General features: G+C 51.5%; 96 protein-coding genes, 4 pseudogenes and 1 other annotated feature (2 of these 101 only partly in view). Of the genes and pseudogenes, 61 read left to right on the top strand and 39 right to left on the bottom strand.

The genetic code is table 11. The features are described from left to right. Window positions 1–1447 carry the 3' portion of a galactose/methyl galactoside ABC transporter ATP-binding protein MglA gene (mglA, locus tag ACTJJ1_RS01395; protein WP_202290356.1) on the top strand. Its footprint begins 62 nt before the window's first position, so 1447 of the gene's 1509 nt are visible here — the last part of the coding sequence; its start codon lies off the left edge, out of view; it ends in the stop codon at window positions 1445–1447. An 11-nt stretch (window positions 1448–1458) separates the two neighbouring features. Further along, the gene (gene mglC, locus ACTJJ1_RS01400) at window positions 1459–2469 is read left to right on the top strand and encodes a galactose/methyl galactoside ABC transporter permease MglC (protein ID WP_006324395.1); all 1011 of its coding nucleotides are present in this window, start codon (window positions 1459–1461) and stop codon (window positions 2467–2469) included. Between the two features lie 61 nt (window positions 2470–2530). Here mglC and sanA read toward each other — a convergent pair whose 3' ends face one another. From sanA to metG, 8 genes are all read right to left on the bottom strand, one after another. Beyond that, complete coding sequence (gene sanA / locus ACTJJ1_RS01405; protein WP_004942356.1) at window positions 2531–3274, bottom strand: outer membrane permeability protein SanA; 744 nt, start codon at window positions 3272–3274, stop codon at window positions 2531–2533. A gap of 169 nt (window positions 3275–3443) precedes the next feature. Further along, entirely contained in the window at window positions 3444–5141 is a 1698-nt protein-coding gene (locus ACTJJ1_RS01410; RefSeq protein WP_004942358.1) for an NAD-dependent malic enzyme, read from the bottom strand. Window positions 5142–5362: 221 nt separating this feature from the next. Continuing rightward, on the bottom strand, window positions 5363–6247 hold the full coding sequence (gene cdd / locus ACTJJ1_RS01415) for a cytidine deaminase (RefSeq protein ID WP_004942361.1): 885 nt from the start codon (window positions 6245–6247) through the stop codon (window positions 5363–5365). Window positions 6248–6384: 137 nt separating this feature from the next. Beyond that, a complete protein-coding gene (locus ACTJJ1_RS01420; RefSeq protein ID WP_440832090.1) occupies window positions 6385–7080 on the bottom strand; it encodes a CidB/LrgB family autolysis modulator in 696 nt (231 codons plus the stop codon). Beyond that, a complete protein-coding gene (locus ACTJJ1_RS01425) occupies window positions 7077–7484 on the bottom strand; it encodes a CidA/LrgA family protein (RefSeq protein ID WP_006324397.1) in 408 nt (135 codons plus the stop codon). The genes ACTJJ1_RS01420 and ACTJJ1_RS01425 overlap by 4 nt, the downstream gene beginning before the upstream one ends. A 138-nt stretch (window positions 7485–7622) precedes the next feature. Further along, window positions 7623–8849 carry an MFS transporter gene (locus ACTJJ1_RS01430; protein WP_064798744.1) on the bottom strand — a complete coding sequence of 409 codons (1227 nt, stop codon included), beginning with the start codon at window positions 8847–8849 and terminating at the stop codon, window positions 7623–7625. Between the two features lie 181 nt (window positions 8850–9030). Next, window positions 9031–10107, bottom strand: a complete 1077-nt coding sequence (locus ACTJJ1_RS01435; RefSeq protein ID WP_004942369.1) for a sugar ABC transporter substrate-binding protein — start codon at window positions 10105–10107, stop codon at window positions 9031–9033. 204 nt (window positions 10108–10311) lie between these two features. After that, window positions 10312–12339, bottom strand: coding sequence for a methionine--tRNA ligase (gene metG / locus ACTJJ1_RS01440; RefSeq protein ID WP_440832093.1), 2028 nt, complete (start codon window positions 12337–12339; stop codon window positions 10312–10314). 160 nt (window positions 12340–12499) lie between these two features. Here metG and apbC point away from each other — a divergent pair, with 160 nt between their 5' ends. Further along, the gene (apbC, locus tag ACTJJ1_RS01445; RefSeq protein ID WP_004942372.1) at window positions 12500–13612 is read left to right on the top strand and encodes an iron-sulfur cluster carrier protein ApbC; all 1113 of its coding nucleotides are present in this window, start codon (window positions 12500–12502) and stop codon (window positions 13610–13612) included. Between the two features lie 49 nt (window positions 13613–13661). On the opposite strand, the gene ACTJJ1_RS01450 is transcribed toward apbC, so the two are convergent. Beyond that, window positions 13662–14291, bottom strand: a complete 630-nt coding sequence (locus ACTJJ1_RS01450; protein ID WP_440832095.1) for a phosphatase PAP2 family protein — start codon at window positions 14289–14291, stop codon at window positions 13662–13664. A gap of 243 nt (window positions 14292–14534) precedes the next feature. On the opposite strand from ACTJJ1_RS01450, the gene udk reads away from it, so the two are divergent. From udk to dcuC, 4 genes are all read left to right on the top strand, one after another. Further along, window positions 14535–15176 carry a uridine kinase gene (gene udk, locus ACTJJ1_RS01455; protein ID WP_004942376.1) on the top strand — a complete coding sequence of 214 codons (642 nt, stop codon included), beginning with the start codon at window positions 14535–14537 and terminating at the stop codon, window positions 15174–15176. 126 nt (window positions 15177–15302) lie between these two features. Continuing rightward, window positions 15303–15884: a dCTP deaminase gene (dcd, locus tag ACTJJ1_RS01460; protein WP_004942378.1), complete on the top strand. Its 582-nt coding sequence runs from the start codon at window positions 15303–15305 to the stop codon at window positions 15882–15884. 44 nt (window positions 15885–15928) lie between these two features. Then, window positions 15929–17761, top strand: coding sequence for an outer membrane assembly protein AsmA (gene asmA, locus ACTJJ1_RS01465; RefSeq protein ID WP_325986994.1), 1833 nt, complete (start codon window positions 15929–15931; stop codon window positions 17759–17761). 192 nt (window positions 17762–17953) lie between these two features. Continuing rightward, the gene (gene dcuC / locus ACTJJ1_RS01470) at window positions 17954–19312 is read left to right on the top strand and encodes an anaerobic C4-dicarboxylate transporter DcuC (protein WP_440832098.1); all 1359 of its coding nucleotides are present in this window, start codon (window positions 17954–17956) and stop codon (window positions 19310–19312) included. Between the two features lie 28 nt (window positions 19313–19340). On the opposite strand, the gene ACTJJ1_RS01475 is transcribed toward dcuC, so the two are convergent. After that, window positions 19341–20927: a TerC family protein gene (locus tag ACTJJ1_RS01475; RefSeq protein WP_004942383.1), complete on the bottom strand. Its 1587-nt coding sequence runs from the start codon at window positions 20925–20927 to the stop codon at window positions 19341–19343. 666 nt (window positions 20928–21593) lie between these two features. Between ACTJJ1_RS01475 and galU the strand changes: the two genes are divergently transcribed. From galU to ACTJJ1_RS01565, 18 genes are all read left to right on the top strand, one after another. Beyond that, on the top strand, window positions 21594–22493 hold the full coding sequence (galU, locus tag ACTJJ1_RS01480) for a UTP--glucose-1-phosphate uridylyltransferase GalU (protein WP_041416843.1): 900 nt from the start codon (window positions 21594–21596) through the stop codon (window positions 22491–22493). A 40-nt stretch (window positions 22494–22533) separates the two neighbouring features. Further along, window positions 22534–23427: a UTP--glucose-1-phosphate uridylyltransferase gene (locus tag ACTJJ1_RS01485; RefSeq protein WP_004942386.1), complete on the top strand. Its 894-nt coding sequence runs from the start codon at window positions 22534–22536 to the stop codon at window positions 23425–23427. Between the two features lie 446 nt (window positions 23428–23873). Beyond that, on the top strand, window positions 23874–25010 hold the full coding sequence (locus ACTJJ1_RS01490; RefSeq protein WP_004942388.1) for a polysaccharide export protein: 1137 nt from the start codon (window positions 23874–23876) through the stop codon (window positions 25008–25010). An 11-nt stretch (window positions 25011–25021) separates the two neighbouring features. After that, window positions 25022–25456 carry an arsenate reductase/protein-tyrosine-phosphatase family protein gene (locus tag ACTJJ1_RS01495; RefSeq protein ID WP_004942391.1) on the top strand — a complete coding sequence of 145 codons (435 nt, stop codon included), beginning with the start codon at window positions 25022–25024 and terminating at the stop codon, window positions 25454–25456. A gap of 12 nt (window positions 25457–25468) precedes the next feature. Next, window positions 25469–27616: a tyrosine-protein kinase Wzc gene (wzc, locus tag ACTJJ1_RS01500; RefSeq protein ID WP_004942392.1), complete on the top strand. Its 2148-nt coding sequence runs from the start codon at window positions 25469–25471 to the stop codon at window positions 27614–27616. 87 nt (window positions 27617–27703) lie between these two features. Beyond that, window positions 27704–28393 carry an acylneuraminate cytidylyltransferase family protein gene (locus ACTJJ1_RS01505; RefSeq protein ID WP_004942394.1) on the top strand — a complete coding sequence of 230 codons (690 nt, stop codon included), beginning with the start codon at window positions 27704–27706 and terminating at the stop codon, window positions 28391–28393. Window positions 28394–28396: 3 nt separating this feature from the next. Continuing rightward, the gene (locus ACTJJ1_RS01510; RefSeq protein ID WP_440832102.1) at window positions 28397–30637 is read left to right on the top strand and encodes an N-acetylneuraminate synthase family protein; all 2241 of its coding nucleotides are present in this window, start codon (window positions 28397–28399) and stop codon (window positions 30635–30637) included. Then, window positions 30638–31876, top strand: coding sequence for a lipopolysaccharide biosynthesis protein (locus ACTJJ1_RS01515; protein ID WP_440832104.1), 1239 nt, complete (start codon window positions 30638–30640; stop codon window positions 31874–31876). Beyond that, window positions 31873–32379 carry an acyltransferase gene (locus ACTJJ1_RS01520; protein ID WP_041416845.1) on the top strand — a complete coding sequence of 169 codons (507 nt, stop codon included), beginning with the start codon at window positions 31873–31875 and terminating at the stop codon, window positions 32377–32379. The genes ACTJJ1_RS01515 and ACTJJ1_RS01520 overlap by 4 nt, the downstream gene beginning before the upstream one ends. A 47-nt stretch (window positions 32380–32426) precedes the next feature. Continuing rightward, complete coding sequence (locus ACTJJ1_RS01525) at window positions 32427–33443, top strand: polysialyltransferase family glycosyltransferase (protein ID WP_004942397.1); 1017 nt, start codon at window positions 32427–32429, stop codon at window positions 33441–33443. A 30-nt stretch (window positions 33444–33473) separates the two neighbouring features. Continuing rightward, window positions 33474–34610, top strand: a complete 1137-nt coding sequence (locus ACTJJ1_RS01530) for a glycosyltransferase family 4 protein (protein WP_004942398.1) — start codon at window positions 33474–33476, stop codon at window positions 34608–34610. 2 nt (window positions 34611–34612) lie between these two features. Continuing rightward, window positions 34613–35947, top strand: a complete 1335-nt coding sequence (locus ACTJJ1_RS01535) for a hypothetical protein (RefSeq protein WP_004942399.1) — start codon at window positions 34613–34615, stop codon at window positions 35945–35947. 26 nt (window positions 35948–35973) lie between these two features. Then, a complete protein-coding gene (locus ACTJJ1_RS01540; RefSeq protein WP_004942400.1) occupies window positions 35974–37023 on the top strand; it encodes a glycosyltransferase family 4 protein in 1050 nt (349 codons plus the stop codon). A 126-nt stretch (window positions 37024–37149) separates the two neighbouring features. Continuing rightward, window positions 37150–38307, top strand: coding sequence for a glycosyltransferase family 4 protein (locus ACTJJ1_RS01545; protein WP_020453758.1), 1158 nt, complete (start codon window positions 37150–37152; stop codon window positions 38305–38307). Window positions 38308–38324: 17 nt separating this feature from the next. Continuing rightward, entirely contained in the window at window positions 38325–39740 is a 1416-nt protein-coding gene (locus ACTJJ1_RS01550; protein ID WP_004942403.1) for a mannose-1-phosphate guanylyltransferase/mannose-6-phosphate isomerase, read from the top strand. Window positions 39741–39803: 63 nt separating this feature from the next. After that, window positions 39804–41183: a phosphomannomutase CpsG gene (gene cpsG / locus ACTJJ1_RS01555; protein ID WP_004942405.1), complete on the top strand. Its 1380-nt coding sequence runs from the start codon at window positions 39804–39806 to the stop codon at window positions 41181–41183. 59 nt (window positions 41184–41242) lie between these two features. Then, complete coding sequence (wbaP, locus tag ACTJJ1_RS01560; protein WP_041417329.1) at window positions 41243–42676, top strand: undecaprenyl-phosphate galactose phosphotransferase WbaP; 1434 nt, start codon at window positions 41243–41245, stop codon at window positions 42674–42676. Window positions 42677–42904: 228 nt separating this feature from the next. Beyond that, the gene (locus ACTJJ1_RS01565; protein WP_004942410.1) at window positions 42905–44230 is read left to right on the top strand and encodes a cellulase family glycosylhydrolase; all 1326 of its coding nucleotides are present in this window, start codon (window positions 42905–42907) and stop codon (window positions 44228–44230) included. Window positions 44231–44514: 284 nt separating this feature from the next. Here the strand turns inward: ACTJJ1_RS01565 and ACTJJ1_RS01570 are convergent, their stop codons facing one another. Next, entirely contained in the window at window positions 44515–47475 is a 2961-nt protein-coding gene (locus ACTJJ1_RS01570) for a DUF4214 domain-containing protein (RefSeq protein ID WP_440832109.1), read from the bottom strand. Between the two features lie 660 nt (window positions 47476–48135). On the opposite strand from ACTJJ1_RS01570, the gene ACTJJ1_RS01575 reads away from it, so the two are divergent. From ACTJJ1_RS01575 to gndA, 11 genes are all read left to right on the top strand, one after another. Then, window positions 48136–49902: a type I secretion system permease/ATPase gene (locus ACTJJ1_RS01575; RefSeq protein ID WP_004942413.1), complete on the top strand. Its 1767-nt coding sequence runs from the start codon at window positions 48136–48138 to the stop codon at window positions 49900–49902. Window positions 49903–49958: 56 nt separating this feature from the next. Further along, window positions 49959–51290: an HlyD family type I secretion periplasmic adaptor subunit gene (locus ACTJJ1_RS01580; RefSeq protein WP_004942416.1), complete on the top strand. Its 1332-nt coding sequence runs from the start codon at window positions 49959–49961 to the stop codon at window positions 51288–51290. Window positions 51291–51292: 2 nt separating this feature from the next. Then, entirely contained in the window at window positions 51293–52669 is a 1377-nt protein-coding gene (locus ACTJJ1_RS01585; protein WP_004942419.1) for a TolC family outer membrane protein, read from the top strand. 246 nt (window positions 52670–52915) lie between these two features. Further along, window positions 52916–53932 carry a UDP-glucose 4-epimerase GalE gene (gene galE, locus ACTJJ1_RS01590; RefSeq protein ID WP_004942421.1) on the top strand — a complete coding sequence of 339 codons (1017 nt, stop codon included), beginning with the start codon at window positions 52916–52918 and terminating at the stop codon, window positions 53930–53932. Window positions 53933–54329: 397 nt separating this feature from the next. Then, complete coding sequence (gene rfbC, locus ACTJJ1_RS01595) at window positions 54330–54863, top strand: dTDP-4-dehydrorhamnose 3,5-epimerase (RefSeq protein WP_440832112.1); 534 nt, start codon at window positions 54330–54332, stop codon at window positions 54861–54863. Beyond that, the gene (gene rfbD, locus ACTJJ1_RS01600; RefSeq protein WP_004942425.1) at window positions 54863–55729 is read left to right on the top strand and encodes a dTDP-4-dehydrorhamnose reductase; all 867 of its coding nucleotides are present in this window, start codon (window positions 54863–54865) and stop codon (window positions 55727–55729) included. The genes rfbC and rfbD overlap by 1 nt, the downstream gene beginning before the upstream one ends. A 171-nt stretch (window positions 55730–55900) precedes the next feature. Continuing rightward, window positions 55901–56743 carry a glycosyltransferase family 2 protein gene (locus ACTJJ1_RS01605; RefSeq protein ID WP_440832114.1) on the top strand — a complete coding sequence of 281 codons (843 nt, stop codon included), beginning with the start codon at window positions 55901–55903 and terminating at the stop codon, window positions 56741–56743. Window positions 56744–56867: 124 nt separating this feature from the next. Beyond that, window positions 56868–57701, top strand: a complete 834-nt coding sequence (locus tag ACTJJ1_RS01610) for an ABC transporter permease (RefSeq protein WP_062791480.1) — start codon at window positions 56868–56870, stop codon at window positions 57699–57701. Further along, window positions 57691–59016, top strand: a complete 1326-nt coding sequence (locus ACTJJ1_RS01615) for an ABC transporter ATP-binding protein (protein ID WP_440832117.1) — start codon at window positions 57691–57693, stop codon at window positions 59014–59016. The genes ACTJJ1_RS01610 and ACTJJ1_RS01615 overlap by 11 nt, the downstream gene beginning before the upstream one ends. Further along, window positions 59016–62648 carry a GT99 family glycosyltransferase N-terminal domain-containing protein gene (locus ACTJJ1_RS01620; RefSeq protein WP_440832119.1) on the top strand — a complete coding sequence of 1211 codons (3633 nt, stop codon included), beginning with the start codon at window positions 59016–59018 and terminating at the stop codon, window positions 62646–62648. Before ACTJJ1_RS01615 ends, ACTJJ1_RS01620 begins: the two co-directional genes overlap by 1 nt. 301 nt (window positions 62649–62949) lie before the next feature. Then, the gene (gndA, locus tag ACTJJ1_RS01625; protein ID WP_004942437.1) at window positions 62950–64356 is read left to right on the top strand and encodes an NADP-dependent phosphogluconate dehydrogenase; all 1407 of its coding nucleotides are present in this window, start codon (window positions 62950–62952) and stop codon (window positions 64354–64356) included. Between the two features lie 114 nt (window positions 64357–64470). Here the strand turns inward: gndA and hisIE are convergent, their stop codons facing one another. From hisIE to hisL, 9 genes are all read right to left on the bottom strand, one after another. Further along, the gene (gene hisIE / locus ACTJJ1_RS01630; RefSeq protein ID WP_004942439.1) at window positions 64471–65085 is read right to left on the bottom strand and encodes a bifunctional phosphoribosyl-AMP cyclohydrolase/phosphoribosyl-ATP diphosphatase HisIE; all 615 of its coding nucleotides are present in this window, start codon (window positions 65083–65085) and stop codon (window positions 64471–64473) included. Further along, on the bottom strand, window positions 65079–65855 hold the full coding sequence (gene hisF / locus ACTJJ1_RS01635; protein WP_004942441.1) for an imidazole glycerol phosphate synthase subunit HisF: 777 nt from the start codon (window positions 65853–65855) through the stop codon (window positions 65079–65081). The genes hisIE and hisF overlap by 7 nt, the downstream gene beginning before the upstream one ends. Further along, window positions 65837–66574 carry a 1-(5-phosphoribosyl)-5-[(5-phosphoribosylamino)methylideneamino]imidazole-4-carboxamide isomerase gene (hisA, locus tag ACTJJ1_RS01640; protein ID WP_004942443.1) on the bottom strand — a complete coding sequence of 246 codons (738 nt, stop codon included), beginning with the start codon at window positions 66572–66574 and terminating at the stop codon, window positions 65837–65839. The genes hisF and hisA overlap by 19 nt, the downstream gene beginning before the upstream one ends. A 5-nt stretch (window positions 66575–66579) precedes the next feature. Further along, window positions 66580–67170 carry an imidazole glycerol phosphate synthase subunit HisH gene (gene hisH, locus ACTJJ1_RS01645; RefSeq protein ID WP_006324441.1) on the bottom strand — a complete coding sequence of 197 codons (591 nt, stop codon included), beginning with the start codon at window positions 67168–67170 and terminating at the stop codon, window positions 66580–66582. Further along, on the bottom strand, window positions 67170–68237 hold the full coding sequence (hisB, locus tag ACTJJ1_RS01650; RefSeq protein WP_004942447.1) for a bifunctional histidinol-phosphatase/imidazoleglycerol-phosphate dehydratase HisB: 1068 nt from the start codon (window positions 68235–68237) through the stop codon (window positions 67170–67172). The genes hisH and hisB overlap by 1 nt, the downstream gene beginning before the upstream one ends. After that, window positions 68234–69322 (bottom strand): histidinol-phosphate transaminase, encoded by a 1089-nt coding sequence (gene hisC / locus ACTJJ1_RS01655; protein WP_006324443.1) that lies wholly within the window; start codon window positions 69320–69322, stop codon window positions 68234–68236. The genes hisB and hisC overlap by 4 nt, the downstream gene beginning before the upstream one ends. Continuing rightward, window positions 69319–70626: a histidinol dehydrogenase gene (gene hisD, locus ACTJJ1_RS01660; RefSeq protein WP_004942451.1), complete on the bottom strand. Its 1308-nt coding sequence runs from the start codon at window positions 70624–70626 to the stop codon at window positions 69319–69321. Before hisD ends, hisC begins: the two co-directional genes overlap by 4 nt. Window positions 70627–70630: 4 nt before the next feature. Continuing rightward, complete coding sequence (hisG, locus tag ACTJJ1_RS01665; protein ID WP_004942454.1) at window positions 70631–71530, bottom strand: ATP phosphoribosyltransferase; 900 nt, start codon at window positions 71528–71530, stop codon at window positions 70631–70633. A gap of 70 nt (window positions 71531–71600) precedes the next feature. Continuing rightward, window positions 71601–71727: a sequence feature (His leader region), on the bottom strand. Further along, window positions 71703–71750, bottom strand: a complete 48-nt coding sequence (gene hisL, locus ACTJJ1_RS01670; protein WP_110605893.1) for a his operon leader peptide — start codon at window positions 71748–71750, stop codon at window positions 71703–71705. (Overlaps the previous feature by 25 nt.) 229 nt (window positions 71751–71979) lie before the next feature. On the opposite strand from hisL, the gene ACTJJ1_RS01675 reads away from it, so the two are divergent. Further along, window positions 71980–72804 (top strand): SDR family oxidoreductase, encoded by an 825-nt coding sequence (locus tag ACTJJ1_RS01675; protein ID WP_004942456.1) that lies wholly within the window; start codon window positions 71980–71982, stop codon window positions 72802–72804. Here the strand turns inward: ACTJJ1_RS01675 and ACTJJ1_RS01680 are convergent. Further along, window positions 72797–73738 (bottom strand): LysR family transcriptional regulator, encoded by a 942-nt coding sequence (locus tag ACTJJ1_RS01680; protein ID WP_440832123.1) that lies wholly within the window; start codon window positions 73736–73738, stop codon window positions 72797–72799. The two genes, ACTJJ1_RS01675 and ACTJJ1_RS01680, sit on opposite strands and share 8 nt — an antisense overlap. A 248-nt stretch (window positions 73739–73986) precedes the next feature. On the opposite strand from ACTJJ1_RS01680, the gene speB reads away from it, so the two are divergent. Both speB and ACTJJ1_RS01690 read left to right on the top strand, forming a co-directional pair. Beyond that, the gene (speB, locus tag ACTJJ1_RS01685; RefSeq protein WP_004942460.1) at window positions 73987–74919 is read left to right on the top strand and encodes an agmatinase; all 933 of its coding nucleotides are present in this window, start codon (window positions 73987–73989) and stop codon (window positions 74917–74919) included. Window positions 74920–74990: 71 nt separating this feature from the next. After that, complete coding sequence (locus tag ACTJJ1_RS01690) at window positions 74991–76373, top strand: sodium:solute symporter (protein ID WP_202291847.1); 1383 nt, start codon at window positions 74991–74993, stop codon at window positions 76371–76373. A 22-nt stretch (window positions 76374–76395) separates the two neighbouring features. On the opposite strand, the gene ACTJJ1_RS01695 is transcribed toward ACTJJ1_RS01690, so the two are convergent. Both ACTJJ1_RS01695 and ACTJJ1_RS01700 read right to left on the bottom strand, forming a co-directional pair. Then, on the bottom strand, window positions 76396–77376 hold the full coding sequence (locus ACTJJ1_RS01695; protein WP_004942465.1) for a magnesium and cobalt transport protein CorA: 981 nt from the start codon (window positions 77374–77376) through the stop codon (window positions 76396–76398). 13 nt (window positions 77377–77389) lie between these two features. Beyond that, on the bottom strand, window positions 77390–77809 hold the full coding sequence (locus tag ACTJJ1_RS01700) for a GNAT family N-acetyltransferase (protein WP_004942481.1): 420 nt from the start codon (window positions 77807–77809) through the stop codon (window positions 77390–77392). Between the two features lie 131 nt (window positions 77810–77940). On the opposite strand from ACTJJ1_RS01700, the gene ACTJJ1_RS01705 reads away from it, so the two are divergent. Further along, entirely contained in the window at window positions 77941–79050 is a 1110-nt protein-coding gene (locus ACTJJ1_RS01705; protein WP_020438773.1) for a PQQ-dependent sugar dehydrogenase, read from the top strand. A 23-nt stretch (window positions 79051–79073) separates the two neighbouring features. Here ACTJJ1_RS01705 and ACTJJ1_RS01710 read toward each other — a convergent pair whose 3' ends face one another. Next, window positions 79074–79694, bottom strand: a complete 621-nt coding sequence (locus ACTJJ1_RS01710; protein WP_004942485.1) for a glutathione S-transferase family protein — start codon at window positions 79692–79694, stop codon at window positions 79074–79076. 101 nt (window positions 79695–79795) lie between these two features. After that, the gene (locus ACTJJ1_RS01715) at window positions 79796–80452 is read right to left on the bottom strand and encodes an HAD family hydrolase (protein ID WP_004942490.1); all 657 of its coding nucleotides are present in this window, start codon (window positions 80450–80452) and stop codon (window positions 79796–79798) included. A gap of 295 nt (window positions 80453–80747) precedes the next feature. Here ACTJJ1_RS01715 and ACTJJ1_RS01720 point away from each other — a divergent pair, with 295 nt between their 5' ends. Further along, window positions 80748–81770, top strand: coding sequence for an isopenicillin N synthase family dioxygenase (locus tag ACTJJ1_RS01720; RefSeq protein WP_004942491.1), 1023 nt, complete (start codon window positions 80748–80750; stop codon window positions 81768–81770). 64 nt (window positions 81771–81834) lie between these two features. Here ACTJJ1_RS01720 and ACTJJ1_RS01725 read toward each other — a convergent pair whose 3' ends face one another. Together ACTJJ1_RS01725 and ACTJJ1_RS01730 are read right to left on the bottom strand one after the other, a co-directional pair. Beyond that, entirely contained in the window at window positions 81835–82980 is a 1146-nt protein-coding gene (locus ACTJJ1_RS01725; protein ID WP_004942492.1) for a trans-sulfuration enzyme family protein, read from the bottom strand. Window positions 82981–82993: 13 nt separating this feature from the next. Beyond that, on the bottom strand, window positions 82994–84361 hold the full coding sequence (locus tag ACTJJ1_RS01730) for a pyridoxal-phosphate dependent enzyme (RefSeq protein WP_062792965.1): 1368 nt from the start codon (window positions 84359–84361) through the stop codon (window positions 82994–82996). 465 nt (window positions 84362–84826) lie between these two features. On the opposite strand from ACTJJ1_RS01730, the gene ACTJJ1_RS01735 reads away from it, so the two are divergent. Further along, entirely contained in the window at window positions 84827–86032 is a 1206-nt protein-coding gene (locus ACTJJ1_RS01735) for a serine hydrolase (RefSeq protein ID WP_004942494.1), read from the top strand. Window positions 86033–86085: 53 nt separating this feature from the next. On the opposite strand, the gene ACTJJ1_RS01740 is transcribed toward ACTJJ1_RS01735, so the two are convergent. The 4 genes from ACTJJ1_RS01740 to deoC form a co-directional block, all read right to left on the bottom strand. Next, window positions 86086–87453: an L-serine ammonia-lyase gene (locus tag ACTJJ1_RS01740; protein ID WP_122289514.1), complete on the bottom strand. Its 1368-nt coding sequence runs from the start codon at window positions 87451–87453 to the stop codon at window positions 86086–86088. A gap of 92 nt (window positions 87454–87545) precedes the next feature. Continuing rightward, entirely contained in the window at window positions 87546–88841 is a 1296-nt protein-coding gene (locus ACTJJ1_RS01745; protein ID WP_004942496.1) for an HAAAP family serine/threonine permease, read from the bottom strand. 969 nt (window positions 88842–89810) lie between these two features. Beyond that, window positions 89811–90575, bottom strand: a complete 765-nt coding sequence (gene deoR / locus ACTJJ1_RS01750) for a DNA-binding transcriptional repressor DeoR (RefSeq protein WP_004942497.1) — start codon at window positions 90573–90575, stop codon at window positions 89811–89813. 146 nt (window positions 90576–90721) lie between these two features. Continuing rightward, on the bottom strand, window positions 90722–91402 hold the full coding sequence (gene deoC / locus ACTJJ1_RS01755) for a deoxyribose-phosphate aldolase (protein WP_004942500.1): 681 nt from the start codon (window positions 91400–91402) through the stop codon (window positions 90722–90724). Between the two features lie 226 nt (window positions 91403–91628). Between deoC and ACTJJ1_RS01760 the strand changes: the two genes are divergently transcribed. Continuing rightward, window positions 91629–92462 carry a hypothetical protein gene (locus ACTJJ1_RS01760; protein WP_440833582.1) on the top strand — a complete coding sequence of 278 codons (834 nt, stop codon included), beginning with the start codon at window positions 91629–91631 and terminating at the stop codon, window positions 92460–92462. Between the two features lie 36 nt (window positions 92463–92498). On the opposite strand, the gene ybjG is transcribed toward ACTJJ1_RS01760, so the two are convergent. Together ybjG and ACTJJ1_RS01770 are read right to left on the bottom strand one after the other, a co-directional pair. Next, window positions 92499–93104 (bottom strand): undecaprenyl-diphosphate phosphatase, encoded by a 606-nt coding sequence (gene ybjG / locus ACTJJ1_RS01765; RefSeq protein WP_004942504.1) that lies wholly within the window; start codon window positions 93102–93104, stop codon window positions 92499–92501. Window positions 93105–93109: 5 nt separating this feature from the next. Further along, the gene (locus tag ACTJJ1_RS01770; protein WP_440832130.1) at window positions 93110–93844 is read right to left on the bottom strand and encodes a phosphatase PAP2 family protein; all 735 of its coding nucleotides are present in this window, start codon (window positions 93842–93844) and stop codon (window positions 93110–93112) included. 152 nt (window positions 93845–93996) lie between these two features. On the opposite strand from ACTJJ1_RS01770, the gene ACTJJ1_RS01775 reads away from it, so the two are divergent. From ACTJJ1_RS01775 to ACTJJ1_RS01795, 5 genes and pseudogenes are all read left to right on the top strand, one after another. Then, window positions 93997–94845, top strand: a complete 849-nt coding sequence (locus ACTJJ1_RS01775; protein ID WP_004942507.1) for a 5'-methylthioadenosine/S-adenosylhomocysteine nucleosidase — start codon at window positions 93997–93999, stop codon at window positions 94843–94845. Window positions 94846–94985: 140 nt separating this feature from the next. Beyond that, a complete protein-coding gene (eco, locus tag ACTJJ1_RS01780) occupies window positions 94986–95498 on the top strand; it encodes a serine protease inhibitor ecotin (RefSeq protein ID WP_004942509.1) in 513 nt (170 codons plus the stop codon). 199 nt (window positions 95499–95697) lie between these two features. Further along, the gene (locus tag ACTJJ1_RS01785) at window positions 95698–96666 is read left to right on the top strand and encodes a threonine ammonia-lyase (protein WP_440832133.1); all 969 of its coding nucleotides are present in this window, start codon (window positions 95698–95700) and stop codon (window positions 96664–96666) included. Window positions 96667–96700: 34 nt separating this feature from the next. Then, window positions 96701–98696 (top strand): annotated as a pseudogene (locus tag ACTJJ1_RS01790) (replication endonuclease); the annotation flags it as partial. 279 nt (window positions 98697–98975) lie between these two features. After that, the gene (locus ACTJJ1_RS01795; RefSeq protein WP_440832135.1) at window positions 98976–99200 is read left to right on the top strand and encodes a hypothetical protein; all 225 of its coding nucleotides are present in this window, start codon (window positions 98976–98978) and stop codon (window positions 99198–99200) included. Between the two features lie 146 nt (window positions 99201–99346). On the opposite strand, the gene dsr1 is transcribed toward ACTJJ1_RS01795, so the two are convergent. After that, window positions 99347–103183 (bottom strand): anti-phage defense-associated sirtuin Dsr1, encoded by a 3837-nt coding sequence (gene dsr1 / locus ACTJJ1_RS01800; protein ID WP_440832137.1) that lies wholly within the window; start codon window positions 103181–103183, stop codon window positions 99347–99349. A 551-nt stretch (window positions 103184–103734) separates the two neighbouring features. On the opposite strand from dsr1, the gene ACTJJ1_RS01805 reads away from it, so the two are divergent. Then, a complete protein-coding gene (locus tag ACTJJ1_RS01805) occupies window positions 103735–105114 on the top strand; it encodes a hypothetical protein (protein WP_440832138.1) in 1380 nt (459 codons plus the stop codon). Window positions 105115–105149: 35 nt separating this feature from the next. On the opposite strand, the gene ACTJJ1_RS01810 is transcribed toward ACTJJ1_RS01805, so the two are convergent. Continuing rightward, window positions 105150–106166, bottom strand: coding sequence for a phage portal protein (locus ACTJJ1_RS01810; RefSeq protein WP_440832140.1), 1017 nt, complete (start codon window positions 106164–106166; stop codon window positions 105150–105152). Window positions 106167–106289: 123 nt separating this feature from the next. Between ACTJJ1_RS01810 and ACTJJ1_RS01815 the strand changes: the two are divergent. The 4 genes and pseudogenes from ACTJJ1_RS01815 to ACTJJ1_RS01830 form a co-directional block, all read left to right on the top strand. Further along, window positions 106290–106403: pseudogene (locus ACTJJ1_RS01815) on the top strand (phage tail protein); the annotation flags it as partial. Next, window positions 106390–106846 (top strand): annotated as a pseudogene (locus tag ACTJJ1_RS01820) (phage virion morphogenesis protein). The pseudogenes ACTJJ1_RS01815 and ACTJJ1_RS01820, both read left to right, overlap by 14 nt. 34 nt (window positions 106847–106880) lie before the next feature. Then, entirely contained in the window at window positions 106881–108203 is a 1323-nt protein-coding gene (locus ACTJJ1_RS01825) for a DUF4062 domain-containing protein (RefSeq protein WP_440832142.1), read from the top strand. Between the two features lie 88 nt (window positions 108204–108291). Further along, window positions 108292–108881 (top strand): annotated as a pseudogene (locus ACTJJ1_RS01830) (phage baseplate assembly protein V). Window positions 108882–109216: 335 nt separating this feature from the next. Here the strand turns inward: ACTJJ1_RS01830 and ACTJJ1_RS01835 are convergent. From ACTJJ1_RS01835 to ACTJJ1_RS01845, 3 genes are all read right to left on the bottom strand, one after another. Next, entirely contained in the window at window positions 109217–110251 is a 1035-nt protein-coding gene (locus ACTJJ1_RS01835) for a phage integrase (RefSeq protein ID WP_440832144.1), read from the bottom strand. Window positions 110252–110355: 104 nt separating this feature from the next. Continuing rightward, window positions 110356–111678, bottom strand: coding sequence for a KAP family P-loop NTPase fold protein (locus tag ACTJJ1_RS01840; protein ID WP_440832146.1), 1323 nt, complete (start codon window positions 111676–111678; stop codon window positions 110356–110358). 49 nt (window positions 111679–111727) lie between these two features. Then, the gene (locus ACTJJ1_RS01845; protein ID WP_440832148.1) at window positions 111728–112300 is read right to left on the bottom strand and encodes a phage repressor protein CI; all 573 of its coding nucleotides are present in this window, start codon (window positions 112298–112300) and stop codon (window positions 111728–111730) included. A gap of 141 nt (window positions 112301–112441) precedes the next feature. On the opposite strand from ACTJJ1_RS01845, the gene ACTJJ1_RS01850 reads away from it, so the two are divergent. From ACTJJ1_RS01850 to ACTJJ1_RS01860, 3 genes are read left to right on the top strand one after another with little or no spacing between them, the layout of a single operon-like run. Next, entirely contained in the window at window positions 112442–112672 is a 231-nt protein-coding gene (locus tag ACTJJ1_RS01850; protein WP_440832150.1) for a regulator, read from the top strand. A 29-nt stretch (window positions 112673–112701) separates the two neighbouring features. Further along, window positions 112702–113211 carry a phage regulatory CII family protein gene (locus tag ACTJJ1_RS01855; RefSeq protein ID WP_440832152.1) on the top strand — a complete coding sequence of 170 codons (510 nt, stop codon included), beginning with the start codon at window positions 112702–112704 and terminating at the stop codon, window positions 113209–113211. A 17-nt stretch (window positions 113212–113228) separates the two neighbouring features. Next, a complete protein-coding gene (locus ACTJJ1_RS01860; protein ID WP_006324468.1) occupies window positions 113229–113429 on the top strand; it encodes a hypothetical protein in 201 nt (66 codons plus the stop codon). 28 nt (window positions 113430–113457) lie between these two features. On the opposite strand, the gene ACTJJ1_RS01865 is transcribed toward ACTJJ1_RS01860, so the two are convergent. Continuing rightward, complete coding sequence (locus ACTJJ1_RS01865) at window positions 113458–113646, bottom strand: hypothetical protein (protein WP_006324469.1); 189 nt, start codon at window positions 113644–113646, stop codon at window positions 113458–113460. Window positions 113647–113792: 146 nt separating this feature from the next. Here ACTJJ1_RS01865 and ACTJJ1_RS01870 point away from each other — a divergent pair, with 146 nt between their 5' ends. The 5 genes from ACTJJ1_RS01870 to ACTJJ1_RS01890 all read left to right on the top strand — a co-directional run. Beyond that, complete coding sequence (locus ACTJJ1_RS01870; RefSeq protein ID WP_006324470.1) at window positions 113793–113972, top strand: phage filamentation protein Fil family protein; 180 nt, start codon at window positions 113793–113795, stop codon at window positions 113970–113972. Window positions 113973–113983: 11 nt separating this feature from the next. Then, window positions 113984–114286, top strand: coding sequence for a hypothetical protein (locus tag ACTJJ1_RS01875; RefSeq protein WP_440832155.1), 303 nt, complete (start codon window positions 113984–113986; stop codon window positions 114284–114286). Window positions 114287–114352: 66 nt separating this feature from the next. Continuing rightward, entirely contained in the window at window positions 114353–114589 is a 237-nt protein-coding gene (locus tag ACTJJ1_RS01880) for a DUF2732 family protein (protein WP_006324472.1), read from the top strand. Further along, a complete protein-coding gene (locus ACTJJ1_RS01885; protein WP_440832157.1) occupies window positions 114589–114813 on the top strand; it encodes a TraR/DksA family transcriptional regulator in 225 nt (74 codons plus the stop codon). The genes ACTJJ1_RS01880 and ACTJJ1_RS01885 overlap by 1 nt, the downstream gene beginning before the upstream one ends. A gap of 105 nt (window positions 114814–114918) precedes the next feature. After that, window positions 114919–115343, top strand: partial view of a replication endonuclease gene (locus ACTJJ1_RS01890; RefSeq protein ID WP_440832159.1) — the 5' portion only. Its footprint extends 1786 nt past the window's final position; only the first 425 of its 2211 coding nucleotides appear in the window; the start codon lies at window positions 114919–114921; the stop codon falls past the right edge of the window.

Consider the following 115343-nt stretch of genomic DNA (forward strand, 5'->3'; position numbering starts at 1 on the left):
CGTCAAGGCATTGGATAATGTTAACCTGCGCGTTCGTCCGCACTCCATTCATGCGTTAATGGGAGAGAACGGCGCCGGGAAATCGACATTATTAAAATGCCTGTTTGGCATTTATAAAAAAGATGCCGGCAGTATTGTTTTTCAGGGCCGGGAAATTGATTTCAAAAGCTCAAAAGAGGCGCTGGAACACGGCGTTTCAATGGTGCATCAGGAGTTAAACCTGGTCCTGCAGCGCACCGTGATGGACAACATGTGGCTGGGGCGTTATCCGACCAAAGGCATGTTTGTCGATCAGGAAAAGATGTTGAAGGACACCCAGGCGATATTCGACGAGCTGGATATCGATATCAACCCACGGGATAAAGTGGGCACGCTATCGGTATCGCAAATGCAGATGATCGAAATCGCCAAGGCGTTTTCCTATGACGCCAAGATTGTCATTATGGATGAGCCGACCTCGTCGCTGACGGAAAAAGAGGTGAACCATTTGTTCACCATTATTCGCAAGCTGAAAGAGCGCGGCTGCGGCATTGTTTATATCTCGCACAAAATGGAAGAGATCTTCCAACTGTGCGATGAAATCACCATCCTGCGCGACGGCCAGTGGATCGCCACTCAGCCGCTGGAAGGGCTGGATATGGACAAGATCATCTCGATGATGGTGGGCCGTTCGCTCAGTCAGCGTTTCCCCGACAGACAGAATACGCCGGGAGAGGTGATTCTGGAGGTGAAGAACCTGACGTCATTGCGCCAGCCTTCCATTCGCGATGTTTCCTTCGATCTGCACCAAGGTGAAATTCTTGGCATTGCCGGGTTGGTGGGTGCCAAGCGCACGGACATTGTGGAAACCCTGTTCGGTATCCGTGAAAAAGTGGCAGGCACCATCAAGCTGCACGGCAAGGCCATCAACAATCACAGCGCCAATGAAGCGATTAACCACGGTTTTGCACTGGTAACGGAAGAGCGACGCTCTACCGGGATTTACGCCTATCTGGACGTGGGCTTTAACTCGCTGATATCCAATATCCGCAGTTATAAAAATAAAATCGGTCTGCTGGACAACGCCCGGATGAAAAGCGACACCCAATGGGTGATCGACGCCATGCGGGTCAAAACGCCGGGCCACCACACCCATATCGGTTCGCTGTCCGGCGGTAACCAGCAGAAGGTGATTATCGGCCGTTGGCTGCTAACCCAACCGGAAATATTAATGCTGGATGAACCGACGCGCGGCATTGACGTCGGCGCCAAATTCGAAATTTATCAGCTGATGACCGAATTGGCGAAGAAGGGCAAGGGGATCATTATTGTCTCGTCCGAAATGCCGGAGCTTTTGGGAATTACCGACAGAATACTGGTGATGAGTAATGGTCAGGTTGCGGGCATCGTCAACACCAAACAGACCTCGCAAAATGAAATTTTACGTCTCGCATCCCTGCACCTTTAAGGATCAGAATTATGAACGCGCTGAATAAAAAAACTTTGTTCACCTATTTTAAAGAAGGTGGCATTTACGTGGTATTGCTGGTGCTGCTGGCAATTATTATTATCCAGGACCCGACTTTCCTCAGTTTAATGAACCTGAGCAACATCCTGACCCAGTCATCGGTGCGTATCATTATTGCACTGGGCGTGGCCGGGCTGATCGTGACTCAGGGCACAGACCTGTCCGCCGGGCGCCAGGTTGGGCTGGCGGCGGTGGTGGCGGCAACGCTGCTGCAGTCGATGGACAACGTCAATAAAGTGTTTCCGCATATGGAAACCTGGTCTATTCCGCTGGTGATCCTGCTGGTGTGCGCCGTGGGTGCGGTGATCGGCCTGGTGAACGGTCTGATCATCGCCTACTTGAATGTGACGCCGTTTATTACCACCCTGGGTACCATGATCATCGTCTACGGCATCAACTCGCTGTATTACGATTCTGTCGGCGCTTCGCCGGTGGCGGGGTTCGATCCGAAGTTCTCCAGCTTTGCCCAGGGATTCCTGCGCTTTGGCGACTTTAAGCTGTCGTACATTACCTTCTACGCCATTATCGCGATTATTTTTGTCTGGATCCTGTGGAATAAAACCCGCTTCGGCAAAAATATCTTCGCCATCGGCGGTAACCCGGAAGCGGCAAAGGTTTCCGGCGTGAATGTGCCGTTGAACCTGATCATGATCTATGCGCTGTCCGGCGTGTTCTATGCCTTCGGCGGCCTGTTGGAAGCCGGCCGTATCGGCAGCGCTACCAACAACCTCGGCTTTATGTATGAGCTGGATGCCATCGCCGCCTGCGTGGTGGGCGGCGTGTCCTTTGCCGGTGGGGTGGGGACGGTGTTGGGCGTAGTGACCGGGGTGATCATCTTTACCGTCATCAACTACGGGCTGACCTACATTGGCGTTAACCCTTATTGGCAGTACATCATCAAGGGCGGCATCATTATCTTCGCCGTGGCGCTGGACTCGCTGAAATACGCCAAGAAGAAATAAGCGTTCCGCAGCAATAAAAACGGTCGGCAAATGCCGACCGTTTTTATTTTCACCGTTGCAGCTAAGGCTGTTTGGCCTTTTGCTTTTCTTCTTTCAGCTTGTGTTCCAGTTCCACCAGTTGCTCTGGCGACACCGCCGGATAACCCTGGGCGTCTTCCGGCACCGCGTGCATGGAGGAGATGGGGATCAGCGGGCCGAGGAAGCGCGGTTCGCGTTTGAGTATGTACAGATCGGTCAGCGCGCCAAGGCGGGCGAAGATCTCGCGAGCGCGCACCGTCATCATGTCTTTCGGCGACGGCACTGCGTAGCATTGAGCCTGGATCCCCATATGCAGGGCAATAAACAGCGCGCGCTCGCAGTGGAAGCGCTGGGTGATAATGATGAAGTCATTGGTGTCGAACACCTTGCGGGTGCGCACTATGGAGTCCAGGGTGCGGAACCCGGCGTAATCCAGCACGATATCGCTGGGCGCCACGCCTGCGGCGATCAGATCGCGGCGCATGGTCATGGGCTCGTTATAGCTTTGCTGGGCATTGTCTCCGCTCAGCAGCAGGTATTTCACCTTGCCGCTGTTATAGGCGTTAATCGCGCCCTGAATACGGTAACGGTAATACTGGTTGATGACGCCGGTACGGTAATATTTGGCGGTGCCTAGCACCACGCCAACCTGGCGATGGGGCAGACCCTGGAGTTCGTCGTAGACGTAAGGTGCGGTTTTCCAACTGATCCAGCGATCGAGCGCGAGCGCCGAGAGCATCAACACCGCAATGATGATGAACAGGCTGATTATCAGGCGTTTCCACATGTTATTGCCTTACGCGCACAGGGGCCAAAAAAGATGGCTCAAGGCTACTTTACCTGACTGGCTGACGCAAGCTGTCCGCCGCCTGAAGCACGTATTGCGCCGCATTTTTAGGCGGTTTTGACAATAAAAAAGGTCCGGCGTGCCGGACCTTGCGCTTCACCTGCGTAAATCAGAACGAGGTGCGTTTGTAGCTGCGGTACTGCGGTCGCCAGAAGTTGTGTTCAATGGCTTTCGACAGCGCTTCTTCAGAGGTGACCACCGCCATTCCCTGCAGCTGCGCCGCTTTACCCACTTCCATCGCGATGCACTTGGAGACGCCCTGAATATCGTCGATATTCGGCAACAGTGCGCCATGTCCGTCGGTCGCCAGCGGCGAACAATCTGCCAGCGCGCGGCTGGCGGCCATCAGCATGGCGTCGGTCACGCGAGTGGCGCCGGAAGCCAACACGCCCAAACCAATCCCCGGGAAGATATAGGAGTTGTTGCATTGGGCGATAGGGAACAGCTGGTCTTTATAGCTCACCGGCGCGAACGGGCTGCCGGTCGCGACCAGCGCGGCACCGTCGGTCCAGTTGATGATGTCTTCCGGGCGGGCTTCCACGCGCGAGGTCGGGTTGGACAGCGGCATGACGATCGGACGCGGACAATGCTTGTGCATTTCACGGATCAGCTCTTCGGTAAACAGGCCCGGCTGGCCGGAAACGCCGATCAAAATGCTCGGTTTGGCGTTACGCACTACGTCCAGCAGCGAGATAGCGTCGCTGGAGGTCTGCCATGAAGCCAGGTTCTCGCTCTTTTGCACCAGTTTGCTCTGGAAATCGAGCAGGTTGGGCAGTTTGTCGGTCAGCAGGCCGAAACGGTCCACCATGAAGACCCGGGCGCGCGCTTCGGCTTCGCTCAACCCTTCAGATTTCATCTGCGCGATAATCTGCTCGGCGATGCCGCAACCGGCTGAACCGGCGCCAAGGAAGGTCACGGTTTGGTCGCGCAACTGGCTGCCGGCGGCGCGGCTGGCGGCGATCAGGCTGCCAAGGGTGACCGCTGCGGTGCCCTGAATATCGTCGTTGAAGCAGCAAATCTCATCGCGATAGCGGTTCAGCAGCGGAGTGGCGTTGTTCTGCGCGAAGTCTTCGAACTGCAGCAGCACATTTGGCCAGCGGCGTTTTACGGCCTGAATGAACTCTTCGACAAAGGCGTGGTATTCATCGCCGGAGATGCGCGGGTGGCGCCAGCCCATGTACAGCGGATCGTTAAGGCGCTGCGGGTTGTTGGTGCCAACGTCCAGCACTACCGGCAGGGTATAGGCCGGGCTGATGCCGCCACAGGCGGTATACAGCGACAGCTTGCCGATAGGAATGCCCATGCCGCCGATGCCCTGATCGCCCAGGCCGAGAATACGCTCACCGTCGGTGACCACGATCACTTTGACGTTTTGCTTGGTGGCGTTTTGCAGCATGTCGTCGATGCGATCGCGGTTTGGGTAAGAGATAAACAGCCCGCGCGCGCGGCGGTAGATGTCGGAGAAATGCTCACAGGCTTCGCCGACCGTCGGGGTGTAGATGATGGGCATCATCTCGCTCAGATGCGCGTCCAGCAGGCGGTAAAACAGGGTTTCGTTGGTATCCTGGATGTTGCGCAGATAGATATGTTTGTCGTTATCGTTCTTGAAATCCTGATACTGACGATAGGCGCGCTCAACCTGCTCTTCGATGGTTTCCACCGCTTCAGGCAGTAAACCGTGCAGGTTGAAATGGCTGCGTTCATCTTCAGTGAAGGCGCTGCCTTTGTTCAGCAGCGGAAATTCCAGCAGAATCGGGCCGGCGTAAGGGATGTAGAGGGGGCGTTTGCTTTCGTATTCAAGTTCCATTGTTTTGCTCTTCAACGTATCGGATAGCTTTTATGATGCCGATCCTAAAAGATCGGGAAAATATGTACAGCAATTGTTATCGGATCATGAGGTAAATTGGCGTAATTATCGACGATCACGTCCTAATTTAACTAAAGAAAGTGTTTTAAGACGTGAATGCCATTGTAATCGGCTTACGGGGCTGTTAACAGCGGCGCCGGGCGGCACCGCCGTGATCGGGATTAGAAAGTGATGCGGCTGACGTTTTGGCAACCCAGCGCTTCCAGCGTGGCGCGGGTAGCATCCCACTGGGTGAGGATAGCGGTTTGCGGCTCGGCCAGTACCGCACGGCGGATTTTCTGGCAGTCGCTTCCGGAGACGTTCAGCAGAATCAACGCGGCCTGCAGCGGCGGCAGGCTCGGGTTAAAGGCTGCGTTCTCCGCATAGCGCCCGGCATAAATCGTGCCGTCTTCGGCCTCCAGCGCGACACCGCTGTGGGCGTTGCTGTAGGGGGCATGGCTTTGGTTAGCGGCCGCCAGCGCGGCTTTCTCCAGTTCGTCAGACAGCGTCAACTGGTAGCCCTGATCGACCCGGTCCATCAGCAGCGTGGCGATATCAAGGTCTTTCGGGCCGAACGAGTCCGGCAGATAGTCGCCAAGCGTGGCCGGCTCACGGCCGGGCAGGCGAATTTGCAGGCCGCTGCCGCTGTTCAGTTCGTTCATAAACTGGCGGCAGTGGCCGCAAGGCGTGTAGTTAACGGTGATGGAGACCAGGCCAGGCTCACCGCGCAGCCAGGCGTGGGTCACGGCACACTGTTCTGCATGAATGGTTTGTTGCATCGGCGCACCGCTGAATTCCATATTGGCGCCAAAATAGAGGTTGCCGCTCTGGCCGCGGGCAATGGCACCGACGTGGAAATGGGAGATCGGCGTTAACGAGCAGGCCGCCGCCAAAGGCAGCAGGGCAAATGCCAGAGCATCATCATCCAGCCCGCAGCGCTGCTTGATCGCGTCTACCTGCTCCGCTCTGAACATGGCCGGGAAATCAGGCGCATCAAAATAAGGCAGCAGGACGGATTGCAATGTCGCGGACAGTTCGCCGAAAGCGGTGTGAAAACGCGGGTGCATAGAAAATCTCTCTACAGGTTAACGGGATAACATTTTAGGCAGCCTTGAAGCAATAAAGTGTGATTCATATCTCTTTATTGATGAAATCACTGCAATGAAAACGATAAATGCGAGATGTATCGCAAGTTTCCAACCCGTTAACCGAACAGATGCAGCAGCACCGGGAAGACAAAGGGCGCCAGCAGAGAAGTAATAATCCCGCAGATCACCAGCGCCAGAGAGCTGAACGCGCCTTCCTGATAGTCCATTTCCGCACAACGTGCCGTGCCTATGGCATGCGAAGCGGTGCCCATCGCCAGGCCGCGTGCCGAACGGGTGGTGATTTTCAGCATCCTGAACAGCGAATGGCCAAATACCGAACCGAAGATGCCGGCGAAAATAACGCAGACGGCGCTGATTGCGGGGATGCCGCCAAGGGATCCCGCTACCGCCATGGCGATCGGCGTAGTGACGGATTTCGGCATGATTGATGCGGCAATTTCCGGCGTTGCGCCCATCCACAACGCGATGGCGCCGCCGCTGATCATCGCCGTCATGCTGCCGATAAAGCACACTGCGATAATCGACTTCCAGCGAGCGCGGATCTGGTGCAACTGCTCATACAGCGGGAAGGCCAGCGCCACTACTGCCGGTTGCAGCAAATCGTTGAGAATTTTGCTGCCCTGAAAATAGCGTTCATAGGGAACGCCGGTCAGCAGCAGCAGGGGAATGATCACCGCCATGGAAACCAGCAGCGGGTTCAGCAGCGGCATCTTCAGCCGCTGAGTCAGCCAGCGAGCCGCAAAGTAGACCAACAGCGTCAACGGCAATGACCACCAGATTTCATGGATCATTTTTTACCCTCCGCAGGATCGTCACTGCCGATGATTTTACGTTCACGGTGAAAATAATGAGAGGTGCAGGCGACGACGATCAGCACCATCAGGGTGCTGATAACGCAGGAAACCACCAGCGGGCTGAGATGTTCGATGATTTGGTCGTAATAGTTCATCACGCCGACGCCAATCGGCACGAACAGCAGCACCATATAACGGATCAGCAGATGACAGCCGGGCTTGACCCACTTCGCCGGCAAAATTTGGCTGGAGAGCAGGGCAAACAGGATTAGCATGCCGATAATGCTACCGGGAATGGCGATCGGCAGTAGCGCCGCGATGGCATTGCCGGCAAACAAGCAGAGGTAGATGAGGACGATTGCCCTCAGGTATTTCCAGCACAGTGTAAGCACGTTGGCCATCACCTTTTCCCGTTTAACTGATGTATTCATCATACAATTAAACTGTGACCTGCGCCACAAATCACACCATGAATTCTCTCTATGACATCCATGCCCGTTGGGCAGGTTGGCAGTACCGGCGAAAGGTCGCGCGCAGTCTTATTCCACGTAGGTGGCGATAGAGTTCGGTTGCTGTTTCTGCGCCAGCCGGTGGCCGAGGAAAAAGAATAGCAGGCTCAATAACGCGGCGGCAATCAACATCAGGAACATCAATGGCGGTGCGGCGTAGCTGAGGATAAAACCGCAGAGCACCGGGTTGATGGCGCCCCCCAACGCACTGAGGTTTTGCACGCCGTAGTAGCTGCCCTTCAGATGCGCAGGTGCGATAAAGTCGATAAACATATATTCCACCGGGATAACGATAATCTCCCCCAGCGTGAATATCGCCATGGCCACGGCCCACAGCCAGACGGATTGCCCCGCCAGCATGAAACCGATCAGCCCGACAATGAAAAAGAGTGTGCCCAGCGCCAGCCAGCGCAGCATGTTTTCCTGACGCATGCCCCGGCTCAGCAAATACTGCAACGCGATGACGATACAAGCATTGACGATCATCACCATGCCAATGATTTTGTACGCGAATTCGGCGTTCGATACGATAATCAGGTATTGCGACAGATAGCCGGTGAACTGGCCGAAAACGACAGCCCCCAGCGTACTGCCGAGCGTAAAGTAAATCAGCCGACGATCGCTGCGCAGGATGGCCAGCGTCTGACGAAAATCAGGCAATGTGGTCGGCGCAGATTCGGCGGCCGCGGGTTGCCCTGAATGCAACTGCCCACGCAGACGAAAGCTCAGTGTCGCCACCGTCAATAAGGCCAGCCCACCGGAGAGGTAGAACGGCAGCAGCGGATTCAGCCCGGCCACCATAACGCCCAGAGATGACCCCACCGCCCAGCCGACATTTACCAGCGTGTAATTGAGCGAAAAGGCTTTTATACGCTGCGTGACCGGCAGCCAGTCGGCAAAACACGCTTTAATGGTGATGCCCAGCACCGAATAGGCAGTATGCAGGATCGCCAGCACCAGAACGATGCCTCCCGGGCGAGGGATCCACGGGATGGCGAAAAAGCTCAGGGCGAACAGTAAAATGGAAAGCAGGATCAATGTGTTTTTGTTGAACTTGTCCACCAGATAGCCGCCATACAGGCTGGCGAAAATGCCGATCGCCAGGCTGATGCCCAGAATAATGCCGACGCTTTTCGGCAACAGGTGGAAATGCCCGGTGAGGTAAATAGTAATGAACGGCAGCGTGACGCCGCGGCCAATGGTCAACACCAGCGAACTGGCCAGCAGTGCGATGATCAGCGGTGGGAATCCCTTCATGTCGGACCTGTTTATGCATACAGCTATTGAGCGATGTTGATAACATAGCTCATTTTGGCCGACTGGGAAGATGCTGTGTGAAAAAAAGAGGTTACGCCGCCGCTTTTCACGCTGCCGCTGCCCCGAACAATAGGGGCGCCGCATGCAGCGCCCCTCTTTATCTGGGGATCAGCGGAAGAGATTATTTGCCCGATTTAGCCTGCAGCGTGGCGAACCAGGGCTGGATAAAATCGCTGCTGCTGCCCCAGCCCGGGATGATTTTTGCCAGCCCGGCCACGTTGACCGGCCCCGGCTGGCTGGCCAACAACGCCTGCGGAATAGACGCAGCCTTGAACTCATAGGTTGCAGGCGTAGGTTCACCGGCAATTTTGTTCGCCACCAGACGCAGGTTTACCGCACCAATCAGCTTGGTATCCACCGCTACGCTGACTTTCCACGGGCTATTGGCTTCGCGCATCAGTTGCAGATCCTGATTGGAGATATCGATGCTGTACAGTTTGATTTCGGTACGGCCATTTTCTTTCAGAGCCTTGTAGGCGCCTTGGCTAAAGGCATCCCAGGTGCCCCAGATCGCGTCAATCTTGCCTTTCGGATATTTGGCCAGCACCGCGCCAACCTTGTTGGCGGTATCACCCTGCACGTCCGATGACACTGCGCCGATCGATTCCAACTCATGAATGCCCGGATTTTGCTTCAGCAACTGCTGGTAGGCAGCCTGACGGCGCTCCATCGGCGGGAAACCGGCGACCCAAAGCTTGATGATATTGGCTTTCCCATTGAAGTCTTTAATCAGTTGGCCGAACGACTCATTTGCCAGCGAAGCGTCATCCTGTTGCGAAACCGTTACGCCGGGAATGCTGCCGCTGACGTCGGTATCAAATACGGAGACGGCAATGCCCGCCGCCGCAATGCGTTTGACCAAATCGGTGGAATAGGGCGCACGGCCCTGCGAGAGAATAATGCCGTCATATTTTTGGCTGACAGCCTGGTTCACGAAATCTTGAAAACGCGCATCGTCACCGTTGCTGAGGAAGGTATCCACTTTGAAACCCAGCTTACGCCCTTCCTGAATGGCGCCGGCCAGAAACTGAGTGGTGTTGTCGTCGGAACCCAGGTTGCGGATCACTGCAATGCGGATCGGCCCCTGATGCTGGGCGATGGCGGTTGGCACCGGAGCCGGCGTGGACGATTCTGCGGCGAACAGTGGCAAGGCGGCCAGCAGGCCAATGGCCAGTAGCGGTGTTTTTATCGTTTTCATTATTATTGGCTCCAAAAGCAGGTGATGGCTATCCCAGTAAGGCGTTATTTATAGCAGTCCTTACATCTGGACGTCTATATGTAATGCTGAAATATATCGCTTTTGGACGGCATGCAAAATTTGCCTGCGATGGCGTCTTTTGAGGGGGGCACAAATAAAAAAGGGCCAAGCTGTTGCTTGGCCCTTATGGCAGTAAAGCGGAAGTTACTTCACCTGCATTCCTGGCTGAGCACCGCTGTCCGGGCTGAGCAGGAAGATCTCTTTGCCGCCAGGGCCGGCAGCCATCACCATGCCTTCAGAGATGCCGAAACGCATTTTGCGCGGCGCAAGGTTGGCGACCATGATGGTCAGGCGGCCTTCGAGCGCTTTCGGATCCGGGTAGGCGGAACGGATGCCGGAGAAGATCTGACGAGACTCGCCGCCCAGATCCAACTGCAGTTTCAGCAGTTTGTCAGAGCCTTCGACAAAGTCGGCGCTCTTGATCAAGGCGATGCGCATATCAACCTTGGCGAAATCGTCAAAGGTGATGGTTTCCTGAATCGGATCTTCAGCCAGCGGGCCGCTGACCACTTTAGCCGCTGCCATGTCTTCTTTTGAAGCGCTGACCATTTCATTCACCTTGTCCAGGTCGATACGGTTGAACAGGGCTTTGAACGCATTGACCTGATGGCCCAGCAGCGGCTGCTGGATCGCACCCCAGGTCAGTTCGCAGTTGAGGAAGGCTTCGGTACGTTCCGTCAGCGATGGCAGCACCGGCTTGAGGTAGGTCATCAGTACGCGGAACAGGTTGATGCCCATCGAGCAGATGGCTTGCAAATCGGCATCGCGGCCTTCTTGCTTCGCGACGACCCAAGGTGCCTGCTCATCCACATAGCGGTTGGCCAGATCGGCCAGCGCCATGATTTCGCGGATTGCTCGGCCGGACTCACGGCTGGCGTAGGCCTCGGCGATGCTTCCTGCCGCGTCAACGAAGGTTTGGTACAGCGCAGGATCGGCCAGGTTATCGGCCAGTTGGCCGCCAAAACGCTTGCTGATAAAGCCGGCGTTGCGCGACGCCAGGTTAACCACCTTGTTCACGATATCGGCGTTCACGCGTTGCACGAAATCTTCCAGATTCAGGTCGATGTCGTCGATGCGCGAGGACAGCTTGGCGGCGTAGTAGTAACGCAGGCAGTCGGCATCCAGATGTTGCAGGTAGGTGCCGGCCTTGATAAAGGTGCCGCGGGACTTGGACATCTTGGCGCCGTTAACCGTCACATAGCCGTGTACGAACAGGTTGGTCGGTTTGCGGAAGTTACTGCCTTCCAGCATCGCCGGCCAGAACAGGCTGTGGAAATAAACGATGTCTTTGCCGATGAAGTGATACAGCTCGGTGCTGGAGTCTTTGCGCCAGAACTCGTCGAAGTCCAGATCGCCGCGTTTGTCGCACAGGTTCTTGAATGAGCCCATATAGCCGATTGGCGCATCCAGCCAGACGTAGAAGTATTTGCCTGGCGCGTCCGGGATCTCAAAGCCGAAATAGGGCGCGTCGCGGGAAATATCCCACTGTTGCAGACCCGACTCAAACCACTCCTGCATCTTGTTCGCTACCTGCTCTTGCAGCGCGCCGGAACGGGTCCAGGCCTGCAGCATTTCGCTGAACGAAGGCAGATCAAAGAAGAAGTGCTCCGAATCACGCAGGATCGGCGTGGCGCCGGAAACAACGGATTTCGGATCGATAAGCTCGGTCGGGCTGTAGGTCGCGCCGCACACTTCGCAGTTGTCGCCGTATTGGTCCGGCGATTTGCATTTCGGACAGGTGCCTTTCACGAATCTGTCAGGCAGGAACATGCCTTTTTCCGGATCGTACAACTGGGAAATAGTCCGGTTCTTGATAAAGCCGTTCTCTTTCAGACGGCCGTATATCAGGCTCGAGAGTTCACGGTTTTCATCGCTATGGGTGGAGTGATAGTTATCATAGCTGATGCCAAAACCGGCGAAATCCTGTTGGTGCTCCTGGCTCATTTCCGCAATCATTTCTTCCGGCTTGATGCCCAACTGCTGAGCTTTCAGCATGATCGGCGTGCCGTGCGCGTCGTCCGCACAGATGAAATGAACCTCGTGGCCGCGCATTCGTTGGTAACGAACCCAGATATCCGCCTGGATGTGCTCGAGCATGTGGCCGAGATGGATGGAACCATTTGCGTACGGTAGCGCGCACGTCACCAATAATTTTTTCGCGACTTGAGCCATAGTGAGAACTTGCTTTCTGTAATGAATAAAAAGGGTCTTCGATGTTACCCGATCGCGCTCTCTACGGCTAGGGCGGTTTCTTTCTACAGACACACGCCAGCGGACCTGCAGTTCTGATATGCTTAGCGGGAAGCTATCCATTCAAAATCAAGGAGCCGGGATGAGCGCAAAATCCCCCGAGCAGACCAACCCCGAAGTTCTGCGTGCCCTGGTGACCGGTGTACTGGCCGCCTTTGAACACCCGACGTTAAAAAACAACCTGACCGCGTTGAAGGCTATTCACCACTGCACGCTGTTGGATCATGTACTGCATATTGAATTGATCATGCCGTTCGCCTGGCAGAGTGCCTTTGAAACGCTGAAAGACCGAGTGAGTGCAGAACTGCTGCGCGTCACCGGGGCAGAGGCGATCGACTGGAAGTTGAAGCATGACATCGCCACGCTGAAACGCGCCAACGATCAGGCCGGCATCAAGGGCGTGCGCAATATCATCGCCATCAGTTCCGGCAAGGGCGGGGTGGGGAAATCCACTACCGCCGTCAACCTGGCACTGGCGCTGGCTGCCGAAGGCGCGAAGGTCGGCATTCTGGACGCCGACATCTACGGCCCGTCGATCCCCAATATGTTGGGCACCGAGCATGAACGGCCAACCTCGCCGGACGGCCAGCATATGGCGCCGATCCTGGCGCACGGTCTGGCGACCAATTCCATTGGTTACCTGGTGACCGACGACAACGCCATGGTGTGGCGCGGCCCGATGGCCAGCAAGGCGCTGATGCAACTGCTGCAGGACACGCTGTGGCCGGATCTGGATTATCTGGTGCTGGATATGCCGCCGGGCACCGGGGATATCCAACTGACGCTGTCGCAGAACATTCCGGTTACCGGCGCGCTGGTGGTGACCACACCGCAAGATATCGCCCTGCTGGATGCGGCCAAAGGCATTGTGATGTTCGAAAAAGTCCATGTGCCTGTGCTCGGTATTGTGGAAAACATGAGCGTGCATATCTGCAGCAACTGCGGTCATCATGAACCGATTTTCGGCACTGGCGGGGCAGAAAAGTTGGTGAAAAAGTACAACAGCCGCTTGTTGGGGCAACTGCCGTTGCACATCTCGCTGCGCGAAGATTTGGATCGCGGCGCGCCGACGGTAATAAGCCGTCCGGACAGCGAATTTGCGGAACTGTATCGCCAGCTTGCCGGCCGTGTCGCGGCGCAGATGTATTGGCAGGGCGAGGCTATTCCGACGGAAATCTCTTTCCGCGCGCTGTAATCCTCGCAGATTAAAAAGCAAAACCCCGGCGCAGGTCCGGGGTTTTTGTTTATGGCGTGACTCGCAGCCGGTGTAGATCGGCTCGGGTGTAAGGATGGTCGATATGCGCCAAGGCAGTGGCTATGTGTTCCAGCAGACCCTGGGTGGGCGCCGGTTGTCGATGTCCCATCAGAACGATCGGTAAAGCCAGCGCACCGGCGATTTGCCACCAGGAAAGCTGTGGGCGTGCCTTGCTGCTCTGTAACCACAGAAACAGGCTGCTGGCCAGATAGCCTAACGCCAGGCCGCTGATGACTTCCGAAGGCGAATGTACCTGAATGGCTAACCGCGACAAGCCAATCGTCAGAGGCAATACGTAGCCAACGACCAATGCCAGACTGCGCACCGCATGCGAGAAACGACCGCTCAGCGTCCAGAGAAATACCGGCCAGATACTGGCAGCCAGCGCCGAGTGGCCGCTAAACCCTGTAAAATCATAACGTTCTATACCGATACCCCAGCCCATAAAGGCCAGTTTGGATCCGCATACCAAGCCGCCGGCACAGCCGAAGATCAGTGCCCATTGCCAGCCTGCTGTTCGGGTGGCGCGCGGAGCGATTAACGCGACAAAAAGAATCAACGCGCAGGGCAGCAGCAGCATGCTGTCGCCAAAAAATGTCAGAAAATACCAGTCCAGCACGTCAGTCTCCGGTGAAATACATCATCCCATCAGCAGGATAATGAACAAGCTACGGAGTTTACCCTGCGACATCGGATTACCCTAGACGCAATAATCTTAAAACCTTAAGGCCGATTTTGGCGAAATAACCCGAGATAGCGGCCCTGCTGCGACAATATAGGGTGGCGCAATGCCGGCTAACTCCCTATAATTGTCGCGTTTTAGTTCCCTCCCTCACACTTCGAAATCAGGTCTTTAAATTTTATGACTGACAAGCCGCATCAGTGCGTCATTATTGGTATAGCTGGCGCATCTGCCTCCGGAAAAAGCCTTATTGCCAGCACGTTATATCGTGAACTTCGCGATCAGGTTGGCGATGAACATATCGGCGTTATTCCTGAAGACAGTTACTACAAAGACCAGACGCACCTGACCATGGAAGAACGGGTCAAGACTAACTACGATCACCCGAGCGCCATGGATCACAACCTGCTGTTCCAGCATCTGCAAATGCTGAAATCAGGCAAGGCGATAGAGTTGCCGCTGTACAGTTACACCGAACATACGCGCAAGAAAGAGACTATCCACCTCGAGCCGAAAAAGGTGATTATTCTGGAGGGGATCCTGTTGCTGACGGATATCCGCCTGCGCCAGGAAATGAACTTTTCAATCTTTGTCGATACGCCGCTGGATATTTGCCTGATGCGCCGCATGAAGCGTGACGTCAATGAGCGTGGACGTTCTATGGATTCGGTCATGGCGCAATATCAGAAAACCGTTCGTCCGATGTTCCTGCAGTTTATTGAACCTTCCAAGCAATATGCCGACATTATCGTTCCGCGCGGCGGCAAAAACCGCATTGCGATCGACATTCTAAAAGCTAAGATCAGCCAATTCTTTGAATAATGCCGTTCAATGGCCGGGAAACCTGTGTTTCCGGCCGTCGGGCAAGTATTTACGCCGTGGCGTAGACCTTTTGTCCGTTGTGTGGCAATTTTTGTTTTAGTGACACGCCTTGATGGAGATAAAGAAATGAGACTGTGCGACCGTGATATAGAAGCCTGGCTGGATAGTGAAAAACTGGTGATTTCACCGCGTCCGCCGATTGAGCGTATTAACGGGGCTACAGTGGATGTCCGTTTAGGCAATCAGTTTCGCGTGTTTCGCGGCCATACTGCCGCGTTTATCGATCTCAGCGGACCAAAAGACGAAGTCAGCGCGGCGCTGGACCGCGTGATGAGTGACGAGATAGTGCTGCCGGAAGGCGAAGCCTTCTTCCTGCACCCAGGCGAACTGGCGCTGGCGGTCACGCTTGAGTCGGTCACGTTGCCCAGCGATCTTGTGGGCTGGCTTGATGGCCGTTCCTCATTGGCGCGTCTGGGGCTGATGGTTCACGTGACCGCGCACCGTATCGATCCCGGCTGGCAGGGGCGGATTGTTCTGGAGTTCTATAATTCAGGTAAGTTGCCGCTGGCGTTGCGTCCGGGCATGTTGATTGGCGCTCTAAGCTTTGAACCGCTTTCCGGGCCGGCGGCGCGTCCTTACAACAGCCGGCAGGATGCAAAATACCGCGATCAGCAGGGTGCAGTGGCCAGTCGAATCGACAAGGACTAACAGCGCTTGAAGCACTGTCGGTGTGGCGTTGACAAGAGGATGGCATGAGAAGATTACTGACGACTTTGGTGATTTTACTGGTTGTGCTGGTGGCGGGAATGTCCGCGCTGGTGCTGTTGGTTAATCCGAATGATTTTCGCGCCTATATGGTCACGAAGGTCGAACAAAAGAGCGGTTATCATCTGACGCTGGACGGCGACCTGCGCTGGCATATCTGGCCGCAGCTCAGCATTCTGGCCGGGCGCATGACGTTGACCGCACCCGGAGCCAAAGCGCCGGTGGTGAGCGCGGATAACATGCGCCTTGATGTCAAACTCTTGCCGTTGTTGTCGCATCAGCTGTTTGTGAAACAGGTGATGCTGAAAAATGCCGTCATTCGCCTGACACCCGAGAGTGAAGAGCAAAATCAACCGAACGCACCTATCGCACCTGCGGGCGATACCGAAGAGACCCTGGATACCCCGTGGAAATTTGATATCGATAATCTGCGGATTGTGGACAGCCTGCTGATTTGGCAGCGCGCCAATAACGAGCAAATTAACGTTCGCGATATTAACCTCGTCCTGCAGCAAAATGCCAATCGTCATGCGCAAATGGAGCTTTCCAGCCGGGTTAACCGCGACCAGCGCGATCTGACTTTCAGCATGGCGGCAGATATCGATCTGCAGCAATACCCGCGGCGCATCGCGGCCACGGTCACTCAGTTCAATTATCAACTGGAAGGTGCTGACATTCTGGGTGGCGGCATTAAAGGTGATGGCAGCGCCCAGGTGGCGTATCAACAAACACCGCAGCAAATTGCCCTAAGCCAATTGATTCTGAGCGCCAACGACAGTCAGTTCTCTGGCAGTGGCAGCGTGAGATTCGGCGAGGTGCCGGTTTATGCAATGAATCTGACATCGACGGCCCTGAATTTGGATGCGCTTTCCGGCTGGCAATCCAGCTCGGGCACGCAACAAGCCGTGAGTGTGACTGCGGCGCCGGTGATAGCTAACCAAGCGGAAGATCCGCAACAAAATCTGGAAGTGTTGCGAGACTTTACTGCGCAGCTTAATTTGAACGTTGACCAACTGACCTATCGTGGCATGAACATTGCCCATTTGGCGCTGCAAGCGGATAACCAACAGGGCTTGCTGACGGTGCATACGCTCTCCGGCCAATTGGCTGGGGGGGACTTTGCGTTACCGGGTTCGCTGGATGCGCGTGGCGGCAGGCCGGTGATCGCCGTGCAACCGGTGTTGAAGCAGGTTGAGCTGGGTGCCGTTCTTAAGGCGTTCGACATGCCGCAGGTGTTGACCGGCAAATTCAGCATGCAAGGGGATTTAACGGGTGATCGCCTGACTTCGCAGTCGTTTGAACACCGGTGGAAGGGATCCGCCCAGTTAGCGATGCAGGACGCGCAACTGCATGGACTGAATATTCAGCAGTTGATCCAGCAGGCGGTGGCGCGTAACGACAGCAGCGTGCGTGGGCAGGATAATTACCAGCGCTTTACCGAAGTGAAACAGCTTTCGGCGAAAGCCAACCTGAGCGGCGGTACGGTAAACATCAGTGAACTGAGTGCGGACTCCCCGCTGTTGAATCTGAGCGGTGGCGGTACGGTGAATATGCCGGGTAAACAGTGCGATATGGTGCTTAACGTGCGGGTGACTGGCGGCTGGCAAGGGCGCGGCGAACTGATCGAGCAACTGCAAAAAACGCCAATTCCACTGCGGGTTTATGGCCCTTGGCAACAGCTTAACTATCAATTGCAGGTTGATCAGGTATTACGTAAAACGCTGCAAAACCGGGCCAAGGATGCGCTGAACAAATGGGCCGAAAAAAACAAAGATTCGCGTGAAGGTCAGGATCTTAAAAAGCTGCTCGATAAGCTTTAGCCCCTGGTAAGATGCGGGCCGGTCAGCGGCCCGCGCCTTCTTTGATCCCCGCAGAGCATTTGCCGTTCCCAATAATTTCCTCCCGTAACTTTGATAGAAATCATGACAACTTCTGCTGTGTTTGTGCAGAGTATTGGGCAGTTATGCGACTTCTGGGCTTCAGCACGGTTAAAAACAACAAATTGAGGGAATATGATAGAACTTCTTATTGGTGCAGCCGTTGCGGCTGCCGTTGGTCGCTATATTATCAAGGGCTACTCCGCTACCGGGGTGTTGATGGTTGGCGGCCTGCTGTTGCTGGCTATAAGCGCCGGAATGGGGAAAAACCTGCTGCCTGCCGGCGCCGCGTCTACGGGATGGCGCACCACCGACATCATCGAATACGTTAAAATTCTGCTGATGAGTCGCGGTGGCGATCTTGGCATGATGATCATGATGTTGTGCGGATTTGCGGCTTATATGACACACATTGGCGCCAACGATGTGGTGGTAAAGCTGGCTTCCCGTCCGCTGCAGATGATCAATTCCCCGTATCTTTTGATGGTCGCGGCCTATTTCGTCGCCTGCCTGATGTCTCTGGCGGTCTCTTCCGCCACCGGCCTGGGCGTATTGCTGATGGCTACACTGTTCCCATTGATGGTTAACGTCGGCATTAGTCGTGGTGCTGCGGCAGCGATTTGCGCTTCGCCCGCGGCGATTATTCTGGCGCCGACGTCCGGTGACGTGGTGCTGGCCGCCAAGGCGGCGGAAATGCCTTTGGTGGACTTCGCTTTTAAAACCACCTTACCTATTTCGATTGCGGCAATTGTTTGTATGGCGATTGCGCATTTCTTTTGGCAACGCTATCTCGACAAGAAAAATAACGAACAGCACCACATTATGGATGTGAGTGAAATTACCACGCATGCTCCGGGTTTCTACGCGGTTTTGCCGTTCACGCCGATCCTGGGCGTGCTGGTTTTTGACGGTAAATGGGGGCCGGAGTTGCATATCATCACGGTGCTGGTTGGCTGTATGTTGCTGGCGGCGGTGATTGAATTCCTGCGTAGTTTCAGCGCCAAACAGGTGTTTACCGGCCTGGAAGTCGCGTATCGCGGTATGGCGGACGCTTTTGCCAGCGTGGTGATGCTGTTGGTGGCCGCCGGCGTATTCGCTCAGGGGTTGAGCACCCTCGGCTTTATCAGTGGGTTAATCAGTCTGGCGCAGTCTTTCGGTACCGGCGGCATTATCATGATGTTGGTACTGGTGGTGATTACCATGCTGGCGGCAATGACCACCGGCTCGGGGAATGCGCCGTTCTATGCTTTTGTAGAGCTGATCCCCAAATTGGCTGCGCAGATGGGCGTCAATCCGGCCTATCTGGTGATCCCGATGTTGCAGGCTTCAAACCTGGGGCGCACTTTGTCGCCGGTTTCCGGTGTGGTGGTGGCGGTATCCGGCATGGCGAAAATCTCGCCGTTCGACGTGGTGAAACGGACTTCGGTGCCGGTGATTGTCGGGTTGATCGTGGTGATTGTGGCAACCGAACTGCTGGTGCCTCAGCATCTATAAAGGTAGCCGGGCATCGCCCGGCACCGATTTATACCTCGTAGTCTGGCTCCGGTACCGACAGCGGGGTGATCCTCACTTTCAAAATACGGTGGCTACTGACTTCCAGCGGTTCAAACAGGTAGTCACCGATCTGCAATTGCTCACCTTCCTGGGGAATGCGCTGGCTGTGTTCCATCAGCAAGCCGGCTATCGTGTGGTATTCGCGCTTATCCTCCAGCTGCAAAGGCAGATAAAGCACCAGGTCTTCCAGCGGCATATGGCCGTTGGCGGTCCAACTGCCATCTTCGTTTTGCTGAATGTCGTGCCGTGCATCAACGTCCTCGCCCGCTTCCGGCAGGTTGCCGGCGATGGTTTCCATCACGTCTGTCAGGGTAACGACCCCCTCGACCGAACCGAATTCATCGACGACAAAAGCGAAATGCGTCTGCGCCTGTCTGAACTGTTCCAGTGCGCTTAGCAGCGTTAATTGCTCCGGGAAAATCAACGGTTGACGCACCAGCGCACGTAAATCGAGCGGTACCTGAGTCAACTGCTGTTTCAGGACATCAATGGTATGAATGACGCCAAGCGGTTCATCGCTGGCGCTGTTTTCGACCACCACAATGCGCGTATGCTGGTTTTTTTCCAGCAACTGGGTCAGCTTTTCCTGCGGATCATTCAGCTCGAGGTATTCCACGTCATGGCGAGAGGTCATGATGCTGCTTACGGTACGCTGTGCCATGCCCAGCACACGTTCTATCATGTGCCGTTCCTGTTGGTTGAATATCTCCCCGCTTTCGCTCGCGCTGTCGGCCAGCAGGTTGGCAGAGTGGCTGTCCACCTCCGCTTCTTCATGTTTGCCGCTCAGCATACGGAGCACCGCTTCTGCGGTTCGTTCACGCAGTGGCCGTACCTTTGACAGAAAACGGCGACGGTTAAACTGAGACAGCTGGTTTAAGGCTTCAATCATTACGGAGAAGCCTATCGCTGCGTACAGATAGCCCTTGGGAATATGGTAGCCGAACCCTTCCGCAACCAGGCTGAAGCCGATCATCAGCAGGAAACTCAGACACAGAATGACGATAGTCGGATGGGCGTTGACGAATCGCGTCAGCGGCTTGCTGGCCAGCAGCATCAGCCCGATAGCGATACAGACCGCAATCATCATTACTGCCAGATGATCAACCATGCCGACGGCGGTGATCACCGAATCGAGAGAGAAGACGGCGTCCAATACCACGATTTGCGCCACCACGGGCCAGAAGCGGGCGCCTTTGCGCGGCCCTTGCTGCTCATCATCCTTGCCTTCCAGCCGCTCGTTCAGCTCCATGGTGGCCTTGAACAGCAAGAATATACCACCGACCAGCATAATGAGATCGCGGCCGCTGAAGGGGTGCTCCGCGACCACAAACAGCGGTTTGGTCAGCGTCGCCAGCCAGGAAATAGAGGCGAGCAGTACCAGACGCATCAGCAAGGCCAGCAACAGACCCACGACGCGAGCTTTATCTCTTTGTTGTTTTGGTAGTTTTTCCGCCAGAATGGCGATAAAGATAAGGTTGTCTATACCCAGAACGATTTCCAGCACGACCAAAGTGGCCAGGCCGGCCCAAATTGTTGGATCTGCGATCCATTCCATACGCCCAATTTCACCTGTAAGTTCGACGGCTTATGCCGTAAGGGAATGATGGGTGTTGGGCGGGGAAAATTCAACTTTAAAACTGTGCTGGGACGGGGAAGAGTGCGGCATCATGATTTTAAGTATAAAAAATCATCGTTCATCGGAGGGCAGGGCATACGAGACAGAGATAAATCGTCACTTTTCAGCAAAAAGATGCGGCAGCGAATCATGACTCTCCGCGCTTGCCGATAAAAGCAGCGGAAATATATTTTTTTAAATCAATCCGTTATGAGAGCTCTGGGCTGCTACACTTTGCGCTGAACTGCCCCAGCAGTAGTCTTATTCTGAAAAGGATACCCAATGGCCATCTTAGGCTTGTATCGATAAGGTAATAGTATAAGAATCTTAGCCATATAAACATTTACAAGTATCATCGTTTGGTTATAAAGGCGTGTTTTTTTTGTTTTTCTGTGAGCTGACTATCACTTGGCAGAAAGTACGAGCCTTAAATTTACATTAAAGCGTGACTGAAACTCTCAGTCGTCCTATACCGAACGACGACAGTGCATTGGTAGCTGAAAGCCAAGGGCGGTAGCGTGTCTGATTCATTCCGCAGCCTTCCTATAAATGCTCGATAGATTTCTGCCGGTGATATTTTTATCTATTGGATTGTGGATGAATACTATGCAAAAAAGACTGAAGGCGGTGATTCCGGTTGCGGGTTTGGGAACTCGTATGCTGCCGGCAACGAAAGCCATCCCTAAAGAAATGCTGCCAGTGGTCGATAAACCACTGATTCAATTCATCGTGAATGAATGTGTGGCTGCCGGAATCAAAGATATCGTGCTGGTCACTCATTCGTCCAAAAATGCGATTGAAAACCACTTCGATACTTCCTTCGAGCTTGAGGCTGTATTGGAGTCGCGTGTTAAGCGCCAGTTGTTGGAAGAGGTGCAGACCATCTGCCCGGCAGACGTGACGGTGATGCAAGTCCGTCAGGGCCAAGCTAAAGGCCTGGGACACGCGGTACTCTGCGCCAAACCAATGATCGGCGATGAGCCTTTTATCGTGTTATTGCCGGATGTATTGCTGGATGACTCTACCGCCGATCTGCGTAAAGAAAACCTGGCCAAAATGATTCAGCGTTTTGCGGATACCGGCTTCAGTCAAATCATGGTGGAACCAGTACCGGAACAAGACGTGTCGAAATACGGCGTTGTAGATTGCGGCGGTGCTACTCTGGCAGCAGGTGCAAGCACACCAATGACTGCTGTGGTCGAAAAGCCGACAAGAGAAGAAGCCCCTTCCAATCTGGCAGTGGTAGGGCGTTATGTGTTGTCTGCGGATATCTGGCCGTTGCTGGAGAAAACCTTACCGGGTGCCGGTGATGAAATTCAGCTTACTGATGCGATTGCCGCCCTGATGGAGCAGGAAACCGTAGAAGCTTTCCATATGAGCGGCAAATCGCACGACTGCGGCGATAAGTTGGGCTATATGAAAGCGTTCGTACAATATGGCCTGCGTCATGCTTCGGAAGGTGAAGATTTTACCCAATGGCTGAAGCAGACATTGAACAGTAAATAAGTTTTGCGGCTTAAACGCGATCACAAGAAAGAGGATTACCATGACCAAGTTGAAAGCTGTCATTCCTGTTGCCGGCCTGGGTATGCGCATGTTGCCTGCAACCAAGGCTATTCCCAAAGAGATGTTGCCGATCGTTGATAAGCCGTTGATTCAATACATTGTCAATGAGTGCGTTGCTGCCGGGATTAAAGAAATCATTCTGGTGACTCATTCCTCCAAGAATGCGATCGAAAACCATTTTGATACCTCTTTTGAGTTGGAAGCGATGCTTGAGGCACGTGTAAAACGCCAACTGCTGGATGAGGTACAGTCGATTACGCCTAAAGGCGTGACGTTGATGCACATCCGTCAGGGCCAACCAAAGGGCCTGGGCCATGCGGTGCTGTGCGCCAAACCTTTGGTGGGTGACTCACCGTTTGTCGTGCTGTTGCCGGATGTGCTGCTTGACGACGCAAAAGCCGATCTTAAAAAAGATAACCTGCCGCACATGATTGCTCGCTTTGAACAGTCGGGATTGAGCCAGGTGCTGGTGCAGGCGGCTGATGAACATGTGCTGCACGATTACTCGGTCGTTGAATGCGAGACCAACAATCTGAAACCCGGTGAAAGTTCCCGCATGACCTCGATTATAGAAAAACCGGGTCGTGACGTTCAGTTTAAATCCAATTATTCGGCAGTAGGGCGCTATGTTCTGTCCGCCGATATTTGGCCTATTCTGGAAAAAACAGAGCCAGGTGCGTGGGGACGTATTCAACTTACAGATGCCATTGCTGAACTGCTAAAACACAAACCGGTTGAAGCGATGGAGTTGATTGGAGAGTCATTCAACTGCGGAGAAAAAATGGGCTATTTGCGTGCCTTCGTCACCTATGGCCTGCGTCATCCGACCCAGGGTAAAGCTTTCCGCGAATGGGCTGAAAAACTGGCCCTCTAAGGTGTACACATTTCCCGTTCAGTTGCGCAATGCAGGCCGGGCGGGAAATTAACTGTATCAGTTGCGCCTTATGTAATTTCGCTATTTCCTTTTTTATATTAGTATACATTCTATTACAGGCTGCTTTACCGTTTGGTCTTCTCGGTTTTACTTTGCGAATCAGGTTGTAAAATTCCGCAACTGACTGTTTTATAAAGACAATTAACGTTGATGGCTGTAGGGGTAGTCTGTGTGAGCAATACCTGAATACCCTACATCGCTAATAATAATATCTTTGTATTCATCAACCACAGATAAACGTTGTAGATTTATTGCAACAGGTTTCAGCTCCGTTGCATGACGGAATCGTAAACCGAGGCACTTTGGTAAGGTTACAGAGACGCAGCCACGGTCGGCTAGCATTGTAGCTTTGCAGATACATTTACTTTGAAAGTGATGATAATTTGATGGCAAAACGACAATTGAAAATGATATCGCTATTGGTATCTATCAGCGTAATCAGTGGTTGCACTGTGTTTCCTGGAACCCACCTTTCCACAAGCGGTAAAAGTGTTGTAAAGCAAGAGGATGCAGACTTTGATATTGACAAAATGGTCAATATCTATCCGATGACGCCCAAATTGTTGGATAAGTTGCGCCCTGCAAAAGTGGTAGCACAGCCTAATGGTCAGTTGGATGCCTCTTTAAGCACCTATGAATACCGAATTGGCGTGGGCGATGTGCTCAACGTCACCGTTTGGGATCACCCTGAGTTAACCACCCCTGCGGGGCAATACCGCAGTGCCAGCGATACCGGGAACTGGGTGCACTCTGATGGAACCATTTTCTATCCTTATATCGGTAAGGTGAAAGTGGTCGATAAAACGGTGACCCAAATTCGCGATCAGATCGCCGCCCGTTTGGCCCAATACATCGAAAGCCCGCAGGTTGATGTTAATATTGCCGCATTCCGCTCCCAGAAAGCCTACGTGACCGGTGAAGTGGCTAAATCTGGTCAGCAAGCCATTACCAACGTGCCCTTGACAGTGATGGATGCGATCAATGCCGCAGGTGGCCTGACGGAAAATGCTGACTGGCGCAATATCGTCCTGACGCACAACGGCAAAGAGTCGAGTTTGTCGCTGCAGCAACTGATGCAGAACGGGGACCTGACCCAGAACCGCCTGCTTTACCCGGGGGACATTCTCTATGTGCCGCGTAATGACGATCTGAAAGTGTTTGTCATGGGTGAAGTTAAAACGCCGGCAACGCTCAAGATGGATCGCAGTGGCATGACGTTGACAGAAGCTCTGGGGAATACCCAGGGGATCAGTCAGGCGGCGGCAGATGCGACAGGCGTATTCGTTATTCGCCCTCTGCACGGTACGCAGGGTGAAAAACTGGCCAACATTTATCAGCTCAACATGGCAGATGCGACGGCCTTGGTAATGGGGGCGGAGTTCCATCTGCAGCCTTATGACATTGTCTACGTGACCGCAGCGCCGGTCGCCCGATGGAACCGTCTGATCGTTCAATTGGCACCGACCATTGATAGCTTCAACAATCTCACGGAAGGCACATTGCGTATTCGTAATTGGCCGTAGGGGAGTCGGTAATGTTTGATTCTATTCTGGTTGTCTGTGTTGGTAATATCTGCCGTTCCCCAACGGCAGAACGCTTACTAAAGCAACATTTACCAGAGAAAGAGATCGCCTCTGCCGGCATTAGCGCTTTGGTTGGCAATCCAGCCGACAAAAGCGCTATCGCTATCGCGGAAAAACACCATTTGTCGCTAGAGCAGCATGAAGCGAGGCAACTGACGAAAGAAATGTGTCGGGAATATTCGCTGATACTGGTGATGGAAAAGGGCCATATTGATGCAGTCTGTCGGTTGGCGCCGGAAGTCAGAGGGAAGACGATGCTTTTTGCTCATTGGCTGGGGCAAAAAGAAGTGCCCGATCCTTACAGAAAAAGCGCCGAAGCGTTTGAGTTTGTTTACCGCCTTCTTGATGATGCTGCTCAGAAATGGGCAGAGGCATTAAATCGTTAACCAGAGATTACAATGACTGATAATACGAAACCAGGCTTATCAACGGCCAATAATCATGACGAGATCGATCTAAGTCGCTTGTTGGGCACTTTACTTGACCATCGATGGCTCATCATCGGTATTACAGCGTTATTCTCTGTTACCGGTATAATCTATTCGCTTTTTGCCACCCCGGTCTACCAAGCCGACGCAATGGTTCAGGTTGAGCAAAACGTAGGAAATTCACTGGTCAATGATTTATCCCAGATGCTGCCGAGCAGTCAGCCGGGTTCCTCGACGGAAATCGAACTCATCAAATCGCGCATGGTGACAGGTAAAACCGTTGACGATTTGAATCTTGATACTGTTGCTCAGCAAAAATTCTTCCCTGTTTTTGGGCGCGGTTGGGCTCGTTTAACGGGAGTTGAACCCGGACGCATTGCGTTGTCTCGCCTTACCGTACCTTCTAATTCGGATGATACTGCGCTTGAATTGAAAGTCATCGATGATAAGAACTATGTTCTCAGCAAAGATGGCACTGAAATTATCAAAGCAAAGGTCGGCGAGTTAGCAAGTGGCCAAGGCGTCACTTTACTGGTCAGTGAAATCTCGGCACAGCCTGGCACGGTATTTGAAGTGGCCAAACTGCAACGTTTGGTTGCCACCAATAATCTGTTGGATGCTTTGACCGTTGAGGATAAAGGCAAGGATACCGGCGTCCTGGCACTAAGCTTGGTCGGTGATGATCCGGTTCTGGTACGTAAAATTCTCGATAGCATCAGTAAAAACTACCTGTTGCAAAACGTTGAGCGTAAATCAGAAGAAGCGGCCAAAAGCCTGGACTTCCTGAAAGAACAGTTGCCCGAGGTCCGTAGTTCTCTGGACAGTGCTGAGGATAAACTCAATCGCTTCCGCCAGGCCAACGACTCGGTCGATTTGTCTTTGGAAGCCAAATCGGTACTGGATACCATCGTTGGTGTTGAAGCTCAGTTGAACGAATTGACTTTCAAAGAAGCGGAAATCTCCAAGCTTTACACCAAAGAGCACCCTGCCTATCGTGCGCTAATGGAAAAACGCGCAACGTTGCAGCAGGAAAAGGACAAGCTCAACAAACGTGTCAGTGGCATGCCAAAGACTCAGCAGGAAATTCTACGTCTAACCCGCGACGTGCAGGCTGGGCAAGAAATTTATATGCAGTTGCTGAACAAACAGCAAGAGCTGGGGATCACCAAGGCAAGTACAGTAGGTAACGTACGCATTGTTGACCCGGCGGTAACGCAGCCGCGTCCGGTGAAACCGCAAAAAACCATCATCGTACTGATTGTTACCCTGCTGGGCGGCTTGTTCTCTACCGGTTTCGTGTTGTTGAAAACCATGCTTCATCGCGGTATCGAAAGTCCCGAACAGTTGGAGCAGCAGGGTATCAACGTTTATGCCAGCATTCCGTTGTCTGAATGGCAGCAGAAAAGCGACCGTGAAACCATGTTGTCGGGCAAACGCAGTAGCATCAAAAGCTATACGCTGCTTGCGGTCGGTAACCCGGCGGATCTGGCCATCGAAGCTGTCAGAAGCCTGCGGACCAGTCTGCACTTTGCTTCGCTCGAAGCGAAAAATAATGTGCTGATGATCTCTGGTGCCAGCCCAAGCATTGGTAAAACCTTTGTCAGTATCAACCTGGCTGCCGTTATTGCCCAGGCGGGGCAACGCATTTTGGTGGTTGATGCCGATATGCGTAAAGGTTATGCACATTCACTGCTGAACTGTGAATTGGGTATTGGTTTATCCGACGTGCTTTCCGGTCAGGCATCTGCACAGCAGGCGGTCAGAAAGACGTCGATCGAAAATCTGAGCTTTATATCGCGTGGTAAAATCCCACCGAATCCTTCAGAGTTGCTGATGCACAACCGTCTGACAGAGTTCCTGGAGTGGGCGGGTAAAGAATACGATATCGTTCTGGTCGATACCCCGCCAATTTTGGCGGTGACCGACGCTGCAATCGTGGCACGTAATGTAGGTACCACGCTGTTGGTTGCACGTTACGGTGTTAACTCGCTGAAAGAGATCGAGGTGAGTATCCGCCGCTTTGAGCAAAATGGGATGGAAATCAAAGGTATTATTCTTAACGCCGTTGAACATAAATCCGGTAGTGCATACGGCTATTACGCGTACGAATATAAATAACCCCCTTCCTAAAATAGAGGTTCCTTATTATTAAGGAACCTCTTGATCTGTTCAAAAATTTATAGATTCCAATTTCGGAGATATCACATGAGTAATCTTGCAATTATTCCTGCAAGGGGTGGATCGAAAGGGATCCCGAAGAAAAACATTAAAGAAATTGCAGGTAAGCCATTAATTGCCTGGAGTATTGAACAGGCACTGAATTCATCACAAATTGATCGTGTTATCGTTACAACTGACTGCGAAGATATTGCTGCCGTAGCCAGAGAATACGGCGCCGAAGTTCCTTTTATGCGCCCTGCGCATCTGGCCGTTGATACTGCAGCTACCGAACCCGCATTGTTGCATACGCTGGAATGGCTGGCGGAGCATGAGAACTATAAGCCGGAGTTTACCGTATTATTGCAGGCAACTTCGCCAGTTCGTAAAGATGATGCTATAGATGTAGCAATCAAGAAAATTATCGATAAGAAGGCCGACTCTTTGCTTAGTGTTTGCGAGTTTTGGCATTTTCTCTGGGAGAATGAAGATAATCCCAAGGCTTATTATGACTATTTAAATCGTCCACGGCGTCAGGATATAAAGCCGGAAAATATCAAGCTGAAAGAGAATGGTTCAATTTATGTCACGAAAAGCGAAATCCTTCTGAGTACCGGTAATCGTCTTGGCGGCAAAGTCGTCGCGCATAAGATGTCAGAAGAAGAAAGCTTTGAAATTGATACCATGCTCGATTGGGCGGTTGTTGAAGTGATTTTGCAGAATTGGAATGGGAGATAATTAATGTTAATCCAGAAAAAAATATCCGATTTTTTGGTGTTTGAAACAGAAACAATCATTAAAGCATTGGAAAAAATCAACTCAAACAAAAAACGCATTATCTTCGTTGTTACTGAAGACGGCAAGTTATGCGGTTCCTTCTCAGATGGTGACTTCCGTCGTTGGATCACCAATGGTGATTTCGATCTGAGTCGCGAAATGTCTGAAGTGATGAACCAAAACGTCCGCTATAAAAAAGTTGATGCGCCGCGTACCGAAATCGACGCGCTGTTCACCAACGGCGTAGACGTTTTGCCACTGGTGGATGACTATCGTCGGCTGGTAGCTGTTGCGCTGCAGAGTGAGAAAGGTCTGACGATTGGTAAGCACACCATCACCGAGACATCTCCGAGCTACATCATTGCGGAAATTGGTAACAACCATAACGGTGATATCAAACTGGCTAAGCACCTGGTCGATCTGGCCGTTGATGCCGGCGCGGATTGCGTTAAATTCCAAATGCGCGATCTCAGTTCACTGTATAAAGGCGGAAACGATAAAGATAAGTCTGCCGACCTGGGCGCACAATATACCATTGACTTGCTGAGGAAATTCCAGCTTTCCAATGAAGATCTGATCGAGGTGTTCGATTACTGCAAAACCAAGGGCCTGACCCCGCTGTGTACACCATGGGATCTCAAAAGCCTTGAGGTTTTGGAAGAATACGGCATGGAAGGCTATAAAGTCGCTTCTGCTGACTTCACCAACCATGAAATGCTCGGTGCATTAGCTGCCACCGGCAAACCGTTGATTTGCTCCACTGGTATGTGTAGTGAAGCGGAAATCAAAAGTTCGGTCGAGTTCCTGAAATCCAAAGGTGCCGAGTTTGTTATTTTGCATTGCAACTCAACTTATCCGACGCCATTCAAAGATGTGAACCTGGCTTATATTAAACGATTGCAGCAAGTGACAGGTTGCCTGGTCGGTTATTCAGGTCATGAGCGTGGGATCTCTGTGCCAATCGCAGTAGCCGCACTCGGTGCGCGCGTGATCGAAAAGCATTTCACCATTGATAAATCGATGGAAGGCAATGACCATAAGGTCTCACTGCTACCACCTGAATTTAAAGAGATGGTTGTACGTATTCGTGAAGTTGAAGAATCCATGGGCCAGGCGGGCGAACGCGCCATCACTCAGGGTGAAATGATCAACCGCGAAACGCTGGCGAAAAGTCTGATCATCAACCGCGATTTGAAAAAGGGTGAAATCATCACTCGCGATATGGTTGAAGTGAAAAGCCCGGGCCAGGGATTACAGCCTCTGTATATGGAGCAACTGGTCGGCAAAAAAGCCAACCGTGACCATGAGAAAGGCGGTTACTTCTATGAGTCAGATCTGAACGATGTAGCGATTGAAGCCAAGGACTATGATTTTGATCGTCCTTTTGGTATTCCTGTTCGTTACCACGATTACAGCAAGCTGAAAAACAAATCCAACCTGGATTTCGTTGAGTTCCACTTGAGCTACCAGGATATGGAACTGGATCTGACGGAATTCTTCTCCGGCCCAGAAGACATTGGTTTTGCCGTACACAGCCCTGAGCTGTTTGCCAACGACCATATTTTGGATCTGGCGACCGACGACCCGGTTTACCTAGAGCATTCTATCAAGCAGTTGCAGCGTGTTTGCGATGTGACCCGCGCACTTAAGCAGTATTTCCCGAAAACTGAACGTCCGGTTATCGTTGTTAACGCCGGTGGATTCAATACTACGGGCTTCCTGCCAAAAGAATCTCGTCAGGCAATGTACGAGCGCATCGGTGTTGCATTGGGCCAGATTAATCAGGAAGGGGTGGAAATTATTATCCAAACCATGCCTCCATTCCCATGGCACTTTGGCGGGCAGAGCTACCACAACCTGTTTGTCGACCCGGATGAGATCAAGGCATTCTGCGAAAAATATAACTATCGCATCTGTTACGACACATCTCACTCGATGATGGCCTGTAACTACTATCAATGGGATCTCCATGAGTTCACCCAAAAAGTAGGGGCTTATACTGCACATATGCATATTGTTGATGCATTGGGTGTGGACGGTGAAGGGGTTCAGATTGGTAAAGGCGATGTGAACTTTGATGAACTTGCCGATGATCTGGTGCGCTATGCTCCAGGCGCGATGTTTATTCCAGAAGTCTGGCAAGGGCACAAAAATCAGGGAGAGGGATTCTGGCACGCACTTAACTTCCTGGAAAAGTATCTGTAAATGAGTAAAGTCATTATGGGCGCTGCGGCCTTGTCGATAGGGGATATTCTCGGCAAGGTCATAGGCTTCATCATACTGCCTTATTTAACAGCACACCTTGGCGCGTCGGGATACGGCGCGCTAACTCTGTATCTCTCCGTTATTCAGATGCTGATCATTTTCATTTCGTTTAGTGGTCAGGGTCTGTTGCCGGTCAAGTATATGCAAGAGGGGGAAGGGAGTTCCCTGGTGTTCCGCAGAGATAACATCACGTTGGCCTTGGCGTCGAGTGTGTTATTGGTAGCAATATTTTATGTTGTTACGCTAGTCGCAAATATATCCGTAAGTTTCAGTGATGGTTTTTTGGTAGTTCTGGCGTCTCTGGCGCAAGCCCTTAACTTTATCAATCTGTCGCATTTACGTATCAGCCAGACCTATAAGGTCGCTGCGATTGGACAGTTCTTGCTTTCTGCATTTAACGTCCTGTTTACGATCGCGCTTTTCGAGCTGATCGCAGCTACGCCGGGGCAGCGGTTGATAGCGATAGCGGCTTCGTTTTTCAGCATTCAGTTAGCCTATGAGTTCTTCGTTTACAAGAAAATCAAAGGTAAACGCACGGCACTTCAGCCTGTACGCCAACGCTATAAAGAAATTATCAATTATGGTGTATCCCTGCTGCCGCATCACGGCAGTTACTGGATAAAATCATCGATAGATCGGTTCTTTATTGCTCATTATATGAGTACCGCAGTAGTAGGGGTCTATGGTCTGGCATTTCAGCTTACCTCTATTGTGATGTTGTTCTTTGGGGTAATTAACCAGGCATTCCAGCCTTTCATATACCGAAAGCTGAAAGAAAAAGATTTCCGCGGTGTTGAACTTATTCAATATGGCTATACAGGCTTAGTGATTGTGTCCTGTATGATTTATTTCTTTATCATGCCATTTGTTTTCCCTTATCTCTTTAAGTCCGAGTTCAACCAAGCTATTTATTATTTCAATATTTTGTTGCCGGGAACCGCATTCCTTTCTATTTATTATATTTTTACGCACTCACTGTTCTATTACCGTAAAAATAAAATGATTTCGATTATTACAATGGGTTCGATGGTTACGCATTTAATCGGTATCTTTGTCATCACCATGACGGCAATAAAGGTTGAGTATTTCTGTTTTGTCTATGCGATATCCAGTCTTTTTGCCTGTGTAGCGACCTTCATTTATGGTAAACGACAGATCAGCATTGAGAGGGAAAGATGATAGCAAGTTTTAAACGATGGTTGAGAGGTCTAAGCAAACAGCGCTATCGTTCCAAAGTTATCAGGACTGCGGCGAAGTGTGGCCGAGATCCCAAAGTTAACTTTTTGACCATTGTTAATAATAAAACAACGTTGGGCAATAACTTCAATTCTAATGGCCTGACGGTAGTAGGTAAGGGTAGTGTCCTCATTGGCGATAACTTTCACTGTGGTTTTGGTTGTGTATTAATCACTGAAAATCATAATCATAATGGCACTGCTATCCCTTATGACCACACCTACGTGATTAAAGATACTCATATCGGAGACAATGTCTGGTTGGGTATAAATGTGATTATCCTACCTGGTGTAACCATCGGTGAGGGGGCTATTATTCAGGCCGGCAGCGTAGTGGTTAAAGATATTGAACCTTATGCGATCGCCGGGGGCCATCCAGCTAAGGCGTTTTCGCAGCGCGATGTTGATCATTATTTGCAGCTCAAAGCGGAAGGCAAGTTCCACTGAGTGATATGTGAAATTCGCATCAGTTACCAAAATCGGATATCAGAAATATGAGTAAGCACATTGCGTACATTGAATCGCCACTGCAGGCTTTTAACCTTATCGAATATCTTGATGCGAAGAACATTACCCTGGATTTGCTGATCGTGAACAAACGCTCAGCCAATTCATCATTAAATCATGGACAGATCGTTTATCTGTTGAGCATGATTAGGCATAAGACGTTGAAAACAATCGACGTTGAAGGCCATTTGGGGAATGTGCTGGATATCAGAAAAGAATTAAAGGGCGTTAATTCAGACGTCAGTGTGAAAGAACATGTCACCCTTATTGCTGGTGAATATCGTGCGAGAGTTTTTTGGATGCTGGCTCACAAGTTCCCAAAACGAAATATTGTTTTGTTGGATGACGGTACTGCCACGCTCAGGATCAAGCGCAGTAACAACCTCACTGCAAAAGGCATTGCGAAGTCGATTTTCCTTAAGTCTTTGGGTATGGCTAACAATGAGCGAGAGAAAATAACCTTCTTCTCGGTGTACGACATTGAGAAAAACATCGCTCTTAGAGATACGATAATTAAACATAATTATCAGAATTTTAAAGTGAAATTGGCAAATCTGCCTCAGGGTGGAAATAAAGTCTTCATCATAGGTACACCTCTTTACGAAGCCGGAGTGACCTCTGTTGACGATATCGAACTGACGCTGAAAATGATCGACGATCTCAAGCAGAGTCAGGAAGGCGTCGAATTGGTCTATATTCCACACCGCCGTGAGCGTGAAGAGAAAATTGATGCAATCAGGCAGCATGTAGAGGTACGGCGTCTGGATTTTCCGTTTGAAGTTTACCCGATCGTTGCGGGCGAAAACGTAACCTCAATTGCTGGTTTCTACTCGTCATTATATGACAATCTGATCAAGATCTATGATGAAAAAATAAAAATAACCGCTTACGTACTCGACGAAAAGGTGCTGTCGTCGGAATGGGTTAATTTTGTTGATGCGATTTATAAAAATTATGAGAACTATGAGAGTGCTGATATCACTCTGATTAAAGATAAATTTTGATTTTATAAATTATTCGGTGGTGGTCAATAAATGAAGATTGTTTTAATAAATACACTTTATGCTCCCTACAAGATTGGTGGCGCAGAGGTGTCCGTACAGATGCTGGCTGAAAGCCTGCAGAGCGCCGGGCACCAGGTGCGTGTATTTTGTCTTCATGAAGGCGATAAAATTAAACATGATTCACTTAACGGTGTAGGTATCGTTTACTTCCCGCTGAAGAATCTGTACTGGCCGTTCCAGAAGCAGGCTGCCGGCAAACTGCAGAAAGCGGCTTGGCACCTGCTGGATTCTTACAATCCGTTCATGACGCGTATGGTGCGCAATGAATTGCGTACTTTTTCCCCTGATGTAGTGCATACCAACAACCTGAGTGGTTTTTCTGTTGCGATATGGCGTGCGGCGAAAAAGTTGGGTGCCCGCGTAGTCCATACTACCCGCGACTATTACCTGTTCCATCCTAATGGGACTTTGTTCCAGCATGGGAAAAATATGGATGTAAAAGGTCGGACTGTGGCCATGACTTCCTATTTTAAGAAAAAAGCCAGCCAAAGCGTTGATGCTTTTGTCGGCATCAGCAAGTACATTTCGACACTGCACCAGGAAAATGGTTTTGCCCGTAACGCGCAGCATACCTATATCTACAACCCGGTAGCGGCTGTAGACTTTGTTCCGATCCCAAGCGAGAAGGTGAGAATAGGCTTTGTTGGCCGCTTGACCGAGGATAAGGGGTTTGATGAATTCTGTTCGCTGGCGAAGCAGGGCCTTCAGGATCCTGACGTGGAGTTTTATGCCGCAGGCCGCTTTAATAATGATGCCTCTGGCGAACAGATGAAGGCGTTGGCGGAAAAGTCTGGAGTCAAGTTGCTCGGTTTTATCAAAATTGAGGAGTTTATGGCACAGGTCGATGCGGTTGTACTGCCAACGCGTTGGAACGAGCCCTTTGGTCGTGCGGTTGCAGAATCTGCCATCTCTGGTAAAGTTGTCTATACCACTTTCAGCGGTGGAGTGACCGAAATCGCAACTTACTACGATAATATCTTTGAACTGACGGATTTCTCTATCGCTGGTGTGATTAGTGCTGTTAAAGAAAATAAAAATTCGCTGCGACGTTCGTTTTTTGAAATTGAGAAAATAGCCAGCAGTTACGAAAGTGTGTATAGAGGATAATAATGAAAGTATCTATAAAGTCGCTGGTGATATTTTTATTGTTAAGTTATTTAACGTTGGTTTCGATCAGCGGAATTATCACCGTAACTGCTTATATGTCAACGCGGTTGCTTTTATTGTATAAAGATTTTTTCGCAGTGGTTATACCTGTGTTCATATTGATTCTGCTGATATCGCGGAATCCAAAGGTTACACCTCAATTTCAGAGCGTCATTGTGCTTTTCTTCGCGATGATAGGTTTTTCTCTGATCTACATTTTACTCACCATGATTCATGGTCGCTTTAACTTCTTTCGCTCATTGGTGCAATTCCGTCTCGAATTGTTAACCTTCGCATCGTTTTTCTGTGGTGCCGTATTGATGCTGCTATCTCGTGAAGAGCGGCTTGATATACTGATGAAATTGGTAAAGTTTTATATTATCTTTGCCGTTATAAATGCATTATTTGCCATTGCAGAGTCAACTCTGGCCGGTGCGCTGTATGCAGTGATAGGTTACGACCCAGGTCCGCAGCTTACTCAGTTTGGTAAAGAATATGGCTTGGTGTTACGTACTATCCAGGGGCAGTTCCGTGCTTTTGGGCTACAGACCGGGCCATTCAGCCTTAGTGAATACCTCTTCTTCGCGCTGGTGCTTTCTCCTTTTGTCAGTCTCAAAAATAGAAAGAAATTCATTTTCCTTATTACGCTGGGCATCGTGTGCTCAACGTCGAAAACCGCCATTATTATGGCACTGCTGTATATTATGTTCCTGATGTCCAGACGCCTCTTCTCGCTGCGGTTTAGCCTGAATATTGTCACGCTGGCGACATTTGTGTTGGGAATGTTTTTCTATGTCACAACTACGAACTATGATGTTTATCAGGCCTTGTTCCCTAAAGAAAACGCCATTGCGGAAAACAGTATTCTTTTCCGAACCATGGGGATTGATAGTGTGAAGGCTGCACCAGAATACTCCTCATATATTGGCGCAGGTTATGCTGTTAACGGTAATGCCGTCGTTGGTGATGACAATAGCAACAGTATTCCTCTGGATAGTATGTATATTTACATGCTGTCAAATTATGGGAATGTGGGGATTATTTTCCTGGTGATTGTCGCCACCATTATTCTTGGTATCCTTTATCAGAAAGTGATCAGAGGAGGGTATGTCGGAGTTTATCTTTACTGGATGATATCGCTGTTAATGAACTTTGTTTACAACAATCCATTAACAAACTACCCGGGTTATCTTTTCCCAATCATCCTGACTATCCTGATCTTGTCGTTGAAAACGACCTCTGAGAGGGAACCTACCAGGAGTCACGTTTTAAATAAAATAAAACCGAGATACCGCTAGTCGAACTTCAAGGGGATAGCCTGACTATGATTTATGTTAACGCACGTTTTCTGACCCAGGATGTCACGGGCGTGCAGCGTTTTGCACAGCAAATTTGCCTGGCGCTAAATGCCCTGCGCAATGACGTTGTTTTTCTTTCCCCAAAGAATATCAAACACCATGACGTTGCCGAATTATTGAATGTCAAGATTATCGGCTCATCCACTGGACATCGGTGGGAACAGAAGGATTTGCCGGCCTATCTTGCTACGCAGGGAAAACCGCTGTTGTTGAACCTCGGCAATACGGCCCCTATTTTTTATCGGAACAAGATCGTCACTCACCACGATGTCACCTATAAACGTTATCCCCAGAGCTATTCCTGGAAGTTCCGTCTGCTCTATAACGTCTTTGTGCCGCTAATGTTGCGTAATAGCAAGATGTTGCTAACGGTGAGTGAATTCTCCAAAAAAGAGTTACATGAAACATACGGTTATCCGTTGGATGATATTCATGTTATCTATAATGCAGCAGGCAGTATTTTCTGCCCTAAAAAGAACGAGACGTTGGCACGCGATCCCTATCTGCTGGCGGTTTCCTCCCCCAATTACCATAAGAATTTCCATGGGTTGATTACTGCATTCAATCAGTGGGAAAACCGGGGTAAGGTAAGGCTCAAGATCATTGGTGCCGCTAACGCCAACTTCAACAACGTTACGCCGTCTTTAGCGACAACAGAAAATGTCGAGTTTACCGGACGCGTCAGCGATGAACAGCTGATTGAGCTATATTCTAATGCCCTGGCGTTTGTTTTTCCTTCATTCTACGAAGGTTTTGGTATTCCGCCGCTAGAGGCGCAGGCCTGTGGTTGCCCGGTGATTTCATCGAACAGTGCCTCTCTACCTGAAGTGCTTGGTGATAGCGCATTGTATTTTTCACCAGACAATACGAATGATATCACGGCCTGTATTAGCCGAATAACGAGTGATGATTCCCTTCGTCAACAGCTTATCCAGAGCGGATTTAACAATATAAAAAGATTTTCCTGGGCTATATCAGCAAACAAGATTAATGAGCTGATTAACACCCATCAGTGAATTCTCTAATTATTTATTGGATATATCCCACTCTTTCGGTGGTTAAATATATTCTATTTGTAGTTACAATAATGAACTGAAAAGATTTATGAAATTTCAGATTTATTTATCATTTTGGGGGATATAATGCCAAATGGAAATTTGAGCGTTGGCGTTGTTGCTGACTGGTTGGTAAGTTATGCCGGCGCTGAACGAGTGATAAAAGAGTTTATTGATCTATATCCTGATGCCGATCTTTATTCAGTTGTCGATTTTTTAAGTGATGAGTCGCGCGCCCAGTTTGCTGGCAAGCATGCCGAGACAACCTTTGTTCAAAACTTGCCCAAGGCCAAGACCGGTTATCAAAAATATCTGCCGCTTATGCCGTTGGCGATCGAGCAACTGGATGTTTCCAAACACGATCTGATTCTGTCGAGCAGTCACGCAGTAGCTAAAGGGGTTCTGACCGGTCCCGATCAGTTGCATATCAGCTATGTGCATTCGCCGATCCGCTATGCCTGGGATCTACAGCACCAGTATCTGCGGGAGGCCGGGCTTGATAAGGGTCTGAAGGGCAAGCTGGCGAAATGGTTACTGCATAAAATAAGAATGTGGGATTATCGCACGGCAAATGGCGTTGACCATTTTATTGCCAATTCGCATTTTATTGCCCGTCGTATCAAAAAAGTTTATGGCAGAGACGCTGATGTCATTTATCCTCCAGTGGACGTTAACCGTTTCACTGTCGAGGAAAATAAAGAAGACTTCTATTTTACTGCGTCACGAATGGTCCCCTATAAGCGAATTAACCTTATTGTAGAAGCTTTTTCTGCCATGCCAGACAAGAAACTGGTTGTTATTGGCGACGGTTCTGAAATGGCAAAAATAAAAAGTAAGGCCGGTAAGAACGTAGAAATTCTGGGTTTCCAGCCTAATGACGTTTTGCAAGATTATATGAAGCGTGCCAAAGCCTTCGTTTTTGCTGCAGAAGAAGATTTCGGTATTACTGTGGTTGAAGCGCAAGCCTGCGGAACGCCGATCATTGCCTTCGGAAAGGGCGGGTCATTGGAGACAGTCCGACCATACGGTGTTGATAACCCAACGGGCATCTTCTTTGATGAACAAAATACTGCCTCAATAATTCAGGCGGTGAATTACTTTGAGACGATTCAGGACAGGATTATTGCCGCAGATTGCCGTCTGCATGCGAACAAGTTCTCAGCGGAGCGTTTCCGTGACGAGTTGTCGAATTATGTTAATCAGAAATTGGCTGATTTTCAGTCGGCCAAGTCGATCACTTATTAAACTGTAGGAATTCGAAAATGAGTAATCTTTATCCAGTAATTATGGCCGGGGGAACAGGGAGCCGTTTATGGCCAATGTCACGTGAACTGTTTCCTAAGCAATTTTTAGCCTTATGTAACGAATTCTCGATGTTACAGACTACCGTTATGCGGTTGAAAGGGCTGGATATTATCGATCCTTTGGTGATCTGCAATGAAGAACATCGCTTCATCGTGGCGGAGCAACTGCGTCAGATCACTCGCCTTTCGCATAATATCATCCTGGAACCGGTTGGCCGTAATACAGCGCCCGCTATTGCATTGGCTGCGTTGCAAGCTACCGCCAATGGTGATGATCCGTTATTGCTTGTTTTGGCCGCAGACCATGTTATTCAGGACGAAGCAACCTTCCGGGATGCAGTTAATCAGGCAATCCCCTACGCGGAAGCCGGTAAGCTGGCGACTTTCGGTATCGTGCCTACGGGGCCGGAAACCGGATATGGCTATATTCAAAAAGGTACCAGCGTGGATGGTTCTACTATCTGTGGCGTATCTCGTTTTGTTGAAAAGCCTAACCTCGAAACTGCCCGGGAATACCTGAACAGCGGGCAGTATCTGTGGAATAGCGGTATGTTCCTGTTTAAAGCCAGTCGTTATTTGGAAGAGTTGGGTCGTTTCCGCCCGGATATTCTGGACGCTTGTCAAAAATCATTGGCGCACCTTTCACCAGATTTAGACTTTATTCGCGTAGATCGCGAATCCTTTGTGGCCTGCCCGGATGAGTCTGTTGACTATGCGGTCATGGAGCAGACTGCAGATGCAGTTGTTGTTCCACTGGACGCAGGCTGGAATGATGTCGGCTCATGGTCGGCGCTGTGGGAAATTAGCGAGAAGGATATCAAAGGCAACTCGACCTTTGGTGACGTGTTGGAGCACGACTGTTCAAATAACTACATCCGCGCTGAGCACAAACTGGTGGCAACTGTCGGCGTAGATAATCTGGTCGTGGTTGAAACTAAAGATGCCGTGCTGATCGCTAATAAAGATAAAGTGCAGGACGTCAAGGAAATCGTTAACCAGCTCAAAAAACAACAGCGTTCCGAAAGCAAGCAGCACCGTGAAGTTTATCGTCCATGGGGCAAACACGATGCGATTGCACAAGGCGATCGCTTCCAGGTGCGTCGTATAACCGTTAAGCCAGGCGAGAAGCTATCTTTGCAGATGCATCATCACCGTTCAGAGCACTGGGTCGTGGTGTCGGGGACTGCAAAAGTCAATACCAACGGCAAGATGCAGCTGATCAGTGAAAATGAGTCCATTTATATTCCATTGGGTGTTGAGCATTCTCTGGAGAATCCAGGGAAAATACCTTTGGATTTGATTGAAATTCAGTCCGGTGCGTATTTAGGTGAAGATGACATCGTACGTATCGTCAATGCAGAACAGCACAATTAATTATTTTTCGCTGCGGGTCTTCCGCAGCGCTATCATATTTTATTTCGGTTAAGGATTTTACCAATGTCTAAAACATTAACTTGCTTTAAAGCTTATGATATTCGTGGCCGCCTTGGCGAAGAACTGAACAACGATATTGCCTATCGCATCGGGCGTGCGTATGGCGAATTCTTGAAACCGAAAAGCGTTGTGGTTGGTGGCGATGTTCGGCTGACCAGTGAAGAGCTTAAGTTGGCGTTGGCCGATGGTTTGCGTGATGCGGGAGTTGATGTACTGGATATCGGGTTGAGTGGCACTGAAGAAATTTATTTCGCCACTTTCCATTTGGGTATCGATGGTGGTATCGAAGTGACGGCGAGCCACAACCCGATGGATTATAACGGGATGAAACTGGTCCGTAGCCAGGCCAAGCCAATCAGTGGTGATACCGGTCTGCGGGATATACAGCGCTTGGCTGAGGCTAACGAATTCGCGCCAGTAGTTGAGGCGCAGCGTGGCGGTTATAAGCAGATTTCTGTTGAAAAAGAGTATGTGGATCATCTGCTGGGCTACATCGATCCCGCTAAGCTGAAACCGCTCAAGTTGGTGATCAACTCAGGAAACGGCGCTGCAGGTCATGTCATTGACGCGATTGAAGCACGTTTTAAACAGCTTGATGTTCCTGTGGAGTTTATCAAGGTACATCACCAACCGGATGGCAATTTCCCTAATGGGATCCCTAACCCACTGCTGCCGGAGTGCCGTGAAGACACTGCTCAGGCAGTGCGCAAACACCAGGCAGATATGGGGATCGCGTTTGATGGCGATTTCGACCGCTGTTTCTTGTTCGATGCAGATGGCGGTTTTATCGAAGGGTACTATATTGTAGGTTTACTGGCTGCAGCGTTCCTTGAGAAGGAAGCGGGTGCGAAAATCATTCACGATCCCCGCCTAAGCTGGAACACCATCGACGTAGTTGTCCAGGCGGGTGGGGTACCGGTGATGTCCAAAACTGGTCATGCATTCATTAAAGAGCGTATGCGTTTAGAAGATGCCGTGTATGGCGGTGAAATGAGTGCTCACCATTATTTCCGTGAATTCTCATACTGCGATAGCGGCATGATCCCATGGTTACTGGTAGCGGAACTGTTGAGTATTAAAAACCAGTCGTTGAGTCAGATGGTCGAACAACGTATGGCAACCTATCCGGCTTCTGGGGAAATCAACAGCCACCTCGACGATCCTAAAGCGGCGATTGAGCGCGTATTGGCGAGTTATCAGGCGCAGGCATCGGTCTTTGATACTACGGATGGCATCAGTCTTGAGTTCGATAACTGGCGTTTTAACCTGCGGAGTTCTAATACTGAGCCCGTCGTCCGATTGAATGTGGAGTCTCGTGGGGACGTCGCTCTTATGCAGGAAAAAACAGATGAAATTCTGACAATCTTGCGCAAGAAAGCATGAAAGGTAAGTATCTGACAAAAAGCTTCAGTGAAAACAATTCATATAACGTGGAAAAATCGATGAAGCAGACTAAAGGGCTGTTCAGTAATATGGCATCAAAGTTGATGCTGGCAGCGTCAGATATACTGTTCTTCAACCTTGCTGTTTATCTGGCGTATTTTATCATTCATAAAGTGATGGGGGGGCTGGATGGGTTTGTCCCGCCTGAGGAATTCGGCGTCCGAGTATTGGCGCAGTTTATCCTTTCTCTGCTTTGTGTATTTTGGTTTTGGACTCGTTTACGTCACTATACCTATCGCAAGCCGTTCTGGTTTGAATTGAAGGAAGTGATCCGAACTCTGTTCATTTTTGCCATCCTGGATCTGGCCCTGGTTGCTTTCTCCAAGTGGCATTTTTCACGTTATATCTGGATGTTTTCCTGGGGAATAATGATTGTTCTGGTTCCCCTTGGGCGTGCTCTGACCAAAAAGCTGCTGAATAAGTTAGGTTTATGGAAAAAGCAGACGATTATTATCGGTTCCGGCAAGAACGCATTCGAGGCTTATGCTGCCTTGCAGAGCGAAGAGGTCATGGGGTTCGATGTAGTTGCTTTCGTTTGTACCGAAACGCCCTGTGAGGATCACTATTTCGGTGTGCCGGTTATCAATAGTGAACAAGCTTTATGGGATTGCGTCGATACTGAAAATACTCAGTTTATTGTTGCCCTTGAGTTTGAACAGCATGCATTGAGAGACTGGTGGCTGAAAAATCTGGCAAAACACGACTGCAGGTCTGTTTCAGTGATTCCGACGCTGCGCGGCGTGCCTTTATACGGAACCGACATGAGTTTTATCTTCAGTCATGAAGTTATGATCCTGCGGGTAAATAATAATCTGGCCAAGCGTTCATCGCGCTTTATCAAGCGAGCCTTCGATATTTTTGGTTCGTTGGCAATCATGATTATGTTGTCTCCGATATTGTGCATTCTGGCTATTTTGGTGTCGCGAGACGGTGGGAAACCAATTTATGGTCATGAACGCGTCGGCCATAATGGCAAGAGATTTAAATGTCTTAAATTCCGCTCGATGGTGCTGAATTCTAAAGAGGTTCTAGAAGAACTCTTGGCTCGAGATCCTGAGGCGCGCGCCGAATGGGATAAAGACTTTAAGTTGAAATGCGATCCGCGCATCACTCGGGTGGGAGCGTTTATTCGCAAGACCAGCCTGGATGAGTTACCGCAGCTATGGAACGTGTTCCGTGGGGAGATGAGCCTGGTAGGACCTCGGCCAATCATTGAGGCAGAACTGGAACGTTATGCTGGTGATGTTGATTATTACCTGATGGCCAAGCCTGGCATGACCGGTCTGTGGCAGGTCAGCGGGCGTAATGACATCGACTACGATACCCGCGTGTATTTTGATTCCTGGTACGTCAAAAACTGGGCGCTGTGGAATGACATTGTCATTTTGTTCAAGACTATCTCTGTGGTTTTGAAGCGCGATGGCGCTTACTGAGTTCTGATACAAAAGCACAAGCATGGACAACCTTCGTGGGCCTTTGCCTGCGAAGGTTGTTTTTTTTGTGTTGTTCGAAGTATTGAGATATTCGATTTAAGAAACGTTGATTTTTTAGTGCTACGATTTTTGAGTAAGATCTGTTTTTTGCCAGTGGCGGAGAGGGAGTCTCGATTTCTCTGGGGCATGGGTAACCGTTTGATTTCCATCTGTAGTTGGAGGTAAATTTTGACTAGCGTATTTTGTAAGCAGAGTTTGATAGGTGGTAAAACGAAACTGCTGGCCTATGCCATTTTGCCATTGATGCTGTTCAGCAACTATGCGGCTGCTTTTGAGGTTGGGATTCATTCACATTTTCGCTGGTACCCGAAGGATCCGGACAACTATCTAGAGTTGATAAAGCGTTATGGCTTTACTTCCTATCGTGCGGATTTTCCCTGGGGAGGGTTAGAGCAGCAAAAAGGGCAGTATGCCATTACCGGCAATATGCAGAAGGCCGATCAAGCATTTAATGACGGGCCTAACTATGGTTTGAACGGGTTGTTGGTATTGGCTTATGGCAATAAGCTTTACGATCCATCAGGTTATCCGACAACACCGGAAGCGATTAATGCCTTCGCCAACTATGCTTATTGGACGGCGTCAAAATACAAAGGCAAAATCAAATATTACGAAATCTGGAATGAATGGACAAATGCCACGGCGATTAAACCGAAACCGCGTAATCCGCCTCCGCCAGAGGTTTTTGTCGCACTGGTTAAAGCAACGGCAGCCGCAGTCAAAAAAGCGGATCCTAATGCGATTGTCATGACGGGGTCTGCCAACCCGACAGGGACGCGTGATCCTTCCTGGGTTGATAAGATCGTCAAATTGGGCGTGCTTAATTACGTCGATGGTCTATCCATTCATCCATATTCATACGGTAATGACAATTATGCCGTGCGGGCGCCTGAGGGCAATCTCGGAGTAATAGACCAATTTGAGGCCAGGCTTTCCAAAGCCGCAGGCCGTGATGTACCTATCTATATTACCGAGGTAGGAGTGCCGACCTATGAGGGTAAGGGAGGGTTGTCGAAAGACCTGGCTGCACAGTATATCGTGAAGTATACCTTCCTGGCGAAATCGCGGCCGTATATCAAAGGCGTGTGGTGGTATGATCTACTCGACGATGGGGATAATCCGAAGATTAATGAACATCGCTTTGGTTTGTTGACCCGTGACGGTCAGCCGAAGCCATCGATGCTGGCTTTCAGTAAAGTGGCTGATATTGCCCGCTCGTATACGGTAGAGAAATATCAGGCTTTACCAGGAGGGAAAATCTCTATTGCACTGAAAGGCAATAATCAACATGCGATGTTGTTCTGGCAGGAAAAACCGGTAACGCAGCCATCCAGTGGAATTGCTTCGAGCCTGCGTAGTTTGATGTCTAGTGATACGGCTCAGCAGCAGCAGAAGGCCACGCCATTGAAAGAGTTGCAGGGTAATACCGCCATACCTGATGGCGATGTCCCGGTAATGATGCGCTCCAACTCACCGATTAGCTCGCCCTGGTAATCACAGCGGCGGCAGATAACTGTTTGGATAAGGTTCGTTGAATCTTGTCTCTCGTGAAAATCCGGAAACGCCTTCGTTTTCGGATTTTTTTTTGCCTTTACGCCACTGCCATTACCGGCCATCCCCAGCCAGCAATATCCTCTTTTGACATTCTCTTGCTCGCTCTGAGCCTTTCGCTTCCCCCGGATAATAAAAAATGCCGGTCAGGATTAACTGGCCGGCATTTAAATTACTTACTCATATCCTTCAACAGCTGGCGACTCTCACGAAAAGGGCTAGCACCCTTAAGCGTAGTGCAGAGTATCAATCAGTTGTTGGTGGTTTTGACCAGTCAGGTAAACAACGCTGTCGTTGGTATCCAGAGTGTGGTTATCGTTATTATCGATAATCACATAGGAGCTGGCGTTATTGCCTGTTCCGCCGAACACCACAGATGCCACACCGACTTTAGCGGTCAGTGAGTTACTGCTGTCCAGGCCGAGGATACCACCCAGCAGCCCGATAACGCCGTTGGTCAGACCGCCAACCAGCGTACCCAGCAGAGCATCCAGAGTATCGGAAGCACGGGTGCCGTAATCCGCCACCGCGGTGCCGCTGGTATCGCCGGAAATGGTCAATGCAGAAGCAACGTCGACAATTTTGTCTTTGGTGCTGTCAAAGTCGGTGATGGTAATACCAGCCTGAGTATTACTGGCCTTGGCTTCGAAGGTATTTACACCACTGCCGCCGGTCAACGTGGTATTGCCGATCGCCGCCAGGTTGTCGGCAGCTGTGGAGCCTTCCACCGTCAATTGATAGCCATTCAGACCCAGGGCAGTCAGAACCGGCGCCAGCAACGCGGTAGTGACAGCACTCAGTGGCAGAATGTTCAGCAACTGAACGATGATACCGTCGCCGGTACCGCCGTGGCTTGAATCAAGATTCAGGCCGCCAGTGTTGGCCGATGCATCGATATCACGGACGTTGCTGTAACCACTACCCAGAGTCAGATCAAGCAAATGATCGCCGGTAACGGTGATGTTTTGTACCTGAGCATTGGTCCCGGTCAGCGACAAAATATTGTCAAAGTTACCGGTACCACCGGAAGCGATGTTCACGTCGGTTAATGCCGTTGGGAACAACAGGCTACTGCTGCTGTTCAACGCCAGAGAGCCTGCGTTCACATCCGAAGAACTTGTAGCGGTAAAATTAACATCAAAGTGATTGGTCGCATTCTGCAGGAAAGTAATTTCCACGCTGCTTGCCGCAGTCGCATTACCCGTAACTTCCAGTTGGGCCGAACTGCCCCCGGCGGCATTAATCACTTTCACCGCTTCGGCCAGGCCAGAGAGTACGAAGCCTTGTGAACCGATGTTGGAGGTTGCAGCCTGATTGATCGTGGTGCTAAGAGTCCCTGTCAGGCTTGATTCTGAGATGGCATTACCGGTTAATACGCCAAAATCAAAGGTATGGTTTGCCGCAGTGGATCCGCTGCTTACCGTTGCCTTGCCGATATAACCCGCCAGATCCAACTTCTCGAAATTGCTGAACTGTGAAGAGTTGCTGGTAATAGTCGCAGTACGAGTAAGGGTGTTGCCTGACATCACGACGTTTTTGGTAATAAAGTTGGCGGAGATAGTATCAATACCAGCGCCACCGTCGCCGGAAACGCCTGCACCTACGGTATTAGCACCGCCAACAGCAGCATTGCCCAACCATTTCAGCGAGTCATTCCCTGCGCCCAGATTGAAATCACCGGTAGCGGTAGCGACAGCCGCCGTAGCGGTAACCAGCACATCATCCGCGCCGGAGCTGGCGTTAAGGATTACGTTGCCGTTATTCACGGTGATATCAACACCCGGGTTAACCCCGTTGTCTGACAGGTTAACCGTTGCTGCGCTGGTGCCGTTAATGGTGAGATTCGCCAGATGATCGGCGAACTTCAGGTTAACGACGCTGGCGGCATTGGCGGCAAGCAGGACATCGGTCAATACCGCAGTTTCTGCATTACTGATCTGATGTGAAGCCCCGGTATTAACCGTTCCGGTAGCGTTGCCACCAGCCGCTGTTGTGCTCAGAGAGGCCGCAGTTTTGTACAACAAGCTGGTGCCGATATCAAATTCAAACCCGTGTTGCTGGGTCAGGGTTGCTGCATCTGTCGCCACGGATCCACGCAGGTCGTTAATGATGGCCTGGGTAATTGTCGTTTTGTCGCCCAATGCGCCGTAACTGGTTAATTGCGCTGCAGTGGCAGCAACGCCGTGCACCAAAGTAAAGACGTGTTGAACGAAGGCATCACCGGTCAGCTGGCCGCCTTTTTTCTGCGATTCAGCAGAATTGATCAACGTAGTGATAACCTGTGCGTAGGTCTTACCGGCAAAAAGTTGCTTGCTCCAGGTATCCAGACCTGCTGAGTCAACGCCGCGGCCCGGGACGCCCAGATAGATTGCTGCCACTTGCTCCTGGAGGTTCAGTGCCGGCAGTTCACCTGGTTGCCAAACGTGAGTAGCTGCCTGGAAATGTTGTTGAGCCGTGATATCACCGGCAGCAACGGTACCTTTCAAGGCATTAATCACCTGTGCAACCACGTCACCGCGTGTTGAACCGCCGCTTAGCAGTGCAAGATAGCTGTTGCTTTCGGCGGTAGTCGGCGCGCGTTCATAGCTGTTTTGGAAAAGGGCGTTGATGAAAGCGCTGTCACTCAGCGTTTTCAATGGGCTGGAGTTGACAAAAGTCTGCGCGATGGCTGCGAGAGTTTTTCCGCCCTGGGCCAGTACCGTCCCCCAATAGGTGATGCCGTCTTGCGTTTGCGTCAGACCGACAACGTGGAAGATGCCCTGCACATCAGCTGCGCCGGCAGAAGAGGCCGTCGATGCGACCGGGAACAGGGATTTTTCAACTTTGGTTTCAAAGACGCTTTGTTGCGATAACAGTGTTGAATCAAAGCCATTGTAATCCAGCACATCAAAAATAACTTTCGCAACTACGGATGCCGTTGTTGGGCTGCCTGCTAACAGATCGGCCAAAACTTGACTGGTGGGGGCACTGCCATGCACTGACGTGTAGATGGTAGTGACAATTTCAGATGCCGTGCGGCCGTTCAGGCTGGCTGTACCTGCAATGAACTTTTGGGCAACTTGTTCAAGTGAAAGGGCAGAAGTCTCGATTTTCTGTGAATAGTAATCTAAACCCGCAGTATCAATGTTCTTTCCGGAAATGGCTAAAAATAAAGCCGCTGCTTTTTGCTGTGATACTAATGTGGCCATACGTTACCCCTTTGGATGTACCCATATCAATCGTCATAAGTATGTCGTGACCTTGCTCCACAACCGTTAACAGGAAGAGATTCGGTCGAATTTTTAGTGTTAACGCATGCAAAAACAGCGACATATAAAGATGGCGCATGAATAGCAATTTTTGTTTTCGCAATTTAAGGAAAGGAGCTAACGGGTATTTTGTCAAGGTGGTAGGATTTTTTTTATTTATTTGCCATGTAACTATTCCTAAATGTCCATGGAAGTAATAACTTATGCTCTTTACATATTGATTGTATATGGTTTTTTGTTAATGATAAAAGTTCATAATTAAGCGTTAAGTATAGTTATCATTAGATATCTAATTATTGTTTTATCGGAAGATTATATTGAAAAATAGAGGTTGCAGGCAGTAAAAGCCATATAGTAACTAATGGTTTGTTTTTGCGTGGCGCGAGATGATATAATTATTTGTTTTAAAACATAAAAAAATGACAGGCATGCCACAGTTTTTTTTTGCTTTGTACCTTGCTGATATTGGGTTTATGTATCTATAGTTAATAAAAAATTGGCTGCAGTCTTGAGCAGGTTTGGGGTGATTATCGTATAGGGCATTTTCCATACGAATCAATGCGGATTTGGCTGACAGTGCGGGTGAAGTAAGGAAAGAAAGTGAATCAATTTATACCGCGTAATGAAATTGCGGATGTTATACGGACACGCAGTAAAATTTTCTGGACCGTTGGCATATTTACCGCATTCATCAATCTATTAATGCTAGTTCCCTCTATCTATATGTTGCAAGTCTACGATAGGGTACTTCCTTCACGTAATGAAATAACCTTGCTGATGTTAACGCTGATTATGCTGGGTATGTTCGGCATGATGGCGTTATTAGAGTATGTCCGCAGCATGGTGGTTATCCGTATTGGCAGCCAGTTGGATATGCGCTTGAATACCCGTATTTATACTGCGGCGTATGAGGCAAATCTTAAAAATGGTTCTTCGGATGCAGGACAGATGCTGGGCGATTTAACTACCGTTCGCCAATTCCTTACCGGTAGCGCTTTATTCGCTTTCTTCGATGCGCCCTGGTTCCCGATCTATCTGCTGGTTATTTTCCTGTTCAACCCTTGGCTTGGCTTGTTTGCGCTGGTGGGATCGCTGTTGTTGATCGCTCTGGCGGTTGTCAACGAAATGGTTTCCAAGAAGCCTTTGGGCGAAGCGAGCAAGCTGTCAATCATGTCCAGCAGCCTGGCGAGCACCAACTTGCGTAATGCCGAGGTGATCGAGGCATTGGGCATGTTGCCTAATCTTAAACATCGTTGGTTTACATTGCACCAACGCTTCCTCAATAGCCAACGTGTGGCCAGCGAACGTGCCACCACCGTTACTTCAATCACCAAGTTTGTTCGTCTCTCGCTGCAATCATTGGTACTGGGGCTGGGCGGCTGGCTGGCGATTGATGGCCACATTACCCCCGGAATGATGATTGCCGGTTCGATTCTCATGGGGCGCACGCTGGCACCTATCGAACAGGTGATCAACGTCTGGAAAAGCTGGAGCTCAGCCAAGCTCTCCTATCAACGCCTGGTAAAATTGCTTGATAAGCACCCGCCGCGCGGGTTGGGCATGTCGTTGCCTCGACCTGTAGGCGTTATCTCGGTAGAAGGCGTAACCGCCACGCCACCGGGTTCCAAAGCCGACGCGGTATTGCATAACGTCAGCTTTGCCATTCAACCGGGCGACGTGCTGGGGATTATTGGGCCAAGCGCTTCCGGTAAGTCCACATTGGCGCGCTTGCTGGTTGGCATTTGGCCGGTAAGCGAAGGCATTGTACGGCTTGATAACGCCGATATTTATCAATGGAACAAAGACGAGTTGGGGCCGTATATCGGCTACCTGCCGCAGGACATTGAATTGTTCGCCGGCACCATTGCCGAGAATATCGCGCGTTTTAACGCTATCGATTCAGAGAAAGTGATTGAGGCCGCCAAACTGGCTGGTGTGCATGAACTGATTCTGCGTTTCCCTAATGGTTATGATTCGGTCATAGGCAACGGTGGCGCAGGGCTCTCTGGTGGGCAGAAGCAGCGTATTGGGCTGGCGCGTGCGTTGTATGGCGATCCTTCCCTGATCGTGTTGGATGAACCTAACTCCAACCTGGATGATGCCGGTGAAAAGGCGCTGAATCAGGCGATTCTGTTCCTTAAGCAACGTAATAAAACGGTGATTCTGATTACCCATCGAACCAATCTGCTGTCGATGACCAGCAAATTGTTGTTGCTGGTGAACGGTACCGTCAATGCATTTGGCCCAACTCAGCAGGTATTGCAGGCGCTGGCGAATGCTCAGAAAGCGCAGACTCCACAGCAGGCGGTTCGCGCAGTCAATTCCGAGCCGGACGAAGGCAATATCCCAAAAACTCAAATTAATTAAGCTGTGAACTTGCCGGGCGGCGCTGAAATGCGTCGTCTGCAGTCAAAGGAGTTGGTATGTCTACGCACATTGGTGAGCCGCAAGACTCGTATTCAGAGCAGATCCCCCAGGATGAGCGGCGTTTCACCCGCATGGGATGGTTAGTGGTTGGGATTGGCCTGTTTGGCTTTCTCGCTTGGGCAGCATTTGCGCCGTTGGACAAAGGGGTTGCGGCACCCGGGTCCGTTACCGTCTCCGGCAACCGTAAAACGGTACAAGCGCCAGCCAGTGGCATCATCACAAATATCGCCGTTAAAGAAGGCGACAAGGTTAAAGCCGGCGAGGTGCTGGTGCAATTGAGCCAGGTGCAAGCACTGGCTCAGGTCGCTTCGCTGCGGGACCAGTACTACACCACGCTGGCTTCGGAAGGGCGGTTGCTCGCCGAGCGAGATGGGTTAACCAAAGTCACTTTCTCCCCCGTTTTTGAGCAAATCAAAGATCAGCCACGTGTGGCCGAAATTATTGCATTGCAAACACAGTTGTTTTCTTCCCGGCGCCTGGGGCTGCAAAGCGAAATCGACGGCTATAAGCAGTCAATGGATGGCATGCGTTTCCAATTGAAAGGCCTGCAGGACTCACGGGTTAACAAACAGATTCAGCTTTCGAGTCTGCGCGAGCAGATGAACAGCATGAAACAGCTGGCTGCGGACGGCTATTTGCCGCGTAACCGCTATCTGGAAGTTCAGCGCCAGTTTGCCGAGGTGAACAGCAGTATCGATGAAACCGTTGGGCGGATTGGCCAAGTGCAAAAACAATTGCAGGAGTCTCAGCAGCGGATCGATCAACGCTTTGCCGATTATCAGCGTGAGGTCAGAACCCAGTTGGCGCAGACCCAAATGGATGCCAGTGAGTTCAGAAATAAGCTTGAGATGGCAAATTTTGATCTCGGCAATACGGCCATCACTTCGTCGGTGGATGGCACCGTGGTCGGATTAAGCATCTTTACTCAGGGGGGCGTCGTGGGAGCGGGTGACCACCTGATGGACGTTGTACCCAGCCAGGCTACGCTGGTGGTGGATTCTCGCCTCAAGGTAGAGCTGGTCGATAAAGTGTACAACGGGTTGCCGGTGGATTTGATGTTTACCGCCTTCAACCAAAACAAGACCCCGAAAATTCCGGGTACGGTGACGTTGATTTCCGCCGATCGGCTGGTGGACAAGGCCAACGGTGAACCCTACTACCAGATGCAGGTCACGGTAACGCCAGAAGGCATGAAGATGCTGAGTGGGGAAGACATCAAACCGGGTATGCCTGTTGAGGTGTTCGTGAAGACGGGGTCGCGTTCGCTGTTGAGTTATCTGTTTAAACCCATTTTGGATCGCGCTCATACTTCTTTAACCGAGGAATAATTTTGATTCAATTTAAACGACAGGTTGCTGGCCTTGCTATCAGTACCCTCTTGTTTGCGATATCTGCGCCGGTTCATTCGATAGGGATTCTAGACGCATATTCGCTGGCACTTGAAAAAGATCCGACCTTCCGGGCGGCAATAAAAGAGAAAGAGGCAGGAGACGAAAACGAAAATATCGGCAGGGCGGGGCTGCTGCCGAAGGTATCGGGCAATTACCAGAATTCGCCGAGAAACTGGCAGACGCAAAAATTTCCATCGAGTGACATTTTTGGCAATGTCAGCGAAGTCACCCAGCGCAGGCAGTATCGCAGCTATTCCAGCTCGATTACGCTGACGCAACCGTTATTCGATTACGAGGCTTATGCGCGGTATAAAGCCGGCGTGGCGCAAACGCTGATGTCGGATGAGCGCTATCGCAGCAAGTTTCTGGATTTGGCGGTGCGGGTGATTTCCGCTTACGTGGAGGTGGCTTACTCGAAAGACCAGATCGCGTTGGCCTCCGCGCAGAAAGCGGCTTATAAAGAGCAGTTGGCGTTGAACGATCGTTTAATGGGGGCCGGTGAAGGCACCATTACCGACGTTTCGGAGACCCAGGCCCGTTATAGCCTGGCCGAGGCGCAGGAGATTGAAGCGCGTGATGCGTTGGATGCCGCTCAGCGCGAGCTGGAGGTGATTATTGGTGTTCCGCTCAATCAACTGGATGAGCTGCAAACGTTGCGCCCAGGGAAATTCCAGGTGGCGCCGCTCATCCCTTCCAGGTTTGAGGAATGGCAAAAAATCGCTCTGGAGAATAACCCGACGTTGGCGGCGTCACGCCACGGTGTTGATGCTGCTAAATATGAAGTGGAGAGAAATCGCGCAGGCTTTATGCCTCAGGTGCAGCTTTACGCCTCACATTCGGAAAATGACTCCAGCAGCGATAACACGGTTAATCAAAAGTATCGCACCGACAGCATTGGCGTGCAGGTCAGCGTACCCATCTACGCCGGTGGCGGCGTTTCGGCGTCGACCCGTCAGGCTGCCGCACGCTACGGACAGGCGATGTTTGAAATGGATGCTCAGACGGGCACCACACTGAATGATTTACGCAAGCAGTTCAACTTGTGCATCAGCAGCCGTGCCAAGCTGGCTGCCTACGAGTTGGCGGTCAAGTCGGCGACCACTCAGGTCACGGCTACCCGACAAAGCGTGCTGGCGGGGCAACGTGTCAACGTAGATGTGCTTAACGCGGAGCAACAGTTATACAGCGCGCAAAAGGACTTGGCGTCGGCGAAATATACTTATATCAAGGCTTGGATCACCCTGCTAAGTGATTCAGGTACCCTGGATGAGCATGATGTGAAACGTGTGGCTCAGTACTTTGCCATGACGCGCTAATAAAGCATGAGTTAGCGGGGAAACTTGCTGATGTTTACTCTGAAAGAGCAGTGTTAACTGCTCTTTTTTGCTTTTGGATTCTGGAAGATAGTTGTGTTTTACCTGATGCCCATTCGCCTGTCGGTCCCGAGGATGACATTCAGTCAGGTAGATTTTCCCGTAACGGGATATTTCTGACTGACTTGAAGGTTAGAATGGAGTATAAATTTTTACATTCAGCGCTACGGGAGCGTGTAGGGAGTTGTTATGGCGATTTTAGTCACCGGCGGTGCAGGCTATATTGGATCTCACACCGTGTTGGTTTTATTGGAGCGCGGCGAAGATGTCGTTGTGCTGGATAATCTGTCGAATTCATCAAAGGAGTCGCTGTACCGCGTTGAACAGTTGGCGGGAAAAGCAGCGACTTTCTACCAAGGGGATATCCAAAACGGAGAATGCCTGCGTCGCATTTTTGATGAGCATGACATTTCATCGGTGATTCATTTTGCAGGGCTGAAAGCCGTGGGGGAATCGACCCGCAAACCGCTCGAATATTATCAAAATAATGTTTCCGGTACTTTGGTATTGCTTGAGGAAATGCGTCGTGCGGGGGTACACCAGTTTATTTTTAGCTCTTCCGCAACGGTTTACGGTGCCAATTCCCCTGTTCCTTATGTTGAAACCACGCCGATCGGTGGGACTACCAGCCCTTACGGCACATCGAAACTGATGGTGGAGCAAATTCTGCAAGACTTCGCCAAGGCAGAACCGCAGTTCTCTATTGTTGCCTTGCGCTATTTCAATCCGGTAGGTGCTCACGAATCGGGAACGATTGGCGAAGACCCGAATGGTATACCCAACAATCTGCTGCCTTATATTGCGCAGGTGGCGATAGGTAAATTGGATAAATTGGGGATATTTGGCGGTGATTACCCGACGCAAGATGGCACCGGGGAGCGCGATTATATCCATGTGATGGATTTAGCCGAAGGGCACTTGATGGCGATGGATCATCTGAAGAAAGTTGATGGTTTCAAAGCGTATAATCTGGGCGCTGGGATAGGGCACTCGGTATTGGCCATGGTGAAGGCTTTTGAGAAAGCGTCAGGAGTAAAAATTCCCTACCAAATTTTGCCCCGTCGTGACGGAGACCTGCCGGCGTTCTGGGCGGACGCGAACCTGGCGCGCCAAGAACTGGGTTGGGAAGTAAGCCGTGGCGTTGATGACATGATGCGTGATACCTGGAATTGGCAGAAGAAAAACCCTCAGGGTTATCACCGCTGATGGGGGAAGCAGGTCTGTACTCTCTGTATGGGCCTGCGATCTTTGATAGGTAATGGGGTAAATGTTATTTCATGAAATGTAAGCAGACGCTCCGTTTTATGTACGGCGCAGAACCGAGTTTTTCATAAAACAAAGTAAAAACAATTAGTTGAAAAGTTTTTTTTCGGTTGGGTGAAATCATTGCGCATTTTTTTTACTTTATGATATCGGATGTTTTGGCTAATTGTGCTAGTCTCGCACCCCTTCGCAGACCATATATTATTTGTGTCATACGTACGTGAGTTTGTTTAAGGTTCGTTCAAAAATACCTTAAAATGAAGTGTAGACTCAGTGATAGCGCGTGTTCATAAGCATAATTCGGGGTCTCTGGGTAAAGTTTTTTGTGAGCAGGTTCCTAATGAGAGTAATAGAGACGCAGGTTGCAGGTGTAAAGCTAATAGAACCCAAGGTTTTCGGTGATCACCGCGGTTTTTTCATGGAAACTTTTCAGAAAAATCGTTACCAGGAAGTGTTGGGGATAGATGTCGATTTTGTACAGGACAACCACTCCCGTTCATCACACGGTGTCTTGCGTGGGTTGCATTTCCAAACGGCAAAACCTCAGGGTAAGCTGGTTCGTGTAGTACGCGGTGAAGTCTACGATGTTGTTGTTGATATTCGTCCCGACTCGCCGACGTTCAAGAAATGGGTTGGCGTTTACCTGTCGGAAGAAAACAAAAATCAGCTTTGGGTGCCGCCGGGTCTTGCCCATGGGTTCGTTGTTGTTTCGGAATCTGCTGATTTTGAATATAAGTGTACCGATTACTATGATCCGAGTAATGAGGCTTGCCTGCTTTGGAACGACCCAGAAGTAGGTATCGAATGGCCAATCAGCGAGCCACTGCTGTCCCCGAAAGATTTGCAGGGAAAACTACTCAGAGAGCTTTTTTAATGCGTGTACTTTTGACCGGCGCTGCGGGGCAACTCGGGCGTTGTTTTATCGATCGCCTGCCGGAAGGTTGGGTGCTGATGGCGACCGACAGTCAGCAATTGGATATTACCGATTCAAGCGCCGTATCCAAGGCTGTTGCTGAGTTTAAGCCTGATGCTATTGTCAATGCCGCCGCGTATACAGCAGTAGATAAGGCTGAGTCGGAACCGGAACGTGCCAAAGCGATTAATACCGATGGGCCTGGCTTTTTAGCGGCTGCAGCGGCAATGTTGAATATCCCTTTCGTACACGTATCAACCGATTATGTTTTTGATGGTACTGCGTCAGAACCCTATTGTGAAAATACACCCTGTTCACCAAAAAGCGTTTATGGTCAAACCAAGCTTGATGGTGAGCATGCCGCGCTGAAAGCTAACCCTAAAACCGTCGTGATAAGAACTGCTTGGGTATTCAGTGAATACGGTAACAACTTCGTAAAAACCATGTTGCGAGTGGGGGCACAGCGAGGTGAGCTTGGGGTAGTGAGCGATCAGTATGGTTGCCCAACTTATGCCGGCGATATTGCGGCTGCTGTCGTTGCTATGCTGTCAAAAACGCAAGTGCCTTGTGGCATCTATCACTACTGTGGCGATAGTGCGGTTTCCTGGTTCGATTTTGCGCAAATTATTTTCGAAGAAGCGCAAGTCTGCACTTTGTACCCGCACCAGGTGAAAGTTAATCCTATTGCGAGCCATGAATATCCGACTCCTGCATCACGCCCTGCTTACTCGATTCTCAGTACTGACAAAATCTGCGCTTTGAACCTTAGACCCAGCCCTTGGAAACAACAGCTTAAAACTGTGCTCCGTAAGATTTTATCGCAGTAATGATCTTTCAATTGGATGAGATTAAAGGGGATAATGTTATCCCCTTTGATGTTTTTGTTTATAGGTAAATCACTTGCCCCTCATCTCGATCGGCATTGAGCCTTATGACCACCCAGATAGCATGACTTTTTGTTACTGCAATAGATTATGGGTTGAGGAAGTAGATACAGCATGGCTGTAGAACAAGAAAAATTTCAGGTAGTTGCATCTATCGTTCTCTTTAACCACCGCTATGAGCAAGTGGAGGAGACGCTGACTTCGCTCCTTAACGAACAGTGCGTTGGTACAATTGTCCTGATCAACAACGGTGGGGCAGATTGGGCCGCCAACCTGGGAAATGATCGCATAAGCTACATCCATTCTCCGGAAAACGGCGGCTTCGGGCATGGGCACAACTTGAGCATGAAACGCTATCTCGACCGCTGTGATTATTTTCTGATCTGCAATCCGGATATCAGTTTTAAAGCTGGCGCGTTAGCGCGTTTGCATCATTTTGCCTGCGAAGGCGGGCACCAATTCGTTTCCCCACGCATATGCTATAGCGATGGTCGCTTCCAGCACAGTTGCAGATTGCTGCCAACGCCGGCGAATTTGCTGCTGCGCCGTTTTATACCCCGTGTGGGAGTAAAGCTGGATGTTTCCTACGAATTGCAGGGGGCAAATTATGATGAAACTTTTGCTGTGCCAACCGTATCGGGTTGTTTCATGTTGATAACGTCATCGCTTTTGAAAAAACTTGGCGGTTTCGACGAGCGTTATTTTATGTACCTGGAGGACGTGGATCTCTGCCGTAGAGCCTTGTCACATACTGAGATCATCTACTTTTCAGGCTCGACAATCACGCATGTCTTTGGCAAAGGCTCGTATGAAAGCCTGATCTTGTTGGGCCATCATGTGCGATCGGCAATAGCCTATTTTAACAAGTGGGGATGGTTTTTCGATCGTCAACGCCGCCATTATAACCAACAGTGCTTAAAGAGTATTCCTATGAAAGAAGGCAACCGTAGTCTGTAACATTCAGAGCGAATAGACGTTTAGCTACCGGCATATTTAACGGTATTAAGGTATTGATTATGTATATTTTTACTGGAAACGAGACGATGAAGCGCATCGCCAGGGCAACACAAGGAGAAGGAGAATGAGCAATCCGCATAAAAATCAGCCAGTGTCACCATTATCCTTGTTGCGTAATATATGGAGCTATAAACAGCTAATCCTGCAGATGACCAAACGCGAAGTTGTTGGGCGTTACAAAGGCTCAGCGATGGGCCTTGCGTGGTCATTTTTAAACCCACTGTTCATGCTTATCGTATATACATTTGTTTTTTCAGTGGTTTTCAAGGCTCGTTGGTCTGCTGGCGGAGATGAAAGCCGCACGCAATTCGCCGTTATTCTCTTTGTGGGTATGATTGTCCACGGATTTTTTGCAGAGGTGATTAATCGCGCACCGCAAATTATTTTGGGCAATACCAACTATGTGAAGAAAGTGGTGTTTCCTTTGGAAACCTTACCGGTCATTGGCCTGTGTGCCGCATTGTTTCACACGCTGATAAGCCTGCTGGTTTTACTTGGCGCGTTTTTCCTCTTTAACGGCTATTTGCATTGGACCCTGGTGTTCACTCCGTTGGTTTTCTTGCCTTTGGTCATATTCTGTCTTGGTTTGGCCTGGATTTTGGCCTCGTTGGGCGTATTTATCCGTGATGTTGGTCAAACCACGGTGATTATTACTACCGTGATGATGTTTCTGTCTCCGGTGTTCTTCCCAATCACTGCTTTACCTGAAAAGTACCGAATCTGGATCATGTTGAATCCATTGACATTTATTATTGAGCAAGCGCGTAATATTTTGATCTGGGGCCGTATGCCTAACTGGGGCGGGTTGGCATTGTACACTTTGGCAGCTATGGCCGTTGCGTGGCTGGGCTATGCATTTTTCCAGAGAACAAGAAAAGGGTTTGCCGATGTCCTCTAATGAGATTGCGATTCAGGTTAACGGCTTAAGCAAATGCTACCAGATATACTCTCGCCCACGAGATCGTCTGAAGCAGTTTTTTGCGCCTAAATTACAACGCGCTGCGCGTCGAGAAAGCCGTAGTTACTTCCGCGAGTTTTGGGCGCTCAGAGATGTCTCATTCACTATTAATAGGGGAGAGACGGTAGGCATTATCGGCAGAAATGGTGCGGGTAAATCCACACTGCTCCAGATGATATGTGGGACATTGACCCCGACCTCCGGCGACATTCAGGTAAATGGGCGAATTGCGGCTCTGCTGGAGTTGGGGGCAGGTTTTAACCCCGAGTTTACCGGCCGGGACAATGTGTACCTAAACGGTAGCGTGTTGGGTTTAAGCAAAGCTGAAATCGATCGTAAGTTTCAGAGCATCACCGATTTTGCAGATATCGGTGAGTTTATCGATCAGCCGGTAAAAACCTATTCAAGCGGTATGTATGTCCGTCTGGCTTTTGCGGTGCAGGCCTGTATTGATCCGGAAATCCTGATCGTTGACGAAGCGCTGGCGGTAGGGGATATCGGCTTCCAGTATAAATGTTTCAAAAGAATGGAAGCACTGAAACAACAGGGTACGACCATCATTATGGTGACCCATTCAACCGGCAGTATTTTGGAATATGCCGATCGTTGTCTGGTGATGAGCGATGGTCAATTGGTCGGCGACACAACGGACGTGCTGGCAGCGGTACTGGCCTATGAAAAGGGCATGCTGCTTTCTGAAAAGAGTCAAGATGCCGCACCCTCTCCTTCAGTCAGCTCCTCAACCACTTATGGCGTGGAAGAGCTACGGGCCATGCAGCAAGCGTCGGTCAATGCCGGTGTGGATGAGAAGCGGTTTGGTACTGCGCGCGCTATTATCGAAGCATTTTCGGTCATTAAAGCTGATGGAACGCCGTTGGCTGAGAAACCTTTGGTCAAGTCCGGTGAGGAGCTGTATTTCAACTTCACTCTGGCGGCTTCCGAGGTGATTACTGACGTAGTTTTGGGGATCTCCATCTCTCGCGCTCAAGGAGGCGATATATGGGGGGACAATAATATCGGAGCTGGGCATCCTCTGACATTACAGCCTGGCTCACAAACTTTAAAATATAAAGTTAAACTGCCGATTAATGCAGGTGATTATCTCATTCACTGTGGTTTGGCATGTTTTAACAATGGTGAGCGAGAAGAGCTGGACCAGCGGCGACCTATTGGAAAACTCAAGTTTTGGTCCTCACGAGAACTGGGGGGAGTGATTCATGCACCCATTCAAATTGTTGCCGATGAGGTAAAATAATGATTAGTGTTTTCTTGCCTGCCTACCCATTCAGAGGCGTTAAAGCGCCCTATTTATGGTTCTTTTATCGCGTTTTGACGTCTATTAAAGAACCTGTGCGTTTCATTATGGGTAGTGATTATTTATCGCCTCTTGAATTATGGGAAAAGGAACATCGTTGGGAGCTTGAAGATGACTCGCAAAAACGATTAGGCTTCCGATTGCCGGATCTTAAGGATCTGGAAGATAATCATAAAATCAGCCTAATTGATGAGTCATTTTTTGGTGGCTATATTGGACAATGTTTCAATAATCCTGATGAGCTTTTTAAAAAATTCATTACCGAAGTGATTCCAGAGTTAGAATCTGAGATTCTAGCTGCACTGAATAATGCAGATGACATTGAGTGTATACTGACTTGGTGTAATTGCCCTTCACTAAACTCGGCGGCTCAAAAGAAAAATATCAGAGTAGTCAATCTGGAATTGGGTCCTCTGCGTTCGCCAGAGTATTTGTCGACGGCTTACTTTGATTTTAGCGGAGTAAATGGCAATACCGAAGCGGCTACGCGTTATCATGAGAGTTGCTATAACTTTAATGAAAATACACAGATCAGTGATCTGCGTGATTTCTTTACAAACGGCGTCGAGACTGCGCATGAAGCACATCAACAGACCGATGAACCAGCGTTTGTAGATCAAGATGGAAGTGGGGTTGTAGAAGTACCGGCAGAGCAAGCTGAAGAAAAATTCGATGTAGGTATAGCCCTGCAGGTTGAAAACGATTCGAATATCATCGCTTTCAGCAACTCATTCAATAATCAGTCATTGCTTGATTATGCTGATTCCACCTTTGCCGGCAAAAAGTTGATTCGCAGCCATCCGGGCAGTCGTTTTTCTTTGCAGGAAGGTAAGGATGCTATTGATCACTCAGTAAGTAGCATTGCTTTTATTACCCGTTGTAAGCATATTTTGACGATAAACTCCAGTGTTGGGCTAGAGGCGATGCTGTTGGATGTACCTGTTACCGTCTTGGGCGACTGTTCCTATGCATTTTGTAATGTTATTAATCAGGCAGAAAAGGTAAACCGGCTAGCATTTTATTTGTTCTCGTATCTGGTTCCATTTGAGTTTTTATTTGATGTTGATTATATTCGTTTCCGACTCTCTTCTCCAACAGAGGAAGAGATAATAGTGAAACATGTCAATTATTATATTACCTGTGGTGATGGTATGCGCGATGCTGATATGGAAACAAAGGCATCTTCTATTATTGAAGATGGTAGTGTTGAAAGGAAAATTCGTACTTTAATGAGCACAATTCAAGTCTTGAACTCAGAACTGACGTCAAAAAATGTCAAACTTAATGAGTTGCAAGAAAAAATCGGCATGCTGGAAACATCCATGGGTACGCAGTCTGAGATCATTGTGGACGTCGTTGTTCCTGTTTACGCGGGTTTGGAAGAAACTCAGGAATGCATCGAATCTGCTTTAGCGACTTTGCCTCATTGGGCGCAACTGGTGGTGATCAACGATGCGTCGCCGGAGCCAGAATTGACCCAATGGTTACGCGAACGAGCGCTCACCGCACGCTTGACGCTGCTTGAAAATGAACAAAACTTGGGTTTTGTGGCTACGGTAAACCGTGGCATGAAGCTCAATCCAAAGCGCGATGTCCTGCTTCTTAACAGCGATGTTGAAGTCGCCAACGACTGGCTTGAGCGTATTCGCGAAGCTGCATATTCACGCGGCAGAGTAGGCAGCATTACCCCTTTCTCAAACAATGCGACTATTTGCAGTTTCCCTAATTTCTGTGAAGATAATGAACTCTTTATGGGAATGAACGTGCAGCAATTGGACGATCAATTTTCGACTTACGGCAGCGAAAACAATCTGGTGGAAGTACCAACCGGCGTCGGTTTTTGCATGTACATTCGACGTGATTGCTTGAATGAGGTCGGCTATTTTGACGTTGAAACATTCGGCAGAGGCTATGGCGAGGAAAACGATTGGTGCCAGCGTGCAGCGAAAGCCGGTTGGCCGAATTTCCATCAGCTTAACGTCTTTGTTTATCACAAAGGTGGGGTAAGTTTCGCCGGAGAACAGAACCCGCGCAAGACACGCGCACTGGAACTGCTGAATAATCTTCACCCTAACTACACCAAAGATGTTATGGACTTTATAGCGCAGGACCCTGCGAAGAAAGCCCGTCAGCAGTTGTTATTGCGGATCCTGGCCAAGAAGGATATCAGCAAGGTTCTGCTGGTTTCCCATAAAATGGGTGGGGGAGTGACTCAACATCTGCGTGAGCTGGCTACATTCTATAAAGAAAAGGTCCACTTCCTGCTGTTGACCCCTGAGGTTGAAGGACGCAGTGTCGCCCTTTCGTTAAATACGGATGATGCGGTATACCGTGAGAAGTTCATCATCGATATCGCTCATGGCTATGACACCCTGATCAATCTGTTACGTTTTATCGGTGTTGGGCATATTCATTTCCATCATCTGATCGGTGTGGCCGATAAAATCTTTGATCTGAAAAATAGTCTGTCATGCACCTATGACATTACCATCCATGATTACTATTTTGTTAACGCCAACCCGACACTGACCGATAAGAACGGGTTATTTGCCGGTGATGAAGTTGCCGTCCGCGATCGGGTGTGCAGTGAGCATTATCCTATTCCCGAAGGCCTGTCCGCCGAGCAATGGCGTACAAAATTGGCGCCGTGGCTGGATAGTGCGGAGCGGATCATTTTCCCTTCTGCAGATACCCAAGTCCGTTTCATTCGTGATTTCCCGAACAGTGCGCACAAAAGCGTTATTGCCTGGCACCCCGACTTTGAGGTTGATGCACCTTATCCTGAAGCTAACTCTGCTTATCAGGCGGGGCAAAAGCTTAAGGTATTGGTCCTTGGCGCGATAAGCCGTGAAAAAGGCGCTTTGATGCTGGATGAAGTAGCCAACGACTTGAAGCATGAAGATATCGAATTCCACCTTTTGGGGTATGCTTTCCGCCCTCTGTGTGATGCTGTCAAATGTCATGGCGCTTATTCAAGTCGCGATTTGCAACAGAAGCTGGATGAAATCAAGCCTGATGTGATCTGGTATCCGGCTCAGTGGCCTGAAACCTACAGCTATACGTTAAGCGTCGCTCTTGAACAGGGGATACCGGTTGTGGTGCCTAATATCGGTGCTTTTGGCGAGCGGGTGACCGGACGTCAATACAGTCGCGTGATTGCATGGGATTCCTCTGTTAAGAAAATGTGCGACATGTGGCGGTCTTTACGTAACGATCCTAAGGCTTTCTTTGGCGTCGGCAATGCGGAGGCACTGCTTGATATTGCCAATGCCAGACGTACCGAGGATTTCTATAAGCAAGAATATTTGCAAGAGAGCTGGCTGCGGGAAAGTGAGTTGGGGCGTATTGACTATAAGGCCCTGATTGCCTCGGTTTACTCCTCGGTTTATGTTGAGGTTGTACCTGTCGCTCCGGCTGCACCTCAAGGGCGCAAGGAAAAATTGCTGGCGATACTGTGGAAATTGAGCAAGCATCCTGCCCTGGCGTGGAGCGTCAAATTGGTACCTTATCGCCTGCAACGTTATGTGAAGCGATTTTTATCACGCAGAGCGATTCATGAAATAATTGGTTGATGCGTCCGATCTTTGATGCACTTTTATGTTAGCCGGCGCACTATGCGCCGGCTTTTTTGTTGATGGGCGGATTCTGATTCCTATTTTTCGACTTTAGAGTTCCATCCCGCTCACTTCGGCTCTCTTCTGTCAAGCCTTGTAACAAGGTGTGGGTATGTTTGCTGGGGAATTGTCCCATTGTGTGACCTATCGCACCAATCACTACCCACGTGGAGCCATCCTGAGTTAACATGTTTGCCACATCAAAAACCTGTTGGCCATGGGCCGTTAACAGGTGTCATCCTCAGACAGGAGTTCCTAAATGTCCAAGCAACAAATCGGCGTTGTCGGCATGGCGGTGATGGGCCGCAATCTGGCACTGAACATCGAAAGCCGTGGTTATACCGTTTCCATCTTTAACCGCTCAGGCGACAAAACTGACGAAGTTATTGCTGAGAATCCGGGCAAAAACCTGGCGCCGTTCTACACCGTCGAAGAGTTTGTCGAATCGCTGGAAAAACCACGCCGCATTTTGCTGATGGTGAAGGCGGGTGAAGCGACAGACAAAACCATTGCTTCCCTGACTCCGCACCTGGATAAAGGTGACATTCTGATCGACGGTGGCAACACCTACTATCAGGACACCATCCGTCGTAACCGCGAACTGTCTGATCAAGGCTTCAACTTCATCGGTACCGGCGTTTCCGGTGGTGAAGAGGGTGCGTTGAAAGGGCCTTCAATCATGCCTGGCGGCCAGAAAGAAGCTTATGAGCTGGTGGCGCCAATCCTGAAGAAAATCGCTGCGGTTGCCGAAGGCGAGCCTTGCGTGACCTACATCGGCGCTGACGGTGCCGGCCACTACGTGAAGATGGTGCACAACGGCATCGAATACGGCGACATGCAGCTGATCGCAGAAGCCTATTCCCTGTTGAAACAGGCGCTGAACCTGAACAACGAAGAGCTGGCTGACACCTTCGCCGAGTGGAACAAAGGCGAACTGAACAGCTACCTGATCGACATCACCAAAGACATCTTCACCAAGAAAGACGAAGAAGGTAAATACCTGGTTGATGTGATTCTGGATGAAGCGGCCAACAAAGGCACCGGCAAATGGACCAGCCAGAGCTCTCTGGATCTGGGCGAACCGCTGTCTCTGATCACCGAATCCGTTTTCGCACGTTACCTGTCCTCACTGAAAGACCAACGCGTTGCCGCGTCTAAAGTGCTGACCGGTCCTAAAGCTGCGCCAGTCAGCGGCGACAAAGCTGAATTCATCGAGAAAGTGCGCCGTGCGCTGTACCTGGGCAAAATCGTTTCTTATGCGCAGGGCTTCTCTCAGTTGAAAGCGGCTTCTCAGGAAAATAACTGGGATCTGCACTACGGCGATATCGCCAAGATCTTCCGCGCCGGCTGTATCATCCGCGCTCAGTTCCTGCAGAAAATCACCGACGCTTACGCAGACAATGCCGACATCGCCAACCTGCTGCTGGCGCCATACTTCAAGCAGATCGCTGACGAATATCAGCAAGCGCTGCGTGATGTGGTGTCTTACGCGGTGCAGAACGGCATCCCAACGCCGACCTTCTCTGCCGCCATCGCGTACTACGACAGCTACCGTTCAGCCGTTCTGCCTGCCAACCTGATCCAGGCGCAGCGCGACTACTTCGGTGCCCACACTTACAAACGTATCGACAAAGAAGGCGTATTCCATACCGAATGGATGGAATAATCCCGACGTTTGAAGCATAAAAAAAGCCGCCGGTGTTAAACCCGGCGGCTTTTTTATTTCCCGCTGCACGCGCATAAATCAGGGGCAAATATCTTTACCCCCTGTGAGTCAGGATTATTTCTGGTGCCGCTCGCGCAGCCGGCCAATCACCTTGCTCAAATCCAGATCCTGATCCTGCAGCAGCACCAGCAGGTGATAAATCAGATCTGAGGCCTCGTTGGTCAACTCTTCACGATCGTTCACCGTGGCGGCTAGCGCGGTCTCCACGCCTTCCTCGCCAACTTTCTGCGCAATGCGCTTGGTGCCGCTGGCGTACAGGCTGGCGGTGTAAGAGCTGTCCGGGCTGGCGGTCTTGCGTTCCGCCAACAGTTGCTCCAACTGATACAGAAAACCCCAATCGCTGGCGGCCGGGTGGAAGCAGCTGCTGTTGCCCAGGTGGCAGGTTGGGCCAATCGGGTTGGCCAAAATCAACAGCGTATCGTTGTCGCAATCGGGGGTGATACTGACCACGTTCAGGAAATGGCCGGAGCTTTCGCCCTTGGTCCACAGTCGCTGTTTGGTGCGAGAGAAAAAGGTGACCTTGCCGCTCTGTTCGGTGGTGGCCAGCGCTTCCTGGTTCATATAACCGAGCATCAGCACTTCACCGGACACGGCGTGCTGGACGATAACCGGCAGCAGGCTACCGGTTTTTTCCCAGTCCAGCTGGTTTCTTTGTTGTTCTGTTAACACACGCGAATCTCCACGCCAAGGTCTGCCAGGAACTTTTTCAGTTCGCCGATATTAATGATTTGCTTGTGGAACACCGAAGCGGCCAGTGCGCCGTCGACGTCCGCATCGCGGAAAGCTTCCAGAAAGTGTTCCATGGTACCTGCACCGCCAGAGGCAATCAGCGGCACTTTGCACACCTCTCGCACCCGTCGAAGCTGTTCCAGATCGTAACCGTTGCGCACACCGTCCTGATTCATCATGTTCAGCACAATCTCGCCGGCGCCACGTTTTTGCACTTCCTTAACCCAGTCCAGGGTTTCCCACTCTGTGACGCGGGTGCGGCTTTCGTCGCCGGTGTATTGATTAACGTGATACTTGCCGGTATCGGCTTCGAACCAGGTATCGATCCCTACCACGATGCACTGCACACCAAAGCGATCCGCCAGGCGGCTAATCAACGTCGGGTCGGCAAGCGCCGGTGAGTTAATGGAAATCTTGTCGGCGCCGAAAGAGAGGATCTGGCTGGCATCTTCCAGGCTTTTGATACCGCCGGCGACGCAGAAGGGAATATCGATCACCTCCGCCACGCGCGACACCCAGCTCTTGTCTACCACCCGGCCATCGCTGGAGGCGGTAATATCGTAGAACACCAACTCGTCCGCGCCTTCTTGCGCATAGCGTTGCGCCAACGGCACGATATCGCCGATGATCTCATGGTTGCGGAACTGCACGCCTTTCACTACTTGCCCGTCTTTCACATCCAGACAGGGAATTATCCGTTTTGCCAGCATGCGATAGCCTCCTCAACGCTAAATTTACCTTCCAGCAGGGCGCGGCCTACGATGACGCCCTCAACGCCGCTGCCGCGTAACTGGGCGATATCATCCAGGTTGCCGATACCGCCCGATGCCTGGAAGGCGATCTGCGGATAGCGGCGGCTGATTTCCTGATACAGCGCCACGTTAGAGCCGGCCAATGTGCCGTCACGCGAAATGTCGGTGCACAGCACGTGCTTCAGGCCGTAGGGCAGGAACTGCTCGACCACCTGTTCCAGCGTGGCGTCGGAGTTCTCCTGCCAGCCGCTGATCGCCACGTGCTTGGTCCCTTCGGCGTCGATGCGTACATCCAGCGCCAGCACCAGGGCTTCCGCGCCGTAGCGTTCGAACCAACCCTGCACCAGTTGCGGCTGTTTGACCGCCGTGGAACCGATGACGACCCGGGTCGCGCCCGCCTCGAGCAGGGCCGAGACGTCCTGCTCGGTGCGAATACCGCCGCCGACCTGTACCGGTACGTCAACCCCTGCCAGCAGTTTGCGCAGCAGCGGGATCTGGCGCGCCGCCGGATCCTTGGCGCCGGTCAAGTCGACCAGATGCAAGACTTGCGCGCCCTGTTGTTGATAGTCCTGCAGACGTGAGCGCGGATCGTTGCCGTAGTCGCGCTGCTGACCATAATCGCCCTGATGCAAACGCACCACGTTACCGTCGATCAAATCCAAAGCCGGAATAATCATGCTGCCTACATCTCCAGAAAGTTTTTCAACAGCTGCGCGCCGGCCGCTCCAGATCGCTCTGGATGAAACTGCACGCCGAAGAAATTGTCTTTTTGCACGGCGGCGGTGAAGGGCTCGCCGTAGTTCGCCTGGGCGATGGTGCTTGAGCATATCGGCATCGCATAGCTGTGAACGAAGTAAAAGTAGGCACCGTCTTCGATACCGCGGAACAGATGGTGGCCTGCCTGCGCGGAAACCTGATTCCAGCCCATGTGCGGCAACGGCAGACCGAAGTCGGTCATCTGCACCACCGGCGTGTCGATAATGCCCAGCGTGTTGATGCCGCCGCTTTCTTCGCTGCTTTTCGCCAGCAACTGCATGCCGAGGCAAATGCCCAGCACCGGCTGGGTGCAGGCTTTGATCAGATCAATCAGCTCGCGCTCTTTCAATTGATCCATCGCCGCCTGCGCGGTGCCGACGCCCGGCAGGAACAGCTTGTCGGCGCGCAGCACGATCTCCGGATCACGGCTCACCTCCGGCTGGTAACCCAACCGCTGCACCGCATAGGTGACAGACGAAAGGTTGGCGCAGCCGGTGTCCAGAATCACCACGTTCATCACAGCACTCCTTTCGAACTCGGGAGGGTGTTGCCCTCAACGCGGATTGCCTGGCGCAGCGTGCGGCCAAACACTTTGAACAGGCTTTCGACCCGGTGGTGGTCGTTTTTGCCTTTGGTTTTCAGGTGCAGTGTGCAGCCCATGGTGTATGACAGCGAACGGAAGAAGTGTTCGACCATTTCGGTGCTGAGATCGCCGACGCGCTGGTAGTTGAACTCGGCCTTATATTCCAGGTGCGGGCGGCCGGAGATATCCAGCGCGCAACGCGCCAGGCACTCGTCCATTGGCAGCACGAAGCCGAAACGGGCGATGCCGCGCTTGTCGCCCAGCGCTTTGTTCAAGGCTTCGCCGAGCGCCAGGCCGGTGTCTTCTACCGTGTGGTGATCGTCGATATACAGGTCGCCTTTCACGTCGATGTCCATGCGGAAGCCGCCGTGGGTGGCGATCTGATCCAGCATGTGGTCGAAGAAGCCGACGCCGGTCTTGATCTTGCTGCCGCCTTCGCGATCCAGCCAAACGTTGACGTCGATCTGCGTTTCTTTGGTGACGCGATTAACCCGCGCGTGGCGGTCACGTTGGGTCAATTGGCGAGTGATCTCTTTCCAGCCCAGCGCGTCGCGCTGATAGCGCAGCCCCTGAATACCCATGTTTTCCGCCAACTGAACGTCGGTCGGGCGATCGCCGATCACATAGCTGTGGGCGGTATCCATCACGCCTGGTTCCAGATAGCCTTTCACCAGCGCGGTCTTCGGCTTGCGGCAGTCGCAGTTGTCCGCCGGCAGATGCGGGCAGATCAGGATATCTTCAAAGTGAACGCCCTGTGAGCTGAGGATCTGCATCATCAGGCCATGTGGCGCATCGAAGGTTTCCTGCGGGAAACTGGCGGTGCCGAGGCCATCCTGATTGGTGATCATCACCAGCTGATAACCGGCCTGCTGCAAACTCAGCAGCGAAGGGATCACGTCCGGCTCCAGCGCCAGCTTGTCCAGGCGATCGACCTGGAAGTCTTCCGGCGGTTCAGCAATCAGCGTGCCGTCACGGTCAATAAAGAGGAATTTCTGGCTCACATTGGCTCCTGGCGAGTCTTGGTTGCTCCGGGCAGGGCTGACAGCGCATCGACGACACGCCGACATTCGTCGCGGGTGCCTATGGTGATGCGCAGGCAACCGGACAACCCAGGCTGTTTATTTTGGTCTCTTAAGATAATGCCCTGATCCCATAAGGTTTTAAACACATTACTTGAGGCAGTGAATCGTGCCAGCAGGTAATTGCTGTCGCTGGTGAAAACCTGTTCAACGCAGGCGCAGTTTTCCAGTTCGCGTTGCAGCCAGCTTCGGTTGGCCGATATCTCGGTAACGCGCTGACGCATGGTGCGGATCCCTTCGGTGCTGAGCGCCTGAGCGGCGATGTCGGCCACCGGCGTCGACAGTGGGTAGGGTGCAATCACCTTAAGCAGCAGGGTAATGAGATCTTCATTAGCCAACGTAAAACCACAGCGCAGGCCGGCCAGCGCGAAGGCCTTCGACAGAGTGCGCAGGATCGCCAGGTGCGGGTAGTCTTTTAACCAACCGGCGCAGCTTGCCTGTGGGCAGAATTCGATATAGGCCTCGTCAATTGCGACGATCGCCTTGCCTTTGGCCATCTCCAGCAGCGTGCGCAGGTCGTCGGGATCGATCAGATTGCCGGTCGGGTTGTTCGGGCTGCAGACATAAATCAGTTTCACGTTGTCCAGGCTGTCGGCGATAGCCGGCAAATCCAACTGCCAGTCTTGCCTGGCCGCTACGGTGCGGCGCTCCACGCCGAAGGTTTCGGCGCTGACGGCGTACATGCCGTAGGTCGGCGGACAGAACAAAATAGCGTCTTTGCCCGGCTCGCAGAACGCACGGATCAACAGCTCAATGCCTTCATCCGCGCCACGGCTGACCAGCACCTGCTCTTTGTTAACCCCGGCGTAATCGGCGTAGCGCTCGATCACCAGCGCGGGCTGGCATTCCGGGTAACGGTTAAAGGTTTGGGCGGTCAGTTGGAATTCCGGCGCGGTCGGGTATTCGTTGGCATTCAGCCACACGTCGCCGTTGCCGCCCAGGCGGCGTGCCGATTGATAAGGGGTCAGCTCGCGAACGTTGGCGCGTGCCAGATTTTCTATGCTCATGCTTGCTCCTTCAGGGCGGCAACGCGCAGGGTGACGGCGTTTTTGTGGGCAATCAATTGCTCGGCGGTGGCCAGCGTTTCAATGGTGGCCGCCAGATTCATAAAGCCCTGCGGCGTCAGTTCCTGCACCGTCATGCGTTTCTGGAAATCCGCCAGGCCCAGGCTGGAACAGGTGGCGGTATAGCCATAGGTCGGCAATACGTGGTTGGTGCCGGAAGCGTAGTCACCGGCGGACTCCGGCGACCAGTCGCCAAGGAACACCGAACCGGCGCTGGTGATGCTGTCGACCAGCTCGCGGGCGTTACGGGTCTGAATGATCAGGTGTTCCGGGCCATATTGGTTGCTGATGGCAATGCACTCGTCCAAATCTTTGGCGACGATCAGTCGGCTGCTGGCCAGCGCCTGACGGGCGGTTTCGGCGCGCGGCAACTGAGCCAACTGCTGCTCCACCGCAACGGCCACCGCCTGCGCCATGGCCGCGTCCGGGGTCAGCAGGATCACCTGGGAGTCTGGGCCGTGTTCCGCCTGCGACAGCAGGTCAGAGGCGACAAACGCCGGAGTGGCGCCGCTGTCGGCGATCACCAGCACTTCTGAAGGGCCGGCCGGCATATCGATAGCCGCACCGTCCAGCCGTTGGCTGATCTGGCGTTTGGCTTCGGTGACAAAGGCATTGCCCGGTCCGAAGATTTTCGCCACACGCGGCACGGAATCGGTGCCGAACGCCATGGCGGCAATGGCCTGCGCGCCACCTACCTGAAAGACTTCCCGCACGCCGCACAACTGCGCGGCATAGAGAATTTCGTCGGCAATCGGCGGCGGCGAACAGAGCACCACGCGGCGGCAGCCGGCGATGCGCGCCGGGGTTGCCAGCATCAGCACGGTAGAAAACAGCGGTGCGGAACCGCCGGGAATATACAGGCCGACGGAGTCGATCGGGCGGGTTACCTGCTGGCAGCGTACGCCAGGTTGGGTTTCCACATCGACCGGCGGCAGTTGTTGCGCATTGTGGAAGGTTTCCACATTGGCCACCGCCACCGCCATCGCCTGCTTGACCTCGTCACTCAGGCGAGGGCCGGCTGCGGCGATTTGTTCTGCGGTGACGCGCAGCGCGCCAACCTCGGTTTTATCAAATTTGGCGCTGTAATCACGCAGTGCCTGATCACCCTTGGCCTTCACGTTGTCGAGGATTTCGCGCACCGTGCGGGTGATGCTGTCTTCGGCTGCGATCGCCGGGCGCATCAGCAGTTCTGCCCGCTGTTGCTCGCTGCAGTCCGCCCAATTGACGAGGGTATTGAAGGTCGACATGGCGTTACTCCATCATCTTCTCAATTGGCAACACCAGAATGGAGCTGGCACCGAGCGCTTTCAGCTTCTCCATGGTTTCCCAGAACAGGGTTTCACTGCTGACCATGTGCATCGCCACGCGGTTTTGCGCGCCGGCCAGCGGCAGAATGGTAGGGCGCTCGGCACCCGGCAGCAGCGCGACGATTTCGTCCAGGCGCTCGCTCGGCGCGTGCAGCATGATGTATTTGGATTCGCGTGCCTGGATTACGCCCTGAATACGGGTCATCAGGCGATCGATCAACTGTTGTTTCGCCTCCGGCATTTCGCCGTCGCGCTGGATCAGGCAGGCTTTGGAGCGGTAAATCACTTCGACTTCACGCAGGCCGTTGGCTTCCAGAGTTGCGCCGGTAGAGACCAGGTCACAGATGGCGTCGGCCAGACCGGCGCGCGGTGCCACTTCGACGGAACCGTTCAGCAGGCAAGATTTGAAGCGCACGCCCTGTTTGTCGAGGTATTGCTTCAGCAGGTGCGGGTAAGAGGTGGCGATGCGGGAGTCTTGCAGGCTTTGCGGGCCGTTGTATTCACTGTCGAGCGGTGCGGCCAGCGACAGGCGACAGCCGCCGAAGTCCAGGCGGCGCAGGGTGAAGTAACGCGGGTCTTCGCCCTGGGCGCGACGGGTGAGCAGCTCTTCTTCCAGCACGTTCTCACCGATGATGCCCAGATCAACCACGCCATCCATGACCAGCCCTGGGATATCGTCATCACGCACGCGCAGGATATCAATCGGCATATTCTCGGCGAAGGCAATCAGGCGCTGTTGTTGCAGGTTGATTTTGATCCCGCAACGCGCCAGCAGTTCCTGGGATTCATCACTCAGGCGGCCCGATTTCTGCATTGCTATCCGTAAACGTGTTTTGTCCAGCATGGTAACCTCTGTTTTAATCTGTAATTTTATGAATTTATTGTAAAAATTATTTTTCTGTCTGTCCGGAGCCAAAAAAAAACCCTCGGAAGAAATCTTCCGAGGGCTCTCTCTTGCATTCTGCGCGCCACTGGAAGATTAAGAAACCGTCTCCCAGCACACATCGCCTGAAAGACTAGTCAGGATGATGGTGATGATGGTGGTTGAACTGAATGCGTGTCATGGTGTTTTCTCTGTAAAATGTCGGTACAAACCGAATTGCTAATTAACCTAAACTATCCGCTGTCTGTCGCGCAACCCTTTTTTACAGTCATAAATTTAATTTATTGAAACAGGGTGGGTTATTAGCTAGACACGGTTTTACCTAAGCTTAAGCAGGGTGGATTGTATCACCTCACGGAGTGGCGTAGCCTTAATGGGCAGAGCGCTGCGATCTTCAAGAGAGGAAGATAATGAAAAAGGTAGCCATTATTGGTCTGGGCTGGCTGGGGATGCCGCTGGCCCTGTCGCTGATGAGCCGTGGGTTTGACGTGGTCGGTAGTAAAACTACGCCGGATGGCGTCGAGGCCGCGCGCATGAGCGGGATTGAATGTTATCGGCTGGAAATGACGCCTGATCTGATTTGCGATCCGGACGATCTGGAGCCGTTGCTGAGTGTTGATGCGCTGGTGGTGACGCTGCCCGCTCGCCGTACCGTAGAAGGCAGCGAAAACTACTTCAATGCGGTTCGCATGCTGGTGGACAGCGCGATGGCCTTTGGCGTGTCGCGCATCATTTTTACCAGTTCAACCTCGGTGTATGGCGAAACGGCCGGCACGGTGCGCGAAGATTCGCCGCTGAGGCCGGTGACGCCGTCCGGGCGTGTGCTGGCGGAGCTTGAGCGCTGGCTGCATGAACTGCCTAACACCTCGGTGGATATTTTGCGTCTGGCGGGGCTGGTTGGCGCGGATCGTCACCCTGGCCGTTTCCTGGCCGGCAAAGTAGACGTCAAGGGCGGCTCGCAAGGGGTTAATTTGGTACATCAGGATGATGTGATTGCGGCCATTCAACTGCTGCTGAAGCTGCCGAAAGGCGGCCACGTTTATAATCTGTGCGCGCCGGCCCATCCGACCAAGCGCGAGTTCTACCCGGCGCTGGCAGAGCAGTTGCATTTGGCCCCGCCACAGTTTGCCGCCGAGAGCGAGCAGGGCGGCCGGCTGGTAGACGGCAGCCGCATCTGCAACGAACTGGGGTTTGAGTACCAGTACCCGGATCCGGCACGTATGCCGGTCAACTAATTCGCCTCTCAAGCCCCGCTGTCGCGGGGTTTGTTTTTTGCGCTTCCCGCGCCAATTGATTTAAATCCTCCAGCAACGCGCTCAACGCCTCCTTCGGCTGGCCGGGCCGTGTCACCAGGTTTAACGCCGCTTGATATGAGAGCGCTTGCCCACCCAATTGTTTCAATACCCCTTGTTCCACCCAGCGCGCGGCGTAATGGGTCGGCAGGTAGCCGAGATATTCCCCGCTAAGCACCAAATGGGCAACGCTTTCCATATGGTGGGCAACCGCGCCGAGGTTTAAAGGTGCGATAGGGCACAGCCGTTGCGCCAGCAGATAGCCACGTTTAACCCAGCGCGCATTTTCGATCTGTTCGCGGCTCGGTTGCTCGACGGTAAACAGCGGATGATCGTTGCTGCAATAAATCGCCTGCGTTTCCTGGAGCCACGGCTGATACTGCAATTCATTCAACTGCTGGCCAAAGTACCCGATCCCCAGATCGAGCTGTTGATTCAGCAGCCCCTGTTCGAGTTCGGCGGGGGCGCAAATCCGGCACTGCAACTGAACATCCTGATGCCGGTGCTGAAAATGTTTGATGGCGTGACTGAACGGATTGCCCGGCAGCGACACCAGGTTATCCACCAGACCGATCTGCAGATCGCCGGTCAGCAACCCATTTAGCGATTGGCTCACCCGGGTAAAGTCGCGTGCCGCGTTGAACAGACTGCGGCAGGCGATCAGTATGCGCTCCCCTTTCGGGGTCAGCATAAAACCGGATCGGCCACGTTGGCACAGGCGAAAACCCAGCCGGGTCTCCAACGTGGCGAGGTGGGTGCTGATGGTCGACTGATTCATCAACAGCGCCTCCTGGGCGGCGCTGACGCCCTGGGCTTCGGCTACGGCGACAAAAACCCGCAGCAGTCTGAGATCGATATCGCTTAGGTTGGTGAGCACCTTTCCCTCCGCAAGAATAGCCGGCTGTTAACCTTCTGATAACATCATCGCAATGGGCCTCCAAGGTTGGAAGCCTGCGTTCATATGTCATGGATTTGAAATAAAAATCAATAGTTCAATGTGTTACTGGCATCGGCGTTTTCGATGCTTACATTCCAAAGATGGAATGGTAGCCCTTTCTGGCGGCGGGTAGCCTGTGTTTGTTATCTGAATGTTGGCATTTTCGACGTCTGAGAAAAGGAAAGAACATGTTGAATCAACCCCAGAGCGGTAATGAGATGCCGCGTTTTGCCGGCATCCCCACCATGATGCGCCTGCCCGTAGCCGATGATGCCCAGGGGCTGGCTGCGGCCTTTGTCGGCATTCCTCTCGATATAGGCACCTCGAATCGAAGTGGAACGCGCTACGGGCCACGGCAAATTCGCCAGGAGTCGGTGATGCTCCGTCCCTACAACATGGGCACCGGCGCCGCGCCTTTTGAGCGGCTGCAAGTCGCCGATTTAGGTGATATCGCCATTAATCCTTACAGCCTGGAGGACAGTGTTCGTCGCATTGAGCTGGCCTATAACGGCATTTTGTCCCACGGTTGCGTTCCGCTGACGCTGGGGGGCGATCACACGCTGACGCTGCCGATCCTGCGCGCCGTCGCCCGCCATCATGGCCCGGTTGGGTTAATCCATGTTGACGCCCATTCTGACACCAACGAAGAGATGTTCGGCGAAAAGCTGGCCCACGGCACCACTTTTCGCCGCGCCTATGAAGAAGGGCTGCTGGAGCCGCAACGGGTGGTGCAGATTGGCCTGCGCGGCAGCGGTTATGCGGCGGACGATTTTGATTGGTCGCGGCGGCAGGGGTTCCGTGTGGTGCCTGCGGAAGCCTGCTGGTATCGCTCGCTGGCACCGTTGATGGCGGAGGTGCGTCAGCAAATGGGCGGTGCTCCGGTTTACCTCAGCTTTGATATCGACGGGCTGGATCCGGCGTTTGCGCCGGGCACCGGGACACCGGAGGTGGGCGGGCTGTCGGTTTGGCAGGGGCTGGAGATCGTCAGGGGATGCCGGGGGTTGAATCTGATCGGCGCGGACGTGGTGGAGGTCTCGCCGGCTTATGACCGTTCCGGCAACACGGCTCTGCTGGCGGCAAACCTGCTGTTTGAAATGCTGTGCGTCCTGCCTGACAGATAAGACGCTGCGAACCCGAACCGGCGGAGCCGTTGCGCCTGAGTTCACATAACAACAAGCATACGGAGTGGCCAATGAATCTCGATCTGCTGGTAGTGGTGTTTTATTTTTTGATGATAGGGGCGGTGGGCTGGTTGGGCGTACGACGTGCCGCCACCAAAGAGGATTACCTGGTTGCCGGCCGCAATCTGGGGCCGGGGCTGTATCTTGGTACGTTGTCCGCCGTGGTGCTCGGCGGCGCGTCAACCATCGGCAGCGTCAAACTGGGTTATACCTATGGCATCTCCGGCGTGTGGCTGTGCGGCGCGCTGGGGGCGGGCATTGTGGTATTGAGCACGGTGTTGGCCAAACCGCTGCTCCAGTTAAAGCTGTATACCGTCAGCCAGGTGCTGGCGCGCCGCTATCATCCGGCAGCCAGGGTCACCAGCGGTGCCATCATGTTGGCGTATGACCTGATGGTGGCGGTGACCTCGATTATCGCCATCGGCAGCGTGATGCAGGTGATGTTTGATCTGCCTTTTGTCGCGTCAATTCTGCTGGGGGGCGGTTTGGTGGTGCTCTATTCTACGCTGGGCGGCATGTGGTCACTGACGCTCACCGATATCATCCAGTTTATCATCATGACCGTCGGCATGATGCTGGTGCTGATGCCGATGAGTATCGTCAAGGCCGGCGGCTGGGAAGCCTTCGGTAACCTGTTGCCGGCCGGTTATTATCAGCTGTCGTCCATCGGACTGGACACCATACTGGTGTTTTTCCTGATCTACTTCTTTGGCATCCTGATTGGTCAGGATATCTGGCAGAGGGTATTTACCGCCCGCAGCGCCAATGTCGCGCGCTATGCCGGCCTGGGGGCCGGGGTCTACTGTGTGCTGTATGGCGTCACAGGTGCGCTGATCGGCATGGCGGGCAAGATTGTCCTGCCGCAGTTGGCCAACACCGACGGCGCCTTTGCCGCCATCGCTCAGGCGGTATTACCGGCAGGCGTTAGCGGGCTGGTGGCCGCCGCCGCCCTGGCTGCGCTGATGTCAACCGCCAGCGCATGCCTGTTGGCTTCTTCCACCATCGCGCTGGAAGACGTGTTGCCGGCGATCCGCAAGCGGCCTTCGGGCGGGCTGGCGGCCGGGCGATTGACCACCCTGATCATGGGCGTGATTATGCTGGGGCTGGCGTTTCTGGTAAGGGATGTCATGGCGGCACTGACGCTGGCTTATAATTTGCTGGTGGGCGGCATGCTGATCCCGCTGGTCGGGGCGATTTTCTGGCAGCGAGCCACCAGCACCGGCGCTATCGCGAGCATGTTGGCCGGTAGCCTGTGTGTGTTGGGGCTGATGTATTATCACGGCATCGAGGCCAACAGCCCGATCTACGGTGGGCTGCTGGCGGGCGGTGTAGCCTTTGTGCTTGGTAGCCTGTTGACCCGGCAAAACCCGCAACCGCAGGTACTGTCTGAGTAATTTGGCAAAACGGGGTTGCCGTTTACAACCAGCCGGACTTCTTCAGTTTCTGATACAGGAAGAAACAGCCGGCGACGGTCACCCCGAGGGTGGCGTGGTAGGCCCAGGGGAATTTCAGCTCGGGCATGTCGGCAAAGTTCATGCCGTACAGGCTGAAAACCACGGTCGGGATCGCCAGGATCGCCCCCCAACCCGCCAGCCGTTTCACCACTTCGTTCTGTTTAACGGTGACCAGCGCCAGGTTCACGTGCATCGCATTGGTCAGCATTTCGCGCATGTCGTCGATGTTGCTGACCACCTGGCGTGCATGATCCTGAACGTCCCGCACGTAGGCACGCAGTTCCTTCGGGATCACCTCTTCATGCAGGCGAATGAGTTGATTACAGATTTCGTCCATCGGCCACGCGGCATTGCGCAGCGCCAGCAGGTGCCGCCGCAGGGTATAGACGTTCTCGATGGCGGCTTGATCAAACTCCGATTTGAACATGTTGGCTTCGATGCCTTCGATGCTCGCCTCGAATTTGGCCACTACGGTGCGGTAGTTATCCACCACAAAGTCCAGCACCGAATACAGTGCAAAGCCGGGTCCGTGGCACAGCTGCTTCTGGTTTTCCTCCGCTTTGGCTCTGATCGGCGCATAGCTGGGTGACGCGCCGTGGCGCACCGTGACCAAAAAGTTTTTGCCCACGAAGAAGTGGGTTTCACCGTACTCGACTTCGTTGTCGCCCCACTGCGCGGTTTTGACCACGATAAACAGCGAATCGCCGTAGGCTTCGAGCTTGGGCCGTTGGTGGGCGCACAGCGCATCCTCAATCGCCAGATCGTGCAGGCCGAACTCTTCCTGCACCTTGCGCATAAAGGCGTCCTCCGGCTGCCAAAGCCCGAGCCAGACGAAGGTATCCGGCTGCTTGACCACGTCGCTGATGTCATCAATGGTCACTTCACCCAGCCGTTTACCGGCTTTGTACGCCACGCTGTTCACAACCATGGTTGCGGTTTCCATCAGGCCACCTGTTTTATTCAATTAGGGTTTTAGTGAGCAAGTAACATTCATGCTCCACCGGGTAATTCTTTAGCGTCATTTGGAGTTGGTAGCCAAGTTTCTCGTAGAACGGCCGAGCCTGGAAACTGAAGGTATCTAAACGAACGTAACGACAGCCACGGGCGATAGCTTCCTGTTCGGCGGCCAGCAGCACTTTACGGCCCAGCCCGGTGCCACGCTGCGAATCCGCCACCCATAGCCAGTCGACGCTGAGCCAGTAGCCCCAGGTCTCTGCGGTCAGCCCGGCGACAACCTGACCGGAAGCATCCCGGGTATAGACGCCAAGCGGTTTACGCTGGCTGGCATCAATGTACGGGCTGTTATGGGCCCTCAGACCTTGTCGGATGGCATCAAGGGTGTCTTCACTGAGTGTATCGGTTACGGTGATATCCATGTTTTCTCCTGAGTAATTCGTTAACTTAAGCTCAGTTTGGCTAAAATTCAACATATTGAAATTTAAAACAAACGTCGGAATCGACCTGCTGGGCTACACTGAATGGGTCGGTTTTTGTCCAGGAGGATGCCATGCCCCGATTGACCATGATGGCCGGTTTGCTGTTATTCAGTGGCCTGCTACAGGCCGCACCGGCGGTAACGCAGTTGCAAGACAAGCTGGAACACCCGTGGTCGCTGGCGTTTTTGCCCGGTGAACAAGGGATGTTAATTACCGAACGACCGGGGCGTTTGCGGTTATGGCAGCAGGGCAAAGGGCTGTCAGCGCCGATTACCGGCGTGCCGCAGGTGTATGCCGAAGGGCAGGGTGGCCTGTTGGAAGTGCTGTTGGCGCCAGATTTTGCCGACAGCCGCCGGGTTTACCTCAGCTTTGCCGAAGCGGGTGATGACGGCAAGGCGGGCACCGCAGTGGGCTATGGGCGGCTGAGCGCCGACAACCGGCGGCTGGACGGTTTCAAGGTGATTTTCCGCCAGCAGCCGAAGCTGTCGGTCGGCAACCATTTTGGCGGCAAGTTGGCGTTCGATCGTCGGGGCTATCTGTTTATCGCGTTGGGTGAAAATAACCAACGGCCGACGGCGCAGGATTTGGACAAGCTGCAAGGTAAGGTGGTGCGCTTAACTGCCGACGGCGCGGTACCGCCGGATAATCCGTTTGTCGGCCAGGCCGGCAAGCGGCCGGAAATCTGGTCTTATGGTCACCGTAACCCGCAAGGACTGGCGCTGAACCCGTGGAGCGGAGCGCTCTGGGAGCACGAGCACGGCCCGCGCGGCGGCGATGAGATCAATCTTCCTCGGGCGGGCAAAAACTACGGCTGGCCTATCGCCACCTACGGCATCAATTACTCCGGTTTGGCGATCCCGGAGGCGAAAGGGCAGAAAGTGGCCGGCACCGAACAGCCGTTGCATTATTGGCAAGTATCGCCGGGCATCAGCGGCATGGCGTTTTACAACGGTAGCCGTTTCCCGGAATGGCAGGGCTCGCTGTTTATCGGTGCGCTGGCGCAGGAGGCATTGATTCGTTTGACGTTGCAGGGCGACAAGGTGATCGCCGAACAGCGGTTGCTGGAGGATCGAGGGGAAAGGATCCGCGAGGTACGGACAGGGCCGGATGGCTATATTTATCTGTTAACCGATGCGGATAACGGCAAGCTGTTGCGTGTCGGGCTGACGGAGAAATCATAGCGCCCCAACGGGGCGCGCAACACTCAGGTTAACTCGCTCATCACGGCGCGTTGATAGGCCGGGCGTTCGGTCAACCGTTGGTACCAGCGCTCCATGTTCGGGCGCGGACGGCGCTCAATCGGCATGGAGAACCAGGCGTAAGCAAAGCTGCCGAGCGGAATGTCGCCGAAACCGAAGGCTTCGCCGGACAGATAAGGCTGGCTGCCCAGAGTGGCTTCCACCACGTCGAAGTGTTTTTCCAGCGTGGCGATCGCCGCTTCGATTTTCGCCATGTCGCGCAGTTCTGGTTTAGTGCGCACCAGTCCCCAGAACACGATGGAGAAGGACGCGACGATAGTGGAGGTTGTCCAGTCCATCCACTTCTCTGCGCTGGCTCGCGCCTGCAGATCCTGCGGGTAGAACGGCTCGCTGCCAAACTTCGCCGCCAGATAACGCACGATGGTATTCGATTCCCAGAGCACGAAGTCATCGTCTTGCAGCAACGGCACCAGGCCATTCGGGTTTAACGAACGATAGAGCTCTTCGTTCACCTTACCGAATGCGCCGCCGGCATTGATATGGGTGTAGCTTAACTCCAGCTCTGCGGCGCACCACAGCACTTTTCTGACATTATTTGAATTCTCACGACCCCAGATGGTCAGCATAGAGCCCCTCTTTAAGCTTCAGCGGATTAACAAACCTAAGTGATTATTCTTACGCCACAATTTGGGTTTTGTCACATCCGGATGGCATTTTTTGCCCGCTTTCAGCGTTCCCAGCGGCACACTTCCCAGCCGTGTTCGACAGCCAACGCATGCAGATCGCTGTCTGGGTTAATCACCGTAGCGCTGTCGACATATTCCAGCATCGCCTTGTCGTTCAGCGAGTCGCTGTAACCGTGGCTGTGTTCGAAGCTCAGCTCCGGGTGTTCCGCCAGCCACTGCTTCAGGCGGATCACCTTGCCTTTTTGGTAGGTCATGGTGCCGTAGGTGTCACCGGTGAAGCGTCCGTCTTCAATGGAGACGCCAATCGCCAGCGCACCGTCGGCACCGAGCTGTTCGGCTATCGGCGCGACCAGATGTTCGCCGGTGGCGGAAATGACCAGAATGCAGTCGCCGCGCTCGCGGTGCCACAGCAATCGCTCACGTGCAGCGGGATAAACCCGCGGCAGGATATCGCGTCGGATATAGCGCTGTACCCAACCGGCCACCGTCTGGGTGCTTAAGCCGGTCAGCGGCGTCAGGGTGGCCTGCATGTAGTCCTCCATTGACAGCTTGCCCTGGTAATAGAGCTGCATCAGCTGTTGTTCCTGCTGTTCCAGTTCCGCCGGCGCGAACCCTTCCGCCACCAGCCAACGGATCCACAGGCTGGCGCTGTCATCATCAATCAGGGTCTCATCCAGGTCGAACAAGGCTAAATCCATCAGTATTTCTCCGGCAGGCAGGGAGGGAAACGGGGGGTTGAATACAACAATAGCGGATACCCTATGCCGCCAGCCAGTGGCGGCGACGAAATTGCGCAGAGCATAAGAAACATTGATGACGGTTTTACGTCATTTTGTTGAACCTTTGCATATCTTAGAACGCAACAATATTGGCTCGCCCGTCAGACTGGGTGGTAACTATAGGGGTATACGCAGGCCATTCAGGAGCTGAAAATGTTGATAATTCGCCTTTATACCGGCCCGGTTTTTGTTGGGGATGACGAGGAACAGGACAATGACACCACCACTGACGCTGAAGACGCTGCCGCTGTTGGATCTTTCGCAGCTTGACGGTGATGCGCAGCAGCGGCAGGCGTTTCTCGACGGCTTGCGTGCGGCGGCGCGTGACGTAGGTTTCTTTTATCTGCGCGGACACGGCGTCGATACCCGGTTGAATGCGCAATTGCAGCAGCGGGCAAGGCAATTTTTCGCGTTACCGGAAGCGGACAAGCTGGCTGTGCAGATGGTTCATTCGCCACACTTTCGCGGCTATAACCGTGCGGCAGCGGAGTTGACGCGTGGCCAGCCGGACTGGCGCGAGCAGTTTGATATCGGCGCGGAACGCCCGGCGTTGCAACTGGCCGAAGAAACGCCGCGCTGGGCACGATTGCAGGGGCCGAATCAATGGCCAGAGGCGCTGCCCGAGCTGAAACCGCTGCTGTTGCAATGGCAGCAAGCGATGACCGGCATGTCGTTGCGGTTACTGCGCGCTTTTGCGCTGGCGCTTTCGTTGCCGGAGCAGGCGTTTGACCCGCTCTACGGCGAGAAGCCGAATGAACACATCAAGCTGATCCGTTACCCGGGGCGCGAAGCGACCGCCAGCGGGCAGGGGGTGGGTGCCCATAAGGATTCCGGTTTCCTCAGCTTCCTGCTGCAAGACCGGCAAAAAGGTTTGCAGGTCGAAGTCAGCGAAGGGAACTGGGTCGACGCCGAGCCGCGCGAGGAGACCTTCGTGGTCAACATCGGCGAGCTGCTGGAACTGGCGACCAACGGTTATTTGCGCGCTACGGTGCATCGGGTGGAGACGCCGCCGGCGGGAAGCGACAGGCTGTCGATCGCTTTCTTCCTGGGAGCACGGTTAGACGCCGTGGTGCCGTTGTATCAACTGCCTGCGCAACTGGCGGCAGAGGCGCGCGGCCCGGCCAGCGATCCGCATAATCCGCTGTTCCGCGACGTGGGCTTTAACTATCTGAAGGGGCGGATCCGCTCCCACCCCGATGTGGCGCAGCGCCACTATCAGGATGTCGTCGGCGTTTGACTGCGGATAACAAAAAGGCCTGGCGGTAAGCCAGGCCTTTTTATCTCATGTTCATGACGGGGGATTATTCCGCCAGCGCCTGTTGCAGATCGGCGATCAAATCTTCCACATCCTCAATCCCCACCGACAGGCGCAGCAACTGCGGCGTGATGCCGGTTTTCAGCCGCTGCTCCAGCGGGATCGACGCATGGGTCATGCTGAATGGCTGGCTGATCAGGCTTTCAACGCCGCCCAGGCTTTCCGCCAGGGTGAACAGTTGCGAACGCTTGATGACCCGGCGCGCAAAGGCGTCATCACCTTTCAGCCGGACCGAAATCATGCCCCCGAAGCTGCTCATTTGCTTTGCCGCCAGCGCGTGCTGCGGGTGGCTCGGCAGGCCTGGGTAATAAACATCCTCCACCTGCGGCTGGGTTTCCAGCCACTGGGCGATACGCAAGGCGCTGTTGCTGTGGCGCTCCATGCGCAACGCCAGCGTACGGATACCGCGCAGCGTCAGGAAGCTGCTGAACGGATCGAGGATGCCGCCCACCGCGTTTTGCAGGAAGCCCAGTTGTTCCGCCAGCGCCGCGTTATCACCCACGGCAGCGACTCCGGCCACCACGTCGGAATGCCCATTAAGGTATTTGGTGGCGGAATGCACCACCACATCGAACCCCAGCTCCAGCGGCCGCTGAATATACGGCGAGGCGAAAGTGTTGTCCGCCACGCTGATCAACCCGTGTTTTTTGGCGATAGCGGCAATGGCGCTCAGATCGGCCAGCTTCAACAGCGGGTTGGTGGGCGTTTCTACCCAGATCATTTTGGTTTCCGGCTCGATCGCCTGTTCCAGCGCGGCGATGTCCTCCGGGGAAACATAGGTGACGCGTAAACCGGCGGTACGGCTGCGCACCTTTTCCAGCAGGCGGTAGGTGCCGCCGTACAGATCGTCGACCGCCACCAGATGGCTGCCCTGATCGAGCAGCTCCAGTACCGTTGAGCAGGCCGCAAGGCCGGAGGCAAAGGCGTAGCCGCGGCTGCCGCCTTCCAGCTCGGCGATGGCGCTTTCGAGCGCGGTGCGCGTCGGGTTGGCGCTGCGTGAATATTCGTAGCCGGTGTGCTCGCCCGGCGCCGGTTGGGCGTAGGTCGAGGTGGCGTAGATAGCCGGCATCACTGCGCCGGTGGCGTCCGGGGTGTATCCGGCATGAACGGTCAACGTATCGAACTTGGCCATACAATAATCCTTATTAACGTAATTTTTGGCGCCAGGCGTTAAGCACGTCTGTCCGGGTAATCAGGCCGAGGAAGCGCTCGCCGTCGAGCACCACCGCAACGTGGCCGTGATTGAAGGTGGCGAGCAAATCCTGATAGCTGGCCTCTTTTTGCAAGGTGTTGACCGACTGGGTCATGGCGCGGGTAGCCGGCAGACTAAAGTGGCTGGCGTCCGCCTGAACCGCATTGAGCAGATCCCACTCATCGATCAGGCCGACCACGCGATCGCCCTCCAATACCGGCAGTTGCGAAATGTCATACAGCCGCATGCGGGCATGAACGATCGCCAGAGTATCTTCCGGCGCGACCGACACCGCTGCGCCCTCGTCGTGACGGTAGGCGATCAGATCGCGCAGATCGTCGTGCTGCGGTTTGCTCAACAGGCCCTGTTCCAGCATCCAGTGATCGTTATACATTTTGGACAGGTATTTGTTGCCGCTGTCGCAAACGAAGGTGACCACGCGTTTTGGTTCGGTCTGCGCCCGGCAATAGCGCAGCGCGGCGGCTAAAAGGGTGCCGGTGGATGAACCGGCCAGCACGCCTTCTTTGCGCAGCAGATCGCGCGCGGTGGTGAAGGCTTCGGCATCACCGATGCGGTAAGCGTTACGCACCTGATTGAAGTTGCTCAGCGGCGGAATGAAATCTTCGCCGATGCCTTCCACCAGCCAACTGCCGGCTTCGCCGATCTGGCCGTTATCGAGATAGTCCGCCAGGATCGAGCCGGCAGGGTCGGCCAACACAAACTCGGTTTGCGGCGATACGTCGGCAAAATACTGGCTCAGGCCGCCCAGGGTACCGCCTGAACCGACCCCGACCACGATGGCATCCACCCGATTCTCCATCTGCTGCCACAGTTCAGGCGCAGTGGTGCGGGTATGGGCCGCAGGGTTGGCCGGATTGTTGAACTGATCGATATAGAAAGCGCCGGGGATCTCATCCGCCAGCCGTTTGGCGTAATCCTGATAGTAAGCCGGGTGGCCTTTGCCCACGTCCGAACGCGTCAGCACCACCTCAACCCCCAGCGCACGCAGATGGAAAATCTTCTCGCGGCTCATCTTATCCGGCACCACCAGCAGCAGTTTATAGCCCTTCAGGGCCGCCACCAGCGCCAGCCCCAGGCCGGTATTGCCGGCGGTGGCTTCAATGATGGTGCCACCGGGTTGCAGGCTGCCGTCGCGCTCGGCCTGCTCGATCATCGACAGCGCCACGCGATCCTTGATCGAGCCGCCGGGGTTTTGGTTTTCCAGTTTGACGAACAGCCGGCAGGGGCCGGTATCGAACTGGGTCAGTTCCAGCATCGGGGTATTGCCGATCATGTCGATGACGGAGTGCGGTATTGCCATGGGTAATCTCCAGGATAATTCGGTTTAAAAACCGTTATCTGGATGATAGCGCTGTGAATAAGCGCATTAAAAAGAACAAATAACCGTTCAATATGCATTTTTGGAATATATTAGTCTGATTTGGACGTATAGATGCGCAGATGTTCAGCGGTTCAGATGTGCAGCCGTATAGCCGTTAGTGGTATAAGAAAACATCGTATGGCTGGCTTTTCATCCAAATTGCGCGACAGAGCGTACAGTTATGTAAAAATGATGAAAATTCATGCTAAACCCTGCAAAAATAAGATAAATCTAATAAACTCACAGCAAGGGCATTTTTGGTGCGCCGCTCACCCGTTGGGGGGCCGCAGGGAGTCTGCGGTTGGCAAACGCGCGCCGAGCCACTCTCGCTGGTTGGCTGAAAACGTGAACATGTTTGAAAGTTAACGCTATTTCAATGATTTGAATGGACACTCTGGCGACGTCATGATGAAAAAAAACTTATCCACCTCCCTGAAGAAATTGACCTTTAGCGTCAGCATTTTGTTGCTGGCTACGCCTGCAATCCAGGCAGCCGAAGCGCCGGCGGCCCCGCAGGTTGACGCCAAGGCGTTTGTGCTGATGGATTACAACAGCGGCAAAATCCTGACGGAGGGCAATGCCGATACGCGTCTCGATCCCGCCAGCCTGACCAAAATCATGTCCAGCTATGTGATCGGCCAGGCCATCAAGGCCGGCAAGATCAAACCGGAGGATATGGTGACCGTCGGTAAGGACGCCTGGGCAACCGGCAACCCGGCGCTGCGCGGCTCTTCGCTGATGTTTATCAAACCGGGCGATCAGGTGCCGGTAATGGAACTGAACAAAGGCATCGTCATTCAGTCGGGCAATGATGCCAGCATCGCATTGGCCGATTATGTGGCGGGCAGCCAGGATTCGTTCGTCGGTCTGATGAACAACTACGCCAAATCACTGGGCTTGCAGAATACCCATTTCCTGACGGTGCATGGCCTGGATGCGGAAGGGCAGTACAGCACCGCGCGCGATATGGCATTGCTGAGCCAGGCGCTAATCCGCGACGTGCCGGTTGAGTACGCGCTGCATAAAGAAAAAGAGTTCACCTTCAACAAGATCCGCCAGGTTAACCGCAACCGCCTGCTGTGGAGTTCCAACCTGAATGTCGACGGCATCAAAACCGGCTACACCGGCGGCGCCGGCCATAACCTGGTGGCATCCGCGACCGACGGCCCGATGCGCCTGATCTCGGTGGTGCTGGGCGCGCCGAGCGACCGTATTCGTTTCAGCGAAAGTGAAAAACTGCTGACCTGGGGTTTCCGCTTCTACGAAACCGCCACGCCGATTAAAACCGACAAGCCGTTTGTGACTCAGCGCGTGTGGTTCGGTGAAATCAACGACGTGCCGCTGGGCGTCGCCAAAGATGCGGCGGTCACTATCCCGAAAGGGCAGATGAAAAATCTGAAAGCCAGTTACAAACTGAATCAGCCAACGCTGGAAGCGCCGCTGGCGAAAAACCAGGTGGTGGGCACCATTGATTTCCAGCTTGACGGTAAAACCATTGAACAATACCCGCTGGTGGTGATGCAGGAAGTGAAAGAAGGCAACTTCTTCAGCCGCATTTGGGACATGGTGATGATGAAGCTGAGCCAGTGGTTCGGCAGCGTTTTCGGTTAACGGCAATAATAATGAAAGAGGGCGCAATGGATAACATTGCGCCCTCGCTTTTATCAGTTACAGGCCACAACCTTGATCGCCAGGCCACCTTGCGAGGTTTCGCGGTACTTGGCGTTCATGTCTTTGCCCGTCTCATACATGGTTTCAATCACCTTATCCAGGCACACGCGCGGCTCGCTGGTGCGGCGCAGCGCCATGCGTGCGGCGTTGACCGCCTTCACCGCAGAAATCGCGTTACGTTCGATACAAGGCACCTGAACCTGGCCGGCCAGCGGATCGCAGGTCAACCCCAGATGGTGCTCCATGGCGATCTCCGCCGCGATGCAAACCTGTGCCGGGCTACCGCCCATCAGCTCCGCCAATCCCGCCGCCGCCATTGAGCAGGCGACGCCCACTTCCCCCTGGCAACCCACTTCTGCACCGGAAATCGACGCGTTCATCTTGTACAGCGCGCCAATCACGCCGGAAGCCAGGAAATAACGGGTATAGGAATTCGGATTCACCGGGCGAATAAACTGATCGTAATAGGCCAGCACCGCCGGGATGATGCCGCAGGCACCGTTGGTCGGCGCAGTCACCACGCGGCCGCCGGCGGCGTTTTCTTCGTTCACGGCGAAGGCGAACATGTTGATCCAGTCAACCACGTTCATCGGGTCGATATTGTTCTTGTCGCCGGTGACCAACATGCGGCGCAGGGCGGCGGCGCGGCGCTGGACTTTCATCGGGCCGGGCAACAGGCCTTCGCTGTTCATGCCGCGCTCGATGCCGGCGCGCATCACCTGCCAGACGTCGGCGAAGTGGGCGTCGATCTCGGCCTTGCTGTGCAGCGCCAGCTCGTTTTGCATCACCATGCCGGATAGCGACAGGCCTGAATCCTTGCAGTGTTGCTGCAGGTCACGCGCCGATCGGAACGGGTAGGGCACCTGAACCTGATTTGTCGCGGGTTGGCCGAAATGTTCTTCATCGACGATAAAGCCGCCGCCGGTCGAGTAATAGGTTTTACTGTGCAGCAGTTGCTCGCCGCCAAAGGCGCGAATGCGCATGCCATTTTCGTGCAGCGGCAGGTTATCGCTGTGGAAGTTCATGCCGCCTTGCAACGGGAAATCCACCTCATGGCGGCCGTTAGCCAGCAGCAGGCGGCCACGTTGTTCAACGTCGCGAATAAAACCGGCGATGCCGTCAATGTCCACGTCATGCGGCAGGTTGCCCGCCAGCCCCATGATAATCGCGATGTCGGTGTGGTGACCCTTGCCGGTCAGAGACAGCGAACCGTATACATCCACTATCACGCGGGTGGTATCCATCAACTGTTGATGGGCAATCAAATCATCGGTGAACAGCTTGCCGGCTTTCATCGGGCCGACGGTGTGGGAGCTCGATGGACCGATACCAATTTTGAAAATATCGAAAACGCTGACCATGGTCTCGCCTCCTTCTTCAGGTGTTAGGCGTTAGTGCAGTAAAGGGGGGCCGTGCTGAGAGAAGCCGGCGCACGGGCGCCGGCGGAGCTTGATTAGAGGCTGTACAAGATAGCGGAGATGGCAATCAGGCCCATCACGACGACGAATACGTTGCTGATGTGGCCGCTGTATTTGCGCATTGCAGGCACTTTGCGGATAGCGTACATCGGCATCAGGAACAGCAGCATGGCGATGATTGGGCCACCCATGTTTTCGATCATACCCAGGATGCTTGGGTTCAGGGTCGCGACAATCCAGGTGGTAACCAGCATGAAGATGGCAGTGATGCGGTTCAGCTTGTTGGTGCTGATGGTTTTGCCACGGCTCTTCATCGATTTGGCAATCAGGCCGTTAAAACCTTCACGTGCGCCCAGGTAGTGGCCGAGGAACGACTTGGTGATGGCGATAAAGGCAATAACCGGCGCGATGTAAGCGATCATCGGGTTGTTAAAGTGGTTGGCCAGGTAAGACAGAATCGAGATGTTCTGCGCCTTGGCTTCCGCCAGATTCTCTGGAGACAGGCTCAGTACGCAGCTGAACACGAAGAACATGACGGTCAGCACCATCATGATGTGGGCGTAACCCAGAATGCGAGAACATTTTTTCTCGGCAACTTCCTGGCCATACTCTTCACGCTTGGCTACGGCAAAGGCAGAGATGATCGGCGAATGGTTAAAGGAGAACACCATGACCGGGATCGCCAGCCACAGGGTAATCACCAGACCGTGGCCCATGCCGGTGCCTGCACCGGAAAGAGAGACGTTCTCGAAGATGGCGCCGGTCCAGTTCGGGATCAAATACACGGCCAGCAGCATCAGCACGGCGACAAACGGGAACACCAGGATGCTCATGGTTTTCACGATGGCTTGCTCACCGAAACGCACGATGGTCATCAAGCCGACGATCAGAATCAGTGACAGAATGGCGCGCGGTGGCGAGGTCATGCCCAACTGGTGGGTAATGAAGCTGTCGACGGTATTGGTGATCGCCACGCTGTAAACCAGCAAGATTGGGTAGATAGCGAAGAAGTAGAGCAGGGTGATCAGCTTACCGGCGCTGATGCCGAAGTGTTCTTCAACGACTTCGGTGATGTCTTCACCGGCATTTTTGCCGGAGAGGACGAAACGGCACAGGCCACGGTGGGCGAAGAAGGTCATCGGGAAAGCAATGATGGCCATGATGATCAAAGGAATCAAACCGCCGATGCCGGCGTTAATTGGCAGGAACAAAACGCCCGCGCCGATGGCGGTGCCATACAGGCCCAACATCCACATGGTGTCCGTTTTACGCCAGGTACTGGTGGAGCCAGAAGCCGCAGAGGCAATAGTGCCGGTCTGTGTAGTGTCCATAAATATCTCCGAAGTGAACACGATAATTTAAAATTAAAGGCAAAACTTAAGGTTAAAACCGAATGGCGTAATTCAGAAACGACATCGGTAAGAATCAGGTGTTGCTTGCGGGGATAACTGGCGTCCCCCTGGTTGTTTATTATGCTAATTATCTTTTTGCGCAGGCGTCGGATAACTAACCAAATGACGTTCCGCCGAATCAGGGCATTACATCGGTACTGCTGCCGGAAGGTCCGTGCCTGCCGATTTTGTTGGCGGCAAGATAACGATTTACAGTGGAAACAACCGTGATCATGCTCTCAAATGCGTAATGTGTGCGTGTAACTGCTTTTTTATTGGTTTTTCACGCATGTGTTGCGCAGTTGTGTAAGATTTCGCACTGAGAACGCTCTCAAGAGTCTTTCAATGTTTATTCGGTGCGAACAATATTTAACCAGATAAAACGCTGTTGTTGTCAGCAAGCCGAGCAATATATTTTAAGCGCAGGTTTGGATCTAGCTAAAAACCCGGATTAAGCAGTTTTAGTGACGCAGATCACATTGTATTTTTAAGTAAAATATCTATTAACTTCATGATTTTTATTTGTTTTGTTGGGAGTATCCCGCTAATAACGCAGGTAAACTAGTTAACCGGATAGCGAATAAAAATGCTTAACCATTCATCATATAAATAAACTAATTTGGGCATATTTAGCGCGTTATGGTTGCATGTTTGTTGATATTTATCGCATCGACGTTGCCGCTATTTATCATATAAAAGCGCCATCAAGCCGAATGAATCGTCGATATTTCGTCGGATTTTGCTGAAGTGGGGGAATATGCCTGATAGGTTGTTGCGCTTTATTAACCTGAATCTAGCGTACGGTTAAAAAAATAAATGCATCAACTGCGCATTATTTGTCCTGTTTGCGGCGGGGCTGAACCGAGCGATGAAGAGCACCGCCGGTCGCGGCCGACGGTAAGAGGCGGTTTAAAAACGAATGGCGATGGCGTTTTCGTTGAAAAAATCGACAAATAGCGGGTCGGGCTGACGGTCGGTAATCACCCGATCGAACTGGGTCAACGGGCCGATGCACGCAGGCTTGGTTTTACCGAACTTACTGTGGTCGGCGACCAGGATCTTTTGCTGCGCCATCGCCATCGCCCGGTGCTTCATCTCCAGTTCGTCGAAGTTAAAACAGGTGGCGCCATGTTGGAGGCTCAGGCCGGCTGCGGAGATAAAGGCGATATTCGGGCAGATATGATCCAGCTCGTTGTGCCGGCCGACGGCGGTGAAAATATAGTTGTTCGGTTTGAATTCGCCGCCGCACAGGATCACTTTGCAGTTCGGTTTGTCCTGCAACGCCAGGAAGGTATTCAGCGAGTGGCACACCGCCGTGAAGGGCAATTCATCGGAAATAGCGTCGATAATCGCCGGGGTGGTGGTGCCGCAATCGAAAAATACCGTGTCGTTTTCGCCGATCAGCGCAGCGGCGAGCAGGCCGATACGGCGCTTCTCCGTTACTTGCTTGGCTTTTTGATCGGAAACAAAATAGTGAGTCACGCCGTTACTGCGTGGATCGGCCACCACATAGCCGCCGAGCAACACCACGGCGGCCGGCTCCGCGCTGAGATCGCGGCGAATGGTCATTTCTGAAACGCCTAACAACACGGCGGCTTCTTTTAAGTGGATCTTGTCAGAGCGCTTTAACGCCTGCACTAACCGGTTGATACGTTCTTCGCGCCGCGTTTCCATCAGTCTGTCTTCCCACAGGGTTAATAGCCAATCTCTAGGGCCGAACACACAAATGCGGGGCAATACGCACTCAGCCTATTGGCTGGACGCATTGCCCCGCATCAGATTATCACGGCGTGCGCCCGGTATCGGGGCGCCTCAGGTTATCAGTAACTGCCGGCGGCAGCCTGATCACCGGAAACGATTGCTACGCCAGAGCTGGTACCGATACGAGTGGCACCTGCTTTGATCATCTTCTCGGCGGTTGCGCGATCGCGCACGGCGCCGGATGCTTTCACACCCATTTCACTGCCTACAGTGGCTCGCATCAGTTTAACGTGCTCTTCACGAGCGCCGCCGGTGCTGAAGCCGGTTGAGGTTTTGACGAAGGCCACATCGAGTTCGCGACACATTTCACAAACCTGAACGATCTGCGCATCGCTGAGCAGGCAGGTTTCCAATATTACCTTCAACGGGATCGCCGCGCAAACCTCGCGCACTGCGGCGATGTCGGCTTTGACTTCATCCAGCAGGCCGCTTTTCAGCCAACCTACGTTGATCACCATATCAATTTCCTGCGCGCCGGCCGCAATCGCCGCTTTAGCTTCGAAGGCTTTCGTTACGGTCAGGCCGGCACCCAGAGGGAAACCGATCACGGAACAAATTTTTACTTCGCTTTCTTGCAGCAGGTGCGCCGCCAGCGGTACGTACCCGGAGTTTACGCACACGGCGTAAAAATTGTGCTGCTGCGCTTCTTCACAGAGCTTGGCGATTTGCGCTTCGGTCGCGTCCATGGCCAGCAGGGTGTGATCGACATAACGGGCGTAATCAATGTTTTCGGTAGTCATCTCTATTCCTTATTGAGGTTTAAACAAAGCAGAATGTGAACAATGTTAGAATAATAACATTTCACTGACGGTAAACATAGCGCGATTTTAAAAATGACGCGGAGATCATCGTTTTTTGGGCTGTTAGGTGTATAACATAATGAATGATGTTATGTTATTTAAGTAACATTTAGAGTGCAAGCTGCGCGTTTACGAGCGAAACACCCAGGGGAAAAGGAGGAACATGATGATAAATCTGGCGCCTGAGCAGTTTGGGATGCAACCGGATGAAGTTTTCCGCAATGCGGATTTTGTGGTCACGGCTTTTACCTGTGAAGAGGGCGGCCAGGTGCTGACGCTGGCGAACCGCCGTGGCACTCTGACGGTATTGCCTTACCGCGGCCTGACGATTTGGGATGCCGAGTTTGACGGCTACTCGCTGAAATCGGGGCGTCGCAGCACCCGATCGGGCAAGGGCAAACCGGTTGGCGGCGTTGCGTTTCATTCACCCTGGCCGCAGCAAGACAGTTTGTTGGCAGGCATGCAACGGATAGGGTTGCAGGTGGAAGGCGATACATTGGCGCTTTACGGTAGCGGAGAACTTTCTCACCCGCGTTGCCGGGTACGCCCGGCATTGCGTTTAACGGCGGACAGCGCGCAATTTGCCATCGAGATGCAAATCACCAACCTTGCCGATGAGCCGCTGCCGTTGAACTACGTTTGCCACCTCAACTATGGTTGTATTCCGGATGCGGTCTTCCGTCAGAATCTGCCGGCTCCGGCGTTGGCACCGCACGGGAACGTGGCCGAACAAGAGATGCTGTGCTCGGACGATCTGTCGCTGTATGTCGATCAGGCCGAGTTCTTTATGCTGGCGTCAAAGGGCAGGCGGTACGTAACACGGTTTTCTACCGCCCAGTTCAATTACGGCCTGCGCCCCATTACGCAACAAGGCAGCCAACGCTTGGTCAGGTTTGTTCAGCCGGCTACCTGCAGCCCATATACGCCCGGCGGGGCGGCGGTGAAGATGTTGGGGGGAGGAAAAATGCGGGAGTTTCGTGTCACCACCGGGGTGGTGTAATGGCAGGGACGGTGCCGCCCCTGCCGTTATGCGCGATTATTCTTTTACCCAGCCCCTGCGGATCGCGAAGGCGAACAGGAAATGGTACAGGCGCGTCAGTTTAGCGGCGATAGCATCGCCAAACAGGTTCCACACCAGTTGCGCGAACAAGCAGCCGACCAGGCCGAGCAGGAAACCGCCGACCATATCCAGCGGCCAGTGCACGCCAAGGTACACGCGTGACCAGGCGATGCCGGCCGCGACGATCAGCAATAAAATGCCGGACCAAACCCGATGCCAGAACAGGAAGGACAGGGCAAAGGTAAAGATGGCGGTGCCGTGATCGCTGGGGAATGAGCTGTCCGGCGCATGGGCCAGGAAGGTGAAGCCGATGCCGGCGACAAACGGCCGCTCGTGCGGCAACAACATGCCGATGGTGGCGGCAGAAAGCATGGCGAATAGCAGAGCAATCGTCGTCTTGGTCACCACTTCACGTTGCGATATCAGTTGGCTCTGCGGCCCCCACAGCCATAGCCCAACGATCAGCACAGGCACGATGGCGATCAGATCGCGCGCCAGGAAGGTCGCGACATCGATTAACCACTCGGGGGACGCCGGGGTCGCGTTGATCCAGGCGAAAAGAAGATAATTCAACTGCTCCATAATATTTACCTTGTCTTGCGGCGGAAATACCCGCTCACCATCCAATAAACAGCCAGTTGGCTGAGCCAAACCCACCAACCTGCCCACAGGTTATGGGTAAGAAAATGTGCGCCGCGCATGACCTGACCAAACCCCATCAGCATGCCGAGCATAATGCCGCCGAACCAGCACCAGTAAGCCAGGCGCGGGCGTTGCGGATAAAACAGGAAAAACAGCGCCATCACCGAAAAACCGCTGGAAGCATGGCCGCCGGGGAAGCAACGGCCCGGCCCGGGTTCGGCCGGCACCGCGCCGAACAGCGGGTAGGACATCGCTTTACCGCCGTATTCGATCAGATCCCACGGGCACGAATGCGCGCTGGTGGCTTTGAGGATCCCGACCACCAACGGCCCGATGCCGATCAGCAGCATGGCGACGATCATGCGCGGGTTACGGCGGTAAATGCCATAAAACAGCGCCAGCACCGCACCGCTAATCACGCTGATTTTCAGCAAACGATGGTTGATCAGGTCCAGCCAGCGATCGTTTTGCCAGGGGAAATGGCCGCTGGCGGCGTCGAACCAGTAATTGCTGATTGCCCAATCCAGCTGTTCGTTGCGCGACAGCCAAAGGAACAATAACCCGCTGACTATCAACCCAAAAACCTGCCAAAGGTAAAAGGATGCCGGTAGGGAGTAAAGGGCGTTAGTCTGAATTTGTGTTGTCGTTGAGGATTGATTTAATGAAGGTTTTGGGTTCACGCGCAGGCTCGGTGGCAGTGAGGAATTATGTCACTGTAATAATTCTGTCTTAAGAAAACCTTAACCCTTCGGCAGGCCCGCGAGAAAGCGATAGGCGGGATTTCGCCTTTCGGCTAAGGTAACCCTTTGCTTTTTATCGGGACGCTGTGGTGATGACGAAAAAACTGAGCTTTATGCTGTTGGCCGCGTGTGGCGTGGCATTTTCCCCGTTAGCTCTGGCGCAGCAAGGCCATGCAGCCGGGCCGATTGTGGTGCAAGGCGCAATGCCGGTGGAGGCGGAACGCTTCGCCCAACGCCTGGATAACCCGCGTGAGGAACAGATTGGCGGCTGGCGTTTCTGGCATGGCACCGTGGACGGTTATCCGGTGGTGGTATCTGAAACCCTGAAAGGCATGTCCAATGCAGCGGCGGCCACGGCGATTGCCGCCACCCGCTTCCAGCCGGTAGCGATCATCAACCAGGGAACCGCAGGCGGCCACGATCCGGCGCTCAAGGTCTACGATATCGTGCTGGGCAAGTATTCGGTGAGCCTGGGGGCCTTTAAAACACCGAAGAAGGCGGCAGGGGAAGGCAGCGACTCACGGCAATGGCAACCCATGGACCTATTGGCTTCGAAGGGCAGTGCGGGTGAGGATAAAAATGTCCACAGCATTCGCCAGTTCCCGGCAGACGCCAAGCTGCTGGCGATAGCGGAGGGCGTTAAAGCAAGCTACACCCGGGGCAAGGTGGTTGAAGGCGTGATTGGCTCCGCCGACGTGTGGAACAGCGAACTGGACCGTATTAGCCATTTCCGGGCAAGCTATCACACCTCGGTTGAAGAGATGGAAACGGCTTCTGCGGCGCAGATCGCCGCTTCTTTCTCTATTCCGTTTATCGGCATCCGGGTGTTGTCCAACAATATTACCAATCAGGGCAAATACGACCCGCAAACCGGGCTGGCATGCCAGGACTATGTTTATCAGGTGGTGAAGGCCTATATCGCCAAAACCGCAATCCACTGAGGTTTTATCCCGACCAATGGCTGATGATAGGTTTTTGTACCTGGACACTGGCTATTGTAAAGAAGATTAAACCTATAGCCAGGCTGGCGGCAGTGTATTAGTTTATGGCCGAAGCATCTTATAAATTGTAGGGATAAAACATGAACAAGGCATCCGTTGTATTTTCCGGCCTGCTGATGGCCGTTTCCGCCAGCGCTATTGCTGCCACCCCGGCCGCTGACGCCGATATCAGCAAACAGCCACTGGAAAAGATCGCGCCGTACCCGAAAGCGGAAAAAGGCATGAGCCGCCAGGTGATTTACCTGCCGAAGCAGGAGCAGGAAGAAAACTTCAAGGTTGAGCTGCTGATCGGGAAAACGCTGGAAGTGGACTGTAACCGCCACATGATGGGCGGCACGCTGGAGAGCAAAACCCTTTCCGGTTGGGGCTACGACTACCTGGTGCTGGATAAATTGTCTGCACCGGCCTCCACCATGATGGCCTGCCCGGACGGCGCCAAGCAGCAGAAGTTCATCGCCGCCAACCTGGGCGATGCCGCCATGCAGCGCTACAACAGCCGCCTGCCGATCGTGGTTTATGTGCCGAAGGACGTGGAAGTGAAATACCGCGTGTGGAAAGCCGAAGACACCCTGAGCAGCGCCGAACAAAAGTAATGCAGCACGGCTAGGCCATTACACGAAACGAACCCGTCTGGAGAGTGGATTGCGCAGTTGGCAGTCGCCCGCAGGCGGGTTTTTTTGTGGCTAAGACCGGATATGGACGCCTGTTGCAACCCTGCCCGCAGAACTCTATTCTCAGTCGGGATAGTTTGCCAAACACTTGATTCAACAACCTCTACCTGACTGGGCAAAAATGACAACATTAATTGAATTTAACGCGGTCGTCGCGGCGGCGGAACGGTTAGCAGGGAAGGTCATACGTACGCCAACCATTGCCGGATCGAGATTGGCCGAAAAGATTCAGAGGCCGGTTTTCCTGAAGCTTGAAAATACCCAGCTTGGCGGTTCCTTTAAAGCGCGCGGAGTGCTTAACAAGTTCCTGAGCCTGAAAGGCGATTTCAACGAGACCCGATTTGTCGCGGTGAGCGGCGGCAATTTTGGTATCGCCATTGCCGAGGCTGCGAAGATCTTTGGCGCCAACGTCACTATTATCATGCCCCCCAACGCGCCGGCGACCTCTGTCGATCGGGTCCGTGACCTGGGCAGTTCCGTCATCATCGAATCCGATGTCCACGCGGCATTTGAGCGCGCCAAAGTTATGGCTGACGAGGGATATGTCGTCATCGACGACTGCAACGATTCGCTGATAGCTGAAGGGCATGGAACCCTGGCGCTTGAGTTTATTGCCGATTGCCCGGAGTTAACCGACGTTTTCATTGCCGTGGGTGGCGGTGGAATGTTGGCAGGTGCGGCTACGGCGCTGAAGGCCATTAAGCCGGATATCCGAATCTGGGGCGTTGAGACCGCAGGCGCCAGTTCAATGCATCAGGCGTTGCGTGCCGGAAAGCCGGTAAACATTGATGTCACCTCGATCATCTCTACCCTTGGGGTACCGATTATTGATGAAATGATGCTGGCCCATGCTCAAGCCTATGCCGAAGACATAGTTGTTGTCTCGGACAAGGAGGCGATTGACGGCATGCTCGCCTTTGGCGAACAGGCAAAATTATGGGTTGAACTCGCCTCCGGTGCGCTTATACCCGCCGTCATTGCCACCGCACCTAAATTGCCCTCTGATGCCGTCATCGGGATAGTGGTGTGCGGCGGGAATATCTCGTATCACGACATGGCCAAATGGGTGGCTTACTCGCAAGAGCTGTGATTTAGGCTATATGGAACTGGGTGAATAGCTCGGGAATAAATGGTTGGTGTTCCAGTTTGAGCGCCGCATCTGGCCCCGTATTGAAGCCGTTAACGCCAAGAATGGAATGAACTTAGCGGCTTCACCTCGCTGGATGGCGGAGATTGATAATTACGCTGGCTTACCGGGTATGGATGACAAAGAGCTGAAACGCCTTGCGGATCGCGTGGCCGGTCAACTGCTGTCTATCTATGAGAGCCGCGTTGAAGAATTCATTAATGCAACGGCGGAGACAATACAGGGCTATTTGAAGACAGCACTCAAGCCTGTTTTTATGGACATACCGCGCCGATGGCTCGCGCCTTCAACATCACACCGATGCACTGGAGCAAATACCGCAAGGGCAAACTTGATGCCCGGGCAGCGATCGCAAGTCTGTCCCGGTTGGTAGATGCGGAATGGTGGGAACGCCAGTTAAAAGCCCAGCGCACGCGCTGGCGCGGGGCGTTGCTGATTGCCGTCGGCAATGTGAACCGTGGGGCGTCGTCCTATGCCAGCAAGCAGGCGATCCGTGATGTGAAAGCACGCCATCAGTCTAACTTTGATTACCTCAACAGCCGCGAGCTGGAGAACGTCGAAACTGGCGAACGATTCAGCCTAATCGATAAGGTAATGGCGAGTATCTCTAACCCTGAGATCCGCCGCATGGAGCTAATGACGATAGTTGCTGGGGTTCAACAGGCTGCCGAGATTAAAGGCGATAAGGGGATGTTTATTACCATCACCACGCCATCCAAATACCATCCGACCCGTACCGTCGGCAAAAACAGCCCGAAGGTGCAGTTTAACCACAATTGGGATGAAGAAGCGTACACGCCAAAAGACGGCCAGCGTTATCTTGTGAACTTGTTTAGCAACATTCGGACGGCGTTTAAAGACAACGGGTTGCAAGTTTACGGCGTGCGCGTTGTCGAGCCGCATCACGATGCAACGCCGCACTGGCATATGATGCTGTTTACCTCCAAAGAGCAGCGCCAGCCGGTGATCGCTATCATGCGGCGTTATGCCATGGCTGAGGATGGCGACGAGCGCGGCGCTGCTAAAAACCGTTTTGACTGTAAGCACCTGAACAAAGGCGGCGCGGCGGGCTATATCGCCAAATACATCGCCAAAAATATCGACGGTTACGCGCTGGATGGCGAGCGTGATCATGAAACCGGCGAGCTGTTGACCGAGACGGCCGCCGCTGTCACCGCGTGGGCTTCCACGTGGTGCATTCCCCAATTTCAATTCATTGGCCTGCCGTCGCGTGGCGCATGGCGTGAATGCCGAAAAATTCGTTCTATCAGTCTGGCCGATGAGTTTGACGACAGCGTGGAAGCGGTACGCGCTGCCGCTGATGCCGGTGATTTTGCCGCCTACATTCTGGCCCAGGGCGGCACTAATGTTTCCCGCGACGATCAGACCGTGCGTGTTGCCCGCAGGGTTGCCGACGAACTCAACGCCTATGACGAAGAAGTCCAGAAAATTGCGGGAATTTATGCCCCGCATATCGGTGCCGATCGAGTTTATGAAACCCGTACGACGCAATGGCGCATTGTCGCTAAGTCCGTTGCCGTTGAGCCTTTGACTTTGAAAAGCGCCTCCGGCGCGCCTCGGAGTCCTGTCAATAACTGTGGGTTGGTCGATAGCAAAGGCGCTACCAATACGCAGATAGTGAGTCTGTAGAGGGCGTGGCGGTGCTGGAGCACCCACCGGAGACACCAATTGACTGGAATGATATGACCGTTACACGGTCTGTTATGAGCCGTATACGGGCTATCCCGCCACAGATAAAGAAATCACAACGCAGTTTTGACCCTTATCAGGTGCTAGATGTGGCACCTTCGGCAAGATTGACCCCGGCTGAACGTAATCGGCTGGGTGGAACCCGGGTAGATTTGGCCCGGCACGATATTGCCGCCCAGCGCTGGGAACTGGAAGCGTTAGCGCGTGGTGCTAAAGTCAAATTTAGTGATATTTCAATGCAGTATGAACCGGTTAATAATTGGTTGCGGAAGCAAAATTTATGGTTAATGCTGTATATGCATACAGTAATTGAGCATCGGAGGAACAGGGTGCATTTACCAGCAGTGGAAGAAATGGTTGTTTTGGAACGTATTGAACTCATCGCCCGTCTGGGGGTTTGCTATGAGAGCCAAGAGAAGGATAAAGACATTGCGTTGATATGGATTTCAGAACTGGCCGAGGAGATGAAGACCAACATCTCCCCGGAAAAAGCAGCAGTGATAAAACAACTCGCGACTATTTCTTGCTCCAGTAGGTGACACATGAAACGAGATTTACACATGACCGGGGCGTTCATAGAAGCACTGAAATCTACCGATAAAAGCCGCTGGATTAAGATGGCAGACTTTATACATGCAGCGACAAAGCAAGGAACGCAGCTAACCCCAGAGGAGGCGAACTACTACATAAAAAGCAAGTCTGGCCACATTTTCAAATTGATTGAAGAGGGCCGTTATCAGCACAATACATACCTTTATCTGTGCTAAAAATTGTATTAACTCAGACTTGATCTGGTATTGCCACAGCACAGAGCTTAACCTAACAGGGCAGCTCTGTGCCAGAAGAGGACGTTGATAAAGCTGCATTGGAACTCTTACTGGCAGTTACGATAGGGTTATTTATCGAACGCCTATCAGGTGCTGTTCCTCCTGTAATAGTCTCTTAGCCGTGAGTATTGTACGTCTTGCTCAAGGTTTGGTGCAGCTTGGATAATGTCATCCAGACAAGTACCAAACTCCTCAGATAACCGCTGGCGTTTCTCACTATCAATTATGTAACCCAGTAGCAATGTTGCTTCGGTAGGAAAGCGCATGCACAGACCCGATTCAAGTAGCCGGTGTACGACATAGTATGGATGTTCAACAGGTATCAGCCAGTCATGTACGTCATCCAAAGCAGAGGGAAATTCGTCGCCAGTAGCAATGATTAGCCGGGCAAGTGAAACGGTTATTTGGGAAGTGATCAGATCCCGGGATTTCGGCCAGATTTTTTGCCACAATGGCCGGACTCGATTTTTCCAATAATCCTCCCTCTTGTCAGCCGCCCCTTCTTGCGCCTGACAGAGTGCCAGAGCACACTTTTCAAGCCCTTCGGGCGGAAGTGCGTTAAAAGCGGCACGAAATTCTTCGGTTGTGTAATCTGCTGTCGGGCCTAATGCTGCGTATGTTAAGAAAGTTGCGTATTGCTGACGATGATCGCCGAGTTCTGTATAGTGGTTTGCACTATCAAGGCATTGAGATTTAAAGGCCGTCATCAATGGCTGGTAAAGGCGAGGTGACCAGAGAAAGCCTTCCCAAACGGACTTCGCCTCAAAGGGATTGTCCCAGTTGAAGAATGGTAAAAGATATTCTTCTGTCCAAGGGCGGTCTACACGGAAAAGTGCAATCAGCTGTGAACTCAGCAACACCCGCCCATGTATAAATCGCTCAATATCAGGATCACACAGTGCACTGAAAATGGACTTGAGATATTCGGGAAGTTGCTCGTTATCATTTGGATCTTGCTTGAACCACAGGTTGACCAGAGTCTGAGTAATATGTCCGACTGGATGATTTATCGCAGCATCGACCGGGCTGTATGATTTAATGCCGTTGCTGACAATATTTGCATCGGTACCAGCTTCGAGTGGTAATGTCAGTATTCTGCGACAGAGTCCGATAAGTATATCTTTGTGGTGGTTTATAACCTTAGAAGCCGTTTCCATCCACCATGCCACACTATGGATAATCTCCTTAAGAACATGATCAGGCATGGTCTGGACAACAGGTGCAACATAATACCACGAGCGTGACACCAGACCATCATCAGCCCAGGTCTGGAGAGCTTCACGCCATTGATCAGTGGGCCAGATATCACTTTTGACCAGATCGCAAAGTGCATACGCACTATGAAATAATCGAGTACGGCAAACATCTCTCCAAGTATCTTCGTACATAGGTCGGTGTTCAGGTTCGGTTTTTTTGAGCCATATGACCAACTCCTTTCGGTTTCGGGGGGCAGGTTCAATGTCTTTGCTGTCCTCATAATCCGGATCGCCTGTCCCGCTCATCCAGTGAGAAAACTCGTCACGCTCGTTGTCAGCCAGCCTCCACGCTGGATACCTGTTGGATAATTCTGTCAGTCGTGCCGTTGCCGCTTCTCCCAGAGCCAGATCAGAGGTTTTTAGTTTAGCCAGATGCAACCAAACAGAATGTTCAGTAATAGATTGCCACCTTCCATCCTCAAGATTATCCTGGTACATCCTGCGTGGTGGCCCTGCAAGGATTGCGGTTTCCAGGTTTTCCTGCGCAAGTCCGCTCAGATGCCTCCCCTGTAACACAAACAACCTGTTGACTTCCCGTTTGGTCTCAACACACCACAGCCACCATGAATCATCGATCAACAACCATTTAACCCATTCTTCGGAAGAGATGCAGCCATCATGGCTGGCAGCAAAGAGAGCCAGTCGCTTGAAGGTAGGATAAGGGAGTTCAATCCATCCTTGCGCAATGATTGCCGCGCGTGGGATGTCATTAGCCCGAACTGCGAGCCATGAATCTCGCAGCAACGCAATCAAACTAACCCAGTCATGAAATCCCCGGTTCTGCCAGTGTGGGATTATGGATGGAAGATCCCAGTATGAACGATCTCTAAACTCATCAGCCTCACCCAGTTCATGCAACAGATCCAGCGCATCCCGTAAAAGCTGTTGAAAATCGTTCAGCAGGATAGGTAAAACTGTGTTCCAGTTGCCTTTAGCTTCTTCGTCCAGAGTGGAGTACACATGGTCTGCGGCGAGTACCAGTTCCCAGTCGACTAAGTGTCTGATGCTAAGTGGTTCATCAGTATCACTTACGCCGTAATCCCAGCGAATGGGCTTTCTCAATAAAATCTTTGGAGAAAGTAATTCGCGCAATTTCAAACGCATTGTAGTGGTTAAGCCGTCTCTTTTAAGCCGACTAAACCAGCTATAGAGATCAGAATTATGTCCCGTTGATTTTAGCCGCTCACTGAGTAGAAGGTTCCATAAGGTACACATATGGGGGCCAGGAACAGCCTTAGGGGCATTTAAACGGATTTCATCCAGTTCAGCGACATTCCCGTTTAGCTTCAGAGTAGCAAGACTGTCTAATTTTTGCTGAATCAGCCACATACAGCGTTCATGGAGTTGTCCTCCTCGCTCTGCTATCCAGATAATCAGTCGGGGATCGTCCAGATGGCGTGTCAGCCAATGGGAAATGTGAGTCATCACGTCATCCCAGTGACTATCGGTCGAGCCCCATGAGGCCAGACACATATATGGTGCGCGTGTGTAAGAAGCGGGGCGTCGGACCAGACTAAAACGAAGCTTCGTATCCACCTCTTCTTGAGGAGAGACACCAAACCGGGCTAAATCTTCATGCCCAAATGTCTCAAGACTGAATGTCTCTAGTAACCAGTCCAGTGAAGGAACGGGATCGAAATCAGCGAAGCGTTTCGCGGGTAATCCTGATTTATCCGATAATGCCCACAGCATCCGCCCGACAAAATTGTCCTGCCTCGTCGTATCCTGTGGCCGTGCGGGAGCATGTTTGACAACTATCGCTTCTTTTCCCTGGACCCCATCACGGTATGTATCTGCCCAAGCATGCAGGGTTTTATGTAAGGCAGAATGGTCTCTGCTACCGGCCGGAACATTATAGAGAACAGGGGTAACACCTTTAGCCCCCCATTCATTGGCTTTTTGCTCTTCCTGTCCAGGTTCGCAATCACCCAGAGCCCAGGCCTGCGGGGTAATTTCACCCAGCATACGGTCAGCCGCTAATGCATCCATCATGTAGCGCAATACAGGGTCGTTGATACTGTACCCCACAAAACAAACCACATAGTTACGGAACAACTCACTTACAAAACGAGCAGCCCAGCGTTCAGTCAGGTATGCTAGTCCGAAATCGCCACTGGTAACAACCAGCCGGTTCAGGGCTGTATCATCCGGCCTATCAGGTATCAGTCCATGCAAAAAGACCAATCCATCCCATCGGCTATTTTTGGGAATAGGTAACATAGGGGATGAATATTCGTGGAAGGTCTGACGAGTACGTTTGGCGGCTACGTGAAAAATACGGTCAAAGTTTGTCGTGACCAACCTTAGTGACCCTTCACGATTACGTGCCAAACGTAACAGCGCTGCCTGAGTATCTACGGCACCTTTGATGCGGGTGTTTGGTTTCAGTGCACTCACAAGTGCGTGACGAACGGCAAGTCTCTGACCGGGCAAACGACGTTCAAGAAGATCTAATGTGGCATCATACTGCCCCCGATCCAAAACAGCTTGTTCAAGTTCCGAAGGTTTTGTTCCATTCCGTTGGTAAATTTCCTTAACCAACCCTTCAAAGCCCGGCAGACGCGCAGGATATGAGATGCCTGCGCCGCAGAAAAATACCACTCGACCTTCCTCATGAGCCTGCAAAAGAGACTCAGGAATGTCAGGGCCGTTTGTTATAAATTGCATTCCTTATGCTCCTAACTCGCTCTGCCTTGCACTCTAATCGAAAAATTCTTTGAAACCTTATGCAGGCTGATGCAACAAAAGTAAACAATATACATAATTGATGAGGCAGGATCTTCACTGGTCATCGATCCTCTGATCTGTTTCCCATTGATTAATACAAGACGACGTTAGTTATGCCTTAGAAGCTTCCGTTCCTCGCCCAGAGCGGATTGTCAGATTTGATTGTGCGCTGCCAGAAAATGCTGCTGGCTCAAGTCTGAGCTAAAAAACCTATGCATGCATTAGATGCATGAATTCGCGTGATGATCCGGTGTGAATTTTACCCCTACGGCTCCAGCGCTGGCGCGGCTCGCGCCGGATCATGCAAATGCATTAAAAGCGACACATGAAGCGGGCAGGCGAGGCGGGGATAGCATTGCGCGCTCATGCTTATGATGTTAGGTTAATTATGCATTGACCCCAATCAAATGAAAGAAAGTAAATTATTTCAAAGCAATTGGTTAGCAAGAAAATTATTTTCGAATTTTGAGACCTATGAGAGATGAGTAAGAATGGACGATAATATTATCCAGTTAAAGGCAGTACTGATTGAACTCCATGATAAAATAAATAATTTAGGTATTGGCTCTGATCCATTCATAAACAAAGGTGCCTACACGCATCCATCTTTTGGCGTTGATGATGTTTTAAGTATGATAACTGGGATGTCTGCTGAGCTAGATAAATTGACAAAATATGTTCCTGACTCAGAAGACCTGCTTAGCATTCAGAAAACAATTTCGATGATAAGTAACGCTGATCAAACAATTGCCCATATAAATCATGGAAATGCTTCGGTTTCTAGTCCGGCTTTATTCAGCTTGATGTCGATGTTAATGCTTGTGAAGTTTAACATAAGTACTTTCTTTTCATTTAAAAAATTAAATGATAGATCTCTTGTTCCAAAAAACATAATAACTCGACTTGAGTTGTATAAATCGAATTTGGAAAAAATCTCATCTGACAATTCTGATATAGAAAACAAAATAAGATTAATCAACGAAGCGTATGATGCTGCTGAAAGTTTGCCTACAACTCTAAATATGCTTAAAGATGCAAATTCAGAGTTGATGGAGATAAAGGAAAAATCCATAGAGATAATAGATGAGGTTAAATCAAAACATGAGGATATAAATCAATTTCATAAGGATTGTGCCAAAAGTGATTATCAGATTGAATCCTTACTAGGAAAGAGTAAACAAGAAGCCAGTGATTACATGTCAGCTTTGAAATCACAAGCTCAAGATTACATAGATAAATGTGAAGAAGCATTTAGAACCACTACGTCGAAAGGTTTAGCCGGAGCCTTTGAAGATAAAGCTAAAAAACTAAATATGAGTATTCGTTATTGGGTTGGCGGGCTTGTAGGTGCACTAGTTTTTGCTTCCATTGTCGGATACTTTAGGCTTGAGTTACTAAGTAACTATTTTTCCGATCCCAATGCTTCCACATTCAAAATGACTGTGCAAATCGTTATGTCACTTATGAGTGTAGGGGCTCCATTATGGTTCGCATGGCTGGCGACAAAGCAGATTGGGCAACGATTTAGATTGGCTGAGGATTATGAGTTTAAAGCGTCAGTATCTAAAGCGTATGAAGGGTATAGACGAGAAGCTATTCAATTAGATGACAACTTTTCACAAAGATTATTTGGAAATGCACTGACTCGTTTAGAAGAGGCTCCACTCAGATTTATAGATGAACCATCGCATTCTTCACCTATAATGGAAATGTTAGCATCGGAAAATTTCAAGAAATTTATAAGCGAGAATTCAGATGTTGCAGATGCAATGTTGAGTAAGGTTGGGTTGAAGCGGAGCGGAAAAGTAAAAAAAGAAGATGAGGCTAAGCCAAAAGATTTATCATTGACAACAAGTTCTGATAGCGAGTGATTTTATGCGCGGTTTTCCGCGCATAAAAAATAAAATCAAAAACTATATGAGTTAAATCTAATTATATCATTCCCTAGCCAAGTATTTATCTCTTTTATTCTTTCTTGGAGAGGGATCAACTCATTTCGTACAAATACTTGACTAGCCTTTTCAACATCCCCAAACCCCCCAGTATTATTCGGTATAATCCCCATCATCTGAGGCGGTACGCGGTGAGCACTTAGCAAATCGTCCCGAGTAGCATTCTTGATGTTGCAAAAATCATCTTTGGTGGCGACCTCACTCAGCGGCAAGATTTTTATGCCATCGGGTTTACCGTTCGGTGCATACATAAACAAATTGCGGAAGTTACCCAGCCCCTTTGTATCTCGCATGGCTTGGCGCATCCTGTCGACGTCGCTGGTGCTCTGTGCCGCGTCGGTCATATACAGGATGTAACCGGCATGTGCACCGTTCTGGTAATACTTGCGGCGGAACAATGTCGCCGCTTCATTCAGCCACGCAGAATTCAAGGCGCTCAGGTACTCCGGCAGGCCGTACAGCTCTTGATTGATATCCGGTTCAATCAAGTGAAACACGCTTCCCGGCGCAAATTGGTGAGGTTCTTTCCAGTCTTGTACAAACCAATATGTATCTGGTTTAACACCCCGGCGGGTATATTTTGCCGGTGAGCATTGCAGGCAAAGCGGTTCGCCAAGTTGGTTTTTCCTTACCTCTAAAAAGGCATTACCAAACACCAGATAATCCAGCGCGTAACGGCTAAATTCCTGCTGACTCAGCATGGGGTGCGGGATAAACGTAGAGGCCAAAATGTTGCGCTTAACGAACATCGGTGAGCTGTGGTGAACGGCGGCCCGCACGCTGCGCGCCAGCCCGTCGAACGAGATCGGCGGCTCGTACCATTTGCCGTTACCGGTGCATTCGATGTAATCCAGAATTTCCCGCTTATCCAACACCGGTGAAGGCTCTCCAAAGGAGAACGCCTCAAAGTCTTGCCTCTGAGTAGCGGGAGCAGGGGAGGTGAGTGCCTTTCGGCCTTTGCGCTTACTCATTCCATACCCTGCCATTGGTGGCGATCTAGTTCGCGGAATTTGCCCCCGGCGACCATAGGCGGCGCGATCACTGCGCACCCGGCGCTGTCAACCGAGCGTGTGGTGGTTAAAGAATAAGGCTGCGGCACACTGCACGTTAAGCACCTGCCTGAACCTCCGTTGCTGGAAAACGTCACACGGCCAATACAGCTCTATGTTCATGGCGAGTTAGTGAGCGAATGGCATGAACGAGTTTAACCTCTTTGACGCCCGCCTAGCCGAACTGATCGCCAAGCTGTCGCTGCAATCGCGCAAGTCGTTGGCTGTCGCCGTGTCCAAACGGTTACGCGCCGGTCTGCAGCAGAACATCAAGCGCCAGCAAGCTCCGGACGACACTCCCTACGTAGTGCGCAAAGAATCGTTGCGCAGCAAAAGCGCCTGCGCGATCGGGCGATGTTTAGCAAGTTGCGCACCGCCCGTTACATGAAAACCAAGGGGAGCAACGAAGATGCCGTGGTGGAGTTTGTCGGACGTGTGCGACGAATGGTTAACATGCACCATTATATGGCCTGCGTGACCGGCCAACGCTGCACAGTGATCCAGTGAAATATGAGGAACGTCCGTTACTGAGATTTTCTTCAGATGATATATCAAACATTGAAAAGGAAATTGTTGCATTCATAATTGATGGCGGTTATTAAGTATCTTACTTAAGATAACCGCTAGAGTGATGCTATGGATGATAGAAAATATCAAGTCTTTGTTAGTTCTACATATAGAGACTTGCATGAGGCTAGAAAAAAAGTCATTGAAGCCATATTAAGTATTTATCATTTTCCTGTTGGAATGGAGATGTTCAGTGCTGATGACTCTGAGCAGTGGGAGATAATAAAGGAAACAATCGATGCTAGTGATTATTACGTGGTTATTATTGGCCATCGTTATGGGGTGGTAACTAAAGATAATATTAGCTATACAGAAAGGGAGTATAGATATGCAAAAGAAATAGGAGTTCCTATTTTAGCATTCATTCGATCAAGAAAAATAGCACTAACTGATGATGAAAGGGAAAACGATCCGGAAATACAAAATAAACTTAATGATTTCATTTCGTTGGCACAGGAAAGTAAAATGTGCGATTTTTGGGAAACACCTGATGAGTTAGTAACGAAGGTCGCAATTGCTCTTCCGAAAATATTCAAAAGAACCCCGAGAGTTGGTTGGGTTAGAGGCAGTGAAGCGATTTCAAAAGAAATATCTCAAGAGCTTGCTGAGTTAAGTAATGAAAACAGAAAGCTAAGAGAGAAGGTTTTAGCTTTAGAGATGGATAAAAATCAAAATGTTCCAGAATTAATTATTAGCCTGTCTGAAAGTGAGTCGTTGATACTAACCACTTCATCAAATTATGAACAGATAAAAATTCCTAATAGGTTGCAGTATACAGATATACCTATGGATTGCATTGGTTCTGTTAGTCACGATGAAATTGATCGATATAATGAAAAGTTACCATCTTATGAGGATGTTGAAAAATATAGAGAGGCATCTATCTTTTATCATAGACTAACTAATGATAGTTTAAAATTAACGCCAAGAATAAGAAATATAGGCAGGGTTAGTGCATCAAATGTTCGCGTGGAAATGATTTTCCCTGACTTTGTTGTGCCATTAGAGACATATGACGCTAGTCGGGTTTCAGAGCCTGAAAATATATTTCCGGCAAATCCCATCGTGATAAAACGGACACTTTCAGGAATCAGAGGTTTTCTTGGTGGGGCTACATCATCAATTTATAATAATGCTGGGTTTGATAAGGTAAATAAATCAATCCTTTCTGCTGCACTTCAACTCCCTGTTTCATCTGTTAATTCGTGGATAGATATAAAAGATTCAGTAGCAGAGTTTTTTAGAAGCAAAGTAATGCATACAAAAAGTGCAGAGTGTGACTCCTTTATTCTTGTTCCTATAAATAAAGGTGAAGGAATTGTTAGGATCAATATTATCTGTGAAGAATACAAAGAACAGACGACTTTTGAAGTGCCGATTTCTGTAAAGTAGAGTTCGTCGAAACTAGTCTTCAGTTGTACCTCTGATCGCCCAACTGCCTTACGTTGCCGCCGCCCACACCGGGCGGCATCCTTTCAGCATGAAAAATCAATCCGACATTCAACGCCTGCTGCACAACCTGATCCGCATTGGCACCGTGAACGCCGTCGACCTTGAGCGCGGTCTTTGCCGTGTCGATACCGGCGGCAACCTTACCGACTGGCTGAATTGACTAACCTGCCGCGCCGGGCGTACCTGCTCATGGTCGGTTCCATCCGTCGGTGAGCAGGTTTTGGTGTTTGCGCGAGTTGGATACCACCTTTGTGCTGCCGGGGTTTTTTCCGATGACTTCCTGGCCCCGTCGGCCTCGGCTGATGCCATTCATATCACTTTCCCTGACGATGCCGTGATTGAGTACGAGCCTAAAGTTGGTGCGATGAGCGTGACCGGGAATAAAACGGCCAACATACAGGCGTCCGAGTCGATCACAGCCCGTACCAAAGTGGTTGGTCAAGGTTGACAAAATCATCCTCGATGCGTTTGAAGTGAGCTGCACCAGCAAGCTCACCACCGGCATGCTGGAAGTGCAGCACGATGGCCGGCAGCATTGAGCATAGCGGCTGCTCGTTCTCATCCAACGGCGTTGTCGTTGATAAGCACACCCGCGGCAACACGGATAAACCGACATGAACAGTGTTCGATACCTTGACATGAGCCGTGATATCCAACGGCAGATTGTATCACCGGTTAAAATTGATATTGCTCCACCACACCCAACAAGGAGCAATCAGGGATCACTTTGGATTTAACAAGAAGCCTGCGTAAGCAGGTTTTTTTGTGTCCCGCAAAATGGCTGTCGCCATCAGCGAAACAGGGCCGTGCCGGAGGGCCCGTTTTGTAAGGGCGGAAGGTTATAGACAACAAAAAACCCGATTTCCTTACTACAATAATAAAATCAATAAGTTAGTTGATTTATAAAGAGTTTTTATATTGATTAGGGGTGAGGAAATACGGTGATTGCCAACCTATGCCGCCACTTTGTCGCCACTTGGCATCGTCGCCAATGGGTTGAATTGCAGGGCCGTTTCGAGGTGCTCAGGAGCAAGGTGAGCATAGCGCATTGTCATCTTGATATCATGGTGGCCGAGGATGCGTTGCAGCACTAGAATGTTACCGCCAGACATCATAAAGTGCGCCGCAAAGGTATGGCGTAACACATGGGTAAGCTGACCTTTGGGCAACAGAATGTTGGTGCTCTCAAGTGCAGTCATAAAGCGGAAATAGCATTCGCTGAACAGTCGACCATCACCCCGTGCTTTCAACTTCTTGTACAGTGCTTTGCTGATCGGAACGCTGCGGTTCTTTTTGCCCTTGGTGCGGATGAATGTGATTTTATGCGGTGTTATCTGTGATCGGGTGAGATTTTCTGCTTCTCGCCAGCGTGCGCCGGTGCTGAGACACACCTCGACTACAAGAGGTAAATCAGAATCGCTTCTGCTGCAGGCTGCTAGCAGCTCTGTGATTTGTGCATGGGTCAGCCACGCCATTTCCTTCTCGGCAACAGTGAACTTGCGCATGTTCTCCAACGGATTGGGCTGGTTCCATTCGCCTAACCGGGCTAGTTCGCTGAACATACCACTTAGATAGCTTTGTTCAAGATTGACGGTTACGGGTTCAGCACCGTTCTTCCACTTTTCGGAAAAGTAGATCTCGCCAGACAAACGTTTATCGCGGTAATGCGCAAAGTCTTTAGCTGTGAAGGTGGTAGCAGTGGGATCGCCTAGGGCTTCGATTATCATGCCTAATTTCTTGTAGGTGCGTTCGCCAGCAGTAAGGGATTGGCCGTGCAGGTTATACCAAAGCTTGGCGACTTCGCTCAGCTTACGGCGATCAATTGCTTCACCTAACCACGGCTTGGTATCTACTTGCTCTGTAGTGAAGCGCTCATATGCGACTGCCTCACCTTTTGTCGCAAACTGCTTACGTACCCTGCGGCCATCACGACCTGCAGGGTAGAACTCACATAACCACTTACCGGATGATTGTTTCCGAACTGCCATTGTGACCCCTCTTGAAATTGAGGGGTATTTAACTGTATACAATTACAGTGGTCAATGTTTGTTTTCATAACAATAAACATACAAATACTTAAATAGGGAATGATTTATTTCATTTGGAGAGTATCGATTACTCTGACTAGTATTTGGTATATGCTATCAGGATAATATGTCGTATTAAATAAGTTGTTCACATACTCATTCCACCTACCTTTTATTTCTTGAGTTGGAGATGGTTCACTTCCAGATTCTTGTGCCATTGCATGTAGCAATACGTGTAGATATCCAGGATAACCGTTGGTACCATAATTAATACGGCTTACATTAAGAGCCTTAAGCATAGTTTCTTTATCGAAACTATCGAGAGACATTTTTATTGCGATTTCTTTTTCAAAACAATAGATGAATATCCCTAAAATGTAAATAAATTTATAAACTTGAGCAGTCTCTTTTGTCATAGGATTTGATGATATCTTTTGATAGATTTCTATATACCTAGCTAAAGTTTCAACTTCTCTCAAAGATAGCCTTTTAGACTCTATAAGAGAGCTGATAAATATTGATTCTTGTCTTTCAATTATTGCCAGAGATTTAGATTTCGATGCTGTGATAGACCAGTGATGAGATGATAAAAGTTCATTGTTATAATCATCTGGCTTGAAATATTCTGGTAAAGTAAGGGTGAATTTGACAAATTTATCTAGATAACGCTTGGCATCAACGGAGTGACCATATATATGATGAATGGATGCTTCTAATTGTCTGGTGTTGGTTACCAGAATAAAGTGAACATTTTCAACATCAAAAACATGTTTTATATTCTCAAGTATGGATATGGCAAAACTGGGTTTACATCTATCTAATTCGTCAATAAAAATAGCTATTGGTGTTTCTTTAGATATCTCCATCAATGCTTCTTTTAAGGCTTTAATGTTTTTCTCAGACTCAATGTGATCTTCTAATAAAGCTTCAATGGTACCATCTATTGCTGCATTACTTGAGTCTTTAACTGCCTCTTGAAAATCCTCAGCTAGTTGGTCAGTATTTTGTTTTAATACCCAATTTGCACCAGCTTTTAGCGTGGTTTTTAAACCAAATCTTAAAGCGGGTAATGCTTTGTAAATTAAAGATGAACGTTCTTCTTGTGGAAGTAAGGTTGCGATGGCGGCAAGAAGTGTCAATATGGGTGCATCAGTATGGTCTTCATTAAACGCATCAATGTAGACAACTTTATAATCTTTTTTCTCTTCATTAAGTAAATTTATTAATTTATAACAAAATTCACTTTTACCAGTCCCCCAACCACCGTCAATTATCATCGGGGATGTATCAATTTCCGAAGTGATTAATGTTATTATTTTATTGGCAATGTCGCTTCTTTTATATTCATCTCTGTCATTGAAAGTTATTTTATTTGTATATCGTTCCATTTCTTTCCTTAATATCTTAGAGTTGTTTTATTTGGTTGGCGAATGTTATTCATAGTGTTGAGCAAGCTATTGTTATTTTTGCTATTACATGTAATTCATCTATTGGACAACTAAAGGTACTTTTATTGTCGGATACGTTTACTTTATTTCCAGGGATACGAACTATTTCGCGAATGCTAATATTTCCATCTATATCGACAAGCCATGTACCATCATAAACCTCATCATAAGTGTGAGTTGCTATATATTGAATGTCTCCATCGATAATGATAACAGGAGTTTGGATTCCTGCAGGAAGGAAAGCTTTGTCTAATAAAAAAGTTTCGCCAATCTGCAATTTCCGGTTCAGTAATTTTTGACTAGGTACTGCCAAGACATTCGGGGCTGAAATTACCGTTTGCTCGAACACGTCACCGTGACCATACGTTAACCAACGTACAGAGGCACCTGTATCTAAGGCACATTTCAAAACGTACTCAGCAGGAAAAGCGTTGCGGTTTTGTCTGTTCGCAAGAGCACTAGCCGTGATGCCTAAGGCTTCACACAAAGCTAGTTTAGTTTTGACTCCGTAGGCCTTTACCATCCTTTCGATAGCAGCTTTTGCGTCTTGATTGAATTCCATAAACTTCCATTTTGCCAATTTTTACATTGACATTGTCATTTTGTGGTACTAAATTCACTTCCAATTTGGAAGGGAACACCTTTGTAACCGCTTATCACCACTTAACGCGACCCGCCACAGGTCATCGGAGGATCTTGCACTATGCGTAAAAACATTTCAATCACGGTTCATACACCGCACGTCACTATAGAAAAGTACTGTGAACTCACTGGCTTATCTAAAAATACCGTTGATGACATGCTCGCCGATGGGCGTCTGTCTTCATATCGTCATCGCTTAGGTACTGGTGCAAAACGAGAGAAAGTCCTGATCAATATGGTGAAGCTAACGCTTAATGCACTCTCGGAATGTGAATTTTCGGTAACGGTTTGAGATGTTGCCAGACGCAAAAGGGGAGAGGAATGTTTGATTTCGAAGTTTCAAAACATCCACATTTTGAGATGGCGTGTCGCCAGTTTGCTGTTCGGCAAAACCTTGTGTGTATTGCAGAACAGATAGGCATGAAGCCGCAGATGCTGCGCAACAAGCTGAATCCAGAACAACCGCATCAACTGAGTTGCACTGAACTGCTGGCAATCACTGATGCAACAGAAGATTCCAGCTTGGTAGATGCTTTGCTGGCACAGTTGAACTGTTTACCTTCAGTGCCAGTTAATGAGGCATGCGCTGGCAACATATCAACCTATGCATTGAAAGCGACGGCTGCAGTAGGTTCTGTTGCGGCGGCGGCGGTAGACGGCGACCATAAAACAGCATCTCGCAAATCCGCTTTACTCGATAGCGTCAACACGGCGATCCGCCATTTGTCGCTAATCGGCCTGACCGTTCAAAATCGTATTCAATCCAATCCGGCTCTGGCCACAACCGTAGATGTTATCGGTGGCTTGGGGGCTGCGGCGGGATTGGCTTGACAATGAAAGGAGAGTTTATGCGGGAAGCTAAAAAGGATCGTATTGAGGCGGCACTTAAAGAGCAAATTACAACTGCAAAACAGCGCACTCGACTTTTAAGAGTGATGCAAAAATCTTTAGGTAAAGAAGTTAAAAAAATGGGGTTGAAAGGAGTTCCAATGGAAGAGGTTAAGCAGGTGTTCGACGCTTTTATTTGTCTTGGTGAAATAAAAGAGTGAGGCCATTTTCAGGCCTCGTGGGTTGTATTCAGAAAAATTCGATAATGGTTTTATGGGTTACGGGTATTTTTTCATTAAGCTTGACACCAAGTGCTATATGCAATTCTTTCAGCTCTTCAGCGTGGGGGTTGTTTTGAATTGGTTTCTCAATATTGTCGAGTGTTCTATTTAATCCTAAAAGTAAAGATTTAATAGCAGCAATATCACTATCTAACATGCAATAACTCCGTTGTTGGTTGATTGTTTTTGGCGATTCGATCCTACCACAGCAACCATGTGCCGGGCATGGCTAAAACCCGGATTTCATTCTCAACTGCCTACATTGTGGACTGTTGCGAATGGATTAATTAGGAGGGTGAATATATGCCTATATCTATAGCTCCGCTGTTGAAACAGCAAAGCCCATCGCGCCATTTTGAAAACGGCTTTATTGAACTACCGGGCGGAAAACGTTGGCGGCCACGTCACGATCAGGCTGCATTGCTGCATGGTCTGTCTACTGCAAAACCTGCGCAACTGCTGCGCCGTTTGTTCTGCCGCTAATTGGGGTTGATATGTTACTGGCAACGGATGACCAAAAAGCTATCGGCATTAGGCGCATTTCGCAGATTAAGCGGGATCTGTTCGTGAATAGAAAGAATATGGCACAAGAGGCTTTTGATAAGTCACCGGGGCATATCCGCAGAACGCTTTGTTTTCATGCTGGACTGAAAGAGCGGCATGTCAATATGAAATTTGTAGAAATGAGTTATAACGAACGACAGAAATTAATATGGGCATTTAATGACATTATTGATTTATCAAAAACTTTACCGCGCTTTATCAGTAATGATGATTGCGAATTAAACACTAATTAACGGCATTGCGTAATTCTGGCGTTAACCCGCCGGGCATCGTTTTGCCTAAAATAAGGAATTAACAAAATGAATAAATGCATTATCGGGTTTGATCCTGCCAGCGGCAAAGATGTTAGTGCCGTGACTGTTTTACTTAACGATGCTCGCATGGATGAGCGCAGGAATCAGGCTGAGGTTGCGGCGGCTCGCTTGGTGCGTTTGGCTGCGCACATCACGTGCGGCGGCCTAAGTGTAACTGAAGCTGTAGAGCTGCTGCGCCAAGAAGCTGAAGCCATCGAGAATCAAGCGCAGGAGTTGCACTGATGGCCGACCTCATGGATTTGTCACAAGAGCGTCAGGCTCTGCTATTGGATGCACAGATTGCTAACGCCCGTAAGCTCTCGGTTATGCCTTCTGCTTTCAAATGTGAAGACTGCGAGGAACCGATCCCCGAAGCGCGCCGCATTGCCCTTTCTGGGGTAGACACCTGTGTTTCCTGCCAACAGCTGCGTGAGGCCAAGTGTCGTTCTTACGTGGTGCAGTCATGACAAGCTTTTTTATCGTGCTCAGCCTGCTGCTTATTGCAGTGGGCTTTTTTTGGGCCGCCGATTTGAGCGATGCTGAATATGTTCGCAGACCTGAAGTACAGCAGTATGACTGAACGAAATCTATGGGCTTACCCATGGAATGCACCACGCCCGGCAGTTGCCGGGCCAGTAAGACCGCTTACCCGTGAGGAACACGCTCAGGGGCAAGCTGTTTTACGCAATATCCACTCTCTACCGCGTTTTCTCAGCGCCATTTTCCTGTCACGCCATGACTATCTGCTTAAATCCAAAGGGCTGCATGACTCCAATAAATGGTTGGTGTTTCAGTTCGAGCGCCGCATCTGGCCCCGTATTGAAGCCGTTAATGCCAAGAATGGAATGAACTTAGCGGCTTCACCTCGCTGGATGGCTGAGATTGATAATTATGCTGGCTTACCGGGCATGGATGACAAAGAGCTGAAACGCCTTGCGGATCGCGTGGCCGGTCAACTGCTGTCTATCTATGAGAGCCGCGTTGAAGAATTCATTAA

The organism is Serratia sp. 22264 (assembly GCF_052045345.1).
Taxonomy (GTDB): domain Bacteria; phylum Pseudomonadota; class Gammaproteobacteria; order Enterobacterales; family Enterobacteriaceae; genus Serratia; species Serratia plymuthica.

What these genes read in the sequence shown, in the direction of transcription:
- mglC (WP_006324395.1), top strand. Translation starts at nt 1,459, where the DNA reads ATGAACGCGCTGAATAAAAAAACTTTGTTCACCTATTTTAAAGAAGGT.
- sanA (WP_004942356.1), bottom strand. Translation starts at nt 3,274, where the DNA reads ATGTGGAAACGCCTGATAATCAGCCTGTTCATCATCATTGCGGTGTTG.
- ACTJJ1_RS01410 (WP_004942358.1), bottom strand. Translation starts at nt 5,141, where the DNA reads ATGGAACTTGAATACGAAAGCAAACGCCCCCTCTACATCCCTTACGCC.
- cdd (WP_004942361.1), bottom strand. Translation starts at nt 6,247, where the DNA reads ATGCACCCGCGTTTTCACACCGCTTTCGGCGAACTGTCCGCGACATTG.
- ACTJJ1_RS01420 (WP_440832090.1), bottom strand. Translation starts at nt 7,080, where the DNA reads ATGATCCATGAAATCTGGTGGTCATTGCCGTTGACGCTGTTGGTCTAC.
- ACTJJ1_RS01425 (WP_006324397.1), bottom strand. Translation starts at nt 7,484, where the DNA reads ATGGCCAACGTGCTTACACTGTGCTGGAAATACCTGAGGGCAATCGTC.
- ACTJJ1_RS01430 (WP_064798744.1), bottom strand. Translation starts at nt 8,849, where the DNA reads ATGAAGGGATTCCCACCGCTGATCATCGCACTGCTGGCCAGTTCGCTG.
- ACTJJ1_RS01435 (WP_004942369.1), bottom strand. Translation starts at nt 10,107, where the DNA reads ATGAAAACGATAAAAACACCGCTACTGGCCATTGGCCTGCTGGCCGCC.
- metG (WP_440832093.1), bottom strand. Translation starts at nt 12,339, where the DNA reads ATGGCTCAAGTCGCGAAAAAATTATTGGTGACGTGCGCGCTACCGTAC.
- apbC (WP_004942372.1), top strand. Translation starts at nt 12,500, where the DNA reads ATGAGCGCAAAATCCCCCGAGCAGACCAACCCCGAAGTTCTGCGTGCC.
- udk (WP_004942376.1), top strand. Translation starts at nt 14,535, where the DNA reads ATGACTGACAAGCCGCATCAGTGCGTCATTATTGGTATAGCTGGCGCA.
- dcd (WP_004942378.1), top strand. Translation starts at nt 15,303, where the DNA reads ATGAGACTGTGCGACCGTGATATAGAAGCCTGGCTGGATAGTGAAAAA.
- asmA (WP_325986994.1), top strand. Translation starts at nt 15,929, where the DNA reads ATGAGAAGATTACTGACGACTTTGGTGATTTTACTGGTTGTGCTGGTG.
- dcuC (WP_440832098.1), top strand. Translation starts at nt 17,954, where the DNA reads ATGATAGAACTTCTTATTGGTGCAGCCGTTGCGGCTGCCGTTGGTCGC.
- ACTJJ1_RS01475 (WP_004942383.1), bottom strand. Translation starts at nt 20,927, where the DNA reads ATGGAATGGATCGCAGATCCAACAATTTGGGCCGGCCTGGCCACTTTG.
- galU (WP_041416843.1), top strand. Translation starts at nt 21,594, where the DNA reads ATGCAAAAAAGACTGAAGGCGGTGATTCCGGTTGCGGGTTTGGGAACT.
- ACTJJ1_RS01485 (WP_004942386.1), top strand. Translation starts at nt 22,534, where the DNA reads ATGACCAAGTTGAAAGCTGTCATTCCTGTTGCCGGCCTGGGTATGCGC.
- ACTJJ1_RS01490 (WP_004942388.1), top strand. Translation starts at nt 23,874, where the DNA reads ATGGCAAAACGACAATTGAAAATGATATCGCTATTGGTATCTATCAGC.
- ACTJJ1_RS01495 (WP_004942391.1), top strand. Translation starts at nt 25,022, where the DNA reads ATGTTTGATTCTATTCTGGTTGTCTGTGTTGGTAATATCTGCCGTTCC.
- wzc (WP_004942392.1), top strand. Translation starts at nt 25,469, where the DNA reads ATGACTGATAATACGAAACCAGGCTTATCAACGGCCAATAATCATGAC.
- ACTJJ1_RS01505 (WP_004942394.1), top strand. Translation starts at nt 27,704, where the DNA reads ATGAGTAATCTTGCAATTATTCCTGCAAGGGGTGGATCGAAAGGGATC.
- ACTJJ1_RS01510 (WP_440832102.1), top strand. Translation starts at nt 28,397, where the DNA reads ATGTTAATCCAGAAAAAAATATCCGATTTTTTGGTGTTTGAAACAGAA.
- ACTJJ1_RS01515 (WP_440832104.1), top strand. Translation starts at nt 30,638, where the DNA reads ATGAGTAAAGTCATTATGGGCGCTGCGGCCTTGTCGATAGGGGATATT.
- ACTJJ1_RS01520 (WP_041416845.1), top strand. Translation starts at nt 31,873, where the DNA reads ATGATAGCAAGTTTTAAACGATGGTTGAGAGGTCTAAGCAAACAGCGC.
- ACTJJ1_RS01525 (WP_004942397.1), top strand. Translation starts at nt 32,427, where the DNA reads ATGAGTAAGCACATTGCGTACATTGAATCGCCACTGCAGGCTTTTAAC.
- ACTJJ1_RS01530 (WP_004942398.1), top strand. Translation starts at nt 33,474, where the DNA reads ATGAAGATTGTTTTAATAAATACACTTTATGCTCCCTACAAGATTGGT.
- ACTJJ1_RS01535 (WP_004942399.1), top strand. Translation starts at nt 34,613, where the DNA reads ATGAAAGTATCTATAAAGTCGCTGGTGATATTTTTATTGTTAAGTTAT.
- ACTJJ1_RS01540 (WP_004942400.1), top strand. Translation starts at nt 35,974, where the DNA reads ATGATTTATGTTAACGCACGTTTTCTGACCCAGGATGTCACGGGCGTG.
- ACTJJ1_RS01545 (WP_020453758.1), top strand. Translation starts at nt 37,150, where the DNA reads ATGCCAAATGGAAATTTGAGCGTTGGCGTTGTTGCTGACTGGTTGGTA.
- ACTJJ1_RS01550 (WP_004942403.1), top strand. Translation starts at nt 38,325, where the DNA reads ATGAGTAATCTTTATCCAGTAATTATGGCCGGGGGAACAGGGAGCCGT.
- cpsG (WP_004942405.1), top strand. Translation starts at nt 39,804, where the DNA reads ATGTCTAAAACATTAACTTGCTTTAAAGCTTATGATATTCGTGGCCGC.
- wbaP (WP_041417329.1), top strand. Translation starts at nt 41,243, where the DNA reads ATGAAGCAGACTAAAGGGCTGTTCAGTAATATGGCATCAAAGTTGATG.
- ACTJJ1_RS01570 (WP_440832109.1), bottom strand. Translation starts at nt 47,475, where the DNA reads ATGGCCACATTAGTATCACAGCAAAAAGCAGCGGCTTTATTTTTAGCC.
- ACTJJ1_RS01580 (WP_004942416.1), top strand. Translation starts at nt 49,959, where the DNA reads ATGTCTACGCACATTGGTGAGCCGCAAGACTCGTATTCAGAGCAGATC.
- galE (WP_004942421.1), top strand. Translation starts at nt 52,916, where the DNA reads ATGGCGATTTTAGTCACCGGCGGTGCAGGCTATATTGGATCTCACACC.
- rfbC (WP_440832112.1), top strand. Translation starts at nt 54,330, where the DNA reads ATGAGAGTAATAGAGACGCAGGTTGCAGGTGTAAAGCTAATAGAACCC.
- rfbD (WP_004942425.1), top strand. Translation starts at nt 54,863, where the DNA reads ATGCGTGTACTTTTGACCGGCGCTGCGGGGCAACTCGGGCGTTGTTTT.
- ACTJJ1_RS01605 (WP_440832114.1), top strand. Translation starts at nt 55,901, where the DNA reads ATGGCTGTAGAACAAGAAAAATTTCAGGTAGTTGCATCTATCGTTCTC.
- ACTJJ1_RS01610 (WP_062791480.1), top strand. Translation starts at nt 56,868, where the DNA reads ATGAGCAATCCGCATAAAAATCAGCCAGTGTCACCATTATCCTTGTTG.
- ACTJJ1_RS01615 (WP_440832117.1), top strand. Translation starts at nt 57,691, where the DNA reads ATGTCCTCTAATGAGATTGCGATTCAGGTTAACGGCTTAAGCAAATGC.
- ACTJJ1_RS01620 (WP_440832119.1), top strand. Translation starts at nt 59,016, where the DNA reads ATGATTAGTGTTTTCTTGCCTGCCTACCCATTCAGAGGCGTTAAAGCG.
- gndA (WP_004942437.1), top strand. Translation starts at nt 62,950, where the DNA reads ATGTCCAAGCAACAAATCGGCGTTGTCGGCATGGCGGTGATGGGCCGC.
- hisF (WP_004942441.1), bottom strand. Translation starts at nt 65,855, where the DNA reads ATGCTGGCAAAACGGATAATTCCCTGTCTGGATGTGAAAGACGGGCAA.
- hisA (WP_004942443.1), bottom strand. Translation starts at nt 66,574, where the DNA reads ATGATTATTCCGGCTTTGGATTTGATCGACGGTAACGTGGTGCGTTTG.
- hisH (WP_006324441.1), bottom strand. Translation starts at nt 67,170, where the DNA reads ATGAACGTGGTGATTCTGGACACCGGCTGCGCCAACCTTTCGTCTGTC.
- hisC (WP_006324443.1), bottom strand. Translation starts at nt 69,322, where the DNA reads ATGAGCATAGAAAATCTGGCACGCGCCAACGTTCGCGAGCTGACCCCT.
- hisD (WP_004942451.1), bottom strand. Translation starts at nt 70,626, where the DNA reads ATGTCGACCTTCAATACCCTCGTCAATTGGGCGGACTGCAGCGAGCAA.
- hisG (WP_004942454.1), bottom strand. Translation starts at nt 71,530, where the DNA reads ATGCTGGACAAAACACGTTTACGGATAGCAATGCAGAAATCGGGCCGC.
- ACTJJ1_RS01675 (WP_004942456.1), top strand. Translation starts at nt 71,980, where the DNA reads ATGAAAAAGGTAGCCATTATTGGTCTGGGCTGGCTGGGGATGCCGCTG.
- speB (WP_004942460.1), top strand. Translation starts at nt 73,987, where the DNA reads ATGTTGAATCAACCCCAGAGCGGTAATGAGATGCCGCGTTTTGCCGGC.
- ACTJJ1_RS01690 (WP_202291847.1), top strand. Translation starts at nt 74,991, where the DNA reads ATGAATCTCGATCTGCTGGTAGTGGTGTTTTATTTTTTGATGATAGGG.
- ACTJJ1_RS01695 (WP_004942465.1), bottom strand. Translation starts at nt 77,376, where the DNA reads ATGGAAACCGCAACCATGGTTGTGAACAGCGTGGCGTACAAAGCCGGT.
- ACTJJ1_RS01700 (WP_004942481.1), bottom strand. Translation starts at nt 77,809, where the DNA reads ATGGATATCACCGTAACCGATACACTCAGTGAAGACACCCTTGATGCC.
- ACTJJ1_RS01705 (WP_020438773.1), top strand. Translation starts at nt 77,941, where the DNA reads ATGCCCCGATTGACCATGATGGCCGGTTTGCTGTTATTCAGTGGCCTG.
- ACTJJ1_RS01710 (WP_004942485.1), bottom strand. Translation starts at nt 79,694, where the DNA reads ATGCTGACCATCTGGGGTCGTGAGAATTCAAATAATGTCAGAAAAGTG.
- ACTJJ1_RS01715 (WP_004942490.1), bottom strand. Translation starts at nt 80,452, where the DNA reads ATGGATTTAGCCTTGTTCGACCTGGATGAGACCCTGATTGATGATGAC.
- ACTJJ1_RS01720 (WP_004942491.1), top strand. Translation starts at nt 80,748, where the DNA reads ATGACACCACCACTGACGCTGAAGACGCTGCCGCTGTTGGATCTTTCG.
- ACTJJ1_RS01725 (WP_004942492.1), bottom strand. Translation starts at nt 82,980, where the DNA reads ATGGCCAAGTTCGATACGTTGACCGTTCATGCCGGATACACCCCGGAC.
- ACTJJ1_RS01730 (WP_062792965.1), bottom strand. Translation starts at nt 84,361, where the DNA reads ATGGCAATACCGCACTCCGTCATCGACATGATCGGCAATACCCCGATG.
- ACTJJ1_RS01735 (WP_004942494.1), top strand. Translation starts at nt 84,827, where the DNA reads ATGATGAAAAAAAACTTATCCACCTCCCTGAAGAAATTGACCTTTAGC.
- ACTJJ1_RS01740 (WP_122289514.1), bottom strand. Translation starts at nt 87,453, where the DNA reads ATGGTCAGCGTTTTCGATATTTTCAAAATTGGTATCGGTCCATCGAGC.
- ACTJJ1_RS01745 (WP_004942496.1), bottom strand. Translation starts at nt 88,841, where the DNA reads ATGGACACTACACAGACCGGCACTATTGCCTCTGCGGCTTCTGGCTCC.
- deoR (WP_004942497.1), bottom strand. Translation starts at nt 90,575, where the DNA reads ATGGAAACGCGGCGCGAAGAACGTATCAACCGGTTAGTGCAGGCGTTA.
- deoC (WP_004942500.1), bottom strand. Translation starts at nt 91,402, where the DNA reads ATGACTACCGAAAACATTGATTACGCCCGTTATGTCGATCACACCCTG.
- ACTJJ1_RS01760 (WP_440833582.1), top strand. Translation starts at nt 91,629, where the DNA reads ATGATAAATCTGGCGCCTGAGCAGTTTGGGATGCAACCGGATGAAGTT.
- ybjG (WP_004942504.1), bottom strand. Translation starts at nt 93,104, where the DNA reads ATGGAGCAGTTGAATTATCTTCTTTTCGCCTGGATCAACGCGACCCCG.
- ACTJJ1_RS01775 (WP_004942507.1), top strand. Translation starts at nt 93,997, where the DNA reads ATGACGAAAAAACTGAGCTTTATGCTGTTGGCCGCGTGTGGCGTGGCA.
- eco (WP_004942509.1), top strand. Translation starts at nt 94,986, where the DNA reads ATGAACAAGGCATCCGTTGTATTTTCCGGCCTGCTGATGGCCGTTTCC.
- ACTJJ1_RS01785 (WP_440832133.1), top strand. Translation starts at nt 95,698, where the DNA reads ATGACAACATTAATTGAATTTAACGCGGTCGTCGCGGCGGCGGAACGG.
- ACTJJ1_RS01795 (WP_440832135.1), top strand. Translation starts at nt 98,976, where the DNA reads ATGAAACGAGATTTACACATGACCGGGGCGTTCATAGAAGCACTGAAA.
- dsr1 (WP_440832137.1), bottom strand. Translation starts at nt 103,183, where the DNA reads ATGCAATTTATAACAAACGGCCCTGACATTCCTGAGTCTCTTTTGCAG.
- ACTJJ1_RS01805 (WP_440832138.1), top strand. Translation starts at nt 103,735, where the DNA reads ATGGACGATAATATTATCCAGTTAAAGGCAGTACTGATTGAACTCCAT.
- ACTJJ1_RS01810 (WP_440832140.1), bottom strand. Translation starts at nt 106,166, where the DNA reads ATGAGTAAGCGCAAAGGCCGAAAGGCACTCACCTCCCCTGCTCCCGCT.
- ACTJJ1_RS01825 (WP_440832142.1), top strand. Translation starts at nt 106,881, where the DNA reads ATGGATGATAGAAAATATCAAGTCTTTGTTAGTTCTACATATAGAGAC.
- ACTJJ1_RS01835 (WP_440832144.1), bottom strand. Translation starts at nt 110,251, where the DNA reads ATGGCAGTTCGGAAACAATCATCCGGTAAGTGGTTATGTGAGTTCTAC.
- ACTJJ1_RS01840 (WP_440832146.1), bottom strand. Translation starts at nt 111,678, where the DNA reads ATGGAACGATATACAAATAAAATAACTTTCAATGACAGAGATGAATAT.
- ACTJJ1_RS01845 (WP_440832148.1), bottom strand. Translation starts at nt 112,300, where the DNA reads ATGGAATTCAATCAAGACGCAAAAGCTGCTATCGAAAGGATGGTAAAG.
- ACTJJ1_RS01850 (WP_440832150.1), top strand. Translation starts at nt 112,442, where the DNA reads ATGCGTAAAAACATTTCAATCACGGTTCATACACCGCACGTCACTATA.
- ACTJJ1_RS01855 (WP_440832152.1), top strand. Translation starts at nt 112,702, where the DNA reads ATGTTTGATTTCGAAGTTTCAAAACATCCACATTTTGAGATGGCGTGT.
- ACTJJ1_RS01860 (WP_006324468.1), top strand. Translation starts at nt 113,229, where the DNA reads ATGCGGGAAGCTAAAAAGGATCGTATTGAGGCGGCACTTAAAGAGCAA.
- ACTJJ1_RS01865 (WP_006324469.1), bottom strand. Translation starts at nt 113,646, where the DNA reads ATGTTAGATAGTGATATTGCTGCTATTAAATCTTTACTTTTAGGATTA.
- ACTJJ1_RS01870 (WP_006324470.1), top strand. Translation starts at nt 113,793, where the DNA reads ATGCCTATATCTATAGCTCCGCTGTTGAAACAGCAAAGCCCATCGCGC.
- ACTJJ1_RS01875 (WP_440832155.1), top strand. Translation starts at nt 113,984, where the DNA reads ATGTTACTGGCAACGGATGACCAAAAAGCTATCGGCATTAGGCGCATT.
- ACTJJ1_RS01880 (WP_006324472.1), top strand. Translation starts at nt 114,353, where the DNA reads ATGAATAAATGCATTATCGGGTTTGATCCTGCCAGCGGCAAAGATGTT.
- ACTJJ1_RS01885 (WP_440832157.1), top strand. Translation starts at nt 114,589, where the DNA reads ATGGCCGACCTCATGGATTTGTCACAAGAGCGTCAGGCTCTGCTATTG.